Origin of the sequence: Thioalkalivibrio sp. AKL8 (genome assembly GCF_000380525.1) — a bacterium.
Taxonomy (GTDB): Bacteria; Pseudomonadota; Gammaproteobacteria; order Ectothiorhodospirales; family Ectothiorhodospiraceae; genus Thioalkalivibrio; species Thioalkalivibrio versutus.
Genome location: NZ_AQYF01000006.1, coordinates 170,200 through 283,784, shown reverse-complemented (window position 1 = coordinate 283,784; position 113,585 = coordinate 170,200). Strand labels below are relative to the sequence as shown.

Here is a 113,585-nt window from a genome sequence, read left to right as displayed (position 1 = left end):
CGTCTGCGCCTGTCGGATGCCTGCCAGCTGATCCTGCCCTACCATGTAGCCCTCGACCTGGCGCGCGAAAAGGCCCGTGGCAAGGCCGCGATCGGGACCACCGGGCGCGGCATTGGCCCCGCCTACGAGGACAAGGTTGCGCGCCGGGGCCTGCGCCTGGACGACCTGTTCCACCGCGAACGCCTGGCGGCCAAGCTGGGCGAGGTGATGGACTATCACAACTTCGCGCTGAAGCATTACTTCAAGGCCGCGACCATCGACCAGCAAGAGGTCTTGGAGCAGTGCCTGGCGCACGCCGAGCGCCTGCAGCCGATGGTCACCGACGTGGCGGGCCGCCTGCACAAGCTGCGCGAGCAGGGCAAGGACGTCATGTTCGAGGGGGCCCAGGGCACGCTGCTGGACATCGACCACGGCACCTATCCGTTCGTGACTTCGTCGAATACCACCGCGGGTGGTGCGTCCACCGGGTCGGGTGTGGGGCCGCGCGACCTCGACTACGTGCTGGGGATCACCAAGGCCTACACGACCCGGGTGGGCGCCGGACCGTTCCCGACCGAGCTGTTCGACAACATGGGTGAACACCTGGCGCGGCAGGGCAATGAGTTCGGTTCCACCACGGGGCGCGCACGGCGCTGCGGCTGGTTCGATGCCGTCGCGCTGAAGCGAGCAGTCAAGGTGAACAGCATCAGCGGATTGTGCATGACCAAGCTGGATGTGCTGGATGGCCTGGAGAACGTGCAGATCTGCGTGGGCTACAACTGCGATGGCGAGACCCGCGAGGCGCCGCCGTCCGGCGCCGAGGCCTATGCGGCCTGCACGCCGATCTACGAGGAGATGCCGGGGTGGACGGAATCCACGGTCGGGATCCGCGAGTATGACCAGTTGCCGGCTAATGCCCGCGCCTATCTGGAGCGTCTGAGCGAGGTGGTCGGGGTGCCGGTCGACATGGTCTCCACGGGGCCCGATCGTGACGAGACCCTGGTGTTGCGCGACCCGTTCGACAGCTGATTGCGTGTCTCCCTGGGCACGTCGGGGCGCGCACCACCGTGCGGGCTCCGGCGAGCCGAGTGGCGGAGCAGGTGGGATTCGCCACGCAGAAAATCCGCCACCCTCACGGGTGTCGCTTCGCGTATAACAGGGATTCGAATACAGCTGAAAAATGGTGCCGAGGAGAGGACTTGAACCTCCACGGGGTTACCCCCACTAGCACCTGAAGCTAGCGCGTCTACCAATTCCGCCACCTCGGCACGAGGGACGACACACAATGAGGAAACCGTGTGTCCTGCGCTTCAGGAGCGCGCAATATAGTGCGCGGCTGGGGGGCTGTCAACGCCCCGGAGCGGGAATGTTTCCCTCCGGTGTGGTCGGCAGGGGGCGCGCAAACGCGTCCCCTGCGCAACAAAATTCCGCATGCCTCATAATGGGCGCTTTGCGCGCCCAGCCGGATTCCCGGCGAGGGGCTGCCCATTGCAACATCCACAGAGTTCACTGAATGCCAAGACAACGTCGCAAGACCCCCGCCGATCCCAATTTCGAGCGCGAGGCGCAGAAATACGACAACCCCATCCCCAGTCGCGAGTTCATCCTCGGGCTTCTGCAGGAAGCCGACAATCCGTTGTCCTACGACGAGATCGCGGAACGTCTGAAGATCGACGACGAGGATCGCCTCGAGGCCCTGCGCCGCCGCCTGAAGGCGATGGAGCGCGATGGGCAGGCCCTTTGCAACCGTCGCGGTGCCTATCTGCCGGTCAACCAGGAAGACCTGATCCGCGGGCGCGTGATCGGTCACCCGGATGGTTTTGGTTTCCTGGTGCCGGACGAGCAGGATGACGACCTGTTCCTGTCGCCGAAGCAGATGCGCGGGGTATTTCATGGCGACCGGGTTCTGGCCCGGGTCATGGGCGTGGATCGTCGCGGCCGCCGCGAGGGCGGGATTGTCGAGGTCCTGGAGCACAACACCACCCAGGTGGTCGGGCGCCTGAAGATCGAGGACGGTGTCGGCATCCTGACCCCGGACAACAAGCGCATCACCCACGACATCCTGGTGCCGCCGGACGGCCTGGGCGAGGCGGAGGACGACCAGATCGTGGTCGTGCGCATCCGTGAATCCGCTTCACGCTCGGCGCGCCTGCGTGGGGACGTGCAGGAAGTCCTGGGCGAGCACATGGCGCCGGGTATGGAGATCGACATCGCGATCCGCGCCCACGCCCTGCCGCACGAGTGGCCGGACGAGGTCACCGCGGCGGCTGACGAGCTGGGCGCCGAGGTGGCCGAGGCAGACAAGAAGGATCGCCTGGACCTGCGCGAGAAGCCGTTCGTCACGATCGATGGCGACGACGCCCGCGACTTCGACGACGCCCTGTACTGCGAGCCGGAAGGCAAGGGCTGGCGGCTGTGGGTTGCGATCGCCGACGTGTCGCACTACGTCCAGCGCGACGCCGCGCTGGATCGCGAGGCGCGCACGCGCGGCACCTCGGTGTACTTCCCGAACAACGTGATCCCGATGTTGCCGGAGGCCCTGTCCAACGGTCTGTGCTCGCTGAATCCGAACGTGGACCGGTTGAGCATGATCTGCGAGATGGAGATCGGTGCGCGCGGGGCGCTGAAGAGCTATCGCTTCCACGAGGGACTGATCCGTTCGCACGCCCGCCTGATCTACGAGGACGTGGCCGCGATGCTCGACGGCGACGCGGCGCAGCGCGAGCAGAACGCGCATGTGATGCCGAACCTGGAGACCCTGCACCAGGCCTTCAAGGCCCTGCACGCGGCGCGCAATCGCCGGGGCGCGATCGACTTCGACACCACCGAGACCAAGATCGTCTTTGGCGAGGACCGCAAGATCGAGAAGATCGTGCCGACGGTGCGCAACGATGCGCATCGCCTGGTCGAGGAATGCATGATCATGGCCAACGTGGCCGCCGCGCGCTTCCTCAAGAAGCACAAGGTGCCGGCGCTGTACCGCATCCATGATCAGCCGCCGTCGGACAAGATCGACGACCTGCGCGAGTTCCTCAATGGCGCGGGCCTGAGCCTGGGTGGTGGTGACGAGCCGAGCCCCGCCGACTACACCGAGGTCCTGAAGGCGGCGCGCCAGCGCACCGACCAGCAGCTGATCCAGACCGTGCTGCTGCGCTCGCTGAGCCAGGCGGTGTATGCCCCGGAACTCGACGGCCACTTTGGCCTGGCGCTGGACGACTACGCGCACTTCACCTCGCCGATCCGCCGCTATCCGGACCTGCTGGTGCATCGCGGCATTCGCCATGTGCTGCGCAAGGGCAGTGGCAAGGCCTTTCCGTACTCGCATGGCGACATGGAGCAGTTGGGTGAGCATTGCTCGATGGCCGAGCGACGCGCCGACGACGCGACCCGCGACGCGGTGGCCTGGCTGAAGGCCGAGTACATGCAGGACAAGGTCGGCGAGACCTTCCCCGGCGTGGTCTCCGGAGTCACCGGGTTCGGTCTGTTCGTGGAGATCAAGGACGTCTACATCGAGGGCCTGGTGCACGTGACCAGCCTCGACAACGACTTCTACCACTTTGACCCGGCACGCCACAGCCTGACCGGCGAACGCGGTGGCCGGGTGTTCCGTATCGGCGACGAGCTCCAGGTGCAGGTGGCCCGGGTGAGCCTGGATGATCGCAAGATCGATCTGGCCCTGGCCCAGGAAGCGGGCCAGCCGAGTCCCGCCGCTCCGCCGCCGAAAAAGCGCAGCCGTCGTAGCAAGCGCCGCAAGGATGCCGATGCGGCTCCGGTCGAGGCCGCCGCCGAACCAACCGCAGCAGCGCCCGAGCCTGAGGCAAAACCCACAGCAGCCGGGCCGGAGGCGCCCGCGGCCGACGATGATGCCCCGGCGCCGAAGAAGAAGCGCCGCCGTCGTGGTGGCCGCCGCCGTGGGGCCGCCGGTGGCGACACGAGCCCTGCTGCCGAGCCGAGCCCGGCGAAAGAACCGAGCTCGGAGAAAGAGCCGAGCCCAGGGAATGAAGCGAGCCCAGGGAATGAAGCGAGCCCAGGGAATGAAGCGAGCCCAGGGAATGAGGTGAGCCCGGGGAATGAGGCGAGCCCGGGGAATGAGGCGAGCCCGGGGAATGAGGCGAGCCCGGGGAATGAAGCAAGCCCGGGGAATGAACGGACCCGGGGCAGCGGACGTGGCCGGGGCAACGCACGCCGCCCGCGGAACGCGCCGGATGAAGGCAACAGCGATGCCCCGGAACCGGGCAACGAGGCGGTTCCGCCGCCGCGCCCCGAGGCCGACAAGGACGGAAATACCATTGTCGAGCCGAGTGCGGATCGCCCGGCCAAGGCCAAGGAATCCTCTGGGTCCGGACGTGGCCGCAGCCGTCGTCGACGTCCGTCCTCGTCCTGAGGCGCCGGGTGAACCCGCGTCTGTTCCCTCGCTTGCTCGGGGGCTGCTCAGACGGTGTCCGCCGGGGCGTTGACCCGTGGCGGGATCGCCGTGGCGGAGGTCCGCGATGAGCAAGGGGGGCAAGGGTAGCCGCGCCGAGACCTTTGGTGGCATCCACGCAGTGGCCGCCGTGTTGCAGCGGGCCCCGGAGCGGGTCAAGCGACTGCAGCTGGCGCCCGACCCCATCGAACCCGCCCTGGAGCGCCTGCGAGCGCTGGCGCAGTCGCGGGGTATCTCGATCGAGCGGGTAGGCCGCGAGCGGCTCGATCAACAGCTTCCGGGGTTCCAGAACCAGGGTGTGGTCGTGCACTGCACGCCGCGCCCGCTGCTGGACGAAAAGGCCCTGATCACCCGGGTGCGCGATGGCCTGGATCTGCTGCTGGTGCTCGATGGGGTGACCGACCCGCACAATCTCGGGGCCTGCCTGCGGACCGCGGATGCGGCCGGGGCCGGGGCGGTGGTCATGCCGCGCCATCACAGCGCCGCATTGACCCCCGCCGCCATCAAGGTGGCGTCCGGGGCCGCCGAGACCGTGCCGGTGGTGACGGTCGGCAATCTCGCGCGGACGCTGGCAGCCCTGAAGGATGCCGGGATGTGGACCGTAGGCCTCGCTGGGGAGGGGGGTGAGAGCCTCTATGACCTGGACCTGCGCCCGCCGACCGCGATCGTCATGGGGGCCGAGGGCGAGGGCCTGCGGCGTCTGACCCGGGAGGCCTGTGACCACCTCGCGGCCCTGCCGATGCAGGGCGCGGTAGAAAGCCTCAACGTCTCCGTCGCCACCGGCGTCACCCTGTTCGAGGCGGTCCGTCAGCGCCGCGAAGGTCCGCCGGCTGGTTCTGCGTAGCCGGTAGCCTTCCGGGGGCGGTGCAAACCCCTGTTGCGCCGGCTCCCTGCTTGTTGTTGGCGCCCGCTTCGGTTATCGTGTCGCGCCTTTCTGCCCTGCGGCTGCGTCCGCTGGGTCGAACCCTTGCCTCACCGCATTTGACGGGAGGCTGATACCCGCAAGGAGTTCCCGATGCGTCATTACGAAGTTGTATTCCTGGTCCACCCGGACCAGAGCGAGCAGGTCCCGGCGATGATCGAGCGCTACAAGGGCCTGGTCGAAGGTCATGAAGGCAAGATCCACCGCCTGGAAGACTGGGGCCGCCGTCAGCTGGCCTACCCGATCCAGAAGCTGGTGAAGGCCCACTACGTGCTCATGAACATCGAGGCCTCGGAAGAGGCGATGGAAGAGCTCGCCAGTGCCTTCCGGTTCAACGATGCCGTGCTGCGCCACCTGGCAATGCGCATGGAAGAGGCCGTGACCGAGATCTCCCCGCTGGCCAAGGGCCAGGAAGAGGAGAGTGGCAAGGGCCGTCGCCGCGAGCGTGACGACGAGGGTGGCGAAGGCGCCTCCGACGACTCGGCTTCCGCCGAGTAAATCCCGCCCGTTCGTTGACCGAATCATTGAAGGAGATCTGACATGGCCCGTTTTCCGCGTCGCCGCAAGTATTGCAAGTTCACCGCCGAAGGCATCGAGTACATCGATTACAAGGACCTGAATCTGTTGAAGGGTTTTGTGACCGAGACCGGCAAGATCGTGCCCAGCCGTGTCACCGGCACCAGCGCGAAGTATCAGCGCCAGCTGGCCACGGCGGTGAAGCGTGCGCGCTTCCTGGCCCTGCTGCCGTACAGCGATAACCACTAAGTCCCGCACCGGTTCGCCGGGGCCGTCGCCATATGCGCGTGCTGGCCGAATTTGCGATGAAAAGCCGGAGCCGCGCCGTAGGCGCGGTTTCCGGCTTTGGCGTGGCGGGCCTGTTCCTGCCTCCGGTGGCGCTGCTCAGCAGTGCGCTGATCGCCCTCGTGGGGCTGCGCATCGGCCTGCGCCAGGCACTCCTGGTGATGGTGCTGTCCGCAGTGGTGCTCGGGGTGGCGATGTTTGTCCTGATCCCGGAAGCCCCGCTGTTCGCGGGGGTGGTTGCCGGGGTGGTGCAGTGGGCGCCAGTGGCGCTGCTCGCCGAGCTGCTGCGGCGCACGATCTCGTGGCGCATGACGCTGCAGGTCGCCGCCGCGGTCGCCGGGGTCGGCGTGCTGGCTGTGCACCTGCTGGTGCCGGATCTCGAGTCCACCTGGGCCGAGGTGGGCATGGCCCTGCTGGGGCCTCTGGTCGAGGGCAGCGACACCGGGCCACAGGAGTTGGAGGCGGGGCTGCGCCGCGCGGCGCCGTACCTGACCGGGCTCTTGGCCGGGATCCTGCTGCTGAGCTTGACGCTGGCCGTGCTGCTGGGTCGCTACTGGCAGGCACTGCTGTACAACCCGGGGGCGTTCGGCGAGGAGTTCCGGGGCCTGCAGTTCGGGCGGATGCTGAGTGCCGTCACGCTGCTGCTGGCCGGTATCGGGCATCTGGGCCCGGTCCCGGTGGCCACCGAGTTGGCGTTCATCCTGGCGGTGCTGTTCTTCCTGCAGGGGATCGCGCTGATGCACGCGCTGACCTTCCGGCAGGGGATGAGCAGTTTCTGGCTGGTGGGGATGTACGTGCTCCTGGCCCTGGCCATGCCGCAGATGTTTCTGCTGCTGGCCACCATCGGGGTGATCGACGCCTGGGCGGATATCCGCTCGCGACTGGGCCCCGGTTCCGCGCAGGGCGGGCAGGACAGTGACAACAATCCGTGAGACCGGTCCGAGACCGGTGTAGAATGCGCCCCTTCGGGGGCTGATCAAACGTTACAGGAATACCAAAGATGGAAGTCATTCTGCTGGAAAAGATCGATAACCTGGGCACCCTGGGCGACCGCGTCAACGTGCGTCCGGGATTTGCGCGCAACTTCCTGCTGCCGCAGGGCAAGGCCAAGTTTGCCACCGCCGAGAACATCGCCGAATTCGAGGCGCGTCGCGCCGAACTGGAAAAGGCGGCGGCCGAGGCCCTGGCTGCGGCCGAGGCCCGCAAGGAAAAGCTGGACGCAACCGTGCTCGAGATCACCGCGAAGTCCGGTGGCGAAGGCAAGCTGTTCGGCTCCATCGGCCCGGCGGACATCGCCGACGCGCTGACCGCCAAGGGTACCGAAGTCGAAAAGCGCGAAGTGCGCATGCCGGAAGGTCCGCTGCGCACCACCGGTGAATTCGAGATCGGCCTGCACCTGCACTCGGACGTGGACGTCGACATCCGCGTCGTCGTGATCGGCGAAGAGTGATCCGCCGGATGTCGGGAGGGTGGCCCCACCGGGTCGCTGATACCCGGCACATGGGCGGGTTCGTCGCATGAACTCGCCCATGATCCCGAACCCGCGGGTCCCCCCGCATTCCGAGGAGGCCGAGCAGGCGGTCCTCGGAGGGCTGATGCTGGATAACGCTGCCTGGGACCGGGTAGCGGACCGCATCACTGCAGACGACTTCTACCGCCATGATCACCGCCTGATCTTCCGGGCGGTGTCCGCGTTGGCGGATCGTAATGCCCCGTTCGACATGGTCACCGTGTCGGAGCAGCTGGATCGCACGACCGAGCTGGAATCGGCCGGGGGCATGGCCTATCTCGGACGGCTGGCCGCCGAGACGCCGAGTGCCGCCAACATCGTGGCCTATGCGGATATCGTCCGCGAGCGCTCTATCCTGCGTTCGCTGATCTCGGTAGGTACCGAGATCGCCGATTCCGCCTATACCCCGGAAGGCCGCGGTTCCAAGGAACTGCTGGACGTGGCGGAGCAGAAGGTCTTCCGCATCGCCGAGCAGGGTGCGCGCGGGGCTCAGGGCTTTCGCGGGATGAAGCCACTGCTGACGGCGGCGGTGGACCAGATCGAGTATCTCTACGAAAGCCAGAATCCGATCACCGGGATTGCCACCGGTTACCAGGATCTGGATGCCCTGACCTCGGGGCTGAATCCGGGCGATCTGGTGATCGTGGCCGGGCGGCCTTCGATGGGCAAGACCTCGTTCGCGATGAACATTGCCGAGTATGTGGCGATGAAGAACTCCGAGCCGGTCGCGATTTTCTCCATGGAGATGCCGGGTGAGCAGCTGGCCATTCGCCTGCTGTCCTCGATGGGGCGGATCAACCAGCAGAAGCTGCGCTCCGGACGCTTGGAGGATGGCGACTGGCCGCGCCTGACCAGCGCGGTGCAGATGCTGTCCGAGGCCCCGCTGTACATCGACGATACGCCGGCGCTCTCGCCCACCGAGCTGCGAGCACGGACCCGGCGGTTGATGCGCGAACACAAGGGCCTGGGCCTGATCGTGGTCGACTACCTGCAGCTGATGCAATCCCCCGGCAGCAGCGAGAATCGCGCCAACGAGATCTCGGATATCTCGCGTGGCTTGAAGGCCCTGGCGAAGGAGCTGAGTGTGCCGATGATCGCGTTGTCGCAGCTCAACCGTTCGCTGGAACAGCGTCCGAACAAGCGCCCGGTGATGTCCGACCTGCGCGAGTCCGGGGCTATTGAACAGGATGCGGATATCATCGCCTTCGTTTATCGCGACGAGGTCTACAACGACGAGTCGCCCGACAAGGGCACGGCGGAGATCATTATCGCCAAGCAGCGTAATGGTCCCATCGGGACCGTGCGCCTGACCTTCCACGGGCAGTTCACCCGTTTCGAGAACTACGCCCCCGACGTCTACGGCGAGATCGGCCACTAGGCACGACGTGAGACGCGCGGCCAGCATCCACCTTCATCCCGAGGCGCTCCGACACAACCTGGGTGTGGCGCGCCGCTTGGCGCCGGGCGTTCCGATGTGGTCGGTCATCAAGGCCGAGGGCTACGGCCATGGTCTGCTGTGGGCGGCCGAGGCCCTTGCGCAGACGAGCGATGGTTTGGCGGTCTCTCAGATCGGCGAGGCCCGCGCCTTGCGCGCTGCCGGCTTCGGCGGCCCACTCCTCGTGTTGCAGGGCCCGCGCGACGTCTCCGAGGCGCGTGCCTGTACCGAGTTCGACCTGCAGCCCGTGCTGCACGACGCGACGCAGCTTGACCATCTCGACGCCGCTGGCGTGGTGCTTCCCGTGGTCTGGGTCAAACTCAACACCGGCATGAATCGCCTGGGTTTCGCGCCACAGGTGGCAAAGCGCGTCGCCACGCGTTTGCAGGCCGCCGGACACGGGTGCGGTGGCCTGCACTGGATGACGCACCTGGCGTGCGCCGACGAGCCCGGGCATCCGCAGAATGCTTGCCAGCTGGAACAATTCGGCGCGACGGTTTCCGTTTTTCCGGGGCTCCGTAGCGTGGCCAATTCGGCGGCCCTGTTCGCCGGCTGGGGCAAGGGCGGACCGTCGGCGGCGCCCGGCGACTACTGGGCACGCCCCGGCATCATGCTCTACGGCGCGCATCCGGCCTCGGTCCCCGTCGAGCACCTCCCGGAGGGCCCGGACGGTGATCTGCGCCCGGCGATGACCGTGCGCGCCCCGATCATCGCCACCCAGCCTCTCGAGCCTGGCAGTACGGTGGGCTATGGCGCGACCTGGACCGCCGCCGCTCCGGGCCGTGCCGGGATCGTGGCAATGGGATATGCCGATGGCTACCCGCGGCATGCCCCGTCGGGCACGCCGATCCTTGTGCAGGACCGGCTCTGCCCGTTGATCGGGCGTGTCTCCATGGACATGCTGGCGGTGGACCTGTCCGGGTTGCCGGAGGTGCAGGTCGGTGCCATGGCGACGTTGTGGGGCGAGGGCCTGCCGGTGGAGCGGGTCGCCCGCGCGGCGGGCACCATCAGCTACGACGTGCTCACGCGCGTGGCGGACCGGCTGCAGCCCGGAAACTGACGGAAACGCCGGGTACACTGTCCGGTCAGCAATCCGTGGCCCGAGAGACCCCAATGACCGATTTCGATCCCAGCGAATACGACCCGCAGACCGTCGCCATCCGCTATGGCTACCAGCGCACGCCCGAGGGCGAGCACTCCGAGGCGATCTTCCCGACCTCGAGCTTCGTGTTCGGCTCGGCCGCGGAGGCCGCCGCGCGCTTCGGTGGCGAGGTCCCGGGCAATATCTATTCGCGCTTCACCAACCCCACCGTGCGCACCTTCCAGGACCGCCTGGCCGCGCTGGAAGGCGGCGAGGCCTGCGTGGCGACCGCCTCCGGGATGTCCGCGATCCTGGCGACCATGATGGGCCTGCTGAAGGCGGGCGATCACGTGGTTTGTTCGCGCTCGGTGTTCGGGACCACCACCGTGCTGTTCAACAACTACCTGGCGCGTTTCGGCGTCGAGGTGACCTACGTCGAGCTGTCGAACCTCGAGTCCTGGGAACAGGCGACGCAGTCGAACACGCGGCTGTACTTCTGCGAGACGCCATCCAACCCGCTGGGCGAGGTGGTGGACATCCGTGCGCTGGCCGACATCGCCCATCGCCGCGACGTGCTGCTCGCGGTGGACAACTGCTTCTGCACGCCGATCCTGCAGCGCCCGCTGGATCTGGGAGCCGATATCATTATCCACTCGGCGACCAAGTTCCTTGATGGCCAGGGCCGCTGCCTCGGCGGTGCCGTGGTGGGCGGCGCCGAGCGGGTGGGCAAGGAGGTCTACGGCTTCCTGCGCACCGCGGGTCCGACGTTGTCGCCGTTCAACGCCTGGGTGTTCCTGAAGGGGCTGGAGACGCTGCCCCTGCGCATGCGCGCGCACAGCGATAACGCACTTAATCTGGCGCAGTGGCTCCAATCCCACCCCGCGGTCACGGCCGTGCATTACCCCGGCCTCGAAGATCACCCGCAGCACGCGATCGCGAAGCAGCAACAAAGTGGCTTCGGCGGGGTGCTCAGCTTCGAGGTCGCCGGCGGACGCGACGCCGCCTGGTCGGTGATCGACGCCACGCAGTTCCTGTCGATCACCGCGAACCTGGGGGATGCCAAGACCACCATTACCCATCCGGCCACCACCACCCACGGTCGCGTGGACCCGGAGAAGCGCGAGGCCCAGGGTATTACCGAGGCCCTGGTGCGGGTCGCGGTCGGGCTCGAGGCCGTCGCCGACATCCAGCGCGATCTGGCGCGCGGCCTCGACGCCCTGGGCTGAGACGGGTATGTCGGCTTCCAGCGGGGAGGCCCGTTCGCAGCCGCGCCGGCCGCGCCCGCGCTGGCGCGTCCTGCTGACTGTGGTCATTGCGTTCCACCTGCTGGGCTTCCTGTCCTCGCTGGATGCGCTGATGTCCACCCGCACATCGCAGGGCGCGGTGGCCTGGATCGTTTCACTCAACACCGTGCCGTATGTGGCTGTCCCGGCCTACTGGGTGTTCGGCGCCAGCGAGTTTCGCGGCTATGTCGTGGCGCGCCGCGACGAGGACTCCAGCCTGGCCCGCGCCCTGCAGCCGAAGACCGAGGAGCTGTGGTCCCACCAGTACCTCGCAGAGGAACCCAGCAAGCACCTGGACGGCGTCCAGCAGCTCGCCCGCTGGCCGTTTCTCCACGGCAACGAGGTCGAGCTGCTGGTGGACGGCGAGGCGACCTTCGACAGCATCTTCCGGGGGATCGAGCAGGCCGAACGCTACCTGCTGGTGCAGTTCTATATCGTGCGTGACGACGCGATCGGGCGCGAACTCCAGCGCCGGCTGGTGGAGCGTGCCGAGGCCGGTATCGAGGTCTATTTCCTGTATGACGAGATCGGGAGCTACCGCCTGCCCGGATCCTATCTGGATACCCTGCGCGAGGCCGGTGTGCACGTGCAGCACTTTCACTCCACCCGCGGACGCGGCAATCGCTTCCAGCTGAACTTCCGCAATCATCGCAAGATCGTGGTCGCCGATGGCGAACAGGCCTGGGTCGGCGGGCTGAACGTGGGCGACGAGTACCTGGGCCGCGATCCGGCAATCGGTGCCTGGCGCGACACCCACCTGCGTATTGCGGGGCCGTCCGCCCTCGCGTTGCAGTCGGTGTTCCTGGAGGACTGGCACTGGGCCACCGAGGCGGTCCCGGAGCTGGAATGGAAGCCGGCGACCATGGCGGAGGACGGGGTCCCGGTACTGATCCTTCCCTCCGGTCCGGCCGATGAATTCGAGACCGCCAGCCTGATGATGCAGCAGGCGATCCACGCGGCGGACCGGCGCATCTGGATCGCCAGCCCGTACTTCGTGCCCGACGAGGGCGTGCAGGGCATGCTCAAGCTGGCCGCCTTGAGCGGCGTCGACGTGCGCGTGCTGATTCCCGAGGTCACCGACAACCCGCTGACCACGCATGCGGCCTACGCCTTCCTGGGGCCGCTGCTGGACGCCGGCGTGCGCATCTATCGTTACGAGGAAGGCTTCCTGCACGGCAAGGCGTTCGTGGTGGACGACATGGGCGCGGCCGTGGGTACGGTGAACCTGGACAACCGTTCCTTCCGGCTGAACTTCGAGGTCACGGCACTGGTGCTGGACCCGGCCTTCGCGCGCGAGACGGCGCGCATGTTCGAGGCCGACTTCGCCCGTTCCCGCGAGATGACTCCGCAGGACGTGAACGATCTCCCGCTCTGGCGCCGCGTGGCCGCGCGTGCCGCCTACCTGCTGGCGCCGGTGCTGTAATGTTGTTGTGCTTCCCTGCTTGATCTATCTCATGTGACCGGTCCGCGACGCTGCTAGACTTGTAAAAAGAATGCTCTTTCGAGGCCTGCCCGTGTCGCGAGCCCTGTCCCATCTGCTGACTCTGCTGATTGCCGCCGCGCTGTTGCTGGCGCCGATCGCCGGTGCGGGCATGATGCATGGGGATCACGGGGCGGCAATCGCCACGCCGGGCCACTGTCCGGATCAAGGCGCCACCTCGCCCTCGGGACCCCTGCCTTTGGACCCCGCGGTTCAGGCGGACTTCTCGGGCTGCGAGATGCCGTGCGCGGTTTGCGGTATCTGCGGGGCCTCCGCCTTGCCTTCCTCCGTGACCAAGCCGGTCACTGCATCGCTGTCCCGCCCCGTTCCGGGGGCCGTGGCCATGGGTCCCGGCGCCCGTTCGGGCCCGGATCTGCGTCCCCCTCTCTGAGTCCTCCCTAGCCGGGCGTCCGCCCGGCCCCGGGCGATTGCGGATCGCCCCCTCGATACGCGAAACCGCGTATCGCCGTTGAATTTAAGTCCTTGGGAGGACTCCATCATGATGAATGAACAAGGTTTTGGCTGGCTGGGCGGTATGGGTCTGGGCGGAGGCCTGATCGGGCTTCTGGTCCTGGTACTGCTGATCCTCGCGATCGCCGCGTTGATCAAGTATCTGTTCGGTGGCCGGTAAGGAGTCACGCGATGACGACGTCAGAAACGAAGCCGGCGACCGCCCGCGAGGCGGTGGTCATCGTCCCCGGCATGGGGTCGGACCACTGCGGGGGCATCGTGCGCTCGGCGCTGGAAAAGACCCCGGGGGTGACCTCGGTGGGGACCAATATCGCCCGGCACCGGGTGACGGTGGGGTATGACCCCGACCAGGTCGACCCGCAGGGGCTGCGCGCCGCGGTGGAGGGCGCCGGCTACGACGTCGCACAGGTCGAGAGCGAGGCCGGGGGTTCCGGTTCGGTGCGGCTGGTGGTGCCGGGCATGGGTTCGGATCACTGCGCCGGCATCGTGCGCGCGGCGATCGAGAAGCTCGCCGGGATCGAATCCATACGCACCAACATCTCGGACCACCGGGTGACGGTGGAGGTGACGCCGGACGGGCCCGATGGCGAGGCCCTGCGCGCGGCTGTGGAGGGGGCCGGCTATGACGTGGCGGCGGTGGAGACCGACGACGCCGCCAGCGAGGCGGACGACGCGGCGATCGACGCCGCCTACGTGAAGCAGGCCTGGAACCGTCTGTGGTTCGCGATGGTGCCGACCATCGCGATCATGGTCCTGATGATGCCGCACATGTTCTGGCAGCCGATCCCCGGCTATCTGCTGATCATTGCGTTGCTGGCCTTCCCGGTGGTGTTCCTGGCGGGGGGCGCGGCCACGCATCGCTCCGCCTGGCGTTCGCTGAAAAGCGGCAATCTGAACATGGACGTGCTGATCTCCATGGGCTCGCTGCCGCCCTACCTGATCGGGCTGGTTGGTTTCGTCTATCCGATGACCTCGTTCATCGAGATGGCGGCGACCATCATGGCCTTCCATATGCTCGGGCGCTATCTGGAGTATCGCGCGAAGGGCGAGGCCTCCTCGGCGATCCGCAAGCTGCTGGACCTGGGTGCGAAGACCGCCCGGGTCGAGCGTGATGGCGAGGAGGTCGAGGTGTCGGTCAAGTCGCTCCAGGTGGGCGACGTGATGATCGTGCGCCCGGGCGAGAAGGTGCCGACCGATGGCGAGGTGGTGGCCGGCGAAAGCACCGTGGACGAGTCCATTGCCACCGGCGAGTCGGTCCCGGTGGACAAGGGCGAGGGCGACACCGTCCTCGGCGCCACCCTGAACCAACAGGGGCGATTGAAGGTGCGCGCCACCCGCGTCGGCGCCGATACCTTCCTTTCGCAGGTAATCCGACTGGTCAACGAGGCGCAGGGCTCGCGCGTGCCGGTGCAGGAACTGGCGGACCGCATCACCGCGCGCTTCGTGCCGGCGGTGCTGGTGATCGCGCTGGCGTCGTTCGCGGCCTGGCTGGCATTCTCCGGGGCGTTGCAGCCGATCCTGGTCTGGGGCGAGGGCTTCCTGCCCTGGGTCGATTCCGAGCGCCCGCCGCTGGTGCTGGCGATCCTGGCGGCGATCGCCGTGCTGGTCATTGCCTGCCCCTGTGCGCTGGGGCTGGCCACGCCCACCGCGCTGATGGTCGGGTCCGGCATGGGGGCCGAGCGCGGCGTGTTGATCCGCTCGGGCTCCGCGATCCAGACGCTCAAGGACATTGCGGTGATCGTGCTCGACAAGACCGGCACCATTACCCGGGGGAAGCCCGCGCTGACCGACGTCCTCCCGGCCGAAGGCTTTGACGAGTCCCGAGTGCTGCGGGCGGCGGCGGCCGTCGAGGCCGGTTCCGCACACCCGCTGGCCGATGCCATCGTGCAAGGGGCGCGCGACAGGGGCCTGGAGGTCGCCGAGGTCGAGCAGTTCCAGTCGCACACCGCGCGCGGTGTGGAGGCCCGCCTGGACGGCGAACGGGTGCTGGTGGGCAGCCAGCGCCTGCTGGAGGAGCAGGGCCTGGATCCGTCGGCCCTGCTTGGGCCGTTGCGGGAACTGGAGGATGCCGGCAAGACCGCGATGCTGGTGGCTATCGGCGACCGGCCGGCTGGCGTTGTCGCGGTCGCCGATACGCTCAAGGAAGAGTCGCAGGCCGCGATCGAACAACTGCATGCCCTCGGCATCCGCTGCGTGATGGTCACCGGCGACAACGAGCGCACCGCGAATGCCGTGGCCGCTCAGGTAGGGATCGACGAGGTGCGCGCCGGGGTGTTGCCGGAGGGCAAGGTCGAGGCCATTCGCGAGTTGCAAAAGGAGTACGGCGAGCACGTGGCAATGGTCGGCGACGGCATCAACGACGCCCCGGCCCTGCAGCAGGCGAACGTCGGGATTGCGATCGGGGCCGGTGCCGACGTCGCGATCGAGGCGGCCGACGTGACCCTGGTGCGCGGGGAGCTGACCAAGGTCGTCGAGGCCGTCCAGCTGTCGCGGCTGACCTTCCGCAAGATCGTGCAGAACCTGTTCTGGGCCTGGGGCTACAACAGCGCCGCGATCCCGATCGCCGCGGCCGGGCTGCTGCACCCGATGATCGGTGTGGTCGCGATGACCGCCAGCTCGCTCTCGGTGATCGGCAATTCCATTCTGCTGCGCCGGAGCATGCCGGCATCCCGTACTGGAGAAAAGCAATGATGAAACGACGTCAGTTTCTGGGGCTGGCCGCGGCGCTTCCCGTCATCACCACATTCGGCGGTTGGAGCCTGTTCAACCATGCAGTGTCCGCCCCCCGTTTCGACAACGCCCTGTTTCTGCCCGGCGCGGACGGCCCGTTTGCGGTGCTCGCACCCAACAAGCCGTTCACCCTGGTCGCGGAGCAGGGGTGGCTGCCGGTGCCGGGGCGCGAGGAGACCCCGTTCCTCTGGTACCGGACGCAGATGAACGGCCATGAATACCAGAATCCGATCCTCTTGTTGCGCACCGGCGATGAACTGGACGTGACCCTGGACAACCAGCTCGACGAGGGCACGATCATCCACTGGCATGGCCTGCATGTTCCGGGGCGGGTGGACGGGCATCCGATCCATACGGTCGCCCCCGGTGAGCAGTACGAATACCGCTTTAAGGTGACCAACCGTGGCGGTACCTACTGGTATCACACCCATGCCCATCACCGGACCGCGCGCCAGGCCCACCAGGGGCTGGCGAGCTTCCTGCTGGTGAGCGACGACGACAACGAGGCGCTGAACGAGGCGCTGGGGCTGGAGCTGGGCACGACCGACCTGCCGCTGGTACTGCAGGACAAGCGCTTCGACCGGCTCGGCCATCTGGTGTACCGGCCGAACCCGATGCAGCGGATGATGGGCTATCTCGGCGACGAGGTGCTGGTGAACATGACGCCGGCCGCGACGCACGAGGTGGAGCGGCGTATCCATCGCCTGCGCCTGCTGAACGGCTCCACCGCCCGGATCTACCGGCTGGCCCTGCGCGCCGAGGGTCAGGCCATTCCGTTCCGGGTCATCGGCACGGACGCGGGGCTGCTGGAGTCGCCCCGGGAGGCCCGGGAGGCCTTCCTGTCGCCGGGCGAACGCCTGGAGGTCCTGGTCGACTTCGCCGCGTTTGCCGGAGGCGACCGGGTCGAGCTGCACAGCCTGGAATTCGACCCGATGGCCGGTGGCGGCATGGGCGGCGGAATGATGGGGCGTGGCATGGGCGGCGGCATGGGTCGCATGATGGGTGGCGCCATGCACGACGGCGATCCGCTCGCATTGCTCGAGTTCGTGGTCCAGGAGGGCGAGGCGGTCACCGCCGAGGTGCCCGAGCGTTTGTCGCGGATCGAGCCCATCGACGTGACGGATGCCGGCGAACGGGATATCCGTCTGGACATGGCGCCGATGCAGTGGCGCATCAACGGAGAGACGTACGCTCCTGACCGGGTGCCGATCGAGGTGGATGCCAACACGCGGGAGGTGTGGACCATCCGCAATGCGGACCGCAGCATGCCGCATCCGATGCATATCCATGGCTTCTCGTTCCAGGTGCTGTCACGCTCGGACGGTCCGGACTTCGTGCGCCAGCAGGCCGTGAACGATGAAGGCCTGACCGTCACGGACCTGGGCTGGAAGGACACGGTCCTGCTGTGGCCGGGTGAGACGGTGCGCATCGCGATCGACTTCACCCATCACTACGATGGCGATCAGCTTTACGTGTTCCACTGTCATAATCTGGAGCACGAGGACAACGACATGATGGTGAACGTGCGTGTCCGGGCCTGACCGTGCGTAGCGACAGAGGGATGCCATGAGCGAAAGACCGCGGCCGCACCCGGCCGTCTACCGCGCGGCCGAGGCCGCCCTGCGCGATTGCGACCCGGAGGCCAAGTGCGAGCGTGTGCTGGAGTTGGCGCGCGCCTGGTGGGCGGATGAGCTGGAGGGAACGGATGCCCCCGCGCCGCAACGCATGGAGGTGCCGGGGCGGCCGGAGCGGCCGGTGCTGGTGCATCCGAAGGAGCTGCCGCGGCGTGGACTGAATACCACTGCCGGTCGGGTCGCGCTGGTGCATGCGGTGGCGCACATCGAGTTCAATGCGATCAACCTGGCGCTGGATGCCGTGTACCGATTCCGCGACATGCCGGCGCCGTTTGTCAGCGACTGGCTGCAGGTCGCGGCAGAGGAGGCGCGGCACTTCCGGTTGCTGCGGGCGCGTCTCCTCGAGCTGGGTGCGGACTACGGGGATCTGGCGGCCCACAACGGCTTGTGGGAGGCGGCGCTGGCGACCGACCACGACGTGATGGTGCGCATGGCGCTGGTGCCGCGGGTGCTGGAGGCACGCGGCTTGGACGTGACTCCGGGCATGATCCAGCGGCTGGAAGCGGCGGGCGACACCGACACCGTGGCCCTTTTGGAGATCATCCAGCGCGAGGAGGTCGCGCACGTGGCGATCGGTACGCACTGGTTCCGCGAGCTGGCCCGGGCACGCGGTCTCGATCCCGAGCCGCTGTTCCTCGACCTGCTGGCCGAATACATGCCCGGCCGCGTGCGCCCACCATTCGCGCACGCGGCACGCCGCGCCGCCGGCTTCACCGAATCCGAGATGGCCCAACTGGAGGCTCAGGCCGCCCCGACCTCGCTGTAGGATGCCGATGAGCGCAGCGAATCGCATCAATACCGAGCGTTCTCTTGCGCACTAAGGCTGGCCCTGGTTCGTCCTCCGGTATTTACGGTGCCTTCGGTCCGCCGCCTGCCACGCGCTCTCTCGCGAGCGCGCCGCGAGGTACTTCTTTGCTCGTGCAAAGAAGTACCCAAGAAACACGCCCGACTGCCGCGACCCCGGCCCGCTGCGCGGGCCGGGGTTTCCCTCGCTCCGAGGCTTTTCGCGGGCGGCGCTGAACTCGCTCCGCCTTCGGCTCCGCTCAGACATCCAGCGCCTTTTCTCCCGCGAAAAGCCTCTCCACTCGGCGCGACGACAACGGGGGGAAGGTCCAAACAACAGCCGTCCCGAGGATCGTGCCAGTGGATGAAGGCTAGGTCTTCCGGCATCTCGGGCACGCTCGGCCTGCGGCCATGGCGTGCCGCGCCCGCGAAGCGGGCGCCGGGGCTTTCAGGTAGCTGTGCCTGTTGCTAGTCACTCGTGCAGGCATACCGCCTGTTTTGACCTTCCCCTCCCGTATGGAGCCCCTCGCGGAGGGCGTGATGGGCCGGGAGAAGGCGCTGGATGTCTGAGCGAAGCGTAGCGTAGCGAGTTCAGCGCCGCCGGCCCAGCGCGTCCGGAGCGAGGTTCCCGGGCGGAATCCGGGTGCCCTTCTTTGGGTCCTTTCTTGGGCAAGCAAGAAAGGACCTCGGGGCGCGCTGGCGAGTCAGCGCTCGGCAGGCGGCGGACCGGAGCCACCGTAAACACCGGTTGCCGAACCAGGCCTAGCCTCGACGTAAAAGGCTATCTTCGTACGGATACGATTCGGGACCCTGTGGCCTGTCTATTAGGGCTTGGTGGGGGCGTTCGCGGGCAAGCCCGCTCCCACAACACTCGCTGTGGCGGATTCGATCAGGTGCAGAGGAGGTGTTCGGGGTAGGGCGAGCCGTCGAGTTGGCGCAGGACGGGGCCGGCCGCGCTGATCTCCAGGTAGCCGGGGTGTTCGTCCCAGGCGGGCAGGACGCAGCGTTGGCGTGGCTGGCCGTCGACGGTCAGCTCATGGATCGCTGGGCGGTGGGTGTGGCCGTGGATCATCAGCGGGACGTCCGCGTCACGGAAGGTGTTGGCGACTGCCTCGGCATTGACGTCCATGATCGCGGCGGCTTTCATCTGACCCTTGTCGCGGCTGGCGGCGCGCATGGCTTCGGCCTGGCGGATGCGTTCTTCCAGCGGATGGGCGAGAAACGCCCGTTGCCATTCTCCACTGCGTACTTGCTGACGAAACGCCATGTGCTCGGTGTCGTCCGTGCACAGGGAGTCACCGTGCAGGAGTACGGCAGGGCCGCAGGGCAGTGCCGCATGCAGGGGGTCGGGAGCGAGCTGCATCCCCGCGCGCGCGGCGTAGGCCTCGCCCACGAGAAAATCCCGATTGCCATGGATAAAGGCCACCGGGATGTCCAGTGTCTTCAGGCCTGCGGCGAGCCGTTCGGCAGCGGGAAAGCCGGCGTCGTCGCCGACCCAGTACTCGAACAGGTCGCCGAGGATGTACAGGGAGGAGGCCGCGCGCCCCGGCCCTTCGAGGAAGGCGAGCGTGGCCTCGAGCAGGGGGCCGGGTTCGCGATCCAGATGAAGGTCGGAGATGACCAGAGCCGGCGCGCGGGCACTCACGAAGAGGTTAGTCCTCGACGCGCTTGACGCTTTCCATCACGACCGGCTCCTGCGGCACGTCCTGATGCATGCCGGCGCGGCCGGTGGGAAGGGCCTCGATCTTGCGCACCACGTCCATGCCCTCGGAGACCTTGCCGAACACGGCATAGCCCCAGCCCTGCGCGTTCGGGGCCGTGTGGTTCAGGAAGTCGTTGTCGTTCACGTTGATGAAGAACTGCGCGGTGGCGGAATGCGGGTCCTGGGTACGCGCCATGGAGATCGCACCGACCTCGTTCTGCAGGCCGTTGTCGGCTTCGTTGCGGATCGGCTCGCCCGCGGACTTCTGGTTCATGTCCTTGTCGAAGCCGCCGCCCTGGACCATGAAGCCCGGGATCACGCGGTGAAAGATCGTGCCGTCGAAGAAGCCGTCATCCACGTAGGAGAGGAAGTTGGCGACCGTCTCCGGGGCGGCTTCGGCGTTGAGTTCCAGCACGATGCGGCCGTGGTTGGTTTCGATTGCGACCTGCGGATGGGTGTCGGCCATGAGGGCTCCTGAGGTGAAGAGGGTGATCAGCAGGGTGGCCAGCACGACGCCGAGCCGGGTGCGGATGCGTTGCATTGGACTGACCTCCGGAAGATAAGACCGGCAATGGTACCCGCCACTGGCAAGGCCTGCCAGCATGCCGGAAGTGTGTGTGGGCGTGAGGGCGAAGCGCTGGTGAGCCGGTGGACGCTCCGCTACCATGCGCGCGATGACGAACTCGATAATCCGCACCCGCTTCGCCCCCAGTCCCACCGGCCTGTTGCACCTGGGCAATGTACGCACGGCGCTGTTCAGCGCGCTGCGGGCCCGTTCGCGCGGAGGGCATTTCCTGTTGCGCATCGAGGACACCGACGCCGAGCGCTCGCGCCCGGAGTTCGTCGACGCGCTGCAGCGCGATCTGCGCTGGCTCGGGCTGGACTGGGACGAAGGCTTTGGCGCCGGGGGCGATGCCGGCCCCTACGCGCAGTCGGAGCGGGGCGAGCTCTATGATGGCTATTACCGGCAATTGACCGAACAGGGTCTGGCCTACCCGTGCTTTTGTTCGTCCGCCGAGCTGGAACGCGGGCGCAAGCGGATGCGCGCGCAGGGCAAGCCGCCGCGCTATCCCGGGACCTGTGCCCAGCTGAGTGCCGAGGAGGTTGCCCGGCGCGAGGGCGAGGGCCAGAAGCCGACGCTGCGCTTCCGTGTGCCACTGGGCCGGACGGTGCGTTTCGAGGATGGCGTGCGCGGCCCGGTCAGCTTCCGCACCGACGAGATCGGCGATTTCGTGATCCGTCGCTCCGACGGCACGCCGGCCTTTTTCTTCTCCAACGCGATCGATGATGCCCTGATGGGCGTGACCGACGTGGTGCGCGGCGAGGACCATATCGCCAACACGCCGCGGCAGATGCTGCTGCTGGAGGCGCTGGGCCTCGCGGCACCCGCGTATCACCACCTGCCGCTGGTGATGGGGCAGGACGGGGCGCCGCTGTCCAAGCGCAATGGTTCCGCGAGCGTCGAGGAGTTGCGGACGAAGGGCTATCTGCCGGTCGCGATCCTGAACCACCTGGCGCGTCTTGGGCATCGCTACGAGAGCGATGCCCTGCTGTCGCCCACGGAGCTGGCGGCCGGATTCAGCCCCGAGCGTATTGGTCACAGCGCGGCGCGGCATGATCCGCAGCAGCTGGATCACTGGCAGTCAGAGGCCCTGCGCAGCCTTTCGGATGCCGAGATGCAGGCCTACCTGGAGGCGGCGGGGGTGCTGGAGGCGGTGGCCGCCGAGCAGCGCCCGGCGCTGGCGCGGCTGCTGCGCGACAACATCACCCGCGCCGAGGAGGCGCCACTGTGGGTCGCGGCGTTCGCCGCCGATCCGGCGCCGTACAGCGCGGCCGCGCGCGAGGAACTGACGGCCGCCGGCGCGGAGTTCTTTAGCGCGGGGCTGGAGGCGCTGGATGCGGCCGAGGATTTTCCCGCCCTGGCCAAGGCGGTGGGGCAGGCCACCGAACGCAAGGGGCGCAAGCTGTTCATGCCGTTGCGGGCGGCGTTGTCCGGGCAGACCTTTGGGCCGGAGCTGCCGCGTATCTGGGAGTATCTGGGGCGCGAACGCGTGCGTCTGCGGCTGGAGGCCGCGCGTCGTCACGCAGCGGGCTGAACCCGCGAGAAGCAAGCGCCCGCCCGCAGGCGGGCGCTGGACGCCATCGTTCAGGCCGCTTCGTGGGTCCCGAAGGCGCGGGCGCGCAGGGTGTTGTCCAGCAGCATCGCCACGGTCATCGGGCCGACCCCGCCCGGCACGGGCGTGATCCAGGCGGCCTTCTCGGCGGCGGCGTCGAACTCCACGTCGCCGGTCAGGGTACCGTCGTCGCGGCGGTTGATGCCGATGTCGATCACCGTGGCGCCGGGCTTGATCCAGTCACCCTTGACCAGGCCGGGCTTGCCGACCGCTGCGACCACGATGTCGGAGTGCCGTGCAATGGCGGCGGTATCCGGGGTGAAGCGATGGCAGATGGTCGGGGTCGCACCGGCCAGCAGCAGTTCCAGGGCCATGGGTCGGCCGACGATATTGGAGGCGCCGATCACGCAGGCCGTGCGGCCCTTGAACGGTTCCTCGATATGCCGCAGCAGCTGGATGACACCCCAGGGGGTGCAGGGGCGCAGGCGCGGCACGCGCGCCACCAGGCGGCCGACGTTGTACGGGTGGAAGCCGTCCACGTCCTTGGCCGGGGAGATGCGCTCGATCACCGTCTCGGGGTCGATGTGATCCGGCAGCGGCAGCTGGACCAGGATGCCGTCGATGGTGCGGTCGGCATTGAGCTGGTCGATCAGCGCTAGCAGATCGGTCTGCGGCGTGCCCGCGGGCAGGTCATAGGAGTGGGAGACCACGCCCACCTGTTCGCAGGCCTTGCGCTTGTTGCGCACATAGACCTCGGAGGCCGGGTTGGTCCCGACCAGCACCACGGCGAGGCCCGGCGGACGCAGGTCGCGGGCGGTCATGGATTCGATCTCGGTCGCGATTCTTGCGCGGTGGGTCTGGCCAATCGCGCGTCCGTCGATGATCTGGGCCGTCATGGGGTCTCGCCTCCGGGGGAACGCCCGCGATCTTCCCATGGCGGGCGCGGGGGCTCAAGCGATTTGCCGGGCGGATGCGGCATGCGGCGTGGAGCACCGCTGGATCCGCGCAGCCATCGCGCGCGGCGTGTTTTCTAAAGGGCCACCGAGAGCCCGCTGGTGGGCGCGCTGGCCTCGCAGCGGTTGCGCCCGTCCTGTTTGGCGCGATAGAGCGCGTCGTCGGCGCGGGCAATCAGGGTCTCGGCGGTGTCCCTGGATCTCGGGTTCGCGTCGCGGCTGGCGATGCCGACGCTGACCGTGACCGTCAGGGTATCCGGTGCGCAGGGCGGGGCGGCCTGGTGCCCGGTCAGGGTGATCGGGTGGCCGGATATGGCTTCGCGCAGCTTCTCGCCCAGCGCCATGGCTGCCTCGAGGTCGGTATGCGGGGCGACGACGACGAACTCCTCCCCGCCGAAGCGCGCGGCAAGGTCGGAGCGCCGCAGGACCTGCTGCATGCGTTCGGCCAGGGTCGTCAGGATGTAGTCCCCGATCAGGTGGCCCAGGCGGTCATTGATCGGCTTGAACTGGTCGATATCCAGCATCACGACGGACAATGGCTGGCCGTAGCGCCGGGCGCGGGATACCTCCTCGTCCAGCCGGCGATCCATGTGCCGGCGGTTGAACAGGCCGGTCAGCGGGTCGGTGATGGATTCGTGTTCCAGCCGCGTAATGTGGCGGATCTTCTCCACCGAGCTATGGGTCAGACCGACCACGGTGCAGACGAAACAGCCCCCGAGGAGGAAGATGGCCGGCACCAGGAGGTCGGGCAGGCCCTCGTAGAGCCCCCAGTTCAGCGGGATGTAGCCGAAATAGCCGAGGATAAAGACCGGGACCAGAAAGAACATCATCTTCCAGCCGGTGCGGACCCGGCTCTCGGGGAGTTCGCGCAGCAGCCGGGCGAGTGTCCATTGGGCATACAGGAGGCCGCTTGCCCCCAATACAATGGCTGTGTTGGCTACCCAGTCGAGCATCCGTCCCCTCCGCGCTCGCGACCCTGCGAACGTCCCAAGCCGACGTTAGCACGGGGCCGCGCCCGAGGGGAGGGCATTGCAGGCGGAATCTGTTGATGAATGTTGACCGCGAACCCCTCGCGGGGCTACCATCCTGCGCTCGCTGTGTAGGCCCTTTAGCGGGGACGGCTCGACGGGGTATAGCGCAGTCTGGTAGCGCGCCTGCTTTGGGAGCAGGATGTCGGGGGTTCGAATCCCTCTACCCCGACCATGGCTCCCGGCCACGGTTTTCCGGCAGGCTCGGATCAGGCGCCATGGCCTCAATGCTCGGCGGTAACGCGCTCGTAGCTCAACCGGATAGAGCATCGGCCTTCTAAGCCGACGGTTGCAGGTTCGAGTCCTGCCGGGCGCGCCAGGGCCGCCCTTCGCGCAAGTAGCTGTACAGTGACACGGTGGTGACCGTAGCTCAGTTGGTAGAGTCCCGGATTGTGACTCCGGTTGTCGTGGGTTCGAGTCCCATCGGTCACCCCACCCCCTTTTTTGTTCAGGGGGCCGTTAGCTCAATTGGTAGAGCAGTGGACTCTTAATCCATTGGTTGTAGGTTCGATTCCTACACGGCCCACCATTTCTTTCCAGACCCTTGCATACCTTGGTGACGCTCGATTGATCGGGCTCGAAGCCGTGTGGGTGCGCATGGGGCATGAGCCCGCGTTTCGTGGCTGCTCTCTCTTCTTCCGTCTGATCTGTGTCTCCTTGAGGTGCCCGTCGCGGCGATCCCCCTGTGACATACGGAAGGTATTCTCCGGCTCTTTCGGAGGGACGTCCGGATAGCGTGACGACGCCCTCAGTCGCGTCCCCTACAGCGTGATTCCCCCCCCAGATGTCCGGTGATTGCACTGGTAGCCTCCCTTCTCGCTTGCGGCGAACGGCGACATGAAAACGTCGTTGTTCTGCCTCGTGATCCGATCGATGACACGAAGGGAGGCCATACGATGGCGTTACTGGATCGTAGTCTTGAAAACCTGCTGCAGCTGCCGCGTGGCGCGAAGCAGGGGTTGATGGTGCTGGCAGACAGCACGATGCTGCCCCTTGCCCTGTGGCTGGCGTTTGTAATCCGCACCGGGCAGCCGCTTCCGGCCATGATGGTCGAGGCCTGGTGGCTTTTCCCGCTGGTTTCGGCGGTCGGTATTCTGGTGTTTGCCCGGCTGGGGCTCTACCGGACGGTAGTGCGCTTCATGGGGGCTCGGGCGTTCAAGGCCGTGATCGTCGGTGTGCTGGCGCTCGCGGTGATGATCTGGGCGTCCACCGAATTGACGCAGACACCCGGCTTCTTCGGAGCGATTTCGGTGAACTTTGCCCTGTTGGCCTTTGCCCTGGTGGCGGCCGGGAGATCTCTGGTGCGTAGCTGGTATCAGGCGGTCTCCGATGCGCGATCGGGGAGTGAGCGCGTGGTGGTCTTCGGTGCTGGCGAGGCGGGTATTCAGCTGGCGTCCGGGTTGCAGTCCAGTGGACGCTTCCGCGTGATGGCGTTCATCGACGAGGATCCGGCGGTCCAGGGGCGTGCCATTGACGATATCCCGGTATGCGGGCCCGCGGCCCTGGAGACTCTTGTGGACCAGTGCGGTGTCGCGCGCGTGTTGCTGGCCGTTCCATCGGCGAGTCGAGCCGATCGCCGGCGTATCCTCGAATGGCTGGAACCGTATCCGTTGCATGTGCAGTCGGTGCCATCGCTGGAGGCGGTGGTGTCGGGGCAGGCACCGCTGGATCAACTGGAGGATCTCGATATCGCGGATCTCCTTGGGCGCGATCCGGTGCCGCCCAACGAGGCCCTGCTGGCCCGAAGCATCCGGGGGCGTGTAGTGATGGTGACCGGTGCCGGTGGTTCGATCGGTTCGGAGTTGTGTCGGCGCATCCTCAGCCTTGAGCCGGCCGCGTTGGTGCTTTTTGAACGTAACGAGTTCGCGCTCTACCGGATCGAGCAGGAACTCGCGGAGCGTCGTTCCGGCATGCAGACGGAGGTGGCGGTGCACGCCGTGCTCGGATCGGTCGCGAACCGCGCGCGGGTCGCCGAGGTCCTGCGCGAGCACGGTGTGCAGACGCTCTATCATGCCGCCGCCTACAAGCATGTGCCGCTGGTTGAAGGCAACCTGCTCGAGGGCCTGCGCAACAACACGCTGGGTACGGCTGTGGTAGCCGATGCAGCGATCAGCGCGGGAGTCGAGCGCTTTATCCTGATCAGCACCGACAAGGCCGTGCGTCCGACCAACATCATGGGTGCAAGCAAGCGCCTGGCCGAGATGGTCCTGCAGGATCGGGCGCGGCGCCAGAATGCGACGGTCTTCAGCATGGTGCGGTTTGGCAATGTGCTGGGTTCGTCCGGTTCCGTGGTCCCGCTATTCCACCGGCAGATACGCGAAGGGGGGCCGGTGACGGTCACCCACCCCGAGATTACCCGTTACTTCATGTCCATTCCGGAGGCGGCCGAGCTGGTGATTCAGGCCGGCGCGATGGCCGAGGGTGGCGAGGTCTATGTCCTCGACATGGGGGAACCGGTCCGGATCATCGACCTGGCCCGGCGCATGATTCGCCTGCATGGCCATCAGGTGCGCGAGGACGAGGCCGCCGGGGGAGAAGGCATCGCCATTACCTGTACGGGCCTGCGTCCCGGCGAAAAGCTCTATGAGGAGCTGCTGATCGGAGATAACGTGGAGGCGACGCCTCACGCCAAGATCATGCGCGCCCGCGAGACCTGTGTGGCGGCGGATGTACTCGCCCAGGCATTGCAAGCGTTGAAGCAGGCCGACCACGAGCGGGATGCCCGGGTCGCGTTCGAGACACTGCGCCGGGTCGTGGATGGGTACAAGCCCGGGAGCGAGGAAGAGGCAACGCACAGTGCCCCGGCACCGTCCCGCCCGCCACGACCGGTTCCGGCTCCGGTGCGCCCTGCAGTGGTGACCTATGCGCGAACGGCCGCGCCCGCTTCGCGGTAGGTGATGCGGTGGATCACGGTCCGGTGGTCGTGCACCTCGCATACCGTCGTGGATGACTCGCGGCCTTCGGTGCGGTCACGCGGGTTGCCAATGCACTGGCGTCGGCACCTCCGTACCTTTCCAGTGCCATGTCCGTACCGCTTGCCGGTCCGCGGATGTGGCTCGGGAAGTAACGCCCGGGTGGCTTCGCGGGCGGGCTGTCGCCAGTCACCTTTCCGCCCCATTTTGGCCACGGTGCGCAAGGTAAGAGGCCCTGTGGTGGCGCGATATAGCGTGGTGGCAGGCCGAGCGGATCCATTCGGGGGGGCGCGTTGGCGCCCGATTCTTTCCAGGACCGGGTCTTTCCAGGACCAGGCGCGGCGTCCCGGCAAGTGGGGTCGACTCTTCCGCGGCCGTGCGGATGGATCCACGCCCCCCTGGGGGGGGCGAGTGATGTTCTCCGGGCCCGCATACTTGCAGGAAGGGAAGTGCGAGAGAAACGAGCAGGGCTCTTGCGGAGCCGCGTTTTGTCGGGCGGCAGTCAGTAGCCGGCGGCGGGATCGACCGGCGTGATCGGGGCGTGGCCCTGTTCAAGCGCGCGGGCGTTGCGCACGAAGATCTCGAGGGCGCGCTCCATATAGTGCGGCGAGGTTCCCGAGACGTGTGGAGTGACGAGGACATTCTCCCGGTTCCACAGGGACGAGCCCGCGGGCAGGGGCTGCTCCTCGAAGACATCCAGTGCGGCGCCGCGCAAGTGGCCCGTGTCCAGGGCCTGGGTCAGGGCCCGCTGATCCACCACGCCGCCACGCGATATGTCCACCAGAACCGCGCCGGGCTTCAGGTGCTGCAACTGGGGCTCGGCGACCAGGTGGTGAGTGCCCGGCGTGAGGGGCAGGCAGACGACCAGGTAGTCCACTTCGGATAGACGTTTTTCCACAGCGTCCAGCGGGATGACCTCGCTGGCATGGTCATGGGCCCGCGGGTTGCGCTGGACGCCGATCACACGCATGTCGAACGCCTGGGCGCGGCGGGCTACCAGCGCGCCGATGTGCCCCATGCCGAGCACCATGACGGTGCGTCCGGTCAGTTCCCCAAGCCAGCTGCGCTCCCAGCGTTTCTGGCGGCTTTGCTCGTTGAAACGATCGAAGTGCTTGGCGAAGTAGAGCATGGCGCCGATCGCATACTCGCTCATCGGGGCACCATGGACGCCGCTGCTCTTGGTCATCATCAGGCCATCCTTGGGGAAGGGCATGTCCCAGATTCGCTCCACCCCGGCGGACAGGAAATGGATCCACTGATAGCGCGACAGGCGGTTCAGGGCCTCGGGCAGCCAGGGCAGCGTGGGGGCGATGACCGCGTCGACCTCAAGCCCCTCGGGAACGGCGTCGGGCCCCCCGGCGAAGGTCAGCGCGGTGTTGGGAAATGCCTCGCACAGGCGGCTTTCGATGAGGCCCTGTTGTTGCCGCAGGACGTCAGGCTTCTGCAGGAACAGCGTCCGGCTCAGGCGCATGCCCGACTCCGGTTGTGCAGCCGGGCCGCCAGCCGGAAGATGCGGCTGCGGACCTCGTCGCGGTTCTCCCCCAGCTGTTCCGGCGTCGCCGCGCGAAACCGTTGTTCCGCCGCTTGCAGGCGTCCCAGTTCGCCGCGCAGGCGCGCGGCCCCGGTGGCCGGGTCTTCCTGACTGACGACCTCGCGGAATGCGCGCGAGAGGATCACCCATTCGGAGCCGAGGCGGACATGCTCGCCCAGAATGGATTCCGCCGGGATCTCGCCTTTGCCCACGGCCCCGACGCCTCCAAACCCGAACGCGACGCCGGCCTCGCGGCACAGTGCCGCAGGGGCCTCGAGCATGCCGCCGGCCAGGGGTTCGAACAGGAAATCGAGCCCGGTGGCCAGGCTGAGGTCATTCAGGCCGATGTGAATCTGGTCGTCGGGCCCCAGCAGCGGCAGGTAGGAGGGGAGCCGGATCAGTGCCTGGGGTGTCTCGACCAGCAGAGCGACCGGCACTTGTCCGCCCACTGCGTCGAGGAAGAGCGCGACCTCGTCGATGTGGGTGAACATCGGCAGCATCAGCCGGTCGGCGCCGGCTTCGATCGCCTGGCGGACTTCGGAGGGCGTTTGCGATGCCGGGGGGTTGATGCGAACCATCAATTCGGCGCTCGTCAACGCGCCGGCAATGCGGCGCACATCCTCGAGCGTGTGGCGCGCCTTGTGCGTGTCCATATGGCCCTGACGCTCGGCCTTCCCGCGGACTTCCATATCGACAAAGATGCGCGCGATCCCGGCTGCCTCAGCTTGTCGGGCGACGTTGGCGGAGGCGGTGATGAACATGTGTTTCAGGGTCGAGTTCATTTCGTGTCCCCTTGCTGTCGGTTACGCAACGAATCGCGATAGGTACGCCAGTTGATGCCGGCCTCGCCGTACACCCCCTGGCCGGTCAGGACTACGTAAATGGTCCGCAGGATTAATCCCAGGTCATACAGCAGGTGATGCTGCGCGGCGTACTCGGTATCGGCCTCGAGCTGCTGGATCCAGCCCAGGGTGCGGCGACCGCGGACCTGGGCCAGGCCGGTCAGGCCGGGCCGCACGGAAAAACGGGAGGCGTAGGAAGGCGGGACGACCTCCACCTGCTCCGGCAGGATGGGGCGGGGGCCGACCACGCTCATGTCGCCACGCAGGATGTTCCAGAGCTGTGGCAGTTCATCGAGACTGCTGGCGCGCAGCAGCCGGCCTGCACGCGTGATGCGCGGATCGATCCCGGTACTGACGACCTGCTCGTGGTGCTGGTCGATGGTGTCCGGGTCGCGATCCACCATGGTGCGGAACTTGAGCACCCGGAAAGGCTGGCCATGGAGGCCAATACGTCGCTGGCGGAACAGGACCGGGCCCGGGCTGTCGAGGCGGATTGCCGCGGCGATCAGAAACAGGACCGGTGCCAGCAGGATCAGGGCCCCCATGCTGGACAGGACGTCGAACAGTCGTTTGAGAGTCGCGTTCATGTGAGCTCCATGGACCGAAGAATCACGCGATTGACCTGTCCAACCTCGTATTTCGCTTCCACCCGCTCACGCGAGGCCCCGGCCATCTGGGGTAACAGTTCCGGCTGATCCAGAAACCGTTGCATGGCCTCGGCCAGGGGCGCAGTGGTTCGGGACGGGACGAGAAAGCCGTTCTCGCCATCCAGGACGGTTTCACGGCAGCCAGGGGCATCCGTGGTGATGATCGGGCGCCCCACGCTCATCGCCTCCAGCACCGAGCGGGGCGTGCCTTCTCGGTAGGAGGGCAGGACGAAGACCGAGGCCTTCTCGAGCCAGGGCCGAACATCGGTAACGCCGCCTGCGAACTCGACGATGCCCTCGCGCTTCCAGGCCTCGACCTGCTCTGCCGGGATCGAGTGGGGCAGGTCCGGGTTGTGGGGACCGACGACGACGAACCGGGCGCTGGGGGATTGCTGGTGGACCTGGCGCGCCGCCTCCACGAATTCGAGGATGCCCTTTTCGGTCAACAGGCGACCGACAAACAGGAACAGTGGGTCGCCCTCGGGCAGGGGCTGCCGCGCGAAGCGCTCCACATCCACGCCGGATCCGTTGATGCGGACCACCCGTTGGGTGTCGGGCAAAACCCCGCGGTCGAGGAAATCCTGCAGGTCATCCGGATTCTGGAAGAACACGCGATCGCAACGAGCGAGTGCCGTTCGGTACAGACGCGAACTGATGGTCCGCAACACCCGTGTCCGCCAGGACTCGGTCGTGAAGGCATGCCCCAGGCCGGTGATCATGGCGTATACCCGCGGAACGCCGGCCCAGTGTGCAGCCAGGGAGCCGTACACGACGGGCTTGACGGTGTAGCTGAACACCGCCTCCGGGCGCAGCCGCCGAATCAGCCGCGCCAGGGACATTGTGGTCCGTAGGTCTTCGACCGGGTTGACTCCGGTCCGGCCCAGGTCGAAGGGGTAGATCGGGATACCCAGGTCCTCGACCTCGGGTAGATAGTCCTTGCGCGGGACTGCCGCGGCCACGCCATGCCCTCGCGCCTGAATCTCGCGGATCAGATCACCGCGGTTGGCGATCAGCGAGCGGGCGTTGGCGGCCACGATCAGCAGATCGACGCTGCAGCGTTCGCGTACCGCGCCTTGACGGGTGGTCTCGGCAGCACTGGAGGTGTTGCCGCGCAGGGGCGATACGATTCGGCGATGCTCGGTTTCCTGCATGCGTTGCGCTCCTGTCTCGAGGGTGCTTCGCCCCCCTCCGGGGTGGCGGCGTTCAGGCACCTCGTAAGTCCGTGTGCATGAGGGCAAAAGGTAAACAAGACAATGGTTTATCGCCATCTTTCCGGGGGCTCAAAGTGTGCGAGACACCCCGAAAAGACAGCGCGAACCAAGAGGGATTGAGCGTTTATAGACGCAGGTCACTCGCCTCCGGCGGGAGCACGGATTTGACGTCGAAGATCACCGCGCGCTCGCGTGCGAACTTCTGTACGCCCTGCGGGCCCAGTTCCACGAACTCCCAGTGCGGGACGGCGAGGACGATTGCATCGTAACGAGACGGCTCCGGGGTATCGGACAGGAGGTCCAGGCCGTACTCGTGATGGGCCTCGGCTGCGTCCACCCAGGGGTCCCAGATGTCGACGTTGGCGTTATAACCGTGCAGGTCATGGACGATGTCCACCACGCGCGTGTTGCGCAGATCCGGACAGTTCTCCTTGAAGGCGAGACCCATGATCAGGATGCGCGAACCCACGACCGGGAACCCCTTGCGGATCATTGCCTTGATGGTGCGGTCCGCGATATGCCCCCCCATGCCGTCGTTGGTGCGGCGTCCGGCGAGGATCATCTCCGGGTGGTAGTCGACGGCCTGCGCCTTGTGCGTCAGGTAGTACGGATCTACGCCAATGCAATGCCCGCCCACCAGGCCGGGCCGGAACGGCAGGAAATTCCACTTGGTCCCGGCCGCGGCCAGTACCGCCTCGGTATCCAGGTCCAGGCGCTCGAACAGCATGGCGAGTTCGTTGATCAGCCCGATATTCACGTCGCGCTGGGTGTTCTCGATGACCTTGGCCGCCTCGGCGACACGGATGCTGGCCGCCGGATGGGTGCCTGCGCGGATGATGCGGGTGTAGAGCGCGTTGACGAAGGCGGCGACCTCGGGGGTGGAGCCGGAGGTGACCTTGACGATGTCGGGGATACGGTGTTCCTTGTCGCCGGGGTTGACCCGTTCCGGGCTGTAGCCGAGGAAGAAATCCCGATTGAGCTCCAGCCCCGACTCGGCAGCCAGCACGGGGGCGCAGTCCTCCTCCGTGGCTCCGGGGTAGACCGTGGACTCGTAGATCACCACGTCGCCCGGCTTCAGCACGCCCCCCACCGTGTGGCTGGCGGCCAGTAGCGGGCCCAGATCGGGGCAGCGATGCGCATCAATCGGGGTCGGCACCGTCACGATGAACACATTGCATTCCCGCAGCCGCTCCCTGTCTGCGGTCAGCTCCAGATGTTCGGCGCCGGCGAGTTCCTCGCGCGAGACTTCGCGCGTGCGGTCATGCCCCCCACGCAGTTCCTCGACCCGACCCGTATCGATGTCGAAGCCCAGCGTGGGCAGGACCCGTCCGAACTCGGCCGCCAGAGGCAGGCCGACATAACCCAGACCAATAATGGCCAGACGCGGGGCGTCCGGTGCCGCAAATTCCGCCATCTTTCAATCTCCTGTGTGAATGTGCGTAGGGGCCCCGGGAGTGGGGCGGGTGCGCGTGGGGTGCGCGGCAAATCAGGGCGAGGCACGCCGCGGGTGCGGCAGGCTTGTATCGGAAGATTCGGGTGGATCGGTGACATTGTCGGTCGTCGCTGCACGCCTCCCGGTGAGCCGTTGCAGGCGTTCCCAGCGCCATACGCGGCGGCCGGCCAGGCCCGCGGCCAGGGCAATCAGAATTCCGAGGAATTTCGCGCGGTGGCGGGCGGCGGTACCGAAGTTGCTGGTGCCCCAGGCGAAAATGATCGTGAGCACGACGAACATCACCACCAGCAGTCGGAAGTCCTTGCGTTGCCACCAGTGGTGGCGATAAACCGCCAGCAGCAGCACCAGGGACAAGTAGAACAAGCCCTCCAGCATGCCGATCAGGTGAACCGGGGAGCGCACCTCCCACAGCGGGGGGCCGAACAGCAGATAGCCCATGCGGACCGGCGTCAGGACCAGCGCCTGAAGATCATTGGAGGGAATGAGAAAAGACGGATAGGCGGCGCCGCCACGCGCGCTGCGCTCGGCCCGCTGGTCCAGGGTCTCGGTCTGCTCCATGACATCGCCTAGCTGACCAATGGAGGAGAAACGCATGTCGTCCATCACCAGGAAGCCCAGGACACCGGCCGCGCCGAGCAGGATGCCGCCGAACAGCAGGCCTGGGCGCATGCGGCCCAGGTCCGAGGCGCGCAGAAACTCCTTGATCGACCAGCCGACCAGCACGACCGCAATGCCGGCGATCGCAAACACCGCGGCGCCATGCACGATCGCCGAGGCCAGCAAGACCCCCACCGCCGCCACCAGAAAAACGCTGCGCTGGCTTTGCACCCAGCGCACCAGCCAGAGCACCCCGAGCAGGAAGAAGGCGGTGAACCAGACCTCGCGCAACGGCACGGCGGCGTTCACGATCAGGATGGGGAACAGCGCGGCGATCCAGGCGGCGCGCACCGCCGCCTGGCGGTCCCAGAGCTGTTCGGCGATGCGCGCGATCAGGTAGACCGTCAGCATGCCCAGGGCGATATTCACGGCCTGGAAGGCGAGGGGCGCGCGGTCGACGCAGGCATAGATGTTCGCGATCAGCCAGCTGTGCAGGTAGGAACTGCCCATGCTGAAGTGATCCCCGAGATTGCCGCAGCCGCTTTGGGCCCAGAACCAGGCGCGGCGTTCGAAGCTGATCGCATCGGCGCCGCCCTGGGGCAACGGGAACAGGAAACGCTGCACCAGGGCGGCGCCGATGCGGGCAAGGAGGGCCGCCAGCAGTGGCCACAGATAGCCCTCCCGGGTGCGGCCCGTCCACAGCACGGCGACCAGCACGATGATCAGGAAGCTGCCCGACAGAAGCAGTTCCATGAAGGTGAACGGGATCGCGGTATAGCTCATGGCGAGACGGACGCGGTGCCTGCCAGGGCATCCTGGAACAGGGCCTGATAGCGCGCGCTCACGGCATCGAGGGCGTAATGCGATTGCATGCGTGCACGAGCCTTGCCCCCGAGACCGCGCAGGCGTTCACGGCCCTGGCCAACGGCGTAGCGAATGGCGTCGGCCAGGTCCGGCGGCTTTGGGCTTGCGGAGACAAAACCGGTCTCTCCGACCACGGTGGCTGCATCGCCGATGTCCGTGACCACGGCGGGGACGCCGCAGGCCATTGCCTCGCCTACGACGTTGGGGAAGCCCTCGCCCCAGCGCGATGGCAGCACCAGCAAATCCAGGCCTGGATAGAGGGCCTCGGGTTCGGGGGTCGGAGGCAGCAGTGTTACGTGCCGGGCCATCCCGTGCTCGCGCATGGCCAGGGCCAGGGGATTGTCGTCTGCGGAGACCCCGGTGCCGACCATCACGCAGTGCACGTCCACCCCGGACTGGACCAGTTGCGCCAGGGCGGCCACCAGTCCGGCATGGTTCTTCATCGGATGGGCGCGGCCCACCATGCCCAGCAACCAGGTTTCCGCACCAATGCCCAGCTGCGCGCGCAGGCCACGGGGCGCCTCGGGTTCGGGGCAGAAACGCCCCAGATCAAAGCCGTTGGGCAGCACCACGCGACCGCTGGACGCAAAACCCAGGGCCTCGTGCTGCGCGGCCGCGGCCGCACTGTTGTAGACGATGCGCGCCGGATGCCGCGACAGCCACGCCCCGGTCCGGATCACCCAGCGGGTTCCGCGTTTCTCGTGTGCCAGGTCGTGCACCGAGTGGCGTACATTCCAGAACACCGGACCGCGGTGTCCAAGGCGCCGGGTGAGCGAGGCGGCAAGGTTGCCGTGGTACATCCAGCCCATGACGCCATCCGGCTGATAGGCGTCCAGTGTCCGGCGCAATGCCGCGATCCATCCCACCGAGAGCGGGCTGCGCAGTCCTCCGGAATACACCGGGATGCCGTGCGCGCGGATGGTCCCGGCCATTACGCCGGGCTCCTTGAGTGCGAAGACCGCCCCGGTATCCGGCGCGGCCCGTAGCAGGTTCCCTAGCTGGCGTTCCGCTCCGCCCTGGCCGAGCCCATTGATCACATGCAGGATCTTCACCGCCGATTCTCCCGCAATTCGCTGATGACATGCAGGTGCTTCCCGCTGGCCGAGGGCGGAATCGTGCCCACGCGTTCGATATCGAGTCGGGTGCTCGCGCCCAGTTGCTGGTGGATGGCGGGTTCCAGTCGCTCGCGCAGGGACTGCTCGCGCTCGCTGTCGGACCTGTTGTCTGCAGGGATCAGCCGCAGGCGGAGGTGATCCTCCGCGTGCTGTACCCACTGGTACTGCCCGATCCAGTCTTCCGGGTACAGAAGCTGGCGCAGCCAGCCGCCGAATACGACTGCACCGTTGGCGCCGCGTAGGTGATCGGTCACGCGCCCCCATACACCCTCCAGCAGGGGCCACTCACGGCCACAGTCGCAGGTCTCCCTCGACCAGCTGGCCAGGTCGCCGATCGCGTAGCGCAGTAGGGGCATGCTGTGATTCGTGAGCGAGGTGACCACGACGCGACCCGGGGTGCCGGGGGGTGCCGGCCGGCCCTCGTCGTCGAGGATCTCGAGGAACTGTGTCAGGGGGTTCACGTGCAGGCCTCGGTGGCGTTCGCATTCGCAGGCCATGTCGCCCACCTCCCGCGAGCCGTAGCGGTTGAACACAGGGGCGGAGAAGGCCTCCTCGATGGTGTCGCGCATATCGGGAAAGAGGGTTCCGGCCGAACTCAGCACGCTGCCGATACCCTGAATGCGGATCCCCCGGCGCAGGGCGTGCCGGGCGAGTTCGTGGCCGCTCTCCGCGTAGACCTGGAGCTGCGCGGGCGGTGCCGCGCGCAGCTGCTCCAGGTGTGCATCCATCGTGGCCGGATCCATGCAGTAGGCGTTCAGAAGGGTGCGATTCTTCATCCGCTCGGCCAGTCGGCGCACGCCGCGCCCGGCGGTCAGGTCGCGTGAAGCGGCCCAGAGCACGGCCTTGCGGTGTCCCGGCCGGTAGCCGGTCCAGGCATCGAACAGGGCCTTGGTGGCGCGGCCCCAGCGGCGGTAGGCGGTGTCCTGGTAGAACGTTGCGGGCTCGCCGGTCGAACCGCCGGAGGTGTTGCGCCGCAGTCCGGGGCGTGGCCGCTCGGAACGCAGGCGCTCGCCTTCGCGGCGGATGGTGTGCTTGTCGAGAATGGGCAGTGACAGCAGGGCCGCAACCGGATCAGTCGCGATCACGTTCACCGGTGGCAACAGGTCGCGGTAGTACGGGACCTCGTCTCGCGCCTGCATCAAGAGACGGGCCAGTCGTTCGGCCTGCAGGCGTTGCAGGGCAGGGAGTGAGAGCCGCTCGGCGCGGCGCAACGCGGCATATTCGCGCGGGCCGGACAGCCAGGGAAGGAGGGCACCAAAGGCGAGGGACATGGCGTTTGCGTCTCAGGCGCCGGCGGTGCGCATCAAGCGCAGGCTGGAGCGTGCCCGGCGTGCGAGCTCCAGGAGCGGCCCCAGGCGCGAATACTGGATTGCCCGGTTCGACTCGCGCGAGAAGCGGCAAGGCTGGCAGTGACCACAGGGCCGGCCCAGGATCGGCGAGTGGCAGAACCAGGATTGTTCGAGCAGGGGCAGGAAGCCCTTGGCCTCGGCATCGAACTTCATCGCCTCCTTGGTTACTGACAGCAGCGGGAAGCGGTAGTACTGGAACAGCTCCCAGGCGAAGTCGTCCTCGCGAAAGCGGTAATCGCCGCACTGCGGATTGCGGAACAAGCGTTCCTGCAACTCGGTTCCGGCCTCGTGACCGGTCAGCGACAGTTCGAGGTCACGCAGGCCCTCCTGTGCGCACAGTCGTGCCAGCCAGTCGTACTGGGTACCCACATGCACCTCGCTGGCCAGGCGCTGATAAAGCGTGGTGATGTCCGGGCTCGCGAGGATGTCGTCGCGCAGGTAGACCCGGACCGGCGCGACCCGCCCGCGGGCTTCCGGGCGGGACTCCAGCCCTGCCCGGATGGTGGCCATGGCGCGCAGCTCGTGGACATAGGACTTGCGTCGCGGGTCCAGGACATAAATCGGTTGGACCCGGTGCTGGCGGTGCAGCGCCAGGTCCAGAAGGCGGTAGCTGGAGTCCCAGCCACCGGTCCACAGCAGTTTGATCGTGTGCATGACGTCCTCGTGATTGCGGCTGGCTGGGTTAGCGCGGATAGCCCTGTGGGACCGAGGGCAGCAACGGGCCAAAACAGGACTCGTTGCGCGACCAGGCCACTTGCTCCGCATTCCATTCCAGGATCACGGGCTTGCCGTCGGCCTGGATGCAGACGTCCCAGCCGATGAAGCGCAGATAGGGGATGCGGCGGTGGGCGTTCAGGCAGAGCTCGCGCACGGCGCCGAAGTTGGGGATCCGCAGGCCTTTGACGTCAGTGCCACTGTCCGGGTGGACCGAACCGATGCTGACGCAGACCGGGTCGCGCAGGTGGCCATCCAGCCAGCCTCCGCCGTCCACGCCGACGAAATAGCCGCCGGTGGAGACGTTGTCGGTGCGCTGTCCTTCGCGCCCGAGGCGCAGAAAGTGGTTCAGGATGCGCAGCTCGCCGGATTCGGGATCGAGGAAGGTCAGGACCCGCAGGGTGTTCACCGAACTGGCATTGATTTTCGCGATATCGGCGTGCTGCTCGATCAGGGGCTGCACGATGCAGTTGCCGGGAATCCGGGAGAGTTCCTCGGCGACGCGGTCGGCGGGCGCAAAGGTCACGCCGAGGCCCTGACGCCCCTCGTCGGGCTTGAGGACGTAGCTCTTGTCGTCTTCGAGACGGGCGAGGGCGGCAGCCAGCGGTTCCGGTGTGCCCCGGGCGTCCAGATACTGGCCACCCACGCGCACGAAGATGGGCGGTACGACGCTGTCCGGGAACAGGCGGGAGTCCATCGTCTTGAGTCCGCTCAGGCGGCGGATGTCCTGGCGGTTCCACAACGGATTGAGGTGTTCGGTGTAGTAGTCGTCGCCGATCCAGCCCTCGATGAACTCGCGGCGGACCTCGGTGTAGGCCGCCAGCCATGGCCACCAGGAATCGCTGCCGTAGGTTTGAGCGGCGTAACGCTTGATCTGTTGTAGGACCGGGCGCGTCACCACCGATTCGCCGTGCGCGCGGATCAGCTTTTCGCGCCACTGGATCGCGATCTTGCGCGACTTCTGCAGGTGGCGCAGGTGCACCGCACGCGCAAGGGTGCGCGCGAGGCGTCCGCTGTTCTTGATCTGCAGGGGCTGGGATTGAACGTGTGTCACGGGCATTTCCTCGGTTTGCATCGGCACGCCGGCTTCAGCAGTGGGTGCCGGAGGGCGCAGCGTCGGTAATCGACTGGACCGGAGACTCGGTCGTCCCGGGTTCGGTGACCAGGTCGTCGAAGCGGCCCACTGACGTGAACGAGCCGCGCTCCAGATGGGCGACCTGATCGCAGGCCCGCACGGTGCTCAGACGGTGGGCAATCAGGATGATGGTCTTGCTCTGCGCCAGGGACTCGATCGCCTCCATCACAGCGCGCTCGGTGGTGGTGTCGAGGGCGCTGGTGGCCTCGTCGAATACCAGGACATCGGGGTCGTGGTAGAGGGCGCGGGCGATGCCGATGCGCTGGCGTTGACCGCCGCTCAGGCGCACGCCGCGCTCGCCGACCATGGTGACGTACTGCTCCGCCATGTCCTGGACGATGAAGTCGTGGACCTGCGCCATGCGGGCGCAGCGTTCCACCCGGTCGTGGTCGATTTGTGCGGCCGGGATACCCAGCGCGATGTTTTCGGCCACGGTCGAATCCGTCAGGAAGATGTCCTGGGGCACATAGCCCAGGGACTGTTGCCACGCGCGCAGGTTGGCATCCGTGACGGGCTGGCCATCCACCAGGATGGCGCCCTGGGTCGGCCGTAGCAGGCCCAGAAGCACGTCCACCAGGGTCGTCTTGCCGGACCCGGTGGTGCCGATGATGCCCACCGAGCTGCCAACCGGGATTTCCAGATCAATGGACTGCAGGGCGGGCTGGTGGGCGCCCGGGTAGGTGTAGTCGATGCCCTTGAGCTGGATGGTCTGGCGTGGGACCAACGGCTGCGGTGCACGTCGATGCAGCTCCGCGAGGGCCTCGCGTTCACGCAGGTCGGCGGTCACGCTTTCCACCGCCGCAGCGCCGAAGCGCAGTTTGGCGAGGCCGGCGTAGATGTGCTGCGCGGCGGGCAACAGGCGATAGCCGGCAAAGGCATACAAGCCGATGATCGGGAGGATCTCGCCGAGGGAATCGGTACCCGTTCCGCCCTGGGTGTGCAACAGGATCAGGGTCAGCGCGATGATGCCGCCGAAGCCGATCGCCTCGATGAGGAATTTGGGGACCTGGGCGATGGTCTGGTTGGTGGCCTGGTGCCGGGCCTGGCGCTTGGACGGCGCGTCGAAGCGCGACAGGTAGGCGTGCTCGCGGCCCAGTAGCTTGATGTCCTTGATGCCGCCTAGGGCCTCGCCGGCGGCGGTGAAGCGCTCCTTGTTGGCGCGCGAACGATCGCGCCCGATGCGTCCGAGCAGGCCGCGCACGAACACAAAGATCGTGCCGTACACGCCGCCAATGACGACCGCGACTCCCAGCGCCAGCCACGGGTCGACGATGACGAGCAGCGCCGCGATGGCGAGGGTGACCACCAGGTAGGCCACCATGGTGATCCCGGGGCGGAAGACATTGAGTACCAGCTGGTCGACCTCCGAGAGGATGCTTTTGGCCATGTCGCCGCTGTGGCGATTCAGGAAAAATGCATACGGCTGGCGCAGGTAGGTCTCCAGGAGTCGCTTGCCGAGGCTGTGGCGGCGCATCTCGATGAAGCGGTTCATCGCAAAGTGCGTGAGTGTGCGAAACACCGCCGAGAACAGGATCAGTGCGAAGGCTGCGGCGCCCAGGGCAAAGATGAACTGGTCCACCGAGGTGAAGCCCAGCCCGGTGTAGAGCTGGTTGAGCACGGGGTTGGTGTGGACCAGTTCGGGGTTTCCAAGCACGGACAAGAACGGCATGACCGACGCCACGCCGGCGGTTTCCAGTATCGCCATCACCATCACCATGCCGAGCACCAGGGCGCCCCGCCGTCTCTCGGCCGGGGTGAGCAGTTGCAGGGTCTTGCGGTAGATGCCCATCAGGCGGCCGCCCGGTAATACCCCAGGTACCAGTCCACGAAACGGGCGATGCCATCCTCGACGGTGGTGGTTGGTTCGTAGCCGGTATCGGCGCGCAGGGCCTCGACGTCGGCGTAGGTATCCGGCACGTCCCCCGGCTGCAGCGGCAGCAGGTGCTTCTGGGCCTTGCGACCCAGGCAGTCCTCCAGCACCTCGATGTAGTGCATCAGCTCCACCGGACGGTGCGCGCCGATGTTGTACAGGCGATAGGGCGCGGAACTGCTCGCGGAGTCCGGGGCCGCGCCACTCCACTCGGGGTTCGGGGCCGCGGGCCGATCCAGGGTGTGGATCACGCCCTCGACGATGTCGTCGATATAGGTGAAGTCGCGCCGGTGGTGGCCGTAGTTGAAGACGTCGATCGGCTCGCCCGCCAGGATCTTCTGCGTGAACAAGAACAGCGCCATATCCGGGCGGCCCCAGGGGCCGTAGACAGTGAAGAAGCGCAGCCCGGTCACCGGCAGATCGTAGAGATGGCTGTAGGTATGCGCCATCAGCTCGTTGGCCTTCTTGCTGGCGGCGTACAGGCTCAGCGGGTGATCGACGTTGTCGTGCACCGAGAACGGCATGGTGGTGTTGGCGCCGTAGACCGAGCTGGAGCTGGCGTAGACCAGGTGCTCGACGCCGTTATGCCGGCAGCCCTCCAGGATGTTGCCGAAACCGACCAGGTTGGTGTCGACATAGGCCGCCGGGTTCTCCAGCGAATAGCGCACGCCGGCCTGGGCCGCCAGGTTCACCACCCGCTGCGGCCGGTGCTCGCGGAACACCCGTTCCACCGCCGCTCGATCGGAGATGTCCTGCTGTTCGAACACGAAGTGCTGACGGGCGGCGGGGAAGGCGCGTATGTGATCCAGCCGGGCCCGCTTCAGGCTCGGGTCGTAGTAGTCGTTCAGATTGTCGACACCGATCACGGTGTCGCCACGTTCCAGCAGGCGCAGAGCCAAATGGGAGCCGATAAAACCTGCCGCGCCGGTGATCAGGACTTTCATGTCGCCTTTCCCTCGTCGGATGAATGGCGGCTGTTTCCGGACCACAAGCCCGCTGTACGGGCGGTGTGATGGAGGTCCGGGACAGTCGCAGATGGACGGAACGCGATGGATTCAAGCACCCCCATTCAGGGCCCTGCAACGCCGTTTCCGGGAAACGTGAGGTCGATCCGCCGAAGCTGTGAACAGGCCCGTAAGTTTCGTGTTTGGGCGTTGTCCCCCGGGGGGGGTGCGCCGATATTCTGCGCCAGTTCGGCGACGATCCTGCTCATTCGTGACAGGGTCACCCCGCTTGAGGCCCAAGCCGCCCGGGGTCGCCACGATCACTGGAAGCCCCGCAGCTGCTGGCACGGCAGGCGTTGCGGTAATGCGCGAAAGAGGATGATCCATGAACGAGACAACCCCCATTCGCTGGGCCCTGTCGCTGGTCACGCTACTGGCGCTGAGCGGTTGTGCCTGGGCACCTGGCGGGCATATCTCCGAGCGCAGCTCGAGTGCCCCGGTCGAAGATCTGGTCGACATTGAACCGATTACGTTCGGTCTGATCCGGGCGCAGGAGCAGCGCTCGGTACCGCCGGACCTGCGTCGGGCGAGCGATGATTTGGTGCGGGACGTCGACGAGTACGACTACCGCGTGGGTCGTGGCGATGTGCTGGCGGTCATTGTGTATGAGCACCCGGAGCTGACGATCCCGGCCGGGAGCGAGCGGTCGGCGGTGGAATCGGGCAACACCGTGCATTCGGACGGCACGATCTTCTATCCGTATATCGGACGGGTGCATGTGGAGGGGCGCACGGTCGCGGAGGTGCGCGATCTGATTGCGCGCGACCTGGCGGCCTTTGTGAACGAACCCCAGGTCGAGGTGCGGCTCGCCGCGTTCAACTCGCAGAGGGTCCGGGTGACGGGCGAGGTGCGCGAGCCGGGTGTGCAGCCCATTACGAACGTCCCGCAGACGGTGCTCGATGCCATCCACCAGGCTGGTGGTCTGGCGGACACGGCCAACTGGCATGAGGTGATCCTCACTCGGGACGGGGAGGAAATCGTCGTCTCGCTCTACGAGATGCTGCGCCATGGGGACATGTCGCAGAACCGGCTGTTGCGCGATGGGGATGTCCTGCACATCCCGGACACCGCCGGCCAGCAGGTCTATGTGATGGGCGAGGTGGGTGATCCTCAGCGCCTGCCCCTGGGCCGTGGTCAGGTCACCCTGATGGATGCGCTGAGCCAGGCTGGAGGCTTCAACGAAACCCGGGCGGATGCCAGCGGGATCTTCGTGATCCGCCGTGCACCACCCGAGAGCGACAAGCTCGCGACCGTCTATCAGCTGGACGCGCGCAATGCCTCGGCACTGATGCTCGGGGCCGAGTTCGAGCTCGAACCGCTGGACATCGTCTATGTCACCACCACGCCCCTCGGGCGCTGGAATCGCGTGATCAGTCAGATCCTGCCCACCGTGAGCGCGGTCTATCAGGCATCGCGGACCACGCGAGATGTTCGAAACCTCAGCGACGACTTCTAGCCATGTTCAATCGGATTCTTGTGGTTTGTACTGGCAACATCTGCCGCAGCCCCATTGGGGAAGCCCTGTTGCGTAATCGTTTGCCCGATCGCGCGGTGGAATCCGCCGGCCTTGGGGCCCTGGTCGGGGAGGGCGTTCACCCTGAAGCCCGGCGTCTCGCCGAGGCCGACGGCCTGGATGTCTCGGCACACGTAGCGCGTCAGGTGGAGCCGGAGCTCCTGCATCACGCCGACTTGGTGCTGGTCATGAGCGAGCGGCAGCGGCAGGCAGTGGGGGCGCGCCACCCCGAGGTGCTGGGCAAGACGATGCGCTTCGGTCACTGGCTGGAAGATGGCCGGGGCCGTGATGTTCCTGATCCCTATGGCAAGAGCCCCGAGGTATTCGGGCAGGCACATGCCCTGCTCGTGGAGGCTGCCGACGCCTGGGCGCGGCGGCTCAATCGATGATCTTCGACACAGGTAAATCCCGATGACCCAGAATCATTCTCCCGGGGGACCGGAAGGCGAACTGGATATTGGCCGACTGCTCGGTCAGTTGCTGGACCACAAGTGGTGGATCGTGGCGATCACGGTCCTGTTCGCAGTGGCGGGCGCGATCCATGCGACGCTGTCGACTCCGATCTACCGGGCCGATGCGCTGGTGCAGGTCGAAGACATGGGGCGTTTCAGCAGCCCCCTGGCCAACGTGCGTGAAATGCTGGGGCAGGAACCCCGGGTCGAGGCCGAGCTACAGATCCTCCGCTCGCGCATGGTCCTCGGACGCGCGGTCGACCAGGAGTCGCTGGACCTGGTGGTGCGCCCGCACCGCATGCCCGTGGTGGGGGACTACCTGGTGCGGCGCGGCATGGAGCGCCCTGCCTTTGCAGGTTCGAGCGTCTGGGCGGGCGAGTCCCTCAATGTTGGCGACTTCCGGGTGGCCCGTGCATACGAGGGACACACCTTCACGCTGGAGGTCCTGGATGACAACCACTATCGCCTGTTGGGCGGCGATCGCGACCTGGGCGAGGGCCGGGTCGGCGCGGACGTGGAGTTTCTTGATGGCGACGTGCGGCTCCGGGTGGCCGAACTGGAGGCGGCCCCTGGGGCCCGCTTCGATATCCAGAGGCGTTCCCGCCTGGCCGCGATCAATGGCCTGCGCGCCCAGTTCGATGTCGGACAGCAGGGTCGGGAGAGTGGCGTGTTCAGCCTGGCCCTGACCGACCCGGACCCGGACCATGCGCGCCGCATCCTGAATACAATCAATCAGATCTACCTCACGCAGAACGTTCAGCGCAAGGCGGCCGAGGCGGAGAAGAGCCTCGAGTTTCTGGAGGAGAAGGTTCCGGATGTTCGCGAACAACTGCAAACGGCCGAAGACGCCCTGAACGACTACCGGATGGAGCGCGAGAGCGTGGACCTTTCGCAGGAGACCCGTACCGTGCTGGACCGGCTGGTCAACCTTGAGCGTCAGCTCAATGAGCTGGAGTTCGAAGAGGCGGAGATATCCCGGCGGTATACGCCCAGCCATCCGACCTATGCGGCACTGATCGAGAAGCGTCAGAAGTTGCGAAGCGAGCGCGACCGGTTGAATGAAGAGATCGGTGCGCTGCCGGAGACCCAGCAGCAGATCCTGCGCCTGAACCGCGATGTCGAGGTCAATCAGGACATCTATGTGCAGTTGCTGAATCGCATGCAGGAAATGGATATTGCCCGGGCCAGTACGGTCGGGAATGTCCGCATCCTGGACGATGCGCAGGCCGGCCTCTCGGCGGTGGAGCCGCAGCGCAGGATGATCGTGATGTTGTCCACGGTCTTTGGCGGTGGCCTGGCCATTGCGCTGGTGCTGGTCCGCGGGATGTTGACGCGCGGTGTGGAATCCCAGGAAGAGATCGAGGGTATCGATCTGCCTGTGTACGCCAGTGTTCCCCGGTCGCGGCAGCAGGAGAACCTGCTGCGCAGGGTCAAGCGGCGTCGTCAGCCGCGCGGCTACGACGTGCCGGGTGGCGTGCTCGCCTCCCTTGACCCGGCCGACGACGCCATCGAGGCGCTGCGCGGACTGCGCAGCAGCCTGCACTTTGCGATGCTCGAAGCCGGAGACAATCGCCTGGTGATCACCGGGCCGAGTCCGGATGTCGGCAAGAGTTTTGTATCGGTGAATCTTGCCGCGGTCTGTGCTCAGGCGGGACAGCGGGTCCTGGTCATTGATGCCGATCTGCGCAAGGGGCATGTGCATCATGCGTTCGGGCAGCGCAGTGACGGGGGCCTGTCGGAGTATTTGGCCGACCGCGAATCGCTGGACGGGATACTGCGAGGCACCGAGATCGATGGGCTGCACTACATCGCCCGTGGGAGTGCTCCGCCGAATCCGTCGGAGCTGCTGATGGGGGATCGTTTCAGCCGTCTGCTGGAGCAAGTCAGCCGCGACTACGACTTGGTGCTGATCGACACGCCCCCGATCCTGGCGGTGACCGATGCGGCCGTGGTGGCACGTCAGTGCTCGACCACCCTGATGGTCGTGCGTTTCCAGCTGAATCCGCTGCGCGAGATCGAGTCGGCCCGGAGGCGTCTCGAAGCGGCCGGGGTCGACGTGCGCGGTTGTATCCTGAACTCGATCGAGTACAAGGCCTCGACCAGTTACGGGTACGGTTACTATCACTACTCCTACAAATAGCGCTTCCTGACAAGGATTGGCGATCGCGAACGCGCTAACCCGAGGCCCCGGCTCTTGCCGGGGCCTTTTTGTGGCAGGGCGGGTCGCCGGAATCGATTTCGGTCGTGTAGGTGCAGAGGGTCGGTATCACCGGCCTCGCGAGACTCCGTGAAGGCCGAACTCAAGCGCAAACGGGGGAGGGTGGGCATTCAGAAGGCCCGACATGGGAATCGACGGCCTGCCCGGCTGGCATCCTGGCACGGGCCCCGCGCCGCCAGGGGTTGTGCATGCGGCCGGGCTGAGGCTGGACTGGTCGCTGCCAGCGCAAAGGGCGGCGGGTCTGGTGGAAGCGGTATCCGGGCCCCGAGGGACCCGGATACCTAAGAGTTATCGCCAGGTGGCGTCGGGCTCGTCCCAGTAGCGACCGAGTTGGCGCTCCTCGGTGATGTCGAAGAGCTGATGGCGCCGGTTCAGGCGCGCCCCACCGTCGCGGGTCAGCGGCTGCCAGGCGATGTTGGCCCGGTTGCGGCTGGAGGTGGAGAAGAATGAATCGTAGGGGATCGACAGGTACAGACCCTTGTCGAAGCTGCCTTCGCCGAAGTCGTCGCCGGCGTCGGTGAAGGTCGACCAGGCACCAACCACCACGCCATTGTCGAACTGGCGCGAGAAGTCGAGTGTGGTCCCGAGATCCCCTGCGAGATAGCGGCCTACGCTGACTCGGGCATGGATGTCCTGGATACCGGTATCGAGGTAGGAGGTGACGTGCCCGGTCACCTGTTCATAGTCGCGCAGGCCGAACTGCTGGTCGAACTCGCGCTGGCGGACCCAGTTGGCATCGACCCCCAGGGCCCAGCGGCTGTTGAACGGCCGGTACAGGATCTCGCCCCCGATGCCGGCGTACATGGTCTCCAGCAGGCCGCCGTAGGCCATTGCGTACCAGTCCTGGCCGAGACGCTGGGTATGGGTGGCTTGCAGGTTGGAAATTCCCACATCGGTCTCAGCCAGGTAGTCCCCGATGTGCGTGCGCACGCGGGGCAGTTCGGAATCGGCGATGTAGTCATAGTTCTCCAGGTTGTCCAGCAAGGTGGTGGAGAGCATCGACGAGATCCAGGTGCCCTGGCTCAGGAAATAGCTGGCGTCCAGGTAGGCCGAGAGGCGATAGAGATAGCCATCCGGTCCGCCAAAGTTCTGCTCCAGCGAGGGCCCCATGCCCCATTCGAACCGGCGCGGTTCGGCTGCGTAGAGCACCTCGCCGCGATCGTTGTCGGTGGGCTTGGCATCGCGTACCCGCACACTGTGGCGGTAGTCGGTTTCGTGATCGGCCGAAGCCAGGGCACGGCCGAAAGCCTCGCGATCGTGCAGGCTCTCGCGCAGATCGAGACCGAGGGTCTGCCAGCGATACTGGAAGGTATGAATGCCAGCTTCGGCCTGGGCTTCCAGCAGGCGGTTGGCGCGCCCTTCGGACTGCTTCAGGTCGCGGAAGCGGCTGGGCTGGCCGGTCACCTGAATGGTGTCGCCGACCTGGCGAATCTCGGTCACATGAATCCCGGCGTTGGCATTGAGGTCCGCGGCGACCGCGTCCCAGTCGCGGCGGTCGAGATGCGCGGGTTCGACCGGGGGTGGATCATCGGCCTTGGGCTGCGAGAGTCGAGCCAGATTGGTCGTGAAGTGCAGGCCGACCATCGCGGTGTTCCCGCGCTGCCAGCCGGCATGCAGTTCCACGTTGCTGGTCAGGCGCAGGCGGGCGCCAAAATTGAAGCGCGAGTCCTGTTCCTGGGCATTGCTCTGGGGCTCTTGTTGATAGGTGTTGCCCTCGTACTCGACCTGCAGCAGCAGGCGATCCCAGGGGGTCTGGTATTCCACCCCGCCGAACAGCGCGGCGGGACCGCGGAACATCTGGTGCGTGGCGACTTCGCCCCCCTGGCCGCCGCCGGCGGACCGCGGGCGGCGGTCGAAGCTGTCGTGGATCCAGCCCAGCGGCGATTCGATGTCTCCGTGGTTACCGAGGTAGCCCCAACCAAGCCCGAGGGAGAAGTCGAGGTTGTTCCAGCGTTTGTTCGCGACCAGATATTCGCCGCCGAACAGGGTCGTGCCGCCGAGATCCTGAAAGCCCACGGCCACCTCCGGGATGTACCGGGTCTCCTGCTTCAGGCGCAGCTTCATGTCGACGCCCTTGTCGATGTTGTAGCGGTCAGCATCACCGGCCGCGAGGTAGGCCCGGTTTTCCACCTGGACGTAGCGGAAGCCCAGTTCCATCCAGTCCATGGGCTGGACGAAGACACTCCAGCGGCGATAAGGGAAGGTGCGATTCCAGCCTCCCGCGAAATGGCCGGCATCGCCGGTGCGGGCTGTCGGGGTTTGCATCAGGCCGATGCCACCGGTGTCCCGCTGGCCCAGGCCGAGTCCGAAGTCCTCGGCCTGGGCGGAGGGAATGCCCAGGCCGACGAGTACGGCGGCCACCAGGCTGCGGCGGCGCAGGCGCGAAGCGGTAATGTTCATGGGAGGGTCCGTAATGTGCAGTTGTCACCCGGCAGGCGAGTGGCGAGAAAGCGCGGCAGACGATGGTTGAGCAGGTCCCCCTCCAGGGTGCCTCCAAGGTCGCGGATGTTGAGATGGGCCATCACCCGGGTGCCGGGGGCGATCGTACTGTCTTCCCTGTTCCAGGCCGCGACCCCGAACACATGGACTTCGCCAAGCGGTGTCACTACGGCGGCCGTATCAGAGCCGCGCACCGCGGCGCGTGGCGGACGTGACAGGAGGTCCTGCAAGGTCATGCCCGGGTCCCATTCGTGGCGCTGAGCGCCGTCCATGGACCACAGCTCCACCCAGTCGGGCGGGTCGCAGTAACCGATATGTTCCAGGTCCGTCGCCGTCGGGGCATGCCGCAGGTTGGCCAGGAGCCAGGGCAGATCGAGACGTTCCGCGCTGCGCGCATGGGGGGTGGGCTCCATCGACTCGACCGTACGGCTCCAGTTGTCCAGCGCGTGCGCGACGTGCGGACGCCCGGCGATGTCCATGGTCTGTGCGATCAGTTCAATCTCGGCCAGTAGCCGCCTGCGCTCGTGGTCGACCGCGCGCATATCGCGGCTGCGCAGGCCAAAGCTGTAGCCCCAGTCGATTGGCGCGGACAGCTCGCCTTGCCAGGCCACCCAGTGATCGGTGAGCGGGGTCTCGGCGGGCGAACGGTCGGCCAGGCCCGCGGACGGAGCCGCGGCCAGCAGACACAGGGCCAGCCAAGGGAAACGGATAGGGTGTTGCATCAGGCCTCCTGCCGGGGCTACCACCAGGGGCGAGCCACCTGCCAGGCGATCATGGGGCCACCCGGCCAGGCCTGGCCGTCGTATGCCCATAGATCGCGGGTTTCGGGGTCGCGCCAGAGTTCGGCACGGGTAGTGCCGTCCCCTTGCCAGTCGATTCGCTCGCGGCAACGCTCGAGCTCCAGGGTCGCCAGGGGGAGGTCCCGCGCCGAGGGTGCGGCGCACTCGAGGGTGCCCTGGCCGACGTGGCGCACCACGGTTCCCGAGTCATCCCGGACATGGCGTTCGATCCGGTAGCCTGCGGAGGCCTCGCCGCGCCATGGGGGCGTTTCCAGGTCGGGGTGGTGGGTGCCAAGCAGGTCGGCGCCGAGGCCGGCGGTGGCAAACAGGCCCCCGTCGTGCAGTTGGAGCGACAAGCCCTCGGCACTCGGCCAGTACGTGTGTCCATTGGACATCGCTCCGAGGATCAGCAGTCCCCGGTGATGTTCGGTGTGGACCGCGAGCGAGGCGTAGGGGATTTCCTCCGCGCGGGAAGACGCATCCGGACCACCGGATACCATGCTTTGCAGGGATGCCCCCAGCGGTGTGGGACCGCCACTACCGCAGGCCGTGATCAGGCTCACGAAAATTCCCAGGCCCAGACATGCGAAAGCCGCCCGGAGGCGGCCTTCGCGAAGGAAGAGCGGATTGGTCCGCATGGGCGTGCGTTACCGGGTGCCCGTGGCCGGGGTGGTGCCGCTACCCGGAGTGGTGCCCGTGCCCGGGGTGGTCCCGGTGGACGCGATCAGGCCGACCAGGCGGCCGGAACGGGTGGCGATGCGCGAGACCGCGCCGGGTTCGGAGCGGGCCGCAGCGGAGATGCCGCCCGACGGGGAGCCGCCGGCGACCGGAGAGTTGGGGTTGCCCTGCGGGGCACTGGCGCTGGCGCCCGCACTGGTCCCAGCGGAGGGGCCTCCCGCGCCACCGGCCGACTGGGCCATCAGGGGGCTGGATGCGAAAACGCTGGCAACAATTGCAGTGGCGAATATCTTCTTGATCATGGTCACGTTCCTCACTTCACCGGGGGTGTCGTTTACCGAGGGACAGTGTAGGAATGGATGTCCGCCGGGAACAGCGGACGGGGTTGATTCTGAGAGGTGAATGGGAGGTTTCGCGCACGTGTCTTGAACCAGTTGGAAATTTTGCCTCCTGGAGGTCACATTCGTGGGTGGTTCCTGTCCCGCGGACCCTTTCACGAAGCGTTCAGCTCGGCCGGTCTAGGCTTAATGGCGAGACCGAATCGCGCAGCCCCTGGCCGCGCAATGGAGGCAGAGATGACAAAACTAGTGCTGTTCCTGGTGGCAGCGGGCCTGATTTTGCTGTTGTCGGGGTGTCAAACGGTGAGCAAGCAGCAGACGGGGGCCCTGATCGGGGGCGCGGCAGGCGGTGTTATCGGCAGTCAGATCGGGGGCGGGCGCGGGCGTACTGCGGCGATTATTGCCGGGACCCTGGCGGGTGCGGCGGTTGGCGGTTCGGTGGGGCGGAGCATGGATGACGTAGACCGGATGCGCGTGTCGCGTACGCTGGAGACGGTCCCGGATCGCCAGAGCTCGACCTGGCGCAACCCGAATACCGGGCATCAGTACCACGCCACACCGACCCGGACCTACCGCTCCTCGGGGCAGGACTGCCGCGAGTACCAGGTGCAGGCCACCATGGACGGCTACCCCGAAACGATTAACGGCACGGCCTGCCGTGATGCCAGCGGGCGCTGGGTGGATGTTTAGATAGAACCCCTGGGGCCCCGGGCGACTTGTCCGGAGGCGGGTCACCCGGAAGACGGCCACAAAAAAGCCCCGCATGAGCGGGGCTTTTTCGTTCCGGGGTTGCCCCCGGAAGGGGGTGCGAACCGATCAGGACCTGCGGTACATGTCCTCGGTGGTCGGGACGTAGCCGAGGTTGTCCTCGCCGATGCCCTTGACCTTCGGTTCGTTGAGGTCGCTGATGCGCACATTACCGTCCTGGCTGCGCAGGTAATCGGCGACGCCGTCCCAGATGTCGACCCCGACACCGCCGGGCACGCTCTGCTGCACGCTGGCCCAGCCGGCGACGACGTATTCCTTGTCGGCGTCCAGCTTCCTGCCGTCCAGTTCCATTTCGGAGATCCGGTTGCCGGCACTGGCGCTCGGGTCGATGGCGTACTTCAGGCCGCCGACACGGACCATGTCGCCGCCCTGCTGGTAGAACGGATCGGCGTTGTACAGGTTGTCGGCCACGTCTTCCAGGATCTCCTTGATCTGGGCACCGGTAAAGGCGTTGCGGGTCATCTCCGGGTAGGTGAGACCGGTCTGGTCCATCACGTGCTCGAAGGTGATCGGCATGCCCGGCAGCACGGTGGTGCCCCAGCGGAAGCCCGGGGAGAACGAGATCTGCGCATCGTTGTATTCAATCAGGCCATCGCAGATCAGCTGGTCGAAGGTGCCGTTGAAGTTGCCGCGGCGGAACAGCAGGTCCTCGGTGACCGCCAGTTCCTCGGACAGCTTCTCCTCCATGTTGAAGGTCTCGCCCTTCCAGGTGACCTCGCTGTTGCGCATGTTGTGGATGTAGGTCGCCATTGCCGGGTCTTCCGGCAGCATCTCGGCGAACACCGGCACCAGGCGGTATTCCCAGTCCTTGATTGCGCCGTCCCGGAAATCGAAGTCCAGCACGCCGACGAACTTGGCGTTGGAGCCGGCATTGGTGACCAGGCAGGTCCCGCCGTCGGGGCGCTCGACTGGCAGGGGCTGCGGCACGGCGTCATGGGTATGGCCGCCCATGATGGCGTCCAGGCCCTCGACCATGCCGGCCATCTTGATGTCCACGTCCATGCCGTTGTGCGACAGGGCAACGACGATCTCGGCGCCTTCGGCACGCGCGTCGTTGACCGTCTCCTGCATGTCGTCCGGACGGATGCCGAAGGACCACTGCTCGACCATCCAGCGTGGGTTGGCGATCGGGGTGTAGGGGAAGGCCTGGCCCACCACCGCCACGTTCACGCCGTTCATCTCGCGGATCACGTAGGGCTTGAAGATGCGGTCACCCCAGTCCACGTCGCGCACGTTCTGGGCGACGAAGTCGATGCCGGCATCGGCGAAGTCGCCGTTCACGATCTCTTCCACGCGGTCGGCACCGTAGGTGAATTCCCAGTGACCGGTCATGACGTCGATGCCCAGCAGTTTCTGTGCATCCACCATGTCCTGCGCGTTGGTCCACAGCGCGGAGCCGGAGCCGCCGCCCCAGGTGTCGCCGCCGTCCAGCAGGAGGGCGTTGGGTCGCGAGTCACGCAGCTTGTTGATCAGCGTCTTCAGATGCGCAAAGCCGCCTACGCGACCGTATTGTTCGGCCGCCTCCATGAAGTTCAGGTTGGTATAGGCGTGGGCGTAGATGCTGTCGCGTTCGATGTCGTAATGCTTGAGGAAGTGCTCGCTCACGATGTGCGGCGGACGGTTGCGCATGTCCGCCACGCCGAGGTTGACGTTCGGCTCGCGGAAGTACACCGGCTTCAGCTGGGCGTGGCAGTCGGTGTAGTGCAACAGGTGCACATTGCCGAAGCGATCCAGGGTGTCGTAGGGATCACCCGCAGTACCGCCCTTGTTGTTGCTGCAGGCGGCGGCGCCCAGGGGGAAACCGGCGGCGCTGGCGGCGGCCAGTAACTGCATGAATTCTCGGCGTGAGATGTGCATGAGGAGTTCTACCTCTCTTGTCCGGGTGTATTGGTGGTGGGTTTTCGGGCAGTTCTATGACTGTCGGTAGACGAATGGTCCTGCGGGAACATTCCCCGCGTGCGCGGTTTCTATCGCCGGTCCTCGCGCGCCTCGCGTGCGGTCTGTCGGGCCGTGTCGCGCTTGTCCTCGATGCGTTGACGGTCGCGCTCGCTGGCATCCGAGGCGTCCATCCCCGCCTCGAACTGGCGCACGGCCTCCTCGTACTGGGCGCGATGAAAGAAGTATTCGGCCATGGCCTCGCGGCTGATTGCAATATACCCGGCCGCGTCCGCGATGTCCGCCTGCAGGCGCAGGAGCTCCGGATTGGGGGCAGCCTCGCGGCGGATCATGTCGGACAGGATGCGAATGGCGCGGTCGGGCTGCCCGAGGTCCCGGTGGACCCGGGCCAGGCGTTCGCGGATCACCGGGTGGCCGGGGTACACCGCGTCCAGATCCTCCAGCCGTTCCAACGCCGCGCTGTGTTCGCCTTCCTCGCGCAGCAGTGCTGCGAACGCGAGTTCGAGGGTGAGTCCGGGGGCGTCCGCTGCATCGAGGCGTTCGAGCTGTTCGCGGGCGCGGCCGGGTTCTCCGCGTTCGAGATAGGCGACCGCCGCCCCGTAGCGCTGCTGGGGCGAAGGGGTGTCCGTTGCGCGGAAGCGTTCCAGGGTTCGCCGTGGATCCTGCAGCGCCTGCATGCGCGCCTGCATCCACTGGAATTCGGGGCCGCGGTTGCGGGTGTCGCTGGCAGCCATCTGGTTTGCGCGGTTGCGGGTGTCGGTGATCCGGTCGAGGGTGACCGGGTGCGTGCGCAGGTACTCCGGCACCTGGTCGCCGACCCCGCGCGAGAGTTCTTGCAGGCGCTCGAAGAAATCGGCCATCGCATTGGGGTCGAAGCCGGTGCCTTGCAGTATCTGCATCCCGGCACGATCCGCCTCGGCCTCGTTTGCGCGGGTGAAATTGATCTGTTGCTGGATGCCGCCGGCCACACCCCCGGTAATGATGGCCGAGCCCAGGGTCGGATCCACCGCCGAGGCAAGGATGCCCGCCAGGATGGCGAGGCCGGTGGTGAAATTGATGTCGCGCCCGCGCGCGAACATGCGCGCGAGGTGCCGTTGGGTAACGTGGGCGATTTCGTGTGCGACCACGGCGGCCAGCTCGGCCTCGTCGCGGACCTCCAGCATCAGACCCGCATGGATGCCGATAATGCCCCCGGGCATCGCGAAGGCGTTCACCTGGCTGTTGTCGATGGTCAGGAAGTAGAACGGCCCATCGGCGCTGGGTGCGTTGGCCAGCAACTGGCGTCCCAGGGAGTCGACATAAAAGACGATCTCAGGATCGGTCACCAGGGGGGCGCTGCGGCGGACTTCGCGCAGCAGGGAGCGGCCGAGCTCGCGTTCTTCCGCCGGGGTCAGTACGCCGCCGGAGGCCTCGCCCAGGTCGGGCAGGGAAACGCCACTGGAGTGGGCGGGTGGTACCGCCAGGCTCGCCACCACCAGAAGGGCGGCGAGCAGGAAATGGACAATAGAAGGCATGCCGCGAGGGCCGGCGGGCGCCGGCCCTCTGGTGTGGGCATGCCGGGGGCGGTCGTTACTTGCCAAGCCCCGGGGCCGACGAATAGGTGCGCATGCTGTCGCGGGTTTCCCACAGCTTCGGCTTGAGCATCGCCGCAGGCACCATGAACTTCTTGCGATCCAGCACCTTGTGGGTGCGGACAAGTTTGATCACGTCGTCATAGTCCATCTTGAACAGCAGGCCCACGTCGCCGCCGGAGGTGCGCCGCGCGATCATGTAGTTGTCCTGCATGTCGTGCACGTAGATGTTGGCAGGGCGCAGCTTGCCGTTCTCGTCTTTCAGCGTGACGGCATAGTGGCCGTCGACCTGGAATTCGCTCTTGTCCACCGGGATATCCTCCGCGAAGCAATGAAGCTGATGACTCTGCATCAGCGTTTTCTTAAGCGTGGGCGACGATAGCAGAACTTTTCGTCCCGGGCGACCATCCACCTCTCCTCGCTTGGTCTTGTTTGCATTTCCGATCGGTTTCGCTATGCTCCGCGCCCACTCCTTGCGTAGAGCGGCCGCTGGTCAGTGCTCGCGCGACGAGTTCGGCACCCCCCGCAAGTGAGAGACCCGGAGCGCAGCGTGTACGGATTTACCGAGATCACCCCGGACGAACTGGAACAGTGGCGCAACGAGGGCAAGAGCTTTCGTTTGCTGGATGTGCGCTCGCCGGGCGAGACCGGTCGCGGCGTTATCCCGGGGGCAGAGCTTGTCCCGCTGGCCACTTTGCCGCTGCGCAAGGACGAGTTCACCGGTAGCGATGCGCCGGTGGTCATTTACTGTCAGAGTGGGGCGCGTTCCGCCCAGGCCTGCGCCTTTCTCGCCCAACAGGGCGTGGACTGTGCAAGCAGCCTGCGCGGCGGCATTGTCGGGTGGGCCCAGACCGGAAAACCGGTGGTAAGCCCGGATTAGAATTCGGTTGTATTCCGATGCCGATTCGCCTATAAGGGGGAATTCGGTTGATTACCGTTCGGTAATGGCTGCAGCGCACGGGGCCCAACCGGACCGCAGTACACGACTGATAAAACGCACTCAAAGGAGAGAAACGATGGCCAACTTTGACCAAGAACTCGATGCTTCCGGCCTGAACTGCCCGCTGCCGATCCTGCGCGCCAAGAAGGCGCTGGCCGCGATGGACGCCGGCCAGGTTCTGCACATCATCGCGACCGACCCGGGCGCCGTGAAGGACTTCCAGGCGTTTTCCAAGCAGACCGGCAACGAGCTGATGGAGCACAAGGAAGAAGGCGGCAAGTTCTACTTCCTGATCAAGAAGGGCTAAGGCGCTTCAAGTGCTTGATTCGGGGCGGCAATTCGCAAGGGTTGCCGCCCCGAATCCTGAATAACGATGGTTGCCATGCGGTAACTGGATTGGTGCCTGGACGAGGTCTAGGCTGGCTGCGCAAGGTTCACAAGAAACCTGCATCGCCTAAAGCGAAGAGGTGTGAGATATGGCGACATACGCTGAGATGCAGCAAATCTTCGACGATATTCGTGGAGATTTTCGCTACGACCACGAGCTTAACGGCTGCCTGAACTGCGGCATCTGCACGGCCACGTGTCCGTCCGCCCAGTTCTACGATTACTCGCCGCGCGAGATCGTGCAGCTGCTCTGGACCGAGAACGTCGAGCAGATCTACGACGCGATGCAGGAAAAGATCTGGGCCTGCGCCCAGTGCATGACCTGTGCGGCGCGCTGCCCGTTCAAGAACTCCCCCGGTGGCCTGGTCGCGATCATGCGCGAAGTGGCCATCAAGCACGAGATGCAGTCCGCCAAGGACGTGCTTCGTCCGTTCGGCCGCGTCATGCTCAAGCTGATCACCACGGGGAACCAGCTGTCTCCCGATATGATCCAGCCCGATCACTTCCCTGACTGGGGTCCCAACATCCAGAAGGTGGAAGGTGATCTGCGCATCCTGCGCAAGGCGATTCCGGTGAAGACGCTGCAGACGGTCGAGACCGCCTGGGAAGTGTCCCTGAAGACCTCGGTGGAGATGTACACCATCTGGGAAATGACCGGAGTCCTGAAGTCCCTCGAGCTGATGGACGAGAACCTCTTCGACGTGATCGAAGACTTCATCGACGAGAAGCGCGAGGACTACGAAGACTGGCTCGAGGAGCAGGAAGAGGAAGACGACGAGTAAGTCGTCCACCGATTCCCGCATCCAAGACATCAGGAGAAGCGTTATGAGTGAACAGACCCCAGGCAACCACAACCAGAATGGTGAAGGCGCTGGCGCCGGCACCATGAAGCCCGGTTCCCACAATACCGACGGGCAGGGCATCGCCGGTCACGGTTCGTTCTTCCAGTCGACCGATCTGTCGAAGGAAGACGCAGTCAAGGCCACCGACTGGGTGCGCAAGCACGTCGACCGCCGCACCGTCGACCTTGGCGACCGCATGGACGACGTCCGCGAGCACATGTACGAGCTCGAGAAGGACGGCCAGATCATCATTCATCGCATTAACGATGAACACGAGCCGATGTCGGTGAAGACCCTGTTCGGCTGGGATAAGAAGATCCCGACCAAGCAGCTTTGGCACCACAAGTCCTGTGGCCAGTGCGGGAACATCCCTGGCTACCCGACCTCGCTGCTGTGGTTCATGAACAAGTTCGACTTCGAGCCGGGCAAGGACTACCTCGACGAAACCGACCAGACCTCCTGCACCGCGTGGAACTACCACGGCTCCGGTATCGGGAACGTCGAATCGCTCGCTGCCGTGTTCCTGCGCAACTTCCACCAGGCCTACGTCTCCGGCAAGCAGCACGGCCACGAGCTGGGTCATTTCTTCCCGCTGGTGCATTGCGGCACCTCCTTCGGCAACTACAAGGAGATCCGCAAGTACCTGATCGAGTCCGCCGAGCTGCGCGAGAAGGTCACCAAGATCCTCGGCAAGCTGGGTCGCCTGGTCGACGGCAAGCTGGTCATCCCGGAAGAGATCATCCACTACTCCGAGTGGGTGCACGTGATGCGTAACCGTATCGCTTCCGAGCTGCAGACCATCGACGTCTCCCACATCCGCACCACCGCCCACGTGGCCTGCCATTACTACAAGATGGTCCACGAGGACGCGGTGTACGATCCGACCGTGCTGGGCGGCAACCGTACCGCGATCATCACCTCCACCGCCCAGGCTCTGGGTGCGCAGGTGATCGACTACTCCACGTGGTACGACTGCTGCGGCTTCGGCTTCCGCCACATCATCTCCGAGCGCGAATTCACTCGCTCGTTCACGATGGATCGCAAGATCCGCGTGGCCCGCGAGGAAGCCAACGCCGACGTGATGCTGGCCAACGATACCGGCTGTGTCACGACCATGGACAAGAACCAGTGGATCGGCAAGGCACACAACCAGAACTTCCAGATCCCGATCATGGCGGAAGTCCAGTTCGCGGCCCTGGCCTGCGGTGCGGACCCGTTCAAGATCGTCCAGCTGCAGTGGCACGCGTCGCCCTGCGAGGACCTGGTCGAGAAGATGGGCATGTCCTGGTCCGAGGCCAAGAAGACCTTCCAGGAATACCTGAAGGAAGTCGAAGCCGGCAATATCGAATACCTCTACAATCCTGAACTCGCTTACGGGGGCAAGGTCTGATGCAGCAAGATACCGTTCTAGTAGTGGGTGGTGGGCCGGCCGGTCTGGCCGCTGCCGCCAATGTCAACTCGGCCGGCTACAAGGCCGTGGTGGTCGAGAAGGAAGACGTCCTGGGCGGCGCCCCGATCCTGTCGGGTTACGCCAAGCTGGTGCCTTCCGGCGAGTGGGCCAAGGATGCTATTGGCCGCATGGTCAAGCGCGTGGAAGACGACGCCAACTCGACCGTGCACAAGAGCGCCAAGGTCGAGAAGCTGGAAGGCGAGGCGGGTAACTTCACCGCCACGCTGACCAACGGCGAATCCGTCCAGGCGGGCGCCGTGGTCCTGGCAACCGGCTTCACCCATTTTGACTCCATCAACAAGCCGGAGTGGGGCTTTGGCACGTATGAAGACGTGCTGACCACCACCCAGATGGAACAGATGGTGGGCAGTGGCAAGATCGCCTGCCCGTCCGACGGGCGTGTGCCGGAGCGTGTCTGCATCCTGCTGTGCGTGGGCTCCCGTGACCGTCAGATCGGTCGCGAATGGTGCTCCAAGATCTGCTGCACCGTCTCCGCCAACCTGGCGATGGAGATCAAGGAGATCTCGCCGGAAACCGACGTGTTCATCTACTACATGGACATCCGGACCTTCGGGCTGTACGAAGACAAGTTCTACTGGAAGTCCCAGGAAGAGTTCAAAACCAAGTTCGTCAAGGCCCGTATCGCGGAAGTGACGGCCTCGGGCGATGGTCGCCTGCTGGTCAAGGGTGAAGATACCCTGGTCAAGCGCCCGATCATCATCCCGTTCGATATCGTCGTGCATGCCATTGGCATGGATCCGAACGCCGATAACCCCGAGCTTTCCCAGGTGTTCGGTATCGGCCTCGAGAAGCACGGCTTCATCGAGAAGGCCGAGCAGTACACCAACACCTGTGGCACCACCCGCAAGGGGATCTACTCCTGCGGTGCGGCCTACGGTCCCGAGACGATCGACGACTCGATCGCCCAGGGTGCCGCCGCGGGTGGCCGCGCGGTTGCGGATCTGCATGCGCTGGTTCAGAAAGCCGGCTGAGGTCGTCAGCGACGAGGCGGCTTCGGGGCTGGTCCCGGAGCCGCTTGAGGTTACCTTTGACAAAGAGATCCTCGCGTCCAAGCTCTCCACCCTGAAAGGGGCCATCGCCGAAGCGGGCGGGGTCGATGGGTTGGAGACGTTCATCGAGGCCTTGCGTTCGAAGCATGAAGTCTTTGCGGCGATCGTGGCCAAGGGCGACGAGATCGATGCAGAGGATGTTCGGGCCCTTGGGGGGCTGGTCTTTTCGGTTCGCCGGAAACTGGTCACCCTGATGGCGGAACGGCAAGGGGCCCTGGTGGACGGGGTACGTGCCCTGGTCCGCCCGGATGTGGATGTCAACGACCGCCTGGCCGCATTCGCGGACCTGGCGGCGGATGACAAGAAGCTGCGCCGGGCGATCTGGGACTTCGGTGCCGAGATCCTGCATTTTGCAGATCCCGACGCCGTGCCACTGGCTTGTCGCTGGGTCTGGGATACGTCGACCACGACCGGGTCGTTGCGCGAGTTCATTCGCGCCAACGACACGCTGCGGTCGATCCCGATCGGGGAGTCGGTCGGTGCGATCGAGGGAGCGCGGCGCTGGTTTTACGAGGCGCTGGCGGAAGAGGGCTTTTACCGTGACCTGCCGTTTGTGACGGATCTGGTCTGGGTCCAGGCCTATTCGGACTACGCCCGTTCGCTATCGATGAGTTTAGGGATGATCGACAACCAGTTTGGTGGCAAGCAGGATCCGCTGGAGCTGGCGGTGAAGATGCTGGGGATCGATTCCCCGGAAGGTCGCCTGAAAGGAACCGATGCGTCGCTGCATTGAATAACGGAACGAACTTGAGCCTGGCAAGACAGGTTTTCGGAGAGACGTCATGGCAATACATGAAAAAGCACTGATCGAGGACGAACGACTCCAGCAGCACGACGAGCTGGTGGTCGACGGGGTGGATGTTTCCGGTCACTGGAACACCATGATTGCCCCGCGCACGGTTCGCGATTACGACGACGATTTCGAGACGAAGATTCAGACCTACACGGGTGCGGAGAATGTGCACCGCTGCTGGCAGTGCGGGTCCTGCACCAACTCCTGCACGATGTACGCGCAGAATGTGCAGTTCAATCCGCGCTACTGGATCTACCTGACCCGCCTTGGCATGAAGGAAGAGCTGGTCAAGGACAAGGACATCATCTGGCAGTGCGTTTCTTGCAACAAATGCACGAACATCTGCCCGAAGGACGTGAAGCCGGAAGGCGTGATGAAGGCGCTGGCGCACTGGATGGAAGAGGAAGGGATCACCGAAAAGACCCCGTCCAGCATCTTCGATGAAGAGTTCGCCGACCAGATCTACAAGACCGGCCGCATCGAAGACGGCAAGGTGATGCAGAACTTCTTCAAGAAGACCGGCCAGCCGCTTCTGCAGGAATGGCTGAAGGTGTTCGTCTTCCGAATGATGAAGCACCTCCCGGTGAAGCACCTGATGGCGATGGGCTTCAACACGATTCATACGCCGCGCACCAAGTCCTGGGGCAAGACCGGGGACGTGCTGAAGAGTTACGTGCGCGAACAGAAGGAGGCCGCTCATGGCTAAGGTTGCTTACTATCCGGGTTGCGCACTTGAGGGCTCCGGTGGGCCGTACGATCGCTCCACCCGCGTGCTGGTGAAGGCGCTGGGGCTCGAGATGGAGAACCTGCGGGACTGGAACTGCTGTGGCGCGATGGAGGTGAAGAACGTTCACCCCATGCTGCAGACCTACCTGTCCGCACGGAACATGGCGATCGCCTCCGAACAGATGGGCATGGACACCGTGATGGCCCCCTGTAACGGCTGCTATCACAACCTGAAGAAAGCCGAGTTCGAAACTGCCACGTCGGAAGACGCGATGAACACCGTGCAGGATCTTGCGCGTCAGTCGGATGACCCGGTCTACAGCGGCGACGTTCGCACCCTGCATCTGCTCGAGTGGCTGATGGAAGAACTCGGTCCGGAAGGCATCAAGCAGAAGATGACCAAGAGCCTGAACGGTATCAAGGTCGCGAACTACTACGGCTGCATGTACACCCGTCCGCGCCAGATCTTCCCGGAGAAGGACAATGGCCCGGGCTCCGACTCCAGCTATCAGCCGCACTTCATGGATGACCTTCTGGGCGCCGCGGGTGCCGTGAACGTCGAATATCCGTTGAAGACGTCCTGCTGCGGTGGTGCGCACACGTTGTCCGATTCCGATACCTCGACCCAGCTGGTGCTGAACCTGCTGCAGTCGGCGGAAGACTCCGGTGCGGAAGTGATCGCCACCGAGTGCCCGACCTGCCACTCCGGTCTGGAGATGCACCAGGTGCGTGCCGAGACCGAGTTCGGCATCAAGACCGATGTGAAGGTGTTGTACTTCACGCAGTTGCTGGGTCTGGCCATGGGTCTGTCTGCGCGGAAACTGGGCATTCACGAGAACGTGAGTGATTCGATTGGCCTGTTGAAGGAGAAGGGGGTCATTTGATCCCTGGACCCATGCCCGGCATGGCCCATCGATGAGTTTGGAAGACGGGCGCCTGGCGCCCGTTTTTTTGTGTAGGCACGGGTCCCCGCGGCCCCGGGAATGAGGCGAAACATGGATTGCAACGGCTGCGAGTTTCACCCTGAACTGTTCTACGACGACGAATTCCAGATCTGGCTTCGTCGCGAGGACGACGACACCCTGACCGTGGGGATGACCGACCTGTCGCAGACGATTGCGGGCAAGATCATCCACGTGCGGGTGCGGCGGCCGGGTACGCGGCGACCGCCGGGCAAGCCGGTTGCCACGATCGAAAGTGGAAAATGGGCGGGTCCGATCCCCAACTTCATCGACTGCAAGATCGTCGAGGGGAACGAGGAAGTGCTGGAAAACCCGGTGCTGCTGAATTCCGATCCCTACAATGCCTGGATCGCCCGAGTCGAGCCCACCAACGGGATCGAGGCCGCGCTGGAGGTGTTCCTGACCGGGGACAAGGCCGAGGAAGGCTACTGCAAGCGGGCCAAGGACGATGACATCCAGTGCCAGCGCAAGCTGCGGTGAGCGGGACCATGGCGGATATCGACAACGATTATTACCTGGACAACGACGAGCAGACGGTCGTGATCATCATGACCTCGGGCCCGTCGACGCCCGGCCGTTGCGCCACGCCGTTCTATCTCGGCGCGGTGATGGCCTCGATGGATGTGGACGTGCACATCTTCTTCACCATGGAGGGCGTGCGCCTGATGGAGCAGGGTGTAGCGGACGATCTGCGGGCCATGGAAGACGGCAAGCTGATCAAGGACTTTATCCAGGACGCAAAACGTGCAGGCGTGCGCTTGCACGTTTGCCAGCCCGCTCTGCCGGGGTATAGAATCGACGCGTCTTCGGATCTCATCGACGATGTCGATGAAGTGAATCGGGCGAGCGAGTTAGCCGACCTGATACTACGCAGTGATAAAACGATAACGTTTTAATTTTCCCGCTTTATTTGAATATTCCTGGAGGAAGACATGGGTGCAGTTCGGGGTTGTGATATTCCGGAAGATCTGATGTACAACGTTGAAAACAACGTTTGGGTGCGCAAGGAAAGCGACGGTACCGCCACCGTCGGTCTGACGTCCTACGCCTGTTCGCTGGCGGGCACGATTGTGTCCTACACCCCGAAGAAGGTCGGCAAGACGGTCAAGAAGGACAAGTCCTGCACCACCGTCGAATCCGGCAAGTGGGTGGGTCCGGCGAAGACCCCGGTCACCGGTGAAGTCACCGAGACCAACGACAAGGTTGCGGGTAACCCGGGCCTGATCAACGAAGATCCCTACGGCGAAGGCTGGCTGATCAAGCTGAAGCCGGAAGACTGGGATGGCGAAATCGGCGATCTGAAGACCGGTTCCGACGCCCATGCGGCCTTCGAAGCCAAGATGGAAGCGGACGGTTTCGGCGGCTGCTAAGCCCCGATCCGGTCCGGGCCGCTGACCCGTTGCGGTTGGCGGCCTCTTTTTTTCGGTAATACCCGAGTAAAACCTTCAAGAAATGCGCCGACCCGGAGACCGCTGATGACAAGCTGGAACGATGTAATCCAGCGGGTAGAGCCCCTCGAGGACGTCCCCGTCGATCCGTTGCTGGTTGATGACCTCCAGCATAGCCTGCAACACGCCGGGGATCCGGGTTCGGTGCACTTTTATACCCCGACCTTCAAGTCCTACCAGTCCAGCGAGCTGGCCGATTGTGGGAAGAGTGCGTGGCCTGCGATGTCCATCACCGGTGGCGATTGCAAGCTGGCCTGTGATCACTGCAAGGCCAAGATCCTGGATCCGATGATCCCCGTCCGCACCCCGGAGGATCTCTGGCGCCAGGTGAACGGCGTGATCGAGTCCGGTGCCCAGGGCATGCTCCTGACCGGCGGCTCGAATCATCGCAACGAGGTGGAATACGACCCGTATTACTCCACCATCCGGCGCATCAAGGACGAGTTCCCCGAATTCCGCATTGCCATGCATACCGCACTGGTGGACGACGACATTGCGCTGTCCATGGAACAGGCGGGAATCGATGCGGCGATGATGGACGTCATCGGCGCCCAGGACACCATCACGCAGGTCTATCACCTGCGGCGCAGCGTGGACGACTTCGAGCGCACGCTCGAGAGCCTGGTGAACACCAACATGAAGGTGGTCCCGCATATCGTGATCGGCCTGCACTACGGCAAGCTGCTGGGCGAGTGGAATGCGCTCGAGATGCTGGCGCGCCACCTGCCGGATGCCGTGGTGCTGGTGGTGGTCATGCCGTTCTACGCGCCGGCCAGTCGTCCGTTCGAGACCCCGGATGTGCATGCGGTGGGACGCTTCTTCCACGACGCCCGCGCGCGCCTGGGTGATACCTCGCTGCTGTTGGGCTGCGCCCGTCCACCGGGCGAGGCCAAGAGCCAGATCGACAGCTACGCCGTGATGGCGGGCCTGTCCGGGATCGCTCACCCGGCGGAAGGGGTGGTGGAGCTCGCCGCGCGCCTGGGCAAGAAGGTGCGCGTGACTCCGGCCTGTTGCTCGATCGCCGTCGGGGACGAGGTGATGGCCGAAGACGCCGGCGCCGCCAGTGGCGTCGAACTGGACCTGGATACCATCGTGGCCGAGGAAGCCCGCCGTCGCGAGCAGGAGCGCAAGGCGCGCCAGGGCCTGGGCGGCATTCGCATCGTCACCGAGGGGGGCGAGGTTGCAGCCGGAGGTGGTTGTCATGCCTGAGCGCGACCAGACGACCCTGCGCATCCTCGATACCGGGCTGCGCCCGGCCGCCGAGAACATGGCGTTCAACCGCGCCCTGCTGGAATGTCATCAGGCAGGCGCATCGCCGCATACCCTGCGCTTTTTGCAGTTCCAGCCCTGTGCCCTGGTGGGGTTCCACCAGAACGTGGACCAGGAGATCAACACCGAGTACTGCCAGGAGAACGGCATCGCCATCCAGCGCCGGATCACCGGCGGTGGTGCGATCTATTTCGATGCCACCCAGCTCGGTTGGGAACTGTATCTGGACAAACGCTTTCTCGGTTCGGCCGACATGGGTCAGATTGCCGCGCGCATCTGTAACGCAGCGGCGGCCGGCATGCGTTCGTTGGGCGTGGACGCGCAGTTCCGCCCGCGCAACGATATCGAAGTGGATGGTCGCAAGATCTCCGGTACCGGCGGCGCCTTTGACGGCGATTCGATCATGTACCAGGGCACGTTGCTGATCGAGTTCGATGTCGAGGACATGCTGCGCATCCTGCGCATACCGGCGGAGAAGCTTTCCAACAAGGCCATCGAGTCCGCGCGCGACCGGGTTGTGAACCTCGCCACGCTGCTCGACGAGATGCCCGCACTGGACGTGGTCAAGGAGGCCATTGCGCGCGCCTTCGCCGAGGAGTTCGGGGTGCGCACCGAAGCCGCCGACGTACTCCCGGAAGAGCGCCGCGCCTTCGACGAGGCGCTGGCGGACATCGATACCGAAGAGTGGGTGTATCAGCGCAACCGTCCGGCGACCGATGCCCCGATGTTCGAGAGTATCTCCAAGTCCGATGGCGGGCTGATGCGGGTGGGCGTGGCGCTGGACCCGGAGCGCAAGCGTCTGAAGCAGCTGTGGATTACCGGGGACATCTTCGTGAAACCGGCCCGCACGATCGCCGATCTCGAGGCGGCCCTGCGGGATACGCCGCAGGCGGAGATGGAAGAGCGCGTGCGCGCCTTCTTCGCCGAGCGCGACGTCGAGATGCTCCAGCTGAGCGCGGATGACTTCATCGCCGCTATCCAGTCGGCGCTGGCGCAGGCCGAGGTCGAAGCGGTCGCGGAATGATGAACGGAACGCGAGGTTTTCGCTAATGCTGCCCGCCGCGGTGGATGTGCTGGTCGTTGGTCTGGGCCCGGGCGGGGCCTCGGCCGCGCGTGTGTGTGCCGAGGCCGGGCTGTCGGTGCTCGCGGTCGAGCGTAACAAGGCCTTCGGCGAGCCGGTGCAGTGCGCCGAGTTCATTCCAAACCCGATGGGCGCGTACGCGCAGCCCGACGGCGTGTTGCTGCAGCGGATCGACGCGATGCAGAGCTTCCTGCCCTCCGGCGCGGTGGAACATTCCGACTTCCCGGGCCTGATGGTGGATCGCGGCGAGTTTGATCGCGCCATCATCCGTGCCGCCGAGGCGAACGGGGCGCAGCTGGTGACCTCGACTCCGCTGGTGGCGGTGGACGCGGAACGTCATACCGCCCGGGTGAAACACGCCGGTGACGAACACGAGATCGGCTACCGCGTGCTGATCGCGGCCGATGGGCCGCATTCGCCGGTCGCCGAATCGCTGGGCCTGCCGGCCCTGCCGACGGTGCAGACCCGCCAGTACACCGTGCCGCTGAACAAGCCCTACACCGCCACCGATGTCTGGTTGTCCGATGACTACCCGGGCGGTTACGCCTGGCTGTTCCCCAAGGGCCAATGGGCCAATCTTGGCCTGGGCGCGGACAAGCGCATTGCCGGTGATCTCAAGGCGCCGCTGGAGTCCCTGCATGCCCAGCTGGTCGATCAGGGCCTGCTGGGCGAGGAGATCCGCTACCGCACCGGTGGGGCGATCCCGGTCGGCGGCCTGCGGGAGTCGCTGGTGGCCGGCGACGTGCTGTTCGTCGGCGACGCGGGTGGCCTGACGCACCCGATTACCGGGGCCGGTATTGCCGCAGCGGTGGTTTCGGGCGAGGCCGCCGGCGAGGCCGCGATCGGCCACCTGGAAGGCGACGCCGAGGCCTTGGCCGACTACGACGAGGACATGCGCGACCAGTACGGGCCGGCGCTGGATCGCGCCTGCGAGCGGCGCGCCTTCCTCAACGAACACTGGCGAACCCCGCGGGCGCAGGAAGATGCCACTCAGCGCCGCGGATGGATTGCATTTTCCGAGTATTTCAACGATGGTGACCGGGCCGCGTAATCGGCCCCGGTCGACGGATGCCTGGCATCCCCGAGACAACGCTGGAGGAATTCCATGAGTGCAAGTGCAGAGGAGATGGTCGCGCCGATCAACTTTTATCGGCCCGACTATCACATCAAGACCCCGGACATGCGTTCGCCGGAGTACGTGCAGATGTCCACCGCGGCCGCGATCACGCTGGGCCTGGTTCCGGGCACCATGCATCGCACGTCCTGCACGCACTGCCTGAACCTCCTGGTCACGTACCCGGAAGGCTGCCGTGCCAACTGCTCCTACTGCGGTCTGGCCCGCCACCGCGAGGAATCGCGGGATTACGCCGACCGCAACTTCATCCGCGTCGACTGGCCGACCGCCAAGTACGACGAGGTGATCGAACGCGTGAAGAACCACGCCGACGCCGGCCAGTTCGAGCGCATGTGCATCTCCATGATCACCCACCCGAACTCCGACGCCGACACCGTCGAGCTGCTGGAGCGCTGGGTCGCCGAGGTCAACCATATCCCGGTGTCGATCCTGTCCAACCCGACCACGATGAGCTATGAAGACCTCCAGCTCCTGCGCGACAAGGGCGCGGACATCTTCACCGTCGCGCTGGACGCGGTCACCCCGGAGATCTTCGAGCGCACCCGCGGCAAGGCGGTCGAGAGCCCGCACAGTTGGGACAAGTACTGGCAGTCCATCGAGTGGGCCGCCGAGATCTTCGGCCCGGAGAAATTTGGCGCGCACCTGATCTGCGGCATGGGCGAGACCGAGGAAGAGATCCTGCAGGTCTGCCAGCGCATCCGTGACCTGGGTGGCCACAACCACATGTTTGCCTTCTTCCCGGAAGAGGGCTCGCTGATGGAAGACTGGAACCCGGTCCCGCGTGACCAGTGGCGCCGCGTGCAGCTCGGTCGCTTCGTCATCGACTACGCCGGTGGTCGCATCGACGACATGAAGTTCAATGCCGACGGTCAGGTAGTGGACTTCGGTCTGCCGCAGGCCGAGGTGGAAGAACTGATTGCCTCCGGCAAGCCGTTCCAGACCTCCGGCTGCCCCGGCAAGTCGGACGAGGAGGTCTCGGCCTGCAACCGCCCGTATGGCGATTCCAGCCCGACGGACATCCTGTCCTTCCCGTTTGCGCTCAACTCGACCGATGTCGGGTTCGTCCAGCGGCAAATGGCCGGGGAGGATGTCGGCACCTTCGACTTCGACGCCGACGAGGCGGAAGACGAGAAGACAGCCTGAAATCGATAGTGGTAGTATCCAGCGAAAGCCCCGGAACCCCCGGGGCTTTCGCACGTCAGGGGATCAATAAGACTTTCTGAATATTCAGGTTTCGAGCAGGGTTATCAAGGCCATTCGCCCGAGTGCCCTTGAACACACCTGCCGAAAAACTCGCGCCACAGTCGGTCACCGTGGCGCGGGCCGTGGGAACACCACCAAGACCGGACCGGCGGCGATACAAGGGGGCCGCGCGGAACCGGGGTGTTCGCACAACACAACAAGAAGACCACCAAAGGAGATAAAAGATGGAAGCACGCTTCATTCGCCGCAGCCTGGTGACTATCGCGGTCGGCCTGGCCATGGGCTCCGCCGGCGTCGCGCACGCCACCAACGGCTACTTCGCCCACGGCTACGGCACCAAGGCCAAGGGCATGGGGGGCGTCGGCATGGCGATCTCCCAGGATTCCTACGCCCCGGGCATCAACCCCGCCGGCATCGCCGGCATGGAGACCCGCATCGACGGCTCCCTCACCTACTTCCGTCCCGAGCGTTCTGTGACTTTCGAAGGTCAACCGACGATCGACAGTGGGAGCAAGAATTTCTTCATCCCGTCCCTCGGTTATGTTCAGCAGATTGATGAGACCCGGTCTTGGGGCATCACGTTGTTGGGCAATGGGGGGATGAATACCGACTATCCCCAGCCGATCTTCAACCAGAGCGGTAACCCGCCGGGGGCAACGACCGGTGTCAATCTTGAGCAGCTCGCCATCATTCCGACCTACGCCCAGAGTTTTGCCGAGGGGCGCGTTCGAGTCGGGGTGAGCCCGATCATCAGTTATCAACGTTTCAAAGCTGAGGGACTGGGTGATTTCGCTGGCTTCAGCGTTGCACCGGAGTACGTTAGCGACAACGGTACGGATTCGACTTGGGGATATGGAGGTCAGGTCGGCTTCCAGGCGGACGTTGCGGACGGTGTTACCGTCGGGGCGAACTATCGTTCCAAGATCCGTAATGGCGATTTTGACGACTATCGAGGGCTTTTCGCCAATGGTGGAGAGTTCGATATCCCCTCTACCTACGGGCTGGGCGTTTCGGTAGATGTGACTCCCGCCATCACCGTATCGGCCGATTACCAGCGCATCAATTACTCTGATGTCGATGCTATTTCAAATCCGGGATCCAACCTCTCCTTGGGGCCAGAGGGTGCACTTGGTGCAAGCAATGGGGCAGGTTTCGGCTGGCGCGACATCAATGTCTTTAAGCTCGGTGCGCAGTTTGAAACAGGCAATGACTGGACCTGGCGTGTGGGCTACAACCGAGGTCAGAATCCGATTCGATCGAGCGACGTGACTTTTAACGTGATTGCGCCAGCCGTTATGAAACACCACTATACGCTTGGCTTTACCAAGGCCTTTGGCGAGCAGCATGAGCTGAGTTTTGCAGCCATGTACGCCCCAAGCCAGAGTGTGACTGGCCCGAACATGATGAACCCGGCGCAGGACATCAAGATCGAGATGAAGCAGTACGAGCTCGAGATCGGGTACGCGTACCGGTTCTGATCGGGAGGCCCGGGGCGGTCGCCTGACCGCCGCGGGGCTTTGGTATTGCGCGCCTGGGAGGGGCGCGCCGGTCTTGAGGGGAAGGCCGGATCCGCCAGGGAGGGCGGGTGATTCTGGAGTTCGTGACGCACCGGGGGGTGCATTCCGGGCCCTTCTTCCTGCCGAGCATTCCGCTCGAACCTATTAGTGAATTCAAAGGAGGATGCCATGCGAGCAATCCACGCCTTGCGCGGGAGCGTCCGTGCGGTCGGCATGGTCGCGGCGGTTGCGCTGTTCGCGGCGAGCCAGACCGTGGCGGCCGATACCTATCGCCCGTTTGTACTGGCCTACACCGAATCGGGGACCGATGTCTCCGGCGAGGCTGCCAGTGTGCGGGAACGCCTGGAGGGGGCCGATTTCCGGTTTCTGGGCGAATACCCCGTCAGCAATGACCGACACGTGGTCGTGGTCACCCACGATGACCTGCTGTCCGTCGCCGGCTCGGAGGAGCGGGGTGGTTATATCGCCCCGATCCGCGTGGCCGTAACCGCGGTCGATGGCGAGCTGCAGGTGAGCTACAACAACCTGGAGTACTTCCGTCACGCCTATCGCCTGGATCGTCCGGTAACGGGTGTTGCCAACCGCCTGTCCAGCACTCTGGGTGCCGAACGCGAGTACGGTTCCGAGGACGGGCTGAGCGAACGTGATCTCAGCCGTTATCGCTATACCTTTGGCATGGAGCGCTTTGATGCCCCGTACGAGCTGGCGAGTCATGGCTCCCGGCGGGCGGCGCTGAACGAGCTGGATGGCAATCTCGCATCCCGTGTCGCCGGGGTCAGCGAGGTCTACCGGGTGGACATCCCGGGGCAGGACGTCACCGTGATCGGCGTGGCCGTGCGCGAGGCCGACGGGGCCGACCAGGACTCGGCCGACCTGCACCAGCTCGGCATCGTGGATGTGGGCGAGTTCCGCCATACCGCGACCGTGCCGCTGGAGATCATGGTCCGCGGGGGCGAGGTGGAGGCGCTGCACATGCGCTTCCGCAAGGCGCTGCATTTCCCGGATCTGCGGATGCTGGGGGACAACAGCTTCATGCGTCTGCGCAGCTCGCCCGGCGCGCTGGAGGAGACCCTGAAGGCGGTCGCCGGCCACCAGGAGCAGGAAGATAGCGGATTCGAGTGGTAACCCCGCTATAATCCGTTCGCGCCATGGAATGGCGCAAGGGGTGGCGGAATTCCCGCGTACCCCACTCAAGAACCCCGGTCTGCCGGGGTTTTTTTACGGCCCGGGCACGCAGTTGTTTTATGCTCCCGCAACACTCGCGGCAGGATGCACATCCATGAAATCGATGAAGATCGCCAATATTGGCGAGATCCGCAACGAACTCAACAAGTACAAGAAGGGCAAGAAGCTCGATATCCATCAGTTCAACCAGGTCGCGCGCCTGGCCTGGCTCGGCAAGATCGTGATGCAGCCGCTGGATCTGGAGGATGCCGAGTGCAAGTCCTTCCTGGTCTACATCCAGGAGCCGGAAGAGCTGGCCGCGCACTTTCTCGACACCGACCAGGAGCTGTCCGGCGGCATCCATATCATCGACGGCGAGCAGGCCATGGCCATGGTCGAGATCATGCGCAGTGGGGTCGAGGAACGTGCCAAGCTGTACGAGGATCTCTCGCGCAGCGACTTCTATTTCCGTTACTTCTACCAGCCCGGCCAGGAGGACAAGGCGGACGATCCCGCTGCCGGCCAGGACAAGACCGAGGGCTGACACTTGGTCGCATCGACGGTGACCCCGGAGTGGATCGACGCCGGGGCTCGCTCCGCCGAGGAACTCCACGCGCTGTATGCGGGGCTGGCGAGCATGACCTCGCCGGACGCCCCCCCGCGCGTACTCTGGACGCACGCCCGCGAGCCACATATATCGGTCGGCGCCAGCCAGGATGCCGCGTCCGATCTGGACCTTGCGGCCTGTGCGGAGCAGGGCGTCCCGGTGGTGCGACGCCCGCTGGGCGGTGGCTCGGTCTGGGTGGATGCCGATCAGGCCTGTTTCTTCCTGATCCAGCCGCGTCATGTCCTCGCTCGGGGGCATCGCCACTTGTTCGCCATGGGCCTGGGCATTGCGATGGATGTCCTGCGTGAGGTTGGGCTGGAGGGCGTGGAGGCGCGGGGTCAGGATGTCTGGGTCCAGGGGCGCAAGATCATGGGCACCGGCGCGGCCACGCTCGACGAGGGCTGCGTGTTCGGGGCCAGCTTCCTGCGGCACTTCCCGGTCGAGCGTTTTCTCGCCTGTGTCCATGCCCCTAGCGAGGGCTACCGCGACTGGCTGCGCCCGGCGCTGGAGACCGGCATGACGGATTGCGCCCGTCAGTGCCCGGAGCCGCCCGAGCCCGCGCAGGTCGAGGCCGCCCTGCGCGCGGTCCTGGAGCGCCGTTTCGGCGTGCCGGTGCGGGTGATCGAGCCGGACAGAGACACCATCGAACAGTGGCTGGCGGCCGGGCGCGAGGAGCTCGAGGATCTGGCCGACGGGCAGGGGGCGCCTGCGGTGCGCGACGGGATCCGCGTGAACCGCGACAACCACGTGTTCGAGACCCGCGGGGCCTGTGGGCGCCTGCGTCTGCACGTCGAGGGCTCGCACATCGCACGGGTCTGGTGCGAGGACCCGGCGACCACCGCCATCCTCGAGGAGCACCTGATTGGCGAGTCCCCGGAGCGCCTGCGCGTGCGCTCGCGCCTGAACGGCCAGCTCGATGCCCGCATGGTCGACGAGATCAGTGCCCGCATCGACGGGCTCTATCGCGGAATCGCGGCGGCCTGACCCGCCCATTTCGTTACCCACGAACGCCGGAGATGCCGTATGTCCGAACCGACGATCGAACGCCGCCTGGAGAAACGCGTCATCCTGATGACGCAGGATGCCGGCTTGACCGAGCGCATGCAGGCCCAACTGCCGCAGGGCTGGCAGTTGCACCGGGTGACCGACCTGGATGAGCTCGGTCCGTGGAACGAGATCCTGCTGTATCGCTTCCTGCTGCTGGATCTCGACGAGATCGAGGCCTTCGACCCGCTGGACGTGATCCGGATGCTGCGCATGGAATACCAGATCAATCTTCCGGTATTCTGCTTCGGCGGGGATCAGGACATCCAGGACGAGATGCGCCTGGCTCGCGCCGATCGTTTCTTCGGGCGCGACGAAATGATCGACAAGCTTCCCGAGTTCATTCGCCAGTACGACTGGTAACGGACCCCGGTCCGGCCCGAGGGTCGGACGCAGCGTTACAGGGAGATCGTGGCATGGAACCCATCATCCGGGTGCGCGAGCTGTACAAGGTCTTCGGGCCGAACCCGCAGGAAGGCCTGCGCCTGATCGAGGACGGCCTGGACAAGGACACCATCTTCGAGCGCACCGGCAACACGGTGGGCGTGAAGGACTGCAACCTCGATATCGCCGAGGGTGAGATCTTCGTGGTGATGGGGCTGTCCGGATCGGGCAAGTCCACCCTGGTGCGTCTGCTTAACCGCCTGATCGAGCCCACTGCCGGCACCGTGGAGGTCCGTGGGCGTGACGTCACGCGTATGAGCCAGCGCGATCTGATCCGGTTGCGCAGCGAGGACCTGGCGATGGTGTTCCAGTCTTTCGCCCTGATGCCGCACAAGACCGTGATCGACAACGCCGCGCTGGGTCTGGAGATCGCCGGGGTCGGCCGCACCCGGCGCCGTGAACGTGCCCAGGAGGCGCTGGACCAGGTGGGTCTCAAGGCCCATGCCCGCAGCTATCCGGATGAACTTTCCGGCGGCATGCAGCAGCGTGTGGGCCTGGCCCGTGCGCTGGCCACCGACCCCTCGATCATGCTGATGGACGAGGCCTTCTCGGCGCTGGACCCGTTGATCCGCACCGAGATGCAGGACCGCCTGCTGGACCTGCAGCGCGAACACCGACGTACGGTCGTGTTCATCTCCCACGATCTCGACGAGGCGATCCGGATCGGGGATCGCATCGCCATCATGCAGGGTGGCGAGGTAGTGCAGGTCGGTACGCCGAAGGAAATCATCACGCACCCAGCCAACGAATACGTGCGCTCGTTCTTCCACGGCGTGGACATCACCCAGGTATTCCAGGCCTGCGACATCATGGACAGCGAGAACATCCCGGTACTGGATGCCGATACCACGGCCGGTGAGGCGCGCAACCGCATTGCCCACGTGCCGGGTAACGAGGCCGTGATCGTCGATGCCGGCGGGCGCTTCCAGTCCGTCGTCCAGGCCAAGCGTCTGGGCGAGCTTACCCTGGATCGCGCCGCCAGCGAGGTCGCGGTGGAGGTGGAGCCGGTCCCCGAGGATACGGCGCTGGCCGACCTGCCGCGGCGGGCCGCGCAGAGCCCGGTATCCATCCCGGTGGTGGATGGCGAGGGCCGGTTCCGCGGCCTGGTGACCCTGCAGCGCCTGGTCGAGGCCCTGGACCGCAGCCGCAACGCGGCCGCCGCGAACGGAGATTACTGACATGGAAGGGCGCATCAATATCCCGGTGGGCGACTGGATCGAGAGCGGAGTCGACTGGATCCTCGATAACCTGGAGCCGGCGCTGGACGGTATTGCCTGGTTCCTGGGGCTACTGACCAATTCCTTCGAGGGGGCCTTGCTCGCGATCCCCGCCTGGCTGCTGGTGCTGGTGCTGGTGGGGCTTAGCTGGTGGCGGGTCAGCTGGCGCTTCGGCATCTTCGCTATCGTGGCGCTGGGCCTGATCCTCGGGATGGACCTGTGGGAGCCCACCATCAAGACGTTGTCGCTGGTGCTGGCGGCCACCGCCGTGGCGCTGGCGATCGGCATGCCGGTCGGGGTCGCGATGGCGCGCAGCGACTGGCTCGAGGCCTCGATTCGTCCGGTGCTGGATCTGATGCAGACCATGCCTCCGTTTGTCTACTTGATCCCCGCCGCAATCTTCTTCGGGCTGGGCACGGTGCCCGGCGCGATCGCCACGGTGGTGTTCTGTATGCCGCCGGTGGTGCGTCTGACCAATCTCGGCATCCGCCAGGTAAACCGCGAGCAGATCGAGGCCGGGCTGGCCTTCGGTTGCAATCGGCGCCAACTCCTGACCAAGATTCAGTTGCCTCTGGCGATGCCGTCGATCATGGCCGGCATCAACCAGACCATCATGCTGGCGCTCTCCATGGTGGTGATCGCGTCGATGATCGGTGCCGGCGGGCTTGGCAACACCGTGCTCACCGGTATCCAGCGGCTCGATGTCGGGCTGGGGTTCGAGGGCGGCCTGGGGGTCGTGATCCTCGCCATCCTGCTCGACCGGATCACTCAGAGCGTAGGACTGCGGCGCAAGGCGAGCAGTTGACCGGCCCTCGCGTCGCGCTATCCGTTTCACTCGAAGGAAGGAGTAGCACGATGAACAAGACACTGACTTCAACCCTGCTGGGCGGCGTGCTGGCCGCCTCCATGGGCCTCTCCACGGCCCAGGCCGACGATATCCAGATTGGCTGGACTGCATGGTCCGATGCCGAATTCGTGACCCGGCTGGCCGAGCGCGTCATCGAGGACGAGATGGGTTACTCGGTGGAGCTGATCCAGACCGATATCGCCCCGCAGTACCAGGGTCTGGCCTCCGGCGACATCGACATGATGCTGATGGCCTGGCTGCCAGGGACCCACGCCGACTACATGGATCGTGTGGGTCAGGACGTGGTGAACCTGGGGCCGCTGTATGGCAACGCCCGCCTCGGCTGGGTGGTGCCGGACTATATCCCCGAGGACGAGCTTGGCTCCATCGAGGACCTGAAGAAGGACTCCGTACGGGACAAGCTGAATGGCCGCATCACCGGGATCGACCCGGGCGCGGGCCTGACGCGGTTGTCGGAAGAGGCCATGGAGACCTACGGCCTGGATGGCTACAACCTGCAGATCTCCTCCGGGGCGGGTATGACCTCCGCGCTGGAACGCGCCATCCGTCGTGACGAGTGGATCGTGGTGACCGGCTGGAGCCCGCACTGGAAATTCGGCGCCCATGATCTGCGTTACCTCGAAGACCCGGAAGGTGCCCTGGGCAGCTTCGAACGGATCCATGCCCTGGCTCGTGAAGGCTTCGCCGAGGAGTACCACGACGTGGCGATGATGATCTCGCGTATGCACCTGGATCTCGAGGTCCTGGAAGACGCGATGTTTTACGCCCAGGAAAACTCCTACGCGGAGGCCGTGGATCGCTTTATCGAGGACAACCCGAAGTACGTGCAGTACTGGGTGACCGGTGTGATCGACTGATCACCGCAGGCCATGGCCATGCCCGAAAGCCCCGCTCCGGCGGGGCTTTCTTCGTCTGGGGCCCCGACTCCATTGTTAACCACGAAGCGCACGAAGATACGAAGAAGGGCCAAGGCGGTTGCACCACGGAGGACACAAACAGTACGCAGAAGCCCGATTCGGGGGCGAGCGACGGGTCGATCGGAACACCTTGTCGGCATTCTCCGGTCACCATGAAGACGCCCCTCCCTCGGCATCCCGGAAACCGCGCAGCGGTTATCCGGGATCGCCACTGCTGGAGATCACCCGGACGTCCGGGGCTCGCCCGGGAGATCCCGGCTCTCCGCTTCGCTGCGGCCGGGATGACGAGGGGGTATGCGGCCGGGGATGACGAGGGGCGTGCGGCCGGGGATGACGGGGGCGTGCGGCAGGAGATGGCAATGGACGGTTGTGGCTGGACCCGAAACGCGAAAGGCCCCGGGCAGGTTGCCGCGGGGCCTTTCGCTGTTGCCGTCCCCGATGGAGCGGGGCCGCGCTGGCCGGACTGGATCAGCCGATCCAGGCGTGTTCCAGCACGTCGATGCGGACCTTCTCGTGGAAGGTCTCGCCATTGCCCTCGATCACCAGGTCGCCAATGCGGGTGCCGGCGGTGTCGTAGCTGAACTTGCAGTCGAAGGTGCCCGGCAGGGACACGCTGCCCTCGCACAGGGTCTCGCCTTCCACGGAGAACGAGCACTGGGCGCTGCCGGAGCCGTTCAGCACGGCCTGCAGCCGGAATTCCTCGTTGACCGGACGGCGGTAGAAGTTCGGGTCGCGGTTCGGGTTGTACTGCAGGTTGTTCAGCTTGACGAGCTTGACAAGTTTCATACCGGGTCCTCTATTGAAGCGCTGAATCCGAGTGACGGGCGCATCCGCAAGACCAACCCCGCTGCCGTGGGGCGTTTGGTTCATGCAAGTGCGCAGGTTCGATAGAATAGAAACAGAGAATGATACAACAAAGCCTGCGGGAACACGATTGGCGGCCCGCCCAACGCGCAGCAGGGTAACGCCGCCCCCGCGCATACACCAGTCCCGGCCCCGCGGTCAGTCCCGACCCCGCGGTCGACATCGGAGATCCCATGAAGAACCTGATCAACCGCATCCGCGGTGTGGAACGCGACGTCATCGAGAAACCGGGGGACGCGGGTGACGCCCCGTTCTACAAGCCCCAGCGCGACGAGATCGAGATCTTCAAGGCGGCCTACTCGAAGCGCCTGCCGGTGATGCTCAAGGGGCCGACCGGTTGCGGCAAGACCCGCTTCCTGGAGCACATCGCCCACGTCCTGGGCCAGCCGCTGGTGACGGTGTCCTGCCACGAGGACCTGACCAGCTCCGACCTGGTCGGGCGCTTCCTGCTGGAGGGCGAGGAAACCGTCTGGCAGGACGGCCCGCTGACGCGCTCGGTCAAGGAGGGTGCGATCTGCTACCTCGACGAAATCGTCGAGGCGCGCACCGACACCACCGTGGTGATCCACCCGCTGACTGACCACCGCCGCCAGCTCCCGCTGGACAAGAAGTCGCAGATCATCGATGCGCACGAAGACTTCATGCTGGTGATCTCCTACAACCCGGGCTATCAGACCGTACTGAAGGACCTGAAGCCCTCGACCAAGCAGCGCTTCGTCGGTATCCACTTCGACTACCCGGAGGAGGACGTCGAGCGCGAGATCGTGGCCAAGGAATCCGGTGGGCTGGACGCCGATCGCGTGGAGAAGCTGGTCGCCGCCGGGCGCAAGGCGCGCGCGCTGAAGGATCACGGTCTGGAAGAGGCCACCTCCACCCGTGCGCTGGCCTACGCCGGCGAACTGATGCAGGCGGGCTTGAGCCCGCGTGTCGCCTGCCGCGCCGCGATGATCGCCCCCATCACCGATGACCCCGAGCTGATCCAGGCACTGGAGGAGATCTTCGACGCCCACTTCCCCGAGTCCGAAGCCGCGTGAGCGATACCGCAACCAACGGCGGCGCGAAACCGGAGGCGGAAGAGCTCGTCGAGATCGAGGAGATCCTCCAGCACCTGGAGGACATCAGCTTCGTCGCCCATCGCGACACCAAGGAGGCCCTGCCGACCATCCGGCCGTTCGGTGCCACCATCGCGCGGCGCTGGATCGAGACCGCGCGCGACCTGTTCTTCCATGACCGCGAGTCGGGCAAGAGTTTTATGCGCCACTCGGCGCGACTCGCCGAGCACATGCAGACGGTGGAGCTGTGGCTGGAGCAGGCGGCCCGCTTCAAGGAGTGGGTCAATTCCAACTATGCGCTGGAAGGCTTCATGGCCCAGGCCGATCGCGTGTACGGCGCCTGGGGCGAGGCCGGCGAACGCGAGTGGGCCGAGATCGGCCTGCGCTGGTGCGCACGCAGCCTGCCCGATGCCCGGGCCTATTTCGAGACCGACTTCGAGAAGCTCGCCGGCGGGCGTGGCATCGACGGCCTGCGCGCGCTGATCGAGCCGGCCGAGACCCTGTTCGACGAACGCGGCCTGACTCTGGACGCCTACCTCGAGGGCGCCCCGATCGCCCGCAACCTGGTCGGCGACCAGGGCCTGCTGTCGTGGGCGCGGCGCGGCGCGGACCTGCTGAAGGCCGGGCGCTCGCGCGGCGAGGCGTACTTTCGCCTGGAGAGCGACGAGAGCCTGAAGCTGCTGCTGGAGGCGTTGCCGGGCTTTCGCCCGCGCATGCACGGGCGCTTCCTGCGCCTGGTGCTGATGGCCTGGCTGGACGCCGACATCCCGCTGGCGGACTCCAGCTGGAAGCCGGGCGAGGGCCGCCCGATGCTGGAGACCGATGGCCGGCGCCTGTTCATGCCGGCGGTGATGGATTCCCGCGAGGAGACCATCGTCGCCACCCAGCACGCGGCCGCGCATCTGGCCTTCGACACCTATGCGCACACCGACGTCGAACGGCTGTTCGAGCGCGCGGGCGCCGAGCATCCGCCGCTGGACGACAAGTCGCGCATCACCTGGCGCCCGCTGTTCGCGCCATTCGAGGCGCGCATGTTCCGCTTCCAGGTGCTGTTCGACCTGGCCGAAGACCTGCGCGTGAACGCGCGCCTGGCCCCGCGCATCCCGAATTTCCTGCCGCGCCTGGTGGAGCTTGCCCGGGCCCACGAGCGTCCGGAGGGTGCGGCCGGCAGCTACTACGATTTCGCCCTGCGCGCCCACCAGGCCCTGCTACGGGGCGAGCCGCAGGACCCGCGCCTGGCGCGGATGCTGGAGCCGGACGCCGATATCGTCACTGCCTGGTCCGTGGGCGAGGAGCTGTTCGCCGACGAGGCCTTCCCCGAGATCACCATCGAGGAGCGCGCCGAGGCCTATCTGCCCGGGCTGTCGCTGAACCAGTCGCTGCCCGTCTACCCGCAGCGCAAGCGCGACGGCAGCCTGGCTGATTTCCGCGACCACGAGGCGCACGACGAGCACAAGCTCGAGCACCAGAAGCAGGAAGAACAGCCGCAGCAGGCCCCGGAGCAGGCACAGAAGGACCCGGACGCGGATATCCAGACCCCGCAGCAGGAGACCTCCGGCACCGGCGGGCGCATCGGCACCGGCATCCCGCAGCCGGCCCAGGTGGCCAAACGCGCCGCGCCCTACACCCCGAAGAAGGACGGCATCCCGTATCCGGAGTGGGACTACCGCGAGCAGCGCTACATCTCCGAGTGGGTGAACCTCTACGAGCGCGTGCTGGACGACGAGAACCCGGAGCTGGCGGCGACCATCCTGTCCGAGAACGCGGACACCCTGAAGCGTCTGACCCGCGGCCTGGAGATGCAGCGCCCGATGCGCCTGGCGCCGCAGCGCAAGCAGCTGGACGGCGACGAGCTGGATACCGAAGCGGTGATCGACTACATCGCCGACAAGAAGGCCGGGCTCTCGCCCAAGGCCTTCATCTACCGCCGCCGCGCGGTGCAGCATCGCGACACTTCGGTACTGATGCTGGCGGACATGTCCACCTCCATCATGGCGCGCCACCCAAGCGGGCAGGGCAAGATCGTCGACCGTGTGCGCGAAGGGATGATGCTGTTCGCCGAGGCCATCGAAAAGGTCGGCGACCCCTACGCGCTCGCCGGCTTTGCCTCCAAGCAGCGCGACCAGGTCAACTACTACTGGTTGAAGGATTTCAACGAGGACTTGAACGACACCGTGCGCGCCCGCATCGCCGGGGTGTCCGGGCGCCTGGCCTCGCGCATGGGGGCGGGCATCCGTCACTCGCTGGAGGCGTTCAAGCGCAACTCCAGCCAGCGCCGCCTGTTGCTGATCCTCACCGATGGGCGCCCGGCCGACTACGACGATGGCGGTGACCAGCGCTATCTGCACGAAGACACCCGCATGGCGATGAAGGAGGCGGTGGATGCCGGTATTCACCCCTTCTGCATCACCCTGGACCCGTCCGGGTCCGAGTACCTGCCGGCCATCTTCGGCCCCGGGCACTACACCATCATCGACCACGTGGACGAGCTGCCGCGCCGTCTGCCCGAGATCTACCTGAGGCTGCGCCAGTGAATGCCACCCCCGAAGCCATCGCTCCGGCCGCCACAGCCCCGGGGTCGGAGCGCGCCCCGGCCCGTCGCCACGCGACCCTGCTGCATGCGCCGCGCTATCGCGGGCACAGCTACGGCGACAACCATCCCCTCGGTATCCCGCGTGTCTCGCTGACCATTGACCTGATCGAGGCCTATGACGCGATCACCCCCGGGGAGATGGCCGTCACGCGCCGTGCGCAGCCGGCCGAGCTCGAATGGTTCCACACCCGCGAGTACGTCTCCGCGATGCAGCGCGCCGAGGCGCTGGGCAAGGTCTTCCAGCGCTACCGCGACCGCCACAACATCGGCAACTTCGAGAACCCGTTCTTCGCCGGCTTCTTCGCCACCCCGGCCACTGCCACCTTTGGCTCCATCCAGGGCGCCGAGGTCGTGCTGGGCGGGCAGATGGCCTTTAATCCGGCTGGCGGCATGCACCACGCCGCTCCCGACCAGGCGCGCGGGTTCTGCTACTTCAACGACCCCGCGCTCGCGATCCTGCGCCTGCGCCAGGCCGGCCAGCGGGTGCTCTATCTCGACATCGACGCCCACCACGGTGATGGCGTCGAGGCCGCGTTCACCGACGACCCGGATGTCCTCACCGTCTCCCTGCACATGGACACCGAATACGGCTACCCCTTCCAGGGCGGGCGCATCGAGGACACGGGCCCGCTCGGCAATGCGGTGAATGTGCCACTGCCGAAGGAGACCAACGACACGGAGTTCCGCGCTGCCTTCACCCGGGTCTGGGACGCGGTACGTGATCGCTGGCAGCCGGACGTGATCGTCGTCCAGGCGGGCACCGATGCCCTGCTGCCGGATCCGCTCGGCAAGTTCGGGATCTCCACCCAGTGCTTCCTTGCCTGTATCGACGACGTGATCGAAACCAGCCCGCGCCACGCCGATGGCACGCCGAAGCTGCTGGTCCTCGGCGGTGGCGGCTATCACCCCCTCGCGCTCGCCCGCTGCTGGACCGGCGTCTGGGCCCTGCTGACCGGTCGCGACCTCCCCGCCGCGATCCCCGCGGCCGGCCAGGCCTTGCTGCGCGAGGTCGACTGGGACATGGACGAGGAAGAGGCGTGGTACGCGAACCTGTTCGTCTCCCGCCTGGACGCCGACCGTTCCGGCCCCGTGCGCCCCGAACTCGAGGACCGCCTGGAGCGGCTTTTCCATACACACCCGCTGTTGCGCGGGTAGTGAAGAGACGCTGACCCATCACCGGCCCGTGACTGCGGGCACAGACGATACCGAGCCTGGATTGTGGCTCCGCGTCTCCTGGGGCGCCCATCGGGTGTAAAGCTTTCCGACGGGGTTTCGGGCCGGTTTCCCGAAAAATGTCGGAATGGTTTACACGAGGTCCTTCGCGGCGAATCGGGTTTGCGAAAAACTCGCGATCAAACAGGTCTTTAGCGGCTTTGGCGCGTGTCTTGCTTCGTAGTTGCTCGAGAGGGCGAAAGGCGCCCTGAGCGGTCAACAGGCCGGGAGCCGGAGGTGAGTGTGATGCGCAAGTGGTGGAGTAAACAGGTGGTGGTGCTAGCGGGCGTAATGCTCGCAGGCTCGGTGGCGAACGCGGCCATTATCGAGCTTCCGGACGTCGACGAGACCTATGACGGGATCCCGGTCGCCATTCAGTACAACGATTTCTATTCTTACTCCGGCTCGTTGCTGAACCAGTGGGGTTTCCTGTCCAATGACCAGTTTACCGGGCAGGGCACCGGCACGCTGGATCTGATTGTGGGCACGGGTGCTGGTGGCGCGGATAACCAGGGTATCGGGCCCGGCGGCAGCTACAATTTCGAGGACCCCATGCCCTTGCCGGGTGGCGGTACGACCGACTTCACTGGTGACTGGGGGCTGGGCACCCAGGCCAACGGGCCTGTGCTGGTGGACAACCTCCTGGCGTACCTGGATGCGATTAACCCGGGGGCCACAATCCCCACGTTCATCTTCGATCACAACCAGACAGGCTCAGCCCCCGATCTGTGGGTCCAGGCCGAGGTCTTTATCTACGACCCCGTCACCGGGGAACGCGTGGCTCGCTGGATCTTTGACGACGGCAATGGCGGCCCGGTTCTCTCGCCCGGCGAGGTCGAGGTGATTGGCGATTCGGGCGAGGTGTACGAGGCCGATGCCAACAAGGGAAGCGGCAAGCTGGACTACATCGTGTTTGCCCCGACCATGGATCTCGGCCTGTTCTCCGGCGAAGGCTATCTGTTCGGGATCGATTTCTTTATGGACGACCTGAACAATGGCTTCGAGGAGCTTTATCTCAGCGGTCGGTTCGCCACCACGACCGAGGTTCCGCTCCCTGGGCCGGTCTGGTTGATCGGGCTTGGGCTCGTGATGCTGGGGGCCTTCCGCCGCTATCGGCATTCGGCCCCGGGCCTGTAGCCTCCGCTGCTTTCCTCTGCCGCCCCCTGGCTTCCGGCTCGGGTCGGCCTCTGCCCCGCGCCCTGGCACATGCCAGGGCGCGGCTGTTTGTGCGGCCGTACAATGCCGCCGGTAGTGGCCCGCTCGCGTTGCGGGTTTTCGCAAATCCCGTCCGCTGACGTACGATTCTCCCCCTCATCGGGTGGGTGAGGGTTCGGGGCTTCCCTGAGTCCGTCACCAGGGACCCGCGACCAATCGAGGAGACGCATGCAGCCCGTGCAGAAACTGATACCCGGATACGCCAATGCCAAGGCGACGCGTCGTTACGCAGAGCAGTTCGTGTCCGAGGGCAAGGCCGCCGAGGGGCATTACAGCGAGTTCTCGCGCGCGAAGATGCGCCTGTCGAGCCTCGGGATCGGCACCTTCGGCGGGGCAGCCACCGCCGAGGTCGACGCGCAGATCTCCGCGATCGTTGCGCGTGGCCTGGCCGAGGGCGTCAACGTGGTCGATACCGGCGCGCACTACCGCTACGGCCGGTCGCTGGCCGCGGTGGGGGCTGGCGTGCGTACCGCGCTGGAGGCCGGGGTTCCGCGCGAGGCGATGTTCCTGATCTCCAAGGGCGGCTTCCTGACCCTGCGCGGTGGGCCTCCGGAGGACATGGAGGCCTGGTTCCAGCGCGAGATCGAGGCCCAGGGCATGGGCACGAAGGATGATCTGGCCAAGGGCGCGCATCTGCTGACGCCGGAATACCTCCACTACCAGATGGAGCTGTCACGCTCGCTGATGGGGGTGGAGACGCTGGACGCGTTCCTGATCGACCAGCCCGAGGTGCACATCCACGAGATCGGCAAGGAGCCGACCAACCGCAAGCTGGAGCCCGTGTTCGAGATGCTGGAGCGGGCGGTACTCGAAAAGAAGATCCGCACCTACGGCATCTCCACCTTCGAGGGCTTCCGCGAGGAGACCGACGCGGCGGTGTTCCAGTCGCTCACCTCCATGCAGGGCCTGGCCGAACGCGCCGCGCAGACGGTGACCGGCGACGACCATGCGCGGCACCACTTCAAGATCGCCATGCTGCCGTTCAACCAGGTGATGCTGGAAGGCTTTACCCGCTTCAACACCGCGACCGGGCAGGGCAATGTGGCCAGCCCGCTGCAGGCCGCGCACCAGCTGGAGGTGTACATGATCGCCTCGCATTCCATGCTGAAGGGGCATCTGGCGAAACAGTCGGTGGAGGTGGTCGAGCAGCAACTGGCGAGCCTGCCCAACCCGGCGCAGCGCGCGTTGCAGTTCAACCGCTCCACGCCGGGTCTGGGCACCTCGCTGGTCGGCATGAGCACGCCGGAACACCTGGACGACATGCTGGCGGTGATGCGCGAGCCGATGATGGACAAGAAGGCCTATCTCGGCATGTTCAAGAAGGCCGAGGAGTAACCAGGATCCTCGCCCTTCCTTGTAGGAGCGTGCTTGCACGCGAAGCCCCTGCCAAAGCCGGATGCGGGCAGGGGCTTCGCCGGAAAGCCGGTTCCCACAAGGTTCCGGCAGAGATTTCATGTACAAGGGTATGCCATGCAGGTTGATCTGAAGGCCCTCGAATTCCCCGCGATCCAGCGTCTGCTGGAGCGCCTGACTGCCACGCCCTATGGCGCCGACGCCGCGCGCGGGCTGGAACCGGCGCCGAATCTGGATGCGGCGCGGGCGCTGCAAAAGGCGGTGACCGTCGCACGCCAGCGTCTGGATGCCGGCACGCTGCCCCGGCTGGGCCAGCTGCCGGATGTGCGTGCCGCGCTGCGCCAGGCGGCCAACCCCGGTTCGGCCTTGCCGGTACAGGCCCTGCACAATCTCCAGGTCATCATGCGCCAGGCTCGTGAACTGGCGGATCAGTTGGCCGACACCCCGGAGATCTATCCGGCGGATCTGAACAAGCTGTACCCACCCGAGGCGCTGGAACAGCGCCTGGCTGCCTGCCTGAACCCCGGCGGCTCGCTGCGCGAAGACGCCAGCGCCGAGCTGGTCGAGGCCTTCGGGCAGCGCGGGCGGCTGCGTGACGAGGTCGAGGCGGTGGTGAAAAAGCGCCTGGCGGACTCCGATCTTGCGCAGAAGGGCGAGGATGCGCTGAAGGTGCAGTGGCACCAGGAGCGCGCAGTCATGGTGCTGCGCGGCGACGCGGCCGGGGCGGTCAAGGGTGTGCGTCGGGGCACCGCGATGGGTGGGCGCGACCAGATCGTGGAGCCGATCGAGGCGGTCCCGTTGAACAACCAGCTCGATACGGTCAACAGTCAGATCAACACCGAACAGCAGCGTCTGTTGCGCGAGCTGACCGATGGGGTGCGCCAGCATGGCGAGCCGTTGGACCTGATGCTGACCGCGCTGACCTGGATTGATCTGGCCTCGGCCGCCGCACAGCTTTCGGCGCAGATGAATGCCCACGCCCCGAGGCTGGAGCCCGAGGCCGGCGTGGAGCTGATCGAGGCCTACCACCCGCTGCTGCTGTTGCAGTTCGCCGAGGGGAACGGCCCGCAGCCGGTTCCCCTGTCGATCCGGCTGGATGGCGAACAGCCGCTGTTGCTGATTACCGGGCCGAACACCGGCGGCAAGACGGTCGCGCTGAAGACCCTGGGCCTGCTGGTCACCATGGCCTGGTGCGGGCTGCATATCCCGGCCGAGCAGGACTGCCGCATCGGCCGTTTTGATCGGGTCATGGTCGATGTCGGTGACCACCAGAGCCTGTTCCACCATCTGTCGACCTTCGCCGGGCATGTGGAGGTGCTCAAGCGGATCCTCGACCATGCTGGCTCCGAAAGCCTGATCCTGCTGGACGAGCTGGGTACCGGTACCGACCCCGACGAAGGTGCAGCCCTCGCCATGGCGATGCTGGACGAGCTGCGCGCCCGCGGTACGCGCGGGATCGTGAATACCCACCTGGCACCGCTGAAGGACTACGCGGCGCAGCATGCGGGCATCGTGAATGCCTCGATGCAGTTCGACGCGGAGACCCTCTCGCCCACCTATCGGTTGCTGATCGGCGAGCCGGGGGTCTCCTTCGGGTTGACCATCGCCGAGAAGAACGGCCTGCCACCGCAGCTGGTGGCGCGGGCCCGCGAGCATTTCGCCGAGCTGCCCACCGCGCAGGCCGGGGGCGAGCACAGCTGACCTTGCCGCGCCCGCTCGGTTTGACGTCGGGGCCGCCCAAAAAGATCGCCACGTCGCTGCGCTCCTCGCGATGACGGTGCTCGCAACCCCGTCATTGCGAGGCCCCGCCAGGGGCCGTGGCAATCTCGCGGGACCGGCAGGCCGGCGGGGTCAGCCAGCCCCGTTTGCAGGTGGCTACATCGCTGGCTCCTCGCGACGTCTGCCGCGTGCCCATCCGCTTTATGGCGTGAAATGGGGGCGATTTCATATTAGGATGGTGGGCTATTTTGATTTGTGGTGCGTGATCACCCGACGATCGTGCACAAGCCCCCGGTAAGGAAGTCGACCACCATGTCCGAGTCCGCAAGCTCCGCCACCGCCATCACCGGCGCCGAAATCTTCTGTCGCAGCCTCCAGGCCGAGGGCGTCGAAGTCGTATTCGGGTATCCCGGTGGTGCGGTACTGCACATCTATGATGCGCTGTACCGGCAGGACAAGGTCTCCCACGTGCTGGTGCGCCACGAGCAGGGTGCGGTGCACGCGGCCGAGGGCTATGCCAAGTCCTCCTACAAGCCGGGCGTGGCCCTGGTCACCTCGGGCCCCGGCGCGACCAACGCGATTACCGGGATTGCCGATGCCTACATGGATTCGGTTCCGCTGGTGGTGTTCACCGGCCAGGTGCCGACCAGCATGATCGGCAACGACGCCTTCCAGGAAGTGGATACCGTGGGGATCACGCGTCCCTGCGTGAAGCACAACTTCCTGGTCAAGGACGTGAAGGACTTGGCGACCACGATCAAGAAGGCCTTCTACGTGGCGACCACCGGGCGCCCCGGCCCGGTGGTGGTCGATATCCCGAAGGACGTGACGGCCGATACCTGCGTGTTCGAGTACCCGGAGAGCATCCACATGCGCTCCTACAACCCGACCACGAAGGGGCATACCGGCCAGATCCGCAAGGCGGTGGACCTGATCCTGTCGGCCAAGCAGCCGATGATCTACACCGGCGGCGGCGTGATCCTGGGGCGTGGCTCCGAGGCCCTGACCGAGTTCACCCGCCAGCTTGGCTATCCGATCACCAACACCCTGATGGGGCTGGGTGGCTATCCGGCGTCGGACAAGCAGTTCCTGGGCATGCTGGGCATGCACGGCACCTACGAGGCCAACATGGCCATGCACCACGCGGATGTGCTGATCGCCATTGGCGCGCGCTTCGATGACCGCGTGACCGGCAACATCGAGAAGTTCTGTCCGCATGCGAAGATCGTGCATGTGGACGTCGATCCGTCCTCCATCTCCAAGAACGTGAAGGTGGATGTGCCGATCGTCGGCGAGGTGGAGCCGGTGCTGCGCGAACTGATCAAGGGCCTGAACGAGGCCGGCAGCAAGCCGGACGCCGAGGCCCTGGCCACCTGGTGGAAACAGATCGCGGAATGGCAGGCGCAGGACTGCCTGAAGTACGACCAGACCTCCGGGCTGATCAAGCCGCAGTACGTGGTGCAGAAGTTCTGGGAGCTGACCGAGGGCGATGCCTACGTGACCTCCGATGTCGGCCAGCACCAGATGTGGGCGGCGCAGTTCTATCGCTTCGACAAGCCCAATCGCTGGATCAACTCTGGTGGCCTGGGCACGATGGGCGTGGGTCTGCCGTTTGCGATGGGCGTGCAGTTCGCGCATCCGGAGGCGACGGTGGGCTGCATTACCGGCGAGGCCAGCATCCAGATGTGTATCCAGGAGCTGTCGACCTGCTTCCAGTACCAGCTGCCGCTGAAGATCCTGAACCTGAACAACCGCTACCTGGGCATGGTCCGGCAGTGGCAGGAGTTCTTCTATCAGGGCCGCTACGCCATGTCCTACATGGATGCGCTGCCGGACTTCGTGAAGCTGGCCGAGGCCTATGGCCACGTCGGTATCCAGATCACCCAGCCGGGCGACGTCGAGGGCGCGATCAAGGAGGCCCTGGCGCAGAAGGACCGCCTGGTGTTCATGGACTTCATTACCGACCAGTCCGAGAACGTGTATCCGATGATCCCGGCCGGTGCCGGCCAGAACGAAATGATCCTGGTCTGAGCCGGGTACAGGGAAGAGCCGTATGCGTCATATCATTAGTGTCCTGCTGGAAAACGAATCCGGTGCCCTCTCGCGGGTGGCCGGGCTGTTCTCCGCACGGGGTTACAACATCGAATCACTGACTGTCGCGCCGACCGACGACCCGTCGCTGTCGCGCATGACCATCGTCACCAGCGGTTCCGACGAGATCGTCGAGCAGATCACCAAGCAGCTGAACAAGCTGATCGACGTGATCAAGCTGCTGGACATGACCGCCTATCCGCACATCGAGCGCGAGATGGCGCTGGTCAAGGTGCGTGTGCCGGAGGCCGCCGAGCGCGAGGAGGTCAAGCGCCTGGCGGATATCTTCCGCGGCCGGATCATCGACGTGGCCCATGACAGCTACGTGATCGAGATCACCGGCGAGGGCTCCAAGCTGGACGCCTTCCTCGTGGCCCTCGACGCGTTTACTGTCCTGGAGGTCGTGCGCTCCGGCGTGATGGGCATCGCCCGGGGCGACGTCGCCCTGCAAATCTGAATCCCCGGGCCCGGCCCCCGTTGCGGGGGCGGGGCCCGTTTGTTTGCCATGGGCCCCGCTGGGGGCTGATATCAAGGAAATTGCGATGAATCTTTACTACGACAAAGACGCCGATCTCTCCATCATCAAGGGCATGAAGGTGGCCATCATCGGCTACGGTTCGCAGGGCCACGCCCATGCGAACAACCTGAAGGACTCCGGCGTGGACGTGACCGTCGGCCTGCGCGAAGGCTCCAGCTCGCGCGCCAAGGCCGAAGAGGCCGGCCTGACGGTGGCCGATGTCGATGTCGCGACCGCCGGCGCCGACCTAATCATGGTGCTGGCCCCGGACGAGTACCAGGCCGCGCTGTACCGCGATGTGCTGGAGCCGAACCTGAAGCAGGGCGCGACCCTGGCCTTCGCCCACGGCTTCGCGATCCACTACAACCAGATCGAGCCGCGCAAGGACCTGGACGTGATCATGATCGCGCCCAAGGCCCCGGGCCACACCGTGCGTTCCGAGTTCGTGCGTGGCGGCGGCATCCCCGATCTGATCGCCATCCAGCAGGACGCCTCCGGCAAGGCGCGCGATATCGCGATGTCCTACGCCTCGGCGATCGGCGGCGGGCGTACTGGCATCATCGAGACCAGCTTCAAGGACGAGACCGAAACCGACCTGTTCGGCGAGCAGGCCGTGCTGTGTGGGGGTGCCGTGGAACTGGTCAAGGCGGGCTTCGAGACCCTGACCGAGGCGGGGTATGCACCGGAGATGGCCTACTTCGAGTGCCTGCACGAGCTCAAGCTGATCGTCGACCTGATGTACGAGGGCGGCATCGCCAACATGAACTACTCGATCTCCAACAATGCCGAATATGGCGAGTACGTGACCGGCCCGAAGGTGATCAACGAAGAGTCGCGCTGGGCCATGCGCGAGGCCCTGCGCAACATCCAGAACGGCGAGTACGCCAAGCAGTTCATCCTGGAAGGCGCGATGAACTACCCGTCGATGACCGCCAACCGACGCCTGAACGCCGCCCACGAGATCGAGCAGGTCGGCGAGCGTCTGCGGTCCATGATGCCGTGGATCACGGCCAACCAGCTGGTCGACAAGTCCCGCAACTGATGCGAGGCCCTGCGATGGACATTCCGGTCTGTCGCAGGGCGTCCTCTCTCTCGAGCACCCGATGCTGTTTCCGCTAGCTCCCGAAGGCCGTCTGTTCGTCATCATCGCCGCGTGGATGACGGTGATTACGCTGCTGGTCGGGGAGGCGGAGCTGGGCCTGTTCATGGTGATCCTCACCGTGGCCCTGATGGGGCTGTTCCGGAACGTGCGGCGCAAGGCCCCGGCACCGGCCCTGGGCGTGATCGCCCCGGCCGATGGCACCATCGAGTCGATTACCGAGACCCGGGATCCGTTTACGAAAAAGCCGGCGGTCTGCATCCGCCTGCGTCAGCGCCGCCTGGGCGAATACAACGTGCACGCCCCGCAGGAGGCCGAAATTCGCGAACGGGTCTGGCCCGGCAAGGAGACCGACGAGGCGCCGGATGCCCAGTTGGAGGGGCGTCTGGCCTATGCGCTGGAGACCGACGAGGGCACCCGGCTGACCCTGGCACTCAGCGTCGATCACTGGCCCCGCATGGTGCGCATGCAGAACAACGTCCCTGGCAACCGCCTGGGACGCGGCAAGCGCATGGGCTTCGCCGGCTTTGGTGGTACCTTCGAGGTCTGGCTGCCGGTCGGCGCGCAGGTGATGGTCGAGCCGGGGCAGCGGGTCCTGGCGGGTTCGGCCTTGCTCGGCGGGTTACCCGAATCCGAGGCGACCGGGGACGACGAGAGCGCGGCGGAGGTGCTGCAATGAGTGCAGGGGACGAAGGCGACCGACGGACGGATCCCGAGCCGGACTACATCGAGGGCGAGGATACCGTCGCTGACGACCAGCCGCCCCATCGCCGGCGCCGGCGCGGGGTGTATCTGCTGCCCAACCTGTTCACCACCGGGGTGCTGTTCTCCGGGTTCTTCGCCATCGTCTCCGCGATCAACGGCGAATACATCACCGCCGCCATCGCGATTTTCGTGGCCATGGTGCTGGACACCCTGGATGGCCGCGTCGCGCGCATGACCGATACCCAGAGCGAGTTCGGCGCGCAGTACGACTCGCTGTCGGATCTGGTGTCCTTCGGTGTGGCCCCGGCGCTGGTGGTCTACCTCTGGCAACTGCACGACCTCGGCAACTTCGGCTGGGTGGCGGCGTTCTTCTTTGCCACCGCCGCGGCGCTACGGCTGGCGCGCTTCAACAGCCGGCTCGCGGTCAGCGACAAGCGTTTTTTCCAGGGGCTGCCAAGCCCCGCCAGCGCCGCGATCCTGGTGGGCATGGTCTGGGTGCTGGAGGACTGGGGCATCCCGGCGGAGCTGGCCGACCCCTATCTGGTGGGCATCCTGGTGGTCACCGTGCTCGCCGGGGCGGCAATGGTCAGCAACCTGACCTACTTCAGCTTCAAGGACATGGACTTCAAGCACCGGGTGCCTTTCCTGGCGATTGTCGGGGTGGTGCTGGCGCTGATGCTGCTGGCCCTGGATCCGCCCAAGGTCCTGCTGGCGGCCTTCGTCATCTATGCCCTGTCCGGACCGTTGCTGACCCTGGAGCGCTGGCGCCGGCATCGTCGCCGGGCGCCGTCGGGGGAGTAGCCGCGTGTTGCTGTCGGTGCGCCAGCGCCGCATCCTCGCGGACATGGGCATTCCGGTGTGGCGCTCGCGCATCGCGCTGGAGGACAAGACCGAGGCCGCGGCGCTTCCGGCGGAATCCGCCCTTGTGGCGGGCGAGCACGCCGAGGTCGTGGATGCCGGGGCGCCGGGCGCCGCGGTCGATACCCTGGACTGGGAGGCCCTGGAGGCGCGGGTGCGTGGCTGCCATGCCTGCGTCGAGCTGGCCCGCGAACGCACGCAGACCGTGTTCGGGGTGGGCGACCCGCGCGCGCGCTGGCTGTTCGTCGGCGAGGCCCCGGGTGCGGAAGAGGACCGCCGTGGCGAGCCCTTCGTGGGTCGTGCGGGGCAGCTGCTGGACAACATGCTGCTGGCGCTGGGCCTGGACCGGAGCCGCGATGTCTTCATCGCTAATCTGCTGAAGTGCCGCCCGCCCGGAAACCGTGACCCGAAACCCCAGGAGTCCGCGGCCTGCCGCGGGTTTCTCGATCGCCAGATCGAACTGATCCAGCCGGAGGTCATTGTGGCGCTGGGGCGTGTAGCGGCCCACGCCTTGCTGGCGACGGACGAGCCTCTCGGTCGGCTGCGTGGCACGGAGCAGCGCTACCAGGGCGTTCCTCTGATCGTGACCTACCATCCGGCCTACCTGCTGCGAAAGCCGGGTGACAAGGCCCGTGCCTGGCAGGACCTGCAGCGCGCCCGGACCTGTCTGTCAGAACCGCTCACTGATTGAGGGATTGGGAACCTTGGCCGAGTCGCCGGGTTCCGAACCAACGACACCTCGCCCCGTCCTTTCCTTCACTGCTGCTGGAGAAGCCTGCGTCATGAGTGCCGAACCCCGCGTCCAGCCCGAGTTGCGCCGCATGCAGGTGGCCGATGTGGAAGGCGTGATGCGCGTGGAGCGCGAGGCCTATGTGTACCCCTGGACCGCCCGCATCTTCGAGGACTGCCTGCGGGTGGGTTACGACTGCTGGGTGCTGGCGGTGGATGGTCGCCAGGTGGGGCATAGTGTGCTGACGGTGGCCGCCGGCGAGGCCCACCTGCTCAACCTTACGGTGGACCCGCGCTGGCAGGGCAACGGGCTTGGCCGTTTCATGGTCCGTCGCCTGTTTGACTATGTGTGCAGTCAGGACGCAGAGGCGTTGTTCCTCGAGGTGCGCCCATCCAATGTGGCGGCGGTGCAGCTCTACCGCTCCGAGGGTTTTGAGCATATCGGCACCCGTCCGCGCTATTACCCGCTCCCCAGCGGCCGCGAGGATGCCTGGGTGCTGACGCGTCGCTGCGCCGCGCCCGCCGGGTCTTGACTCGTCGGTTCAGCGCCGGAGTGTGAAGTCAGTCACAGCGTCGGGTGCAAAATCCGTAACCCGGTCGGGTTTTGCCGCCTTGGGTTCTCGTCCCGGGACCTCCGCGTTGTGACGGTCACCCCCCGGGTCTATGATCGAACTCGGTATTGGCCCCGACTCCGGATGAGGTAACCCATGTCCCGATCCCTACGTGCATTGTTTGTTTCGCTCCCCCTGGCGCTGCCGCTCCTGGCTACCGGAGGGCTTGCCCATGCCCAGCAGGCCTTCGGCTACGACGAGGCCGAGCGCCAGCAGGAGCTGCTGGAAGTCTGGTACGAGATCCGTGAAAGCAACGCACAGAAGGGCAATACGGCGGCGATGTTCGACGTGGGCATGGCGAACTACGCCGGGCGCGGCACGGCGGTGGACTACGATCAGGCCCTGCGCTGGTTTGCTCGCGCTGCGGATGCCGACCACGCCAGTGCGCATTACTATCTGGGTTACCTCTTCGCGACCGGCAAGGGCACCTCGGCCGACGCCGAACGCAGTCACGAACATTACTCACGCGCGGCGGAACTGGGTCATGCCGATGCCCAGTACTGGCTGGGCAGCCATCTGGCCAATGGCGAGCAGGATCCGGCCGCCGCACTCGAGTGGCTGGGCAAGGCGGCAGATCAGGGACTGCCTGCCGCGCAGTATTATGTGGGGCTGATGCACGAGAATGGTCAGGGCACCACGCGTGATCCGGCCGCCGCCGCGCGCTGGTATACCGCTGCAGCGGAGCAGGGCTACCGGCATGCCCAGATCGGGCTGGGTCGCCTGCACCAGAACGGTCGCGGGGTCGAACGTGATCTGGTGCAGGCGCATGTCTGGTACAGCATGGCGGACGACCGGGAACGCCTGGCCTCGCTGGAGACCCGCATGAACAACCGTGACCTGGTGACTGCCCAGGGGCGCCTCAAGGAACAGAACGCCGCGCTTCAGGCGGCCTCGGCGCGCTGATCGGGCAGCGCCGGAACCCATGCAAACGGCCCCGTTTTTCGGGGCCGTTTGCATGTTGGGCCCCCGGAAAGATGAACCGGACCCGCGCTTTCGCGTTAAACTTACGGGCTGATTCAAGCGGCCCGTATTCATGTCCTTTATCGAGGAAACCCGCCGACGCCGGACCTTCGCGATCATTTCGCACCCGGACGCCGGTAAGACCACCATGACCGAAAAGCTCCTGCTGTACGGCGGCGCGATCCAGCTCGCCGGTACGGTCAAGGGGCGCAAGTCAGCGCGCCATGCCACCTCCGACTGGATGGAGATGGAGAAATCGCGTGGCATTTCGGTCACTTCTTCCGTCATGCAGTACCCGTACAAGGGCCGCATGGTGAACCTGCTGGACACCCCGGGACACGCGGACTTCTCCGAGGACACCTATCGCACGCTGACCGCAGTGGACTCCGCGCTGATGGTGATCGACGCCGCCAAGGGTGTCGAGGAACGGACCATCAAGCTGATGGAGGTCTGCCGGCTGCGCGATACGCCGATCATGACCTTTGTGAACAAGATGGACCGCGAGGGCCGCGATCCGATCGAGTTGCTGGACGAGGTCGAGGAAGTGCTGAAGATCCAGTGCGCCCCGATCACCTGGCCGATCGGCTCGGGAAAGCGCTTCCGTGGCGTCTATCACCTCCGCCGCGACGCGGTGCATCTTTACGACCCCGAAGAGGGTGGCAAGAAGTCCACCGGCGAGATCATCGAGGGCCTGGACAACCCGCGCCTGGACGAGGTGCTGGGGCCGCAGGCCGGGGAGCTGCGCGAGGAACTGGAGCTGGTGCAGGGCGCCTCGCACGCATTTGACCCGGAGGCCTACCTGAGCGGTGCGCAGACCCCGGTGTTTTTCGGCTCGGCGATCAACAACTTCGGGATCGAGGAGCTGCTGGACGACTTCGTCGAGTACGCTCCCGGCCCGCTGCCGCGCCCGACCCACTCGCGCAAGGTAGAGCCGACCGAGGAGAAGTTCACCGGCTTCGTGTTCAAGATCCAGGCGAACATGGACCCGAACCACCGCGACCGCATCGCGTTCATGCGCATCTGCTCGGGCACCTTCGACAAGGGCGCCAAGCTGCGCCACGTGCGCATCGGGCGCGACGTGAAGATCCCGGACGCGCTGACCTTCCTGGCCTCCGACCGCGAGCATGTGGAGACCGCCTATCCCGGCGACATCATCGGCATCCACAACCACGGCACCATCCGCATCGGGGATACCTTCACCCAGGGCGAGGACCTCACCTTCACTGGCGTGCCGAACTTCGCCCCGGAGCTGTTCCGCCGCGCGCAGTTGAAGGACCCGCTGAAGATGAAGCAGCTCGCCAAGGGGCTGCAGGAGCTGTGCGAGGAGGGCGCAACCCAGCTCTATCGCCCGTTGACCAACAACGACCTGATCCTGGGGGCGGTCGGCGTGCTGCAGTTCGAGGTGGTCGCCGAACGCCTGCGCACCGAGTACAAGGTGGAGGCACAGTTCGAGAACGTGAACGTCCAAACGGCGCGCTGGGTCGAAAGCGATGATCCGAAGAAATTCGACGAGTTCAAGGAGAAGGCGGCGACCAACCTGGCCATCGACCACGGCGGCGATCTGGTCTATATCGCCCCGACCCGGGTGAACCTGCAGATGGCGCAGGAGAAGTGGCCGGAGATCCGCTTCCAGTCGACCCGCGAGCACGGCCAACCGACGGAGTAACCTCTGCGCTCCTGACTACTCCTAACTACTCCCTCGGCGCGCGGGACATTGGCCCGTCATTGCGCGGAGCGAAGCGACGAAGCAATCTCCCGTGGGCTATCGGATCTAGCTGGGGTGCGAGCTTCTGGAGGGTGCCGCGGCGCCTTCGGCGCCTCGCAATGACGTTGCATCTGGCCTGCGCAGGAGGTTTGCATGGCGTTGAATTTCCGATGGACCCCGGCCCTGGTGGTTGTAGTGCTGGCGCTGGGCGTTGGTGCCTGTTCGGTGCACAAGACCGAGACCCGGGGTGATGGGCCCGAGCCGCGTCCGGGCACGGTCGAGCAGATGAACCCGTTCCTGCATTTTCTCGAGAGCCGCCCGACACCCGCGGAATTCGGGCGCGTCTACCCCGACGTGATGCTGGTGCTGCCCGGCGACATCGTGACCCAGGAATACCGCACCGATCACAGCCGGTTCTTCGCCGATCTGGACGACGAAAATCGTATCCGTGGCGGCGAGTTTCGCTGATCCCGCGATGCTGCAAATCTCCAACAGCGTGAGCGTCCCCGAGCACGAGATCGAGCTGATTCCGATCCGTGCCCAGGGGGCTGGCGGCCAGAACGTCAACAAGGTCGCCTCGGCCATTCACCTGCGCTTCGATATCCGCGCCTCCGGCCTGCCCGATGTCTACAAGGAACGCCTGCTGCGCCGCCGCGATCAGCGCATCAGCAAGGAGGGCGTGATCGTCATCAAGGCGCAGCAGTACCGTACCCAGGAGGCCAATCGCGAGGACGCGCTCGAACGCCTGGCGGAGCTGCTGCGCGAGGCCGGCCGCCCGATCAAGGCGCGCAAGGCCACGCGGCCGACCCGCGCCTCCAAGCTGCGCCGCCTGGAGGGCAAGACCCAGCGCGGCCGCAAGAAGGCCCTGCGCGGCCGCGTCGACCCGGACTGATTCACTTTTCGGTTTACCACGAAGCGCACGAAGAAATGACGGAATTCAAGGGCGTATTCAGCACGGAGGACACGGAGAAATTCGAAAGGCTCTGATGTGAACGATCCGTCAAGGGTGCGGGGTGCCGCCAAGCGCACGAAGCAGCGGCGGTTAACCGGCAGTAACCCAGGCTGCAATCAATACCCGTATCTCACTCCCACTTCCCTGTTTTCTCTGCCCCCTCCGTGGTGAACAAGGGTTTAGTCCCCGGCGTTCGGGCTTGCGTTGGCGGTGGTGGGTTCGTGTTCCTGCTGGTGTTGCCACAGGCGGGCGTAGGCGCCGTTCCTGGCGAGGAGTTCGCGATGGGTGCCACGTTCGACCACGCGGCCCTGGTCCAGCACCACGATCTGCTCGGCGTCCTTCACGGTGGACAGGCGGTGGGCAATGACCAGCGTGGTGCGCCGCGCCGAGACCTCGTTCAGGGCCTGCAGGATGGCCTTTTCTGAGCCCGAATCCAGTGACGAGGTGGCCTCGTCGAACACTAGGATCGGCGGGTCCTTCAGCAGCATGCGGGCGATGGCGATGCGCTGTTTCTCGCCGCCGGAGACCTTGAGCCCGCGTTCGCCGACCACCGTGTCCAGGCCGTCCGGCAGGCGCTCGATGAAGTCGTCCAGGTGCGCCAGGTGGACCGCGCGCAAGATCGCCTCTTCGGACGCTTCCGGGTCCCCGTAGGCGATGTTGTAGCGAATGCTGGAGTTGAACAGCACGGTGTCCTGCGGGACCACACCGATCGCGCGGCGCAGGCTCTGCTGGGTCACCTCGCGGATGTCCTGTCCGTCGATGGTGATGCGCCCGTCGGTCACGTCAAAGAAGCGGAACAGCAGCCGGGCGAGCGTCGACTTGCCGGCCCCGCTGGGCCCGACCACCGCGAGCTTGTGCCCGGCGGGGATCTCGAGCGAGACGTCCGCGAGGATCGGGCGCTCCGGCTGGTAGTGGAAGGCGACCTGTTCGAAGCGCACCTGCCCGCTGGTGACCTCGAGATCCGGTGCGTCCGGGCGGTCCTCGACCTGCACGGGCTTCTCCAGCAGCCCGAACAGGCGCTCGATGTTCGCCAGCGACTGGCGGATCTCGCGATAGACGAAGCCGAGGAAGTTCAACGGCATGAACAGCTGGATCATGTAGGCGTTGACCATGACCAGGTCGCCCAGCGACATCTGCCCCGAGGCCACGCGGCTGGCGGCCAGCAGCATCATCACGGTGATCGCGCCGGCGATGATCAGGGCCTGCCCCGAGTTCAGCAGCACCAGCGACAGCACGTTCTTGGTGCGCGCCTGTTCCCAGGTGGCCAGGCCCTCGTCGTAGCGCCGGGCCTCGAAGCCCTCGTTGCCGAAGTACTTGACCGTCTCGTAGTTCAGCAGGCTGTCGATCGCGCGGGTGTTGGACTCGTTGTCGCGTTGATTCGCCTCGCGCACGAAGCGGGTGCGCCACTCGGTAATCCACACCGACCAGGCAATGTAGGCCGCCACCGCGATGATCACCGTCAGGGTGAATACCGGGCCCACCGCGATCAGCAGGATGACCGCGACCATCGCGATCTCGATGATCGTCGGCAGGATGTTGAACACCATGAAGCGCAGCAGGAAGCTGATACCGCTGGTGCCGCGCTCGATGTCCCGGGCCAGGCCGCCGGTCTCGCGCGCCAGATGAAAGCTCAGCTCCAGCCGATGCAGATGTTCGAACACGCGCAGGGCCGCGCGCCGCATGGCGCGCTCGGCCACCCGCACGAAGACCGCGTCGCGCAACTCCCCGAACAGGGTGCCGCCAAAGCGCAACAGGCCATAGGCCACCACCAGTGCCACCGGTACTGCCACCAGCGCGTCGGTGCCGGAATCCTCGAAGTGATCGACGATGTATTTCAGTGCCAGCGGGACCAGCACGGTCGCCAGCTTGGCCAGGCCCATCAGCCCGAGGGCGAGGAACAGCCGCCCGCGGAACTCCGCGAGATAGGGGAACAGGGAGCGAACGATGCGCCAGTTAATCGCCTCGTCGGGCGCATCGTGCACGCTGGAATGACCGCGCATGGGGGAATCCGGGGCTGGGTAGGTCGCCTACCTTAGAGGCTTGCCGCTGGCTTCGCACGTGGGCGCGCGTTCGGTAGCGGCTTCCGGCCCCGGCGGGATCTGCTACGTCGCCGGAACTATCAGCGATGGATACGGTAACCCGCCCCGGTCCTGCTCGAGGTCGTGGTGGCGCAGCCTGGCGTCCAGGCAGGCGCACACCGTCTGGCGGACCGCATCCGAGCGAGGGGATGCATGTGCCGGCTCCGCTCAGTCGATGCCGACGGCGCGCTGTTCCTGGCGGATCCAGGCGATGATGTGGGCGGTCTCCTCGCCGGTGACGCCCGCCACCGGCGGCATGTCGCCGAACTCCCAGTGATGCTGGTGCACGCCCAGGGCCACCGCGCGATGGAAGGTGATGTCCGGGTGGTGCGAGGGCTCGTAGATGCGGTGGATCAGCGGCGGCCCCTGGTCGGTGCCGCGGGCATCCTCGCCGTGGCACTCCATGCAGTTGGACCGGAACAGCGAGCGCCCGGCTTCGGGGTCAGCGGCGAAACCCTCCGGCGGCAGGCTGTAGTCGAGCTGGGCCGTGGAGCCCGAGGCCGCGTTCGACTCGCTGGCGGGTGCCTGCGCGGCCGCGTCCCCGGTGTCCGAATCCGGGGCCTCGGAGCAGGCGGCGAGCGTCAGGAGCGCGAGACAGACAACGGGCAGGAGGCGGGTGGATGTCGGCATTGGGATTCCGGAAAAGGAGGGCTGGATCGGCAGTTTAGCGTGGCGAGTGTTATCGCGGAAAGGCGCAAAAGCCCGAATCAGCGTCTTCTTGCAGGTGTCGGTTGCGGGCGGCGCAGGGTGATTCCGACGCCTGTCGCTTGCAGCGGTGCCGGGCATTCGGCAGTCTTGCCCGCCTGTCATATTGTTTGGAGTGTATCCATTGGAACCCTCGGGTCTTGCAGCTGGAGAAGCGCAGGGAAGCGCTCCGGCGGCGGCGCTACTGGAGATCCTGCGCGAGACCTTCGGCTATACGGAATTTCGCGGCCAGCAGCAGGCGATCGTCGAACACGTGACCGGTGGTGGCGACGCGGTGGTGCTGATGCCCACCGGCGGCGGCAAGTCGCTCTGCTACCAGATCCCGGCGCTGGCACGGCCCGGCTGCGGCATCGTGATCTCGCCCCTGATCGCGTTGATGCAGGACCAGGTCGCCGCCCTGCGCCAGAACGGCGTGGCCGCGGCCAGTCTCGACTCCGGCCAGAAGGCGGACGAGGCGCGTTCCGTGCTGGCGGCCCTGCACGCCGGCGAACTGGACCTCCTGTACATGTCGCCAGAGCGGCTGTTTGCCTCGGGCATGCTGGAACGCCTGGAAGGCATCGACCTTGCCCTGTTCGCGATTGACGAGGCGCACTGCGTCTCGCAGTGGGGGCATGACTTCCGCCCCGAATACAGTCAACTGGCGGTGCTGGCCGAGCGTTTTCCACAGGTGCCGCGCCTGGCCCTGACCGCGACCGCCGACGGCCCGACCCGCCAGGAGATCCGCGAACGGCTGTGCCTCGATCAGGCGCGCGCCTTCGTCAGTTCCTTCGACCGCCCCAATATCCGCTACCGCATCGCCCAGGCAGACGGCGGCCGGGGCGGCTCGGCACGTGATCGGCTGCTGCGCTTCATCCGCGAGGAACACGCCGGGGAGGCGGGGATCGTGTATTGCCTGTCACGCAAGAAGGTGGACGCCGTGGCCGAATGGCTGGCGGAGCAGGGTGTCACCGCCCTGCCGTATCACGCCGGCCTGCCGGCCGCGACCCGCGCGGCGAACCAGACCCGCTTCCTGCGCGAGGAGGGGGTGGTGATGGTCGCCACCATCGCCTTCGGCATGGGCATCGACAAGCCGAATGTGCGCTTTGTCGCCCACCTGAACCTGCCGAAGAGTCTGGAGGGCTACTATCAGGAGACCGGCCGCGCCGGCCGCGATGGCCTGCCGGCCAATGCCTGGATGGTCTTTGGGTTGCAGGATGTCGTGACCTTGCGCCAGATGCTGGAGGGGTCGCAGGCCGGGGCCGAGCGTCAGCGCGTCGAACAGCAAAAGCTGGAGGCCATGCTGGGCTTCTGCGAGATCACCAGCTGCCGCCGCCAGGCCCTGCTGGGATATTTCGACGAGCACATGCCGGAACCCTGCGGGGCCTGCGACAACTGTCTGGAGCCGCCGGCGACCTGGGATGCCAGCGTGCCGGTGCAAAAGCTCCTGTCCTGCATCTATCGAACCGGCGAGCGCTTCGGCGCCGGGCATGTGATCGACGTGCTGCGCGGCTCGGCCAGTGAGCGCCTGACCCGTCTGGGGCACGATCGTCTGAGCACCTTCGGCATTGGCAAGGAACTCGACAAGGCGCAGTGGCGCGGCGTGGTCCGGCAGTTGCTGGCGCGTGGGCTGCTGCGCCTGGATGACGAGGGCTACGGCGGACTGAAGCTGGATCCGGCCTGCCGCCCGGTTCTGCGCGGCGAGGAGGGGATTCACCTGCGCGAGGAGGCGGCCCGTCCGGAGAAGGGGGCACGTAGCGCCAGCCCGGCACGGCGTGATACGGCCCGTACAGTCGCGGCGATGGACACCGAGGATCGCTCCCTGTGGGAGGCGCTGAGGGGCCTGCGTACCGAGCTGGCGCGGGATCAGGGGGTGCCGCCCTACGTGATCTTCAGCGATGCCACATTGCTGGAGATGGTGGCGGCCGCGCCGCGCACCCATGACGAGATGGCCGGGATCTCCGGGGTCGGGCAGCACAAGCTGGAACGCTACGGCGATGCCTTTATCAAGGCCATCGAGGGGCATTTCGGGCTATAGTGGTGCGAAAAACCACACCAAATGATGCGTTCGGGGAGACCGCGTGACCGATACCCGCTTCCTTGAGGATTTCTACCGCCTTCGCGACGGTCAGCTGGTCGTAACCCCGGAGCAGGGCAGCGACTTCGCCAAGACCCTCGCGGGCGACTTCAATCCGATCCACGATGCCGACAACCGGCGCTTCTGTGTCCCGGGGGATCTACTGTTTGCCCTGGTGCTGGACACCTACGGCGCGAGCGCGGACATGCTCTTCCGTTTCACCGGCATGGTGGGAGGCAATGTGCCCCTGATCTTTCCGGAAAACCCGGGCGCGGCCTTTGCCATTACCGACGAGAGTGGCAAGAGCGTAATCGAGGTCGAGCGTTCGGGGGCGGTGATCGACGAGCCCAGTGCGATCGGATCCCTGATCCGCAGCTATGTCGGCTTTTCCGGGCAGAATTTCCCGCACGTGCTGGTGCCGCTGATGGAGGAGCACGGCGTGATGGTGAACCCCAAGCGCCCACTGGTGATGTATGAGCGCATGGGTTTTCATCTGCCCGAGCCGCTGGCAGCCAGCGCCGGGGTGCCGGAGCCCCGTCTGAAGGATGCGGTGATGACGGTCAATGGCAAGCGCGGAGAGATTCGCCTGGACTACGAACTGGTCATCGACCAGTCGGTGGTTGCCGACGGCAGCAAGCACCTCGTGCTGAGCGGGCTGCGCGCGTTCGATGCCGCCGATGTCGAGCGGCTCGTCGCCGACTACGAAAGCTGGAAGGCCGCCTACTTCAATCAGCAGGGCGGGGCCCACGCCCAGGCCTGAGGTGCCTTGTTCACCACCACGCGCACGAAGACATGAAGAAGGGCCAGGTCCAAAGCGAAAAGCCTTTCCAGGTCGGCGGGAAGGCGGGGCGTTTTTGCTCCGGGGGCATTGAGGAGAACTGCGGACGACAGCGTCGCGCCAGGCACTGGGGCTGGGTGTGAGCGTTCAAGAACTCTTCTGATTTCCCGTCTTCCTGTGAATCGCCCTTGAACTTCTTCCTGTCTGCGTGTGCTTCGTACTGAAAACTCAGTAGAACTGGCCGAGCGCCGCGCGGACCTGGACTTCGGTCTCGGGCGTCAGGTGTTCCGCGAGTTTTAGTGGGTGATCGGGCAGTAGCAGCACGACCGATGAGCCCAGGTTGAAGCGACCCATCTCCGCGCCGCGCTCCAGGGTGACGGCACGGTCCGGATACTCGCTGACGCTGATCTCGCGACCATGGGGCGGGGTAACCTCGCCAGCCCATACGGTCTCGATGGAACCGACGTTCTGGGCGCCGATCAAGGCCATGGCCATCGGCCCCACCGGGGTGTCGAAAAAGGCGATCACCCGTTCGTTGCGCGCGTACAGCCGCGGCACGTGACGCACGATGCGCGGGGCGACCGAGAACAGCCGTCCGGGCACATGGATCATGTGGGTCAGGGTGCCGGTCAGCGGCATGTGCAGTCGGTGGTAGTGACGCGGTGACAGATACAGGGTCACGAAGTGCCCGTGACGGAAGGCCTCCGCGAGCTCGTCCTCCCCGCCCAGCAGTTCCCGGACCGTGTAGTGATGTCCCTTGGCCTGGAAGATCTGCCCGCCCTCGATGCGCCCGGCGGCGCTGACCCGGGAATCGGCCGGGCTGACCAGGGTATTTGCGTCCCCCTCCAGTGGCCGTGCGTCCTCGCGCAGGGCGCGGGTGAACAGCGCGTTGAAGCTGGGGTAGGTGGTCAGGTCCGGTTCCGCGGCCTCGTCCATGTTCAGGCCGAAGCGGCGCACGAAGGCGCGCAGCAGCGGTTGCAGCTGCGGCGACTCGATGCGCGCCAGACGATGCACCACGCGCGACAGGGCGTGCTGTGGCAGCAGGTGCGACAGGCGCGCCAGCCAGGGGTCGATCTTGCTCATGCGGGATCTCGTTCGGGCGTACACAGTGACATCGAGGCGGTATGATGACCGCCCCCGCACGCAACGGAAAGACCGGGCATGGATTCAACCACCGGATTGCGCACCTTGCGCGACTTCATTCGCTTCGGCGCCAGCCAGTTTCGCGGCGCCGGGCTGACCTTCGGCCATGGCACCGACAACGCCTTTGACGAGGCGGCCTGGCTGGTGCTGCACACCCTCCACCTGCCGCTGGATCTACCCGAGTCGTGGTGGGATTCGCGCCTGAGCGAGGCCGAGCGCACGCGGGTCGTGGCGGTGTTGCGCGAGCGCATCGCCACCCGCAAGCCGGCGGCGTACCTGACCCGCGAGGCCTGGTTTGCCGGGTTGCCGTTCTATGTCGACGAGCGCGTGCTGGTGCCGCGCTCGCCCCTGGCGGAGTTGATCGCCGCGGGCTTCGAGCCGTGGCTGGATCCCGATGGGGTGACTCGGGCCCTGGATCTTTGCACCGGGGGTGGCTGCATCGGTATCGCGATGGCGCTGGCCCTGCCGCAGGCGCAGGTGGACCTGGCGGATGTCTCGCCGGATGCGCTGGCGGTGGCTCGGATCAACATCGAGCGCCACCAGATGAGCGAACAAGTCCGCGCATTGCAGTCCGACGTGTTCGATGGGCTGCAAGCCGGTGACCGCTATGACCTGATCGTGTCCAATCCGCCGTACGTGGATGCCGAGGACATGGCGGCCTTGCCGGAGGAGTACCGCCACGAGCCGGCATTGGGACTGGCTGCCGGGGGCGACGGGCTGGATATCGTGCGCCGCATCCTGGACGGGGCCCGCGAGCACCTGACCGAGGACGGCGCGCTGATCGTGGAGGTCGGCAACAGCCAGGCCGCGGTGGAGGCGGCCTTCCCGGACCTGCCAATGATCTGGCTGGAGTTCGAGGCCGGCGGGCATGGCGTGTTCCTGGTCTACGCCCGCGACTTGCCCGCCAGCGCCTGACCACGCCGACCCGCGCCCGGACCCTGGTCCGAAAACCCGGCAGCAGGCCCTGTAAACGGCGCCGGTGGCGATGCATACTGCGAGGCTATGGAATCACGTCTGGTGGATATGCAGAGTCGGTCCGAGGAAGAGCGGGCGGAGGTCAGCCTGCGCCCGAAACGGCTCGCGGACTACACCGGTCAGCCGCGCGTGGTCGAGCAGCTGGGGCTGTTCATCGAGGCCGCCCGCGGGCGTGACGAGGCCCTGGACCATACGCTGGTCGCCGGCCCGCCCGGGCTGGGCAAGACGACCCTCGCGCATATCATTGCCAACGAACTGGGGGTGGGCCTGCGTCAGACCTCCGGCCCGGTGCTGGAGCGCGCCGGCGACCTGGCGGCGATCCTCACCGCGCTGGAGCCGCGCGATGTCCTGTTCGTCGACGAGATCCACCGCCTGCCGACGGTGGTGGAAGAGATCCTGTATCCCGCCCTGGAGGATGGCCAGCTGGATATCGTGATCGGCGAGGGTCCGGCCGCGCGTTCAATCAAGGTGGACCTGCCGCCGTTCACGCTGGTGGGGGCCACCACCCGCGCCGGGCTGCTCTCGGCCCCGTTACGTGACCGGTTCGGTATCGTCCAGCGCCTCGATCATTACACTGTCCCCGATCTCGCGCATATCGTGAATCGCGCCGCCGGCTTGCTGGGCGTGGGGATCGAGGCCGAGGGCGCGACCGAGATCGCGCGCCGCGGGCGCGGCACGCCGCGTCTGGCCAATCGTCTGTTGCGGCGGGTGCGCGATTTCGCCCAGGTGCGGGCCGATGGCGTGGTGACGCTCGATGTGGCCGCGCAGGCGCTGGACCTGCTGGCGATCGATGCCTCGGGGCTGGATGCCCAGGATCGCCGTCTGCTGGAGGTGCTGGTGGAGAAGTTTGATGGCGGCCCGGTCGGGGTCGAGAGTCTGGCCACCGCGATGAACGAGGACCGCGGCACGCTGGAGGATGTGGTCGAGCCGTTCCTGATCCAGCAGGGCTATCTGCAGCGCACCCCGCGCGGGCGCCAGGCGACTCGCCGCACGCTGGCCATGTTTGGTCTGGCGCGCACGGAGGAGGGTGACCTGCTGACGCCGATGGCCGAGGGCGCGCGCCAGCCATGACGACGGATTTCGCATGGCCGGTGCGGGTGTATTACGAGGACACCGATGCCGGTGGCGTGGTCTACCACGCGAATTATCTGAAATTCATGGAGCGCGCGCGGACCGAATGGCTGCGTGCGCTGGGCTTCGAGCAGGACCGGCTGCGCGCCGAGTACGGAATTGTGTTCGCCGTGCGGCGTCTGTCTGTGGAGATGCAGCGCCCCGCCCATTTCAACGAGGCCCTGACGGTGACCTGCCGGGTGCAGCGTCTGCGCCGCGCCAGCATCGAATTCGCGCAGGCGGTGCAGCGTGACGCGGCGGTGCTGGTGACCGGCGAGGTCGGCATTGCCTGTGTGGACGTGGCCCGGCAGGCGCCGGTGGCAATCCCCGATGAAGTGACGCACGCGCTGCGTGCGGCGGATGGAACAAAGGCATAACGGGAGATGGACAAGTGACAGTCGACTTTTCAATGTACCAGCTGATCATGGACGCGAGTCTGATCGTGCAGCTGGTCATGGTGATCCTGGTGGTCGCCTCGGTGCTCTCCTGGCTGGTGATTATCATCAAGGCGCGTTCCCTCAACGCGGCCCACCGCGCCAGCGATGAATTCGAGGAGCGCTTCTGGTCCGGCGCCGATCTGTCGCATCTGTACGAGGGGGTGCGGCGCAAGTCGGAGATGTCCGGCATGGAGCATGTCTTCTCCTCGGGCTTCAAGGAATTCCTGCGGGCCCGCCAGCACGGCATGGCGCCCGGCGAGCCCGCGCACCGCGCGATGCGTGTGGCCATCGCGCGCGAGACCGACGAGATGGAGCGCTACCTGCAGTTCCTCGCCACGGTCGGTTCGACCAGCCCGTACATCGGCCTGTTCGGGACGGTGTGGGGCATCATGCATGCCTTCCTGGGGCTGTCCGGGGTGCAGCAGGCCACACTGGCGATGGTGGCCCCCGGGATTGCCGAGGCCCTGATCGCGACCGCGCTTGGCCTGTTCGCCGCCATCCCGGCGGTGATCGCCTACAATCGCTTCGCCGGGGATGTTGACCGCGTGGCCTCGCGCCTGGAGAACTTCGGCGACGAGTTCGTAGCCCTGCTGAATCGCCAGGGGGCGGGCAAGCCTGCCGAGGGTGCCGCCGGGGCGCCGGCCTAAGCCATGGCCGAGTCGCGTCGCAACAGTCGCCGCCTGCGGCGGCCCATGTCGCAGATAAACGTCGTGCCGTTCATCGACGTGATGCTCGTTCTGCTGATCATCTTCATGATCACCGCGCCCATGCTGCAGCAGGGCGTGGAGGTCGACCTCCCGGAGGCCGATGCCGAGGCCATGGAAGAGGACCCGCAGGCGGCCGAGCCGCTGGTGGTCACGGTGGATGCCGGCGGCGCCATGAGCCTGAACCAGGGGCCCTATGTGAACGAGCCGCTGGCGCCGCAGGAGATGACCGAGATCGTGCGCGAGTTCCTCGCCGAGAATCCGGGTACCCAGACCTTCGTGCGCGGTGACCGCAATGTCGATTACGGCCGCGTGATCGATGCCATGGTTGCCCTGCAGCGTGCCGGAGGCGGCCGGGTCGGGCTGATCACCGAGCCGCCGCGCGACAACCAGGACTGAGCCGCCCCGCCGTGTTCGAGCTCCTGCGCCGTCATCCCTTGAGCCTGGTCCTCGTCCTGCTTCTGCATGGCGTGTTGTTCGCGGCGTTGTTGCTGAATGTCAGCCTCGTCTCGCCGACCTCCACCCGTGCCGCTGTCGAGATCGCGGTGCAGGAGGATATCGAGGTGATCGACGCGGTCGCGGTGGATGCCGAGACCTTCGATCGTATCGAACACCAGCGCGAAGTCGCCGAGCAGGAGCAGGTCGCCGAACAGCTGCGCGCCGAAGAGGAACGCCGCCGCGCCGAGGAACAGGCCCGGCGCGAGGAAGAGCGCCGCCAGGCCGAGGAGCAACGCCGCCGCGAGGAACAGGAGCGCGCGCGCCAGCAGGCCCTGGAGGATGCCGAACAGGCCCGCCGCGAGGCCGAGGAGGAGCGGCGCCAGGCGCGCGAGGAGGCCGAGGCCGAACGCGAGCGTATCCGCCAGGAGCGCGAGGCTGCGGAACAGGCCCGGCGTGAGGCCGAGGAGGCGCGCGAGCGTGAGGCGGCGGAACGGCGGGAGCGCGAGGAAGCGGAGCGTCAGGCGCAGGAAGAGGCGGAGCGCCGCGAGCGCGAGGCGGCCGAACGCCGCGAACGGGAAGAGGCCGAGCGTCGCGCCGAGCAGGAGCGCGAACTGGAAGAGCAGCGCCGCCGCGAGGCGATGGAGCGCGAGCAGGAGCGCATGGCCGAGGCGCAGGCCCGGCGCGAGGCCGCGGAACGCCAGGCACAGGCGGATCGCGAGCTGAACGAATGGCGCGCGCAGGTGCAGTCAGTGGTGCAGCGACGCTGGCGCCAGCCATCGGGGCTGGATGCCTCGGATCGTGCCATCGTTCTCGTGCGCGTCAACGAGACCGGGCGTATCATCAATTTCGACATCGAGAGCTGCTCCGGCGGGCCCGCCTTCTGCGACTCGGTCCGTCAGACCATGGATCGCCTGTCGTCGCTGCCGCGCCCACCGGATGCGGATGCCGTGCGCGGCGGGGTGCTCATCCGCTTCGAGCCCGACTGACCGGGCCGGCGCAAGCCGGTCCACGAGGAAACACATGCAACGAATGATTCATACGATGCTGCTGGGGTTGGCGCTGCTTTGGTCGGCGCAGGCCCAGGCGGTACTGGAAGTGACGGTAACCGAGGGGGTGACGGGTGCGATCCCGGTGGCCGTGGCTCCGTTCACCTGGGATGGCGACGGGCGTCCGGGCGAGGATGTGGACCAGATCCTGGCCGCGAACCTGACCCGGAGCGGGCTGTTTGACGTCGAACGCGACGGTTTGCCCCAAGCACCCTCGGGCCCAGCCGACTTCCTTGCTCAGCCCTGGGCCGAGGCGGGTCTGGAGTATCTGGTGGTCGGCTCGATGCGCCCCGACGGCGACAACGTGATGGTCGAGTTCCACGTGTTCGACGTGCTGGCCGAGGAACGCCTGGGCGGCTGGCGTATCCCGGTGCCGGCGGACATGCTGCGCCGCGGCGCGCATCGCGTGTCGGATATCGTCTACGAGCAGATCACCGGAGACCCGGGTGCCTTCAGTGCGCGTATCGCGTTTGTCAGCGTCGAGCGCCGCAACGACTCGCGCGAGTTTCGCCTGGAGGTCGCGGACTCCGACGGCGCCAATCCGCGTACCCTGTTCCGGTCTGAGGATCCGATCATGTCGCCGGACTGGTCGCCGGACGGTCGTGAGCTGGTCTACGTCTCCTTTGAGAATCGCCGCTCCGAGGTGTTCCGTCAGAATGTGGAGACCGGCGAGCGCAACCGGATCGCGAGTTTTACCGGCATTAACAGCGCCCCGGCCTGGTCCCCGGACGGCCGCCAGCTGGCGCTGAGCCTTTCGCGCGACGGCTCGCCGAATATCTACGTGATGGATCTGGCCTCAGGCGATCTGCGTCAACTGACGCGCTCCAGCGCGATCGAGACCGAGCCGGTCTGGTCGCCCGACGGCGACACCATCTACTTCACCTCGGATCGTGCGGGCGCGCCGCAAATCTATGCCCAGCCGGCCAGCGGTGGCAATGCGCGCCGTCTCACCTTCGAGAGCGGCTACGCGGCGGCGGCCACGATTTCCCCGGATGGCCGCTCATTGGTGTACGTCCATGGGGGCGATGGCGGATTTCAGCTGGCGCGTCTCGATCTGGATGATCGCCGTGTGACGCGCCTCACGGACGGGCGCGATGCAGAGTCGCCAAGCTTTGCACCCAATGGCAGCATGATCCTGTATGCCATGACGGATGGGGGGCGAGGCGTGCTCGGCTCGGTCAGTCGCGACGGCCAGGTGCACCAGCGGTTGGCCGCCCGCGAAGGCGAGGTGCGCGAACCTGCCTGGTCGCCCCTGAACTGATGTCCCCGGACCTATTTACTGTCCCTTTTTCGAGGAAACGAAAGCCATGAATAACCTGTTTCGCCTGGCCCTTGCGGCTGTCGTCATTGCGGCCCTGTCGGCCTGTGCCACACCAACGCGCGATGCCGAGGATGCCGAACGAGCCGCCGAGCGCGAGGCGGCCGCCGAACAGGCGCGTGCCGAACGCGAGGCCGCCGAGGCCCGCGGCCTGGGTCGAGATCGCGATTTCGACGCGGCGGCCCTGGACGACCCGGAAAGCCCGCTGGCCGAACGCCTGGTGTATTTCGAGTTCGACCGCGACGAGGTCAAGTCCGAATACATGCCGATGCTGGAGGCGCATGCCGCCTATCTCTCGCAGAATTCGGGTGCGCGCCTGCGTCTGGAAGGGCATACCGACGAGCGCGGTACGCGCGAGTACAACCTGGCTCTGGGCGAACGCCGGGCGCAGTCGGTGCGCCGGGTGCTGAATCTGAACGGCGCCTCGGATGACCAGCTCGAGGTCATCAGTTATGGTGAAGAGATGCCGGTGGCCTTCCAGCAGAACGAGGAGGCCTGGGCCAAGAATCGCCGGGTCGAGCTGGTCTACGAATCCCGGCGCTAAGCGACGGGAAGCCAGATGCAATCAAAGCTCGACAAGTCTTGCGGAAATGCCCCCTCGGGGGCATTTCTGTTTCGGTGCCCGGGACGTCCGGGCCTTCTTCTTGGCGCCATTCTGGCCGTAACCTTTGCCCTGGCCCCGCTGGCCCTGGTGCCGGGCACGGCCGGGGCCCAGGACGGTACGGTGTTCGCCACCCAGTCGCAGATCCGCCAGCTCGAACGCCGCCTCGAGCGCGTCGAGCGGGTGCTGGATTCCAGTGCGATGAACGAATTGTTGCAGGTCTCCGAGTCGCTGAGTCGGGATCTGCGCGAACTGCGCGGCGAGGTGGAAACCCTGCGCCACGAGGTGAACCGTCTCAGCACCCGCCAGCGTGATCAGTTCCGTCACCTGGATGAGCGGGTGGGCGCGTTCGAGAGCGGGGCGGTAGCCACGGATGCCGCGCCGCGGGAGGAGGTGGTTGAACTGGACCTGCCGGAAGCGGACGAGCAGGCCGCCTATCAGTCGGCGTTTGACGACCTGATGGCCGGGGATTACACCACGGCCATGCGCAAGCTGGAACAGTTCATCGAGGACTACCCCGAGGGCAACTTCACCGCCAATGCCTGGTACTGGCTGGCCGAGGCGAAATACGCCAGCGGCGAGTTCGAAGCAGCGCTGGAGGATTTCGAGCGGCTGCGCGAGGATTTCCCCGAAAGCGACAAGGGTGGCGATGCCCTGCTGAAGATTGGCTACGCCCACTACGAACTGCAGAACTTCGACGCGGCGCGCGAGGCGCTGGAGGCGGTACGGGCCGACTACGGCGGGACCACCCTGGATCGCCTGGCCCGTGAGCGCCTGCGGCGGATCGAAGACAGCCAATGACCACGGACACGCTGCGCGATGCCCGGGGCGCCGGGGTGATCGATCCGGCCGCGGTGCGGCTGAGGATCACCGAGATGTTCGTCTCCCTGCAGGGGGAGGCGGCGCAGGTGGGCTGGCCCACCGCCTTCGTGCGCCTGACCGGTTGCCCGCTGCGCTGTCGCTGGTGTGACAGCGAATACGCCTTCGAGGGTGGCGAGGCCCTGATGCTGGCGACGATCCTCGACTGGGTCGGGCGCGCCGGGGTTCGGCATGTCTGCGTGACGGGCGGCGAGCCGCTCGCGCAGCCGGGCTGCCTGCCGCTGCTGGAGGGCCTGTGCGATGCCGGTTTCAGCGTTTCGCTGGAGACCAGCGGGGCGATGGCGATCGCGGGTGTCGATCCGCGGGTGGCCATCGTGATGGACTGGAAGGCGCCAGCGTCGCAGGAATCCGCTCGCAACCACCCCGAGAACATCCCTCGACTGAGGGCCGGCGACCAGCTGAAGTTCGTGCTGGCCGGGCGCGAGGACTTTGACTGGGCGCGAGCCGAGCTGGAGCGTCTGGGGCTGGCCCCGGAGGTCGAGGTCCTGTTCTCGCCGGTGTACGGCGAACTGGAACCGAGGGCCCTGGCCGACTGGATCATCGCGGAACGTCTCCCGGTTCGCTTTCAGATGCAGCTGCACAAGCTCCTCTGGGGCGACCAGCCGGGGCGCTGACATGAGTGAGCGCGCGGAGAAGGCCGTGGTGCTGCTCTCGGGCGGGCTTGACTCGGCGACTTGCCTGGCCATGGCCCGCGCCGAGGGGCTGGACTGTCACGCCCTGTCGATCGACTACGGTCAACGCCATCACACGGAGCTGGACGCTGCGCGGCGCGTAGCCGCCGCCCAGGGCGTGACGGATCACCGCGTAGTGGCGGTGGATCTGAGCGCGATTGGTGGGTCCGCACTGACGGACGCCGCGATCGCCGTGCCCACGGCACCGACCGAGGGCATCCCCGTGACCTACGTGCCGGCACGCAACACGGTGTTTCTGGCGCTCGCCCTGGGGTTTGCCGAGACCCTGGACGCGCGCCTGCTGTATGTGGGGGCCAATGCGGTGGACTACTCCGGCTACCCGGATTGTCGTCCGGCCTTCATCGAGGCCTTCCGCGACCTCGCCCGGGTGGCGACCCGCAGCGGGGTGGAGGGCACGCCCTGGGAGGTGCGGGCGCCGCTGATGCACTGGTCCAAGGCCGAGATCATCCAGGCCGGGGTCCGCCTCGGGGTCGACTACAGCCAGACGGTCAGCTGCTACCAGGCCGACGCCGACGGCCGCGCATGCGGGCGCTGCGACAGCTGCCGCATCCGCCGCGAGGGCTTCGCGGCCGCCGGTGTCCCCGACCCGACTCGCTATGTCCCCGACTGAGCCGCGGCCCCGGAATGCCTCGGGCAGGAATGAAAGCGGGCTCGATCTCGTCTAGCGTCCGATGTATGCTGCGCACCCCATGGGTGCAGGCGTGCCCTGAAATCTTTCATCGAGAGGATACGTGATGGAATTCTCCAGTTTTTCGACTGCCGCAATGGCGTTCCTGGGTGGGGCGTTCATCCTCGCCTTCATCATGGGAGCCGTGGCGAACAAGACCAACTTCTGCACCATGGGCGCCGTGTCCGACTGGGTGAACATGGGCGATACCGGACGCATGCGTTCCTGGTTGCTGGCGATTGCCGTGGCCATGCTGGGCGTGGCGATCCTCGAGTTCTTCGGCGTGCTGAGCGCGGATGGCTCCTTCCCCAACTATCGCATGACCGAATTCCAGTGGGTCGAGCACGCCTTGGGCGGCTTCCTGTTCGGGATCGGCATGACCTATGCCTCCGGCTGCGGTAACAAGACCCTGGTGCGCGTGGGCGGCGGCAACATCAAGTCGCTGATGGTACTGATCGTGATCGCGATCATCGCCTTCTACATGGTTCGCCCGCTGCCGGGTACCTCCGACACCCTGTACTCCCTGCTGTTCATGGACTGGACCACCGCGCTGGCGATCTCCACCCCGGCGGGCCAGGATCTGGGCACGCTGGTGGCCGGTGAAGAGAACGGCCTGACCGCGCGCCTGGTGCTGGGTCTCGTGATCGGCGTGCTGCTGCTGGCCCTGATCTTCAAGGCCGCGGACTTCCGTCGCAGCTTTGACAATATCCTGGGGGGGCTGGTGATCGGTCTGGTGGTGCTGGGCGCCTGGTGGCTGACCAGCAACATCCAGGTCGATGACGGCATGGACACCTACACCCCGCAAGCCTATGTCTCGGACTGGGACTTCGTGGCGGATGCCGACGCGGGTGAGCGCCCGGCCGAGAGTGCCCCCTGGGCCAACCAGTCGTTCACCTTCATCAACCCGATGGGACAGAGCTTGCGCTACGTGTCGACCGGCTTCGACAGCACCGTCCTGTACTTCGGCGTGATGGCGCTGGCCGGCGTGATCCTGGGTTCCTTCTTCTGGGCCCTGGTCACGCGTGCCTTCCGCTTCGAGTGGTTCGCTTCGGTGCGCGACTTCGTGAACCACTTCATCGGCGGGATCCTGATGGGCTTCGGCGGCGTTCTGGCGATGGGCTGCACCATCGGCCAGGGCATCACCGGGATCTCCACGCTGGCCCTGGGCGGCTTCCTGACGTTCGTCATGATCGTCTTCGGCGCGGCGCTGACCATGAAGATCCAGTACTACAAGATGGTCTACGAAGACGAGGCCAGCTTCGGCAAGGCGCTGATCACCTCGCTGGTGGACATGAAGCTGCTGCCGGGCGGCATGCGCAAGCTGGAAGCCATCTGATGGCATAGCGACGGGGGCGCGTCTTGCGTTTTCCCCGTCGCGCCGTAAACTACGCGGCACTGGAGGCCCGGCGATCCCGGGCCTTCGACTTTGCAACGGCCAGGGCGATCCAGATGTTCGCTCCGGGCCGAACCGAAAAGGGTCGTTAGCTCAGTTGGTAGAGCAGTTGGCTTTTAACCAATTGGTCGTAGGTTCGAATCCTACACGACCCACCATTTTCTCCGGTCCCCGCACCGGCACAAGGGCCCGTCTATACGGGCTCTTTGTGTTTGTGGGTGGGGAACACGCTAGAATGCGCGGCTAACGCGCGAACGCAACAAGAGTTTTCTGCAAGATCGCGAAAGTGGCGGAACTGGTAGACGCGCTGGGTTTAGGTCCCAGTGGGGTAAAACCCGTGAGAGTTCGAGTCTCTCCTTTCGCACCACTGTCTGCATTCCGACCAGCCATGAAGGTTACCACTGCGATCGGCAGGGATGACCGATTACCGAACTATGACGAGGCCCTCCATGCAAGTTTCTGTTGAAGCCACCGGCAACCTGGAACGCAAGATGACCATCCAGGTCCCCTCCGAGCGGATCGATACCGAGGTCGACAATCGCCTAAAGTCCCTCGCCAAAAGGGTCAAGCTGGACGGCTTCCGCCCGGGCAAGGTCCCGCTGAAGGTCGTGCGCCAGCGCTACGGCTCCGGGGTGTACCAGGAGGTGATGAGCGAGGTCCTGCAGGAAAGCTACCGCGAGGCGGTGCAGCAGGAGGGCCTGGAGCCGGCCGGTAACCCGAGCATCGAGCCGACCAATCTGGAAGGCGACGACGCGATCGAGTTCACCGCCAGCTTTCAGGTGTTCCCGGAAGTGGCCGTGGCTGACTTCAGCGGCGTCGAGATCGAACGCCCGGTGGCCGAGGTCGGGGACGAGGACATCGATCGCGTGATCGACTCCCTGCGCGAGCAGAACAAGGAGTGGGCCGAGGTCAAGCGCAAGGCCAAGAAAGGCGACCGGGTGACGCTGGACTTCGTCGGCAGCCTGAACGGCGAGGAGTTCGAGGGCGGCAAGGCCGAAGACTTCCAGATCGAGCTCGGCGCCGG

104 protein-coding genes, 7 tRNA genes and 1 pseudogene (2 of these 112 only partly in view) are annotated in these 113,585 nt (G+C 66.0%); 84 read left to right on the top strand and 28 right to left on the bottom strand.

What is annotated here, in order from left to right; genetic code table 11:
• Positions 1-1,008 carry the 3' portion of an adenylosuccinate synthase gene (locus tag G335_RS0105500; RefSeq protein WP_018168149.1) on the top strand. Its footprint begins 294 nt before the window's first position, so 1,008 of the gene's 1,302 nt are visible here — the last part of the coding sequence; its start codon lies off the left edge, out of view; its stop codon occupies positions 1,006-1,008.
• A 152-nt stretch (positions 1,009-1,160) separates the two neighbouring features.
• Here G335_RS0105500 and G335_RS0105495 read toward each other — a convergent pair.
• Positions 1,161-1,247 (bottom strand) — tRNA-Leu (locus G335_RS0105495).
• Between the two features lie 245 nt (positions 1,248-1,492).
• Here G335_RS0105495 and rnr point away from each other — a divergent pair.
• From rnr to G335_RS14465, 16 genes and pseudogenes are all read left to right on the top strand, one after another.
• Positions 1,493-4,363, top strand: a complete 2,871-nt coding sequence (gene rnr / locus G335_RS0105490; RefSeq protein ID WP_018176112.1) for a ribonuclease R — start codon at positions 1,493-1,495, stop codon at positions 4,361-4,363.
• Positions 4,364-4,469: 106 nt separating this feature from the next.
• A complete protein-coding gene (gene rlmB / locus G335_RS0105485) occupies positions 4,470-5,246 on the top strand; it encodes a 23S rRNA (guanosine(2251)-2'-O)-methyltransferase RlmB (protein ID WP_018176111.1) in 777 nt (258 codons plus the stop codon).
• Between the two features lie 171 nt (positions 5,247-5,417).
• Positions 5,418-5,822: a 30S ribosomal protein S6 gene (gene rpsF / locus G335_RS0105480; protein WP_018168152.1), complete on the top strand. Its 405-nt coding sequence runs from the start codon at positions 5,418-5,420 to the stop codon at positions 5,820-5,822.
• A 42-nt stretch (positions 5,823-5,864) separates the two neighbouring features.
• Positions 5,865-6,089: a 30S ribosomal protein S18 gene (gene rpsR, locus G335_RS0105475; RefSeq protein WP_018144049.1), complete on the top strand. Its 225-nt coding sequence runs from the start codon at positions 5,865-5,867 to the stop codon at positions 6,087-6,089.
• Between the two features lie 32 nt (positions 6,090-6,121).
• Complete coding sequence (locus G335_RS0105470) at positions 6,122-7,057, top strand: hypothetical protein (RefSeq protein WP_018176110.1); 936 nt, start codon at positions 6,122-6,124, stop codon at positions 7,055-7,057.
• A 68-nt stretch (positions 7,058-7,125) separates the two neighbouring features.
• Positions 7,126-7,575, top strand: a complete 450-nt coding sequence (gene rplI / locus G335_RS0105465; RefSeq protein WP_018144047.1) for a 50S ribosomal protein L9 — start codon at positions 7,126-7,128, stop codon at positions 7,573-7,575.
• Positions 7,576-7,654: 79 nt separating this feature from the next.
• Positions 7,655-9,013, top strand: coding sequence for a replicative DNA helicase (gene dnaB, locus G335_RS0105460; RefSeq protein WP_018176109.1), 1,359 nt, complete (start codon positions 7,655-7,657; stop codon positions 9,011-9,013).
• Positions 9,014-9,020: 7 nt separating this feature from the next.
• Positions 9,021-10,130, top strand: a complete 1,110-nt coding sequence (gene alr / locus G335_RS0105455; protein ID WP_026304768.1) for an alanine racemase — start codon at positions 9,021-9,023, stop codon at positions 10,128-10,130.
• Between the two features lie 53 nt (positions 10,131-10,183).
• Positions 10,184-11,377, top strand: a complete 1,194-nt coding sequence (locus G335_RS0105450; protein ID WP_018176107.1) for an O-succinylhomoserine sulfhydrylase — start codon at positions 10,184-10,186, stop codon at positions 11,375-11,377.
• Positions 11,378-11,384: 7 nt separating this feature from the next.
• A complete protein-coding gene (cls, locus tag G335_RS0105445; protein ID WP_018176106.1) occupies positions 11,385-12,857 on the top strand; it encodes a cardiolipin synthase in 1,473 nt (490 codons plus the stop codon).
• Between the two features lie 91 nt (positions 12,858-12,948).
• On the top strand, positions 12,949-13,305 hold the full coding sequence (locus G335_RS14330; RefSeq protein ID WP_231368451.1) for a hypothetical protein: 357 nt from the start codon (positions 12,949-12,951) through the stop codon (positions 13,303-13,305).
• A gap of 108 nt (positions 13,306-13,413) precedes the next feature.
• The gene (locus G335_RS14415; RefSeq protein ID WP_017925682.1) at positions 13,414-13,545 is read left to right on the top strand and encodes a hypothetical protein; all 132 of its coding nucleotides are present in this window, start codon (positions 13,414-13,416) and stop codon (positions 13,543-13,545) included.
• A gap of 11 nt (positions 13,546-13,556) precedes the next feature.
• A complete protein-coding gene (locus tag G335_RS0105430) occupies positions 13,557-16,076 on the top strand; it encodes a heavy metal translocating P-type ATPase (RefSeq protein ID WP_018176105.1) in 2,520 nt (839 codons plus the stop codon).
• On the top strand, positions 16,073-17,656 hold the full coding sequence (locus G335_RS0105425; RefSeq protein WP_018176104.1) for a multicopper oxidase family protein: 1,584 nt from the start codon (positions 16,073-16,075) through the stop codon (positions 17,654-17,656). Before G335_RS0105430 ends, G335_RS0105425 begins: the two co-directional genes overlap by 4 nt.
• A 25-nt stretch (positions 17,657-17,681) precedes the next feature.
• Complete coding sequence (locus G335_RS0105420; protein WP_018176103.1) at positions 17,682-18,515, top strand: ferritin-like domain-containing protein; 834 nt, start codon at positions 17,682-17,684, stop codon at positions 18,513-18,515.
• Between the two features lie 381 nt (positions 18,516-18,896).
• Positions 18,897-19,102, top strand: a pseudogene (locus tag G335_RS14465) (hypothetical protein).
• 319 nt (positions 19,103-19,421) lie between these two features.
• On the opposite strand, the gene G335_RS0105415 reads toward G335_RS14465, so the two are convergent.
• Positions 19,422-20,177: a UDP-2,3-diacylglucosamine diphosphatase gene (locus G335_RS0105415; protein ID WP_018176102.1), complete on the bottom strand. Its 756-nt coding sequence runs from the start codon at positions 20,175-20,177 to the stop codon at positions 19,422-19,424.
• 7 nt (positions 20,178-20,184) lie between these two features.
• Positions 20,185-20,700, bottom strand: a complete 516-nt coding sequence (locus G335_RS0105410) for a peptidylprolyl isomerase (RefSeq protein ID WP_026304767.1) — start codon at positions 20,698-20,700, stop codon at positions 20,185-20,187.
• A gap of 199 nt (positions 20,701-20,899) precedes the next feature.
• On the opposite strand from G335_RS0105410, the gene gltX reads away from it, so the two are divergent.
• Entirely contained in the window at positions 20,900-22,330 is a 1,431-nt protein-coding gene (gltX, locus tag G335_RS0105405) for a glutamate--tRNA ligase (RefSeq protein ID WP_018176100.1), read from the top strand.
• A gap of 50 nt (positions 22,331-22,380) precedes the next feature.
• Here gltX and folD read toward each other — a convergent pair whose 3' ends face one another.
• Complete coding sequence (gene folD / locus G335_RS0105400; protein WP_018144036.1) at positions 22,381-23,244, bottom strand: bifunctional methylenetetrahydrofolate dehydrogenase/methenyltetrahydrofolate cyclohydrolase FolD; 864 nt, start codon at positions 23,242-23,244, stop codon at positions 22,381-22,383.
• Positions 23,245-23,378: 134 nt separating this feature from the next.
• Entirely contained in the window at positions 23,379-24,254 is an 876-nt protein-coding gene (locus tag G335_RS0105395) for a GGDEF domain-containing protein (protein WP_018176099.1), read from the bottom strand.
• A gap of 173 nt (positions 24,255-24,427) precedes the next feature.
• Between G335_RS0105395 and G335_RS0105390 the strand changes: the two genes are divergently transcribed.
• The 5 genes from G335_RS0105390 (at position 24,428) to G335_RS0105370 (ending at position 27,223) form a co-directional block, all read left to right on the top strand.
• A tRNA-Pro gene (locus G335_RS0105390) sits at positions 24,428-24,504 on the top strand.
• A 67-nt stretch (positions 24,505-24,571) separates the two neighbouring features.
• Positions 24,572-24,648: transfer RNA gene (locus tag G335_RS0105385), tRNA-Arg, on the top strand.
• 40 nt (positions 24,649-24,688) lie between these two features.
• Positions 24,689-24,764 (top strand) — tRNA-His (locus G335_RS0105380).
• Between the two features lie 18 nt (positions 24,765-24,782).
• Positions 24,783-24,858, top strand: a tRNA-Lys gene (locus G335_RS0105375).
• A 367-nt stretch (positions 24,859-25,225) separates the two neighbouring features.
• Positions 25,226-27,223, top strand: coding sequence for a nucleoside-diphosphate sugar epimerase/dehydratase (locus tag G335_RS0105370; RefSeq protein WP_018176098.1), 1,998 nt, complete (start codon positions 25,226-25,228; stop codon positions 27,221-27,223).
• Between the two features lie 520 nt (positions 27,224-27,743).
• Here the strand turns inward: G335_RS0105370 and G335_RS0105365 are convergent.
• From G335_RS0105365 to G335_RS0105310, 12 genes are all read right to left on the bottom strand, one after another.
• A complete protein-coding gene (locus tag G335_RS0105365; RefSeq protein WP_018168164.1) occupies positions 27,744-28,712 on the bottom strand; it encodes a D-2-hydroxyacid dehydrogenase in 969 nt (322 codons plus the stop codon).
• A complete protein-coding gene (locus G335_RS0105360) occupies positions 28,703-29,554 on the bottom strand; it encodes an aldolase/citrate lyase family protein (protein ID WP_018144032.1) in 852 nt (283 codons plus the stop codon). The genes G335_RS0105365 and G335_RS0105360 overlap by 10 nt, the downstream gene beginning before the upstream one ends.
• Complete coding sequence (locus tag G335_RS0105355) at positions 29,551-30,201, bottom strand: sugar transferase (RefSeq protein WP_018168165.1); 651 nt, start codon at positions 30,199-30,201, stop codon at positions 29,551-29,553. The genes G335_RS0105360 and G335_RS0105355 overlap by 4 nt, the downstream gene beginning before the upstream one ends.
• A complete protein-coding gene (locus G335_RS0105350; protein WP_018176097.1) occupies positions 30,198-31,412 on the bottom strand; it encodes a glycosyltransferase family 4 protein in 1,215 nt (404 codons plus the stop codon). Before G335_RS0105350 ends, G335_RS0105355 begins: the two co-directional genes overlap by 4 nt.
• Positions 31,413-31,596: 184 nt before the next feature.
• Positions 31,597-32,886 (bottom strand): nucleotide sugar dehydrogenase, encoded by a 1,290-nt coding sequence (locus G335_RS0105345; RefSeq protein WP_018144029.1) that lies wholly within the window; start codon positions 32,884-32,886, stop codon positions 31,597-31,599.
• Between the two features lie 72 nt (positions 32,887-32,958).
• Entirely contained in the window at positions 32,959-34,305 is a 1,347-nt protein-coding gene (locus G335_RS0105340) for a hypothetical protein (RefSeq protein ID WP_018168166.1), read from the bottom strand.
• Positions 34,302-35,438 (bottom strand): glycosyltransferase, encoded by a 1,137-nt coding sequence (locus tag G335_RS0105335; protein WP_018176096.1) that lies wholly within the window; start codon positions 35,436-35,438, stop codon positions 34,302-34,304. The genes G335_RS0105340 and G335_RS0105335 overlap by 4 nt, the downstream gene beginning before the upstream one ends.
• Complete coding sequence (locus G335_RS0105330; protein ID WP_018176095.1) at positions 35,435-36,772, bottom strand: phenylacetate--CoA ligase family protein; 1,338 nt, start codon at positions 36,770-36,772, stop codon at positions 35,435-35,437. The genes G335_RS0105335 and G335_RS0105330 overlap by 4 nt, the downstream gene beginning before the upstream one ends.
• Before the next feature lie 12 nt (positions 36,773-36,784).
• The gene (locus G335_RS0105325) at positions 36,785-37,504 is read right to left on the bottom strand and encodes a hypothetical protein (protein WP_018176094.1); all 720 of its coding nucleotides are present in this window, start codon (positions 37,502-37,504) and stop codon (positions 36,785-36,787) included.
• A gap of 28 nt (positions 37,505-37,532) precedes the next feature.
• Positions 37,533-38,618 (bottom strand): sugar-transfer associated ATP-grasp domain-containing protein, encoded by a 1,086-nt coding sequence (locus tag G335_RS0105320; RefSeq protein WP_026304766.1) that lies wholly within the window; start codon positions 38,616-38,618, stop codon positions 37,533-37,535.
• Between the two features lie 34 nt (positions 38,619-38,652).
• On the bottom strand, positions 38,653-40,488 hold the full coding sequence (locus tag G335_RS0105315) for an ABC transporter ATP-binding protein (RefSeq protein WP_018168171.1): 1,836 nt from the start codon (positions 40,486-40,488) through the stop codon (positions 38,653-38,655).
• Positions 40,488-41,513 (bottom strand): NAD-dependent epimerase, encoded by a 1,026-nt coding sequence (locus G335_RS0105310; protein ID WP_018176093.1) that lies wholly within the window; start codon positions 41,511-41,513, stop codon positions 40,488-40,490. The genes G335_RS0105315 and G335_RS0105310 overlap by 1 nt, the downstream gene beginning before the upstream one ends.
• Before the next feature lie 385 nt (positions 41,514-41,898).
• Here G335_RS0105310 and G335_RS0105305 point away from each other — a divergent pair, with 385 nt between their 5' ends.
• From G335_RS0105305 to G335_RS0105295, 3 genes are read left to right on the top strand one after another with little or no spacing between them, the layout of a single operon-like run.
• On the top strand, positions 41,899-43,029 hold the full coding sequence (locus G335_RS0105305) for a polysaccharide export protein (protein WP_018168403.1): 1,131 nt from the start codon (positions 41,899-41,901) through the stop codon (positions 43,027-43,029).
• 2 nt (positions 43,030-43,031) lie between these two features.
• Positions 43,032-43,475 carry a low molecular weight protein-tyrosine-phosphatase gene (locus G335_RS13790; RefSeq protein WP_077276996.1) on the top strand — a complete coding sequence of 148 codons (444 nt, stop codon included), beginning with the start codon at positions 43,032-43,034 and terminating at the stop codon, positions 43,473-43,475.
• Positions 43,476-43,497: 22 nt separating this feature from the next.
• The gene (locus G335_RS0105295; RefSeq protein WP_018168405.1) at positions 43,498-45,678 is read left to right on the top strand and encodes a polysaccharide biosynthesis tyrosine autokinase; all 2,181 of its coding nucleotides are present in this window, start codon (positions 43,498-43,500) and stop codon (positions 45,676-45,678) included.
• A 366-nt stretch (positions 45,679-46,044) separates the two neighbouring features.
• On the opposite strand, the gene G335_RS0105290 is transcribed toward G335_RS0105295, so the two are convergent.
• From G335_RS0105290 to G335_RS0105275, 4 genes are all read right to left on the bottom strand, one after another.
• Positions 46,045-48,135: a YjbH domain-containing protein gene (locus G335_RS0105290; protein WP_026304765.1), complete on the bottom strand. Its 2,091-nt coding sequence runs from the start codon at positions 48,133-48,135 to the stop codon at positions 46,045-46,047.
• 17 nt (positions 48,136-48,152) lie between these two features.
• Complete coding sequence (locus tag G335_RS0105285; RefSeq protein WP_018168407.1) at positions 48,153-48,917, bottom strand: capsule biosynthesis GfcC family protein; 765 nt, start codon at positions 48,915-48,917, stop codon at positions 48,153-48,155.
• Positions 48,918-48,934: 17 nt separating this feature from the next.
• A complete protein-coding gene (locus tag G335_RS0105280) occupies positions 48,935-49,474 on the bottom strand; it encodes a YjbF family lipoprotein (protein ID WP_026181998.1) in 540 nt (179 codons plus the stop codon).
• 147 nt (positions 49,475-49,621) lie between these two features.
• Positions 49,622-49,954, bottom strand: a complete 333-nt coding sequence (locus tag G335_RS0105275; RefSeq protein ID WP_018176092.1) for a hypothetical protein — start codon at positions 49,952-49,954, stop codon at positions 49,622-49,624.
• Positions 49,955-50,227: 273 nt separating this feature from the next.
• Between G335_RS0105275 and G335_RS0105270 the strand changes: the two genes are divergently transcribed.
• Positions 50,228-50,680 (top strand): RT0821/Lpp0805 family surface protein, encoded by a 453-nt coding sequence (locus tag G335_RS0105270; protein WP_018144014.1) that lies wholly within the window; start codon positions 50,228-50,230, stop codon positions 50,678-50,680.
• A 126-nt stretch (positions 50,681-50,806) separates the two neighbouring features.
• Here the strand turns inward: G335_RS0105270 and soxB are convergent, their stop codons facing one another.
• From soxB to G335_RS0105255, 3 genes are all read right to left on the bottom strand, one after another.
• On the bottom strand, positions 50,807-52,615 hold the full coding sequence (gene soxB / locus G335_RS0105265) for a thiosulfohydrolase SoxB (protein ID WP_018176091.1): 1,809 nt from the start codon (positions 52,613-52,615) through the stop codon (positions 50,807-50,809).
• A 110-nt stretch (positions 52,616-52,725) separates the two neighbouring features.
• The gene (locus tag G335_RS0105260) at positions 52,726-54,168 is read right to left on the bottom strand and encodes a M48 family metalloprotease (RefSeq protein WP_018176090.1); all 1,443 of its coding nucleotides are present in this window, start codon (positions 54,166-54,168) and stop codon (positions 52,726-52,728) included.
• 55 nt (positions 54,169-54,223) lie between these two features.
• Complete coding sequence (locus G335_RS0105255) at positions 54,224-54,577, bottom strand: hypothetical protein (RefSeq protein ID WP_018168412.1); 354 nt, start codon at positions 54,575-54,577, stop codon at positions 54,224-54,226.
• A gap of 198 nt (positions 54,578-54,775) precedes the next feature.
• Here G335_RS0105255 and G335_RS0105250 point away from each other — a divergent pair, with 198 nt between their 5' ends.
• The 23 genes from G335_RS0105250 (at position 54,776) to G335_RS0105140 (ending at position 75,249) form a co-directional block, all read left to right on the top strand.
• Positions 54,776-55,105, top strand: coding sequence for a rhodanese-like domain-containing protein (locus G335_RS0105250; protein ID WP_018144010.1), 330 nt, complete (start codon positions 54,776-54,778; stop codon positions 55,103-55,105).
• A 136-nt stretch (positions 55,106-55,241) separates the two neighbouring features.
• Positions 55,242-55,472: a sulfurtransferase TusA family protein gene (locus tag G335_RS0105245; protein ID WP_018144009.1), complete on the top strand. Its 231-nt coding sequence runs from the start codon at positions 55,242-55,244 to the stop codon at positions 55,470-55,472.
• A 187-nt stretch (positions 55,473-55,659) separates the two neighbouring features.
• A complete protein-coding gene (locus G335_RS0105240; RefSeq protein WP_017941141.1) occupies positions 55,660-56,334 on the top strand; it encodes a 4Fe-4S dicluster domain-containing protein in 675 nt (224 codons plus the stop codon).
• A gap of 43 nt (positions 56,335-56,377) precedes the next feature.
• The gene (locus G335_RS0105235) at positions 56,378-57,784 is read left to right on the top strand and encodes a heterodisulfide reductase-related iron-sulfur binding cluster (RefSeq protein ID WP_018168413.1); all 1,407 of its coding nucleotides are present in this window, start codon (positions 56,378-56,380) and stop codon (positions 57,782-57,784) included.
• A gap of 23 nt (positions 57,785-57,807) precedes the next feature.
• Complete coding sequence (locus G335_RS0105230; protein WP_018168414.1) at positions 57,808-58,836, top strand: FAD-dependent oxidoreductase; 1,029 nt, start codon at positions 57,808-57,810, stop codon at positions 58,834-58,836.
• A complete protein-coding gene (locus tag G335_RS0105225) occupies positions 58,775-59,647 on the top strand; it encodes a hypothetical protein (RefSeq protein ID WP_018168415.1) in 873 nt (290 codons plus the stop codon). The genes G335_RS0105230 and G335_RS0105225 overlap by 62 nt, the downstream gene beginning before the upstream one ends.
• Positions 59,648-59,696: 49 nt before the next feature.
• The gene (locus G335_RS0105220; RefSeq protein ID WP_018144005.1) at positions 59,697-60,413 is read left to right on the top strand and encodes a 4Fe-4S dicluster domain-containing protein; all 717 of its coding nucleotides are present in this window, start codon (positions 59,697-59,699) and stop codon (positions 60,411-60,413) included.
• Entirely contained in the window at positions 60,406-61,317 is a 912-nt protein-coding gene (locus tag G335_RS0105215; RefSeq protein ID WP_018144004.1) for a CoB--CoM heterodisulfide reductase iron-sulfur subunit B family protein, read from the top strand. Before G335_RS0105220 ends, G335_RS0105215 begins: the two co-directional genes overlap by 8 nt.
• Positions 61,318-61,428: 111 nt before the next feature.
• Entirely contained in the window at positions 61,429-61,875 is a 447-nt protein-coding gene (locus G335_RS0105210) for a glycine cleavage system protein H (RefSeq protein WP_018168416.1), read from the top strand.
• Between the two features lie 8 nt (positions 61,876-61,883).
• A complete protein-coding gene (locus G335_RS0105205; protein WP_026181993.1) occupies positions 61,884-62,291 on the top strand; it encodes a DsrE family protein in 408 nt (135 codons plus the stop codon).
• A gap of 36 nt (positions 62,292-62,327) precedes the next feature.
• The gene (locus G335_RS0105200) at positions 62,328-62,765 is read left to right on the top strand and encodes a glycine cleavage system protein H (RefSeq protein ID WP_077276997.1); all 438 of its coding nucleotides are present in this window, start codon (positions 62,328-62,330) and stop codon (positions 62,763-62,765) included.
• 105 nt (positions 62,766-62,870) lie between these two features.
• Entirely contained in the window at positions 62,871-64,052 is a 1,182-nt protein-coding gene (locus G335_RS0105195) for a radical SAM protein (RefSeq protein ID WP_018144000.1), read from the top strand.
• A complete protein-coding gene (locus G335_RS0105190) occupies positions 64,045-65,136 on the top strand; it encodes a lipoate--protein ligase family protein (RefSeq protein WP_018176087.1) in 1,092 nt (363 codons plus the stop codon). Before G335_RS0105195 ends, G335_RS0105190 begins: the two co-directional genes overlap by 8 nt.
• A gap of 25 nt (positions 65,137-65,161) precedes the next feature.
• Positions 65,162-66,244, top strand: coding sequence for an NAD(P)/FAD-dependent oxidoreductase (locus G335_RS0105185; protein ID WP_018168418.1), 1,083 nt, complete (start codon positions 65,162-65,164; stop codon positions 66,242-66,244).
• A gap of 54 nt (positions 66,245-66,298) precedes the next feature.
• Positions 66,299-67,471 (top strand): radical SAM protein, encoded by a 1,173-nt coding sequence (locus G335_RS0105180; RefSeq protein ID WP_018143997.1) that lies wholly within the window; start codon positions 66,299-66,301, stop codon positions 67,469-67,471.
• A gap of 284 nt (positions 67,472-67,755) precedes the next feature.
• Positions 67,756-69,009 (top strand): OmpP1/FadL family transporter, encoded by a 1,254-nt coding sequence (locus G335_RS0105175; protein ID WP_018176086.1) that lies wholly within the window; start codon positions 67,756-67,758, stop codon positions 69,007-69,009.
• Between the two features lie 207 nt (positions 69,010-69,216).
• Entirely contained in the window at positions 69,217-70,173 is a 957-nt protein-coding gene (locus tag G335_RS0105170) for a hypothetical protein (RefSeq protein WP_018176085.1), read from the top strand.
• Positions 70,174-70,327: 154 nt separating this feature from the next.
• The gene (locus tag G335_RS0105165; protein ID WP_018143994.1) at positions 70,328-70,756 is read left to right on the top strand and encodes a hypothetical protein; all 429 of its coding nucleotides are present in this window, start codon (positions 70,328-70,330) and stop codon (positions 70,754-70,756) included.
• Between the two features lie 3 nt (positions 70,757-70,759).
• Positions 70,760-71,803, top strand: coding sequence for a lipoyl protein ligase domain-containing protein (locus tag G335_RS0105160; protein ID WP_018176084.1), 1,044 nt, complete (start codon positions 70,760-70,762; stop codon positions 71,801-71,803).
• 39 nt (positions 71,804-71,842) lie between these two features.
• Positions 71,843-72,226 carry a hypothetical protein gene (locus G335_RS0105155; RefSeq protein WP_018143992.1) on the top strand — a complete coding sequence of 128 codons (384 nt, stop codon included), beginning with the start codon at positions 71,843-71,845 and terminating at the stop codon, positions 72,224-72,226.
• A 53-nt stretch (positions 72,227-72,279) separates the two neighbouring features.
• Positions 72,280-73,485 carry a glycine betaine/L-proline ABC transporter ATP-binding protein ProV gene (proV, locus tag G335_RS0105150; protein WP_018176083.1) on the top strand — a complete coding sequence of 402 codons (1,206 nt, stop codon included), beginning with the start codon at positions 72,280-72,282 and terminating at the stop codon, positions 73,483-73,485.
• Between the two features lies 1 nt (position 73,486).
• Positions 73,487-74,329 carry a proline/glycine betaine ABC transporter permease gene (locus G335_RS0105145; RefSeq protein ID WP_018143990.1) on the top strand — a complete coding sequence of 281 codons (843 nt, stop codon included), beginning with the start codon at positions 73,487-73,489 and terminating at the stop codon, positions 74,327-74,329.
• Positions 74,330-74,379: 50 nt separating this feature from the next.
• Complete coding sequence (locus G335_RS0105140) at positions 74,380-75,249, top strand: glycine betaine ABC transporter substrate-binding protein (protein WP_018176082.1); 870 nt, start codon at positions 74,380-74,382, stop codon at positions 75,247-75,249.
• A gap of 528 nt (positions 75,250-75,777) precedes the next feature.
• Here the strand turns inward: G335_RS0105140 and G335_RS0105135 are convergent.
• A complete protein-coding gene (locus G335_RS0105135; protein WP_018143988.1) occupies positions 75,778-76,095 on the bottom strand; it encodes a hypothetical protein in 318 nt (105 codons plus the stop codon).
• A gap of 251 nt (positions 76,096-76,346) precedes the next feature.
• Here G335_RS0105135 and G335_RS0105130 point away from each other — a divergent pair, with 251 nt between their 5' ends.
• The 17 genes from G335_RS0105130 (at position 76,347) to arfB (ending at position 95,484) form a co-directional block, all read left to right on the top strand.
• Positions 76,347-77,207, top strand: coding sequence for a CbbQ/NirQ/NorQ/GpvN family protein (locus tag G335_RS0105130; protein ID WP_018168425.1), 861 nt, complete (start codon positions 76,347-76,349; stop codon positions 77,205-77,207).
• On the top strand, positions 77,204-79,759 hold the full coding sequence (locus G335_RS0105125; protein ID WP_018176081.1) for a nitric oxide reductase activation protein NorD: 2,556 nt from the start codon (positions 77,204-77,206) through the stop codon (positions 79,757-79,759). The genes G335_RS0105130 and G335_RS0105125 overlap by 4 nt, the downstream gene beginning before the upstream one ends.
• The gene (locus tag G335_RS0105120; protein WP_018176080.1) at positions 79,756-80,973 is read left to right on the top strand and encodes an acetoin utilization protein AcuC; all 1,218 of its coding nucleotides are present in this window, start codon (positions 79,756-79,758) and stop codon (positions 80,971-80,973) included. The genes G335_RS0105125 and G335_RS0105120 overlap by 4 nt, the downstream gene beginning before the upstream one ends.
• A gap of 303 nt (positions 80,974-81,276) precedes the next feature.
• Positions 81,277-82,167 carry a PEP-CTERM domain protein gene (locus tag G335_RS0105115; protein WP_018168428.1) on the top strand — a complete coding sequence of 297 codons (891 nt, stop codon included), beginning with the start codon at positions 81,277-81,279 and terminating at the stop codon, positions 82,165-82,167.
• Between the two features lie 246 nt (positions 82,168-82,413).
• Positions 82,414-83,580: an aldo/keto reductase gene (locus tag G335_RS0105110; protein WP_018176078.1), complete on the top strand. Its 1,167-nt coding sequence runs from the start codon at positions 82,414-82,416 to the stop codon at positions 83,578-83,580.
• A gap of 135 nt (positions 83,581-83,715) precedes the next feature.
• Positions 83,716-85,299: an endonuclease MutS2 gene (locus G335_RS0105105; RefSeq protein WP_018176077.1), complete on the top strand. Its 1,584-nt coding sequence runs from the start codon at positions 83,716-83,718 to the stop codon at positions 85,297-85,299.
• 330 nt (positions 85,300-85,629) lie between these two features.
• On the top strand, positions 85,630-87,348 hold the full coding sequence (gene ilvB, locus G335_RS0105100; RefSeq protein ID WP_018168431.1) for a biosynthetic-type acetolactate synthase large subunit: 1,719 nt from the start codon (positions 85,630-85,632) through the stop codon (positions 87,346-87,348).
• A gap of 22 nt (positions 87,349-87,370) precedes the next feature.
• Positions 87,371-87,865 (top strand): acetolactate synthase small subunit, encoded by a 495-nt coding sequence (gene ilvN / locus G335_RS0105095; protein WP_018143980.1) that lies wholly within the window; start codon positions 87,371-87,373, stop codon positions 87,863-87,865.
• A gap of 85 nt (positions 87,866-87,950) precedes the next feature.
• Positions 87,951-88,967, top strand: coding sequence for a ketol-acid reductoisomerase (ilvC, locus tag G335_RS0105090; RefSeq protein ID WP_018176076.1), 1,017 nt, complete (start codon positions 87,951-87,953; stop codon positions 88,965-88,967).
• A 61-nt stretch (positions 88,968-89,028) separates the two neighbouring features.
• Complete coding sequence (locus G335_RS0105085; RefSeq protein WP_018168433.1) at positions 89,029-89,703, top strand: phosphatidylserine decarboxylase; 675 nt, start codon at positions 89,029-89,031, stop codon at positions 89,701-89,703.
• Positions 89,700-90,530: a CDP-diacylglycerol--serine O-phosphatidyltransferase gene (gene pssA, locus G335_RS0105080; RefSeq protein ID WP_018176075.1), complete on the top strand. Its 831-nt coding sequence runs from the start codon at positions 89,700-89,702 to the stop codon at positions 90,528-90,530. Before G335_RS0105085 ends, pssA begins: the two co-directional genes overlap by 4 nt.
• Positions 90,531-90,534: 4 nt before the next feature.
• Positions 90,535-91,278 carry a uracil-DNA glycosylase family protein gene (locus tag G335_RS0105075; protein WP_018168435.1) on the top strand — a complete coding sequence of 248 codons (744 nt, stop codon included), beginning with the start codon at positions 90,535-90,537 and terminating at the stop codon, positions 91,276-91,278.
• Positions 91,279-91,369: 91 nt separating this feature from the next.
• Positions 91,370-91,849: a ribosomal protein S18-alanine N-acetyltransferase gene (rimI, locus tag G335_RS0105070; RefSeq protein WP_018168436.1), complete on the top strand. Its 480-nt coding sequence runs from the start codon at positions 91,370-91,372 to the stop codon at positions 91,847-91,849.
• A gap of 174 nt (positions 91,850-92,023) precedes the next feature.
• Positions 92,024-92,830, top strand: a complete 807-nt coding sequence (locus G335_RS0105065) for a tetratricopeptide repeat protein (RefSeq protein ID WP_038084332.1) — start codon at positions 92,024-92,026, stop codon at positions 92,828-92,830.
• 130 nt (positions 92,831-92,960) lie between these two features.
• Complete coding sequence (locus G335_RS0105060) at positions 92,961-94,553, top strand: peptide chain release factor 3 (RefSeq protein WP_018143973.1); 1,593 nt, start codon at positions 92,961-92,963, stop codon at positions 94,551-94,553.
• 192 nt (positions 94,554-94,745) lie between these two features.
• On the top strand, positions 94,746-95,060 hold the full coding sequence (locus tag G335_RS0105055; protein ID WP_018143972.1) for a hypothetical protein: 315 nt from the start codon (positions 94,746-94,748) through the stop codon (positions 95,058-95,060).
• Between the two features lie 7 nt (positions 95,061-95,067).
• Positions 95,068-95,484 carry an alternative ribosome rescue aminoacyl-tRNA hydrolase ArfB gene (arfB, locus tag G335_RS0105050; RefSeq protein ID WP_018143971.1) on the top strand — a complete coding sequence of 139 codons (417 nt, stop codon included), beginning with the start codon at positions 95,068-95,070 and terminating at the stop codon, positions 95,482-95,484.
• A gap of 239 nt (positions 95,485-95,723) precedes the next feature.
• Here arfB and G335_RS0105045 read toward each other — a convergent pair whose 3' ends face one another.
• Positions 95,724-97,544: an ABC transporter ATP-binding protein/permease gene (locus tag G335_RS0105045; protein ID WP_018176074.1), complete on the bottom strand. Its 1,821-nt coding sequence runs from the start codon at positions 97,542-97,544 to the stop codon at positions 95,724-95,726.
• 246 nt (positions 97,545-97,790) lie between these two features.
• Positions 97,791-98,252, bottom strand: a complete 462-nt coding sequence (locus tag G335_RS0105040; protein WP_018176073.1) for a cytochrome c — start codon at positions 98,250-98,252, stop codon at positions 97,791-97,793.
• Between the two features lie 199 nt (positions 98,253-98,451).
• Between G335_RS0105040 and recQ the strand changes: the two genes are divergently transcribed.
• Together recQ and G335_RS0105030 are read left to right on the top strand one after the other, a co-directional pair.
• A complete protein-coding gene (gene recQ, locus G335_RS0105035; RefSeq protein WP_018176072.1) occupies positions 98,452-100,341 on the top strand; it encodes a DNA helicase RecQ in 1,890 nt (629 codons plus the stop codon).
• Positions 100,342-100,384: 43 nt separating this feature from the next.
• Positions 100,385-101,140, top strand: coding sequence for a DUF3581 family protein (locus G335_RS0105030; protein WP_018168443.1), 756 nt, complete (start codon positions 100,385-100,387; stop codon positions 101,138-101,140).
• Positions 101,141-101,386: 246 nt separating this feature from the next.
• Here the strand turns inward: G335_RS0105030 and asd are convergent, their stop codons facing one another.
• Positions 101,387-102,241, bottom strand: coding sequence for an archaetidylserine decarboxylase (asd, locus tag G335_RS0105025; RefSeq protein ID WP_018176071.1), 855 nt, complete (start codon positions 102,239-102,241; stop codon positions 101,387-101,389).
• A 78-nt stretch (positions 102,242-102,319) separates the two neighbouring features.
• Here asd and prmB point away from each other — a divergent pair, with 78 nt between their 5' ends.
• The 15 genes from prmB to tig all read left to right on the top strand — a co-directional run.
• Positions 102,320-103,216 (top strand): 50S ribosomal protein L3 N(5)-glutamine methyltransferase, encoded by an 897-nt coding sequence (gene prmB, locus G335_RS0105020; protein WP_018176070.1) that lies wholly within the window; start codon positions 102,320-102,322, stop codon positions 103,214-103,216.
• 87 nt (positions 103,217-103,303) lie between these two features.
• Positions 103,304-104,347, top strand: a complete 1,044-nt coding sequence (ruvB, locus tag G335_RS0105015; protein WP_026313016.1) for a Holliday junction branch migration DNA helicase RuvB — start codon at positions 103,304-103,306, stop codon at positions 104,345-104,347.
• Positions 104,344-104,763, top strand: coding sequence for a tol-pal system-associated acyl-CoA thioesterase (gene ybgC / locus G335_RS0105010; protein ID WP_018176069.1), 420 nt, complete (start codon positions 104,344-104,346; stop codon positions 104,761-104,763). The genes ruvB and ybgC overlap by 4 nt, the downstream gene beginning before the upstream one ends.
• A 32-nt stretch (positions 104,764-104,795) precedes the next feature.
• Complete coding sequence (gene tolQ / locus G335_RS0105005; protein ID WP_018168448.1) at positions 104,796-105,470, top strand: protein TolQ; 675 nt, start codon at positions 104,796-104,798, stop codon at positions 105,468-105,470.
• A gap of 3 nt (positions 105,471-105,473) precedes the next feature.
• A complete protein-coding gene (tolR, locus tag G335_RS0105000; protein WP_018143960.1) occupies positions 105,474-105,926 on the top strand; it encodes a protein TolR in 453 nt (150 codons plus the stop codon).
• Positions 105,927-105,937: 11 nt separating this feature from the next.
• Positions 105,938-106,951 carry a cell envelope integrity protein TolA gene (gene tolA, locus G335_RS0104995; RefSeq protein ID WP_018176068.1) on the top strand — a complete coding sequence of 338 codons (1,014 nt, stop codon included), beginning with the start codon at positions 105,938-105,940 and terminating at the stop codon, positions 106,949-106,951.
• Between the two features lie 34 nt (positions 106,952-106,985).
• Positions 106,986-108,272: a Tol-Pal system beta propeller repeat protein TolB gene (tolB, locus tag G335_RS0104990; RefSeq protein ID WP_018168450.1), complete on the top strand. Its 1,287-nt coding sequence runs from the start codon at positions 106,986-106,988 to the stop codon at positions 108,270-108,272.
• Between the two features lie 46 nt (positions 108,273-108,318).
• Positions 108,319-108,873 (top strand): peptidoglycan-associated lipoprotein Pal, encoded by a 555-nt coding sequence (gene pal / locus G335_RS0104985; protein ID WP_018168451.1) that lies wholly within the window; start codon positions 108,319-108,321, stop codon positions 108,871-108,873.
• Positions 108,874-108,888: 15 nt separating this feature from the next.
• On the top strand, positions 108,889-109,731 hold the full coding sequence (gene ybgF / locus G335_RS0104980; protein ID WP_018168452.1) for a tol-pal system protein YbgF: 843 nt from the start codon (positions 108,889-108,891) through the stop codon (positions 109,729-109,731).
• Positions 109,728-110,423 (top strand): 7-carboxy-7-deazaguanine synthase QueE, encoded by a 696-nt coding sequence (gene queE, locus G335_RS0104975; RefSeq protein WP_018168453.1) that lies wholly within the window; start codon positions 109,728-109,730, stop codon positions 110,421-110,423. Before ybgF ends, queE begins: the two co-directional genes overlap by 4 nt.
• Before the next feature lies 1 nt (position 110,424).
• Positions 110,425-111,111, top strand: a complete 687-nt coding sequence (gene queC, locus G335_RS0104970; protein WP_018168454.1) for a 7-cyano-7-deazaguanine synthase QueC — start codon at positions 110,425-110,427, stop codon at positions 111,109-111,111.
• 124 nt (positions 111,112-111,235) lie between these two features.
• Positions 111,236-112,504: a YeeE/YedE family protein gene (locus tag G335_RS0104965; RefSeq protein ID WP_026304764.1), complete on the top strand. Its 1,269-nt coding sequence runs from the start codon at positions 111,236-111,238 to the stop codon at positions 112,502-112,504.
• Between the two features lie 139 nt (positions 112,505-112,643).
• Positions 112,644-112,719 (top strand) — tRNA-Lys (locus G335_RS0104960).
• A 122-nt stretch (positions 112,720-112,841) separates the two neighbouring features.
• Positions 112,842-112,928: transfer RNA gene (locus tag G335_RS0104955), tRNA-Leu, on the top strand.
• An 82-nt stretch (positions 112,929-113,010) separates the two neighbouring features.
• Positions 113,011-113,585, top strand: partial view of a trigger factor gene (tig, locus tag G335_RS0104950; RefSeq protein WP_018168456.1) — the 5' end (the start) only. It continues 733 nt past the right edge of the window; the window shows 575 of its 1,308 coding nt (coding positions 1-575); it begins with the start codon at positions 113,011-113,013; the stop codon falls past the right edge of the window.

What these genes read in the sequence shown, in the direction of transcription:
- rnr (WP_018176112.1), top strand. Translation starts at nt 1,493, where the DNA reads ATGCCAAGACAACGTCGCAAGACCCCCGCCGATCCCAATTTCGAGCGC.
- rlmB (WP_018176111.1), top strand. Translation starts at nt 4,470, where the DNA reads ATGAGCAAGGGGGGCAAGGGTAGCCGCGCCGAGACCTTTGGTGGCATC.
- rpsF (WP_018168152.1), top strand. Translation starts at nt 5,418, where the DNA reads ATGCGTCATTACGAAGTTGTATTCCTGGTCCACCCGGACCAGAGCGAG.
- rpsR (WP_018144049.1), top strand. Translation starts at nt 5,865, where the DNA reads ATGGCCCGTTTTCCGCGTCGCCGCAAGTATTGCAAGTTCACCGCCGAA.
- G335_RS0105470 (WP_018176110.1), top strand. Translation starts at nt 6,122, where the DNA reads ATGCGCGTGCTGGCCGAATTTGCGATGAAAAGCCGGAGCCGCGCCGTA.
- rplI (WP_018144047.1), top strand. Translation starts at nt 7,126, where the DNA reads ATGGAAGTCATTCTGCTGGAAAAGATCGATAACCTGGGCACCCTGGGC.
- dnaB (WP_018176109.1), top strand. Translation starts at nt 7,655, where the DNA reads ATGATCCCGAACCCGCGGGTCCCCCCGCATTCCGAGGAGGCCGAGCAG.
- G335_RS0105450 (WP_018176107.1), top strand. Translation starts at nt 10,184, where the DNA reads ATGACCGATTTCGATCCCAGCGAATACGACCCGCAGACCGTCGCCATC.
- cls (WP_018176106.1), top strand. Translation starts at nt 11,385, where the DNA reads ATGTCGGCTTCCAGCGGGGAGGCCCGTTCGCAGCCGCGCCGGCCGCGC.
- G335_RS14415 (WP_017925682.1), top strand. Translation starts at nt 13,414, where the DNA reads ATGATGAATGAACAAGGTTTTGGCTGGCTGGGCGGTATGGGTCTGGGC.
- G335_RS0105430 (WP_018176105.1), top strand. Translation starts at nt 13,557, where the DNA reads ATGACGACGTCAGAAACGAAGCCGGCGACCGCCCGCGAGGCGGTGGTC.
- G335_RS0105425 (WP_018176104.1), top strand. Translation starts at nt 16,073, where the DNA reads ATGATGAAACGACGTCAGTTTCTGGGGCTGGCCGCGGCGCTTCCCGTC.
- G335_RS0105420 (WP_018176103.1), top strand. Translation starts at nt 17,682, where the DNA reads ATGAGCGAAAGACCGCGGCCGCACCCGGCCGTCTACCGCGCGGCCGAG.
- G335_RS0105410 (WP_026304767.1), bottom strand. Translation starts at nt 20,700, where the DNA reads ATGGCCGACACCCATCCGCAGGTCGCAATCGAAACCAACCACGGCCGC.
- gltX (WP_018176100.1), top strand. Translation starts at nt 20,900, where the DNA reads ATGCGCGCGATGACGAACTCGATAATCCGCACCCGCTTCGCCCCCAGT.
- folD (WP_018144036.1), bottom strand. Translation starts at nt 23,244, where the DNA reads ATGACGGCCCAGATCATCGACGGACGCGCGATTGGCCAGACCCACCGC.
- G335_RS0105395 (WP_018176099.1), bottom strand. Translation starts at nt 24,254, where the DNA reads ATGCTCGACTGGGTAGCCAACACAGCCATTGTATTGGGGGCAAGCGGC.
- G335_RS0105370 (WP_018176098.1), top strand. Translation starts at nt 25,226, where the DNA reads ATGGCGTTACTGGATCGTAGTCTTGAAAACCTGCTGCAGCTGCCGCGT.
- G335_RS0105365 (WP_018168164.1), bottom strand. Translation starts at nt 28,712, where the DNA reads ATGCGCCTGAGCCGGACGCTGTTCCTGCAGAAGCCTGACGTCCTGCGG.
- G335_RS0105360 (WP_018144032.1), bottom strand. Translation starts at nt 29,554, where the DNA reads ATGAACTCGACCCTGAAACACATGTTCATCACCGCCTCCGCCAACGTC.
- G335_RS0105355 (WP_018168165.1), bottom strand. Translation starts at nt 30,201, where the DNA reads ATGAACGCGACTCTCAAACGACTGTTCGACGTCCTGTCCAGCATGGGG.
- G335_RS0105350 (WP_018176097.1), bottom strand. Translation starts at nt 31,412, where the DNA reads ATGCAGGAAACCGAGCATCGCCGAATCGTATCGCCCCTGCGCGGCAAC.
- G335_RS0105345 (WP_018144029.1), bottom strand. Translation starts at nt 32,886, where the DNA reads ATGGCGGAATTTGCGGCACCGGACGCCCCGCGTCTGGCCATTATTGGT.
- G335_RS0105340 (WP_018168166.1), bottom strand. Translation starts at nt 34,305, where the DNA reads ATGAGCTATACCGCGATCCCGTTCACCTTCATGGAACTGCTTCTGTCG.
- G335_RS0105330 (WP_018176095.1), bottom strand. Translation starts at nt 36,772, where the DNA reads ATGTCCCTCGCCTTTGGTGCCCTCCTTCCCTGGCTGTCCGGCCCGCGC.
- G335_RS0105325 (WP_018176094.1), bottom strand. Translation starts at nt 37,504, where the DNA reads ATGCACACGATCAAACTGCTGTGGACCGGTGGCTGGGACTCCAGCTAC.
- G335_RS0105315 (WP_018168171.1), bottom strand. Translation starts at nt 40,488, where the DNA reads ATGGGCATCTACCGCAAGACCCTGCAACTGCTCACCCCGGCCGAGAGA.
- G335_RS0105310 (WP_018176093.1), bottom strand. Translation starts at nt 41,513, where the DNA reads ATGAAAGTCCTGATCACCGGCGCGGCAGGTTTTATCGGCTCCCATTTG.
- G335_RS0105305 (WP_018168403.1), top strand. Translation starts at nt 41,899, where the DNA reads ATGAACGAGACAACCCCCATTCGCTGGGCCCTGTCGCTGGTCACGCTA.
- G335_RS13790 (WP_077276996.1), top strand. Translation starts at nt 43,032, where the DNA reads ATGTTCAATCGGATTCTTGTGGTTTGTACTGGCAACATCTGCCGCAGC.
- G335_RS0105295 (WP_018168405.1), top strand. Translation starts at nt 43,498, where the DNA reads ATGACCCAGAATCATTCTCCCGGGGGACCGGAAGGCGAACTGGATATT.
- G335_RS0105285 (WP_018168407.1), bottom strand. Translation starts at nt 48,917, where the DNA reads ATGCAACACCCTATCCGTTTCCCTTGGCTGGCCCTGTGTCTGCTGGCC.
- G335_RS0105280 (WP_026181998.1), bottom strand. Translation starts at nt 49,474, where the DNA reads ATGGTATCCGGTGGTCCGGATGCGTCTTCCCGCGCGGAGGAAATCCCC.
- G335_RS0105275 (WP_018176092.1), bottom strand. Translation starts at nt 49,954, where the DNA reads ATGATCAAGAAGATATTCGCCACTGCAATTGTTGCCAGCGTTTTCGCA.
- G335_RS0105270 (WP_018144014.1), top strand. Translation starts at nt 50,228, where the DNA reads ATGACAAAACTAGTGCTGTTCCTGGTGGCAGCGGGCCTGATTTTGCTG.
- soxB (WP_018176091.1), bottom strand. Translation starts at nt 52,615, where the DNA reads ATGCACATCTCACGCCGAGAATTCATGCAGTTACTGGCCGCCGCCAGC.
- G335_RS0105260 (WP_018176090.1), bottom strand. Translation starts at nt 54,168, where the DNA reads ATGCCTTCTATTGTCCATTTCCTGCTCGCCGCCCTTCTGGTGGTGGCG.
- G335_RS0105255 (WP_018168412.1), bottom strand. Translation starts at nt 54,577, where the DNA reads ATGCAGAGTCATCAGCTTCATTGCTTCGCGGAGGATATCCCGGTGGAC.
- G335_RS0105245 (WP_018144009.1), top strand. Translation starts at nt 55,242, where the DNA reads ATGGCCAACTTTGACCAAGAACTCGATGCTTCCGGCCTGAACTGCCCG.
- G335_RS0105240 (WP_017941141.1), top strand. Translation starts at nt 55,660, where the DNA reads ATGCAGCAAATCTTCGACGATATTCGTGGAGATTTTCGCTACGACCAC.
- G335_RS0105235 (WP_018168413.1), top strand. Translation starts at nt 56,378, where the DNA reads ATGAGTGAACAGACCCCAGGCAACCACAACCAGAATGGTGAAGGCGCT.
- G335_RS0105220 (WP_018144005.1), top strand. Translation starts at nt 59,697, where the DNA reads ATGGCAATACATGAAAAAGCACTGATCGAGGACGAACGACTCCAGCAG.
- G335_RS0105215 (WP_018144004.1), top strand. Translation starts at nt 60,406, where the DNA reads ATGGCTAAGGTTGCTTACTATCCGGGTTGCGCACTTGAGGGCTCCGGT.
- G335_RS0105210 (WP_018168416.1), top strand. Translation starts at nt 61,429, where the DNA reads ATGGATTGCAACGGCTGCGAGTTTCACCCTGAACTGTTCTACGACGAC.
- G335_RS0105205 (WP_026181993.1), top strand. Translation starts at nt 61,884, where the DNA reads ATGGCGGATATCGACAACGATTATTACCTGGACAACGACGAGCAGACG.
- G335_RS0105200 (WP_077276997.1), top strand. Translation starts at nt 62,328, where the DNA reads ATGGGTGCAGTTCGGGGTTGTGATATTCCGGAAGATCTGATGTACAAC.
- G335_RS0105195 (WP_018144000.1), top strand. Translation starts at nt 62,871, where the DNA reads ATGACAAGCTGGAACGATGTAATCCAGCGGGTAGAGCCCCTCGAGGAC.
- G335_RS0105190 (WP_018176087.1), top strand. Translation starts at nt 64,045, where the DNA reads ATGCCTGAGCGCGACCAGACGACCCTGCGCATCCTCGATACCGGGCTG.
- G335_RS0105185 (WP_018168418.1), top strand. Translation starts at nt 65,162, where the DNA reads ATGCTGCCCGCCGCGGTGGATGTGCTGGTCGTTGGTCTGGGCCCGGGC.
- G335_RS0105180 (WP_018143997.1), top strand. Translation starts at nt 66,299, where the DNA reads ATGAGTGCAAGTGCAGAGGAGATGGTCGCGCCGATCAACTTTTATCGG.
- G335_RS0105175 (WP_018176086.1), top strand. Translation starts at nt 67,756, where the DNA reads ATGGAAGCACGCTTCATTCGCCGCAGCCTGGTGACTATCGCGGTCGGC.
- G335_RS0105170 (WP_018176085.1), top strand. Translation starts at nt 69,217, where the DNA reads ATGCGAGCAATCCACGCCTTGCGCGGGAGCGTCCGTGCGGTCGGCATG.
- G335_RS0105165 (WP_018143994.1), top strand. Translation starts at nt 70,328, where the DNA reads ATGAAATCGATGAAGATCGCCAATATTGGCGAGATCCGCAACGAACTC.
- G335_RS0105155 (WP_018143992.1), top strand. Translation starts at nt 71,843, where the DNA reads ATGTCCGAACCGACGATCGAACGCCGCCTGGAGAAACGCGTCATCCTG.
- proV (WP_018176083.1), top strand. Translation starts at nt 72,280, where the DNA reads ATGGAACCCATCATCCGGGTGCGCGAGCTGTACAAGGTCTTCGGGCCG.
- G335_RS0105145 (WP_018143990.1), top strand. Translation starts at nt 73,487, where the DNA reads ATGGAAGGGCGCATCAATATCCCGGTGGGCGACTGGATCGAGAGCGGA.
- G335_RS0105140 (WP_018176082.1), top strand. Translation starts at nt 74,380, where the DNA reads ATGAACAAGACACTGACTTCAACCCTGCTGGGCGGCGTGCTGGCCGCC.
- G335_RS0105135 (WP_018143988.1), bottom strand. Translation starts at nt 76,095, where the DNA reads ATGAAACTTGTCAAGCTCGTCAAGCTGAACAACCTGCAGTACAACCCG.
- G335_RS0105130 (WP_018168425.1), top strand. Translation starts at nt 76,347, where the DNA reads ATGAAGAACCTGATCAACCGCATCCGCGGTGTGGAACGCGACGTCATC.
- G335_RS0105115 (WP_018168428.1), top strand. Translation starts at nt 81,277, where the DNA reads ATGCGCAAGTGGTGGAGTAAACAGGTGGTGGTGCTAGCGGGCGTAATG.
- G335_RS0105110 (WP_018176078.1), top strand. Translation starts at nt 82,414, where the DNA reads ATGCAGCCCGTGCAGAAACTGATACCCGGATACGCCAATGCCAAGGCG.
- G335_RS0105105 (WP_018176077.1), top strand. Translation starts at nt 83,716, where the DNA reads ATGCAGGTTGATCTGAAGGCCCTCGAATTCCCCGCGATCCAGCGTCTG.
- ilvB (WP_018168431.1), top strand. Translation starts at nt 85,630, where the DNA reads ATGTCCGAGTCCGCAAGCTCCGCCACCGCCATCACCGGCGCCGAAATC.
- ilvN (WP_018143980.1), top strand. Translation starts at nt 87,371, where the DNA reads ATGCGTCATATCATTAGTGTCCTGCTGGAAAACGAATCCGGTGCCCTC.
- ilvC (WP_018176076.1), top strand. Translation starts at nt 87,951, where the DNA reads ATGAATCTTTACTACGACAAAGACGCCGATCTCTCCATCATCAAGGGC.
- G335_RS0105085 (WP_018168433.1), top strand. Translation starts at nt 89,029, where the DNA reads ATGCTGTTTCCGCTAGCTCCCGAAGGCCGTCTGTTCGTCATCATCGCC.
- pssA (WP_018176075.1), top strand. Translation starts at nt 89,700, where the DNA reads ATGAGTGCAGGGGACGAAGGCGACCGACGGACGGATCCCGAGCCGGAC.
- rimI (WP_018168436.1), top strand. Translation starts at nt 91,370, where the DNA reads ATGAGTGCCGAACCCCGCGTCCAGCCCGAGTTGCGCCGCATGCAGGTG.
- G335_RS0105065 (WP_038084332.1), top strand. Translation starts at nt 92,024, where the DNA reads ATGTCCCGATCCCTACGTGCATTGTTTGTTTCGCTCCCCCTGGCGCTG.
- G335_RS0105060 (WP_018143973.1), top strand. Translation starts at nt 92,961, where the DNA reads ATGTCCTTTATCGAGGAAACCCGCCGACGCCGGACCTTCGCGATCATT.
- G335_RS0105055 (WP_018143972.1), top strand. Translation starts at nt 94,746, where the DNA reads ATGGCGTTGAATTTCCGATGGACCCCGGCCCTGGTGGTTGTAGTGCTG.
- arfB (WP_018143971.1), top strand. Translation starts at nt 95,068, where the DNA reads ATGCTGCAAATCTCCAACAGCGTGAGCGTCCCCGAGCACGAGATCGAG.
- G335_RS0105045 (WP_018176074.1), bottom strand. Translation starts at nt 97,544, where the DNA reads ATGCGCGGTCATTCCAGCGTGCACGATGCGCCCGACGAGGCGATTAAC.
- G335_RS0105040 (WP_018176073.1), bottom strand. Translation starts at nt 98,252, where the DNA reads ATGCCGACATCCACCCGCCTCCTGCCCGTTGTCTGTCTCGCGCTCCTG.
- asd (WP_018176071.1), bottom strand. Translation starts at nt 102,241, where the DNA reads ATGAGCAAGATCGACCCCTGGCTGGCGCGCCTGTCGCACCTGCTGCCA.
- prmB (WP_018176070.1), top strand. Translation starts at nt 102,320, where the DNA reads ATGGATTCAACCACCGGATTGCGCACCTTGCGCGACTTCATTCGCTTC.
- ruvB (WP_026313016.1), top strand. Translation starts at nt 103,304, where the DNA reads ATGGAATCACGTCTGGTGGATATGCAGAGTCGGTCCGAGGAAGAGCGG.
- ybgC (WP_018176069.1), top strand. Translation starts at nt 104,344, where the DNA reads ATGACGACGGATTTCGCATGGCCGGTGCGGGTGTATTACGAGGACACC.
- tolQ (WP_018168448.1), top strand. Translation starts at nt 104,796, where the DNA reads ATGTACCAGCTGATCATGGACGCGAGTCTGATCGTGCAGCTGGTCATG.
- tolR (WP_018143960.1), top strand. Translation starts at nt 105,474, where the DNA reads ATGGCCGAGTCGCGTCGCAACAGTCGCCGCCTGCGGCGGCCCATGTCG.
- tolB (WP_018168450.1), top strand. Translation starts at nt 106,986, where the DNA reads ATGCAACGAATGATTCATACGATGCTGCTGGGGTTGGCGCTGCTTTGG.
- pal (WP_018168451.1), top strand. Translation starts at nt 108,319, where the DNA reads ATGAATAACCTGTTTCGCCTGGCCCTTGCGGCTGTCGTCATTGCGGCC.
- ybgF (WP_018168452.1), top strand. Translation starts at nt 108,889, where the DNA reads ATGCAATCAAAGCTCGACAAGTCTTGCGGAAATGCCCCCTCGGGGGCA.
- queE (WP_018168453.1), top strand. Translation starts at nt 109,728, where the DNA reads ATGACCACGGACACGCTGCGCGATGCCCGGGGCGCCGGGGTGATCGAT.
- queC (WP_018168454.1), top strand. Translation starts at nt 110,425, where the DNA reads ATGAGTGAGCGCGCGGAGAAGGCCGTGGTGCTGCTCTCGGGCGGGCTT.
- G335_RS0104965 (WP_026304764.1), top strand. Translation starts at nt 111,236, where the DNA reads ATGGAATTCTCCAGTTTTTCGACTGCCGCAATGGCGTTCCTGGGTGGG.